We start from the raw sequence: 88,263 nt of genomic DNA on the forward strand, positions 1-88,263 counted from the left end.
CCCGCTCCGAAACACGCCGCAGAACGATAACGGCAAAGGGACCGAAGAGAATAACAGGTTCCGCCGGTTACTAAGGTCTCGCTGCCGGACGCAGCGTGATGCGCGTCATCTCCGACGGCCTGCCCAGCCGAAGCGCGAAGCCCGGCCAGAGTCCACTGCCGTTGCTGACGTACAGGGTCATGTCGCCAACCGAATACCTACCCGATACATACCCACCATTCGGCGCCTCAAACGCACGACCCAAACCGGCAATCATGCCGCCGTGCGTGTGGCCTGACAGTTGGAGCGCGACCCCCGCCGCAGCTGCGGTTCGGGCGGCGCGGGGCTGATGATCGAGGAGAATGACGGGGGCGTCGGTCGGTGCCCCGGCGAGCGCCGCGCGCAGATCGGGCGGCGGCTGACCGGCCGATGCCGCCGAAGGATCGGTAACGCCGGCAATCACCAGCGCTTCGTCAGCGCGTTTCAGTGTGATATGCGCGTTGAGAAGCATCCGGATGCCGAGCCCGGTTAGGTGATCGATCCACGCCGCGTAATCAAAGAAATATTCGTGATTTCCCGGCACGGCGATGACGCCGTCCGGCGCGCGAAGATCAGCGAGCGGCGCGACGTCGCTCCGGCGCATTTCCACCGACCCGTCGATAAAGTCGCCCGTCACGACGATCAAATCGACGTCACTGGCATTGGCGCGCGCCACGACAGCGCGAGCCCATCGTTCGGGGAAAAGACGGCTGATGTGGAGGTCGGTCAGTTGCAACAAGCGATAGCCACTGAAGTGGGGCGGCAAACCCGCAATCGTGACCTCGATATCCCGAATTGGCGGTACGCGGATCGCGTTTGCGACTCCGACGGCCGCCAGGAGCGCCGCGCTGCCTGCGGCTGCATAGCGAGCGGCGTCGGGAAGCCCAACGATGCGCAGATGCACGAGTGAGACAACAAGTGTGGCGGCGTCGAGGAAGAGCTGGATCAAGGCTAGCAGCAGCAACGCACCGAATGCCCAGTTGAACAGGATGACGACGGGTCGGGGAAACTCAGGCGCGAAGACGGACCCGGACGAGAGACGGCTCCAATAGTGGAACTGCGACGCGCAGAGGAAGGCGATCGCCACCGCCGCCTTCACCCAGAGTGGGAGCGTCAGCGGTGCAAGCCAGCGGGCGAGAACGTACAGGCATGGCGCAGCGAAGATCAGGTGGAAGATCGTCCAACTCCTTGTGCTATCGTACAAGCTGCCGCCGGCGACCCTTGGATGCAGCCAGCCTGGTCGCGCCGGCGCAGTTTGGCGCTCGTCAGTCCGGGATCGTCGCGTCGGGATGAAGGATGCCGCGTTCTCGCAGTTCCTGCCAAAAGGCTGGCGGGATCTTCGCCCGCAGCGCTGCGTGATCGGCGAGGATGTGCGTGGGAGACGCGGTGCCGACGATCAGCGAGGCTGCGACGTCAGGCGCAAGGCTGAACTGAAGCGCAGCGGCAACCAGATCGACGCCGTGGTTCGCTGCCACTGCGCGCAGCGTCTGCAGCCGCTCGCGCTTATCGCGCGCGATTACCGTATTGTCGGCCCCGTAGTTGAAACGCGGTGCTCCGCCGAGGAAGCCTGCATTGAGTGCAGATCCGACGACAAAGCTGACCCCCTTGGCGCGCGCCGCGGGAAATAGCTGTTCTACCGCATCGGCGTGATCGACAAGCGAATATTGGCTGGCGAGCAGATGAATATCGCTATCCGCTACGTCGAGGCAGCGCAGGATCGGCTGCGGGCAATTCACGCCCATGCCCCAGGCGTCGATGACCCCTTCCTCGCGCAATCGCGTCAATGCCGGAAAGGCGCCGCGCTCGGCGACCGGCCACAAGGTTTCCCAATCTTGTGGCAAATAGTCATTGTCCGGCGACAGATCGTGGACAAAGACAATGTCGAGCCGATCAAGCCCGAGCCGCTGTAGGCTGTCTTCGATCGATCGCTTCACGCCGTCCGCCGTATAATCGAAATGCGGGGTGTTGGGCGAGTTCGTGAACGGGAAATAGGACTTCGCCGCATGGTCCCGCGAGGCGCGCAGCAGCTTACCGACTTTCGACGAAATGACGAACTCGTCCCGGGGCTTGCGCGCGAGGAAGCGGCCGAACCGTCGCTCTGCGAGGCCAAGGCCGTACCATGGCGACACGTCGAAGTAGCGCACGCCTGCATCCCATGCGGCCGACGGGGTCGCCTCGGCCTGCTCGTCGGTAGCGAAAGCGAACTCGTTGCCGATGGCGACACCGCCGAGGCCGAACCGATGACGGAGATGATAGCGCCTGATGCTCATCGATTGCCTTTCACAATCATGTGACAGGTTCCCAACGCTTCCCCGTAAGTTCCGCTGCGTTTATTCACCCGATCATGCGGCAAACACGACCATTGGGTTGCGGCGACCTTGCCGGCTGTTCGCTTCAGCCCGAGCACCGGGCGGGCGCCACGCTGGTAGCAATCACGTCCGTCTCCCTCTGCGCCGCGCCGGACCCGGCAACGGCGGCGCTTCGGCGAGCCTATGCCGCCTCCGCTGCGTGTGCCGAGACGTACTTGCTGAACCAGATCGCACGCGTCGGTCGAATGACCGCCGCGGAACGCCTTGAAGATCTTCTTGCCGAACTCCTCGCGCGGCTCCGGCTGTCTGGTTGCGCGCAAACCAACAGCTGCGCCCTCCAGCTGCCACAGGGGATCTCGGCAGATGCAACGGGTCTAGCGCCAGTGCACCTCCCCGCATGCTGCAGAGCGCGGCGCGCGAGAACCGACTGCGGCCGAGCCACGGCATGCTCGAGTTGCTTAATCCCGATCACCCCCGGCGGCAGGTCCGGCGCATGCCGCGGCCGTGACCATTCGCTGGACGCCGAAACGCTTCATGCTGCCGCGATCGTGGCGGCCGAGCCGGATGACGGCACCGCGGAGCGCATCTCGATCCGGGCAAGTAGACGGCGTGCCATCGACAAGGCTTGGCCGACGACCTGATCCATATTGTAATAGCGGTACGTCGCCAGGCGACCGACGAAGGTGACATGCTCCTCGGCGAGGGCGAGCGCCTCGTAGCGCTTGAATAGCGCCTGATTTTCCTCACGCGGGATTGGATAATAGGGATCGCCCTCGGCGCTGGGATATTCATACGTCACGCTCGTCTTGGCCGCATTGTCGCCGGTCAGGTGCTTGTACTCCGTCACGCGCGTGTAGGGCACGCGTTCGTCGGGATAGTTGACGACGGCGACCGGCTGACGCCACTCCCGGTCTTCGGTCTCATGGCGGAAGGTGAGCGAGCGGTACGGCAGCTTTCCGTAGCGGTGGCCGAAATATTCGTCGATCGGGCCGGTGAAGACGAGATGATCGTGCGGATAGGCGTCGCGCGCCGCGCGATACTCGACGCCGAGCAGCAGTTCGATGTTCGGGTGATCGAGCATCGCTTCGAACATGCGGGTGTACCCGTCCGCCGGCATCGCCTGGTGCTTGTCGGTGAAATAGCGGTCGTCGGTGTCGGCGCGGGTGGGCACGCGCGCGGTAACCGACTTGTCGAGCTCGCTCGGATCGAGCCCCCACTGCTTGCGCGTGTAGCCGCGGAAGAACGTCTCGTAGAGTTCGCGCCCAACGCGCGAGACGACAACATCCGCCGACGTGCGGATCGGCTCGACCGGCTCGGCGCGGGCGGTGAGGAACGCCTCTACCGCCTCCTCCGTCTCCAGCCCGGCGTCGTAGAGCATGTTGAGCGTGGTGCGGTTGATCGGCATCGGCACACGCAGGCCTTCAATATCGGCGAGCACGCGATGCTCGTACGGCCGCCACTGCGTGAAGCGCGAGAGGTAGGCGAAGACGTCGTCCGAATTGGTGTGGAAGATGTGCGGCCCGTATTGATGGATGAGCAACCCGGCGGCGTCGCGATGATCGAACGCGTTGCCGGCGATATGCAGGCGCCGGTCGACCACCAGCACCGAGAGGCCGCTGTTCGCCAGCCGCTCGGCCATCACCGCGCCGGCGAACCCGGCACCGACGACCATCACGTCGTAGCGGTTTCGCCGCGGCGGCCAGGACGTCGGCGAGACGATCGGCTCGATCGTGTGCGACGCCGCGCGCTCGACCGCGATCAGCGCGCCCATCTTGAGCACGGTATCGTCCCACGATCCGCGCGCCAGCTGCTCGTCCGCGGCGGTCAGCCACGCTGTATCGGCGCGGAGTGCGACGGCGGCTTCGCAGGCGGCGATGAACGCCTGCGGCGTCGCGCCGATGGCGACCGCTTCCAGATCGCCATAATGCCGTACCACGTCGACGATCGGCGTCGAGACGACCTTCAGGCCCGCCGCGAGATATTCGGGCGTCTTGGTCGGGCTGATGAAGCGCGTCGCCTCGTTGATCGCGAAGGGCATCAGCCCGACGGTCCAGCCGCTCATGTACGACGGGAGATCGGCATAGTCGCGGCTGCCGAGGAAGTGGAGGTTCGGCCGCGTCGGCAGGCTGGCCGGATCGATCTTCACGACCGGGCCGATGATGACGATCGACCAGTCGGGATGCGCGTCCGCCAGCGCGGCGAGCAGGCCAAGATCCATGCGCTCGTCGACGACGCCGGCGAAGCCGAGCTTCGGGCCGGGCAGCGCCGCCTGATCCTGCGGCTCGTGCGGAGCATCCCGTGCGGCAGCGAAGTGCGCGACGTCGATGCTCGAGGGAAAGGCATGGACGTTGTGGTGGCGATCACGCTTCGCCTCGTAGAGGCTCGAGCCGCCGGTAAACACCACGTCCGCCGCGGCAAGCAGCTCGCGCTCGAGATCGAGCAGACCGGGGGGCGGAGACTTGAACGCGGAGAGCTCGTCCATACAGTCGAAGACGACGCATTCCGCCGCGATCGATGCGGAGAACGGCAGCATCATCGGGGTGTAGTACCAACGCACCGCGACCTGCGGCAGCGTGGCGAGTTGTTCGGCTAGCAGGTCGCGCAACGCGGCCTGCTCTTCGGCAGCCGCCAGCCCACGCGGAAAGAGCGGCGTGGCGATTGTCACGTCATGTACATGATCCTGGGTGATCCGTACCGTGGGCGCGTGAGGCGCATCAACGTATTCGGGTTCTTCCCAGAAGAGGATGCGATAAGTCTCGGCGAGCCGCGTCATCAGATGCTGGGGCCGCTGGAACACAAAATTCCAACGTAGATGACTAAAACAGATTAGAGTTCGATGGCTGGGCGCTGGTTGATGATGAAGCGACGTATCTTGGATGGGTTTATCAACCGGCAACTTCATCGACTATTTCCCGATATTCGAGAAATATAATGGTAGCGATTGGTAGATGGTTCCTGTTTTCAGCGCCGCGTTGATTTGAATTAGCCGGATTTCGCCGGAGAGGATGCAACATTGGCCAACCTGACGCGCTCCACTGATGGGTGATGGAGGGCAAGATGAGGGCTTTGGAGCGTTGGTGCGGCGTCGAGTGCACCGTCAGCCGCGCCGGTGATGTCTATACCGACCAGCTTCGACGATCGGGCCATCATGATCGTGACGACGACATCGCACGCATCGCGGCGCTTGGGTTCGATGCGATCCGCTACCCGCTGTTATGGGAGCGCGTGTCGCCCGATCGGCCCGAGGCGGCGGACTGGGCGTGGTGCGACGCGCGGCTGGCGGCGCTGCGCGAAGCCGGGATCGGCGTGATCGCCGGACTGATCCACCACGGCAGCGGGCCGGCCTACACCAACCTGCTGGCGGATGATTTCGCGAGCGGCCTCGCGCACCACGCCGCCGCCGCCGCAGGGCGTTATCCCTGGATCGACGCGTGGACGCCCGTCAACGAGCCGACGACGACCGCGCGGTTCTCGGCGCTGTACGGCCATTGGTATCCGCACGCGCGCGACGAGGCGTCGTTCTGGGGCGCACTGATCAACCAGATCGATGGCGTGCGCCTGTCGATGCGGGCGATCCGCGCGATCAACCCCGCGGCGCGCCTTATCCAGACCGACGATCTGGGCCGGACATGGAGCACCGCGCCGCTCGCTGGGCAGGCGGCGTTCGACAATCAGCGGCGCTGGGCGGGGTGGGACCTGCTGTGCGGCCGGGTGACGCCGCAGCATCCGCTGTGGCACCGGCTGTGCGCGCTTGGGCTAGGCGAGCGGCTGCGGGTCATCGCCGACGATCCGTGCCCACCGGACATCATCGGCATCAACCATTATCCGACGAGCGACCGGTTCCTCGACCATCGCGTGCAGCGCTACCCCGCCGATCTCCACGGCGGCAACGAACGGCTGCGCTTCGCCGATGTGCCAGCGCTGCGCGCGCTCGACCCCGCACCAGCGCCGTTTGCCGGCGCGCTGCGTGAGGCATGGACACGCTATGGTCTACCGGTCGCGCTGACCGAGGTGCATCTTGGCTGCACGCGCGAGGAGCAGATGCGTTGGGCCAAGGCGGCGTGGCAGGCAGCAGTCGACGCGCGCGATGCGGGAATCGACGTGCGCGCCGTGACCGCCTGGTCGCTGTTCGGCAGCGCCGATTGGGATACGCTGATCACGCGTCCCGGCCGCTACGAAGCCGGACTGTTCGACGTGACCGGGGGAATTGTCCGTGCGACGGCGCTGGCGCAGCAATGGGGTGCATCGGCCGACGCGCCGGTGCACGATGTCACCGCGCAACCCGGCTGGTGGCAGCGCGACGAGCGGCTGATCTTCGCCGCGGCACGCCGCCCCGCGGCCACGGCCGACCAGCTTCGCCCGGCGGCAAGCGCGGCGCGGCCGCTGCTGATCTGCGGCGCGACCGGAACGCTTGGCCAGGCGCTGGCGCGTGCCTGCGTGGCGCGCGGCATCGCCTATCGCCTGATGACGCGCGAGGCGTGCGATCTCGAAGATCCGCTGTCGATCGCGACCGCGCTCGATACGGTGCAGCCATGGGCGGTCGTCAACGCCGCCGGCTGGGTCCGCGTTGACGACGCCGAGGCGGAGGAGGCGGCGTGCTGGCGCAGCAACGCGACCGGCGCGATCGATCTGGCGATCGCAGCGGCGCAGCGCGACGTGCCGATCCTCGCCGTGTCGAGTGACCTCGTGTTCGACGGCGCGAGCGCGAGCCCCTATTGCGAGGGCGACGCACCGCACCCGCTGTCGGCCTACGGCCGCAGCAAGCGTGCGATGGAGGACGGCGTGCGGCGCCACGGGCATCGCCCGCTGGTGATCCGCGCGGCGGCGTTCTTCTCACCCGACGATCCGTATAATTTCGCGCACGCGGTGGCGCGCGATCTCGATGCCGGCCGCGTCGTGCGCGCCGCCGACGATCAGGTCGTCTCGCCGAGTTACGTGCCGCACCTCGTCGATGCGATGATCGACCTGCTGATCGACGGCGAGAGCGGCATTCGCCACCTGGTGAACGAGGGAGCGGTGACGTGGCTCGCCTTCGCCCGCGCCATCGCGCACGCGATCGGGCACGATCCCGATTGGATATGCGGCGTGGCCGGCGCCGAGCTCGGCTGGATCGCGCCCCGCCCACGTTACTGCGCGATGCGCAGCGACCATGTCGCGCCGCTCGGGCCGCTAGCCGAGGCGATCGATCAGTTCGCGGCCTGCTGGCGCCGGGACAATCCGGGGGACGGCATCGCCGCGACGACGAGAAATGGAACAATGATCGAGGTTATTGCTTCAGAATAAAGCCGACGGCTTGAAAGTAAAAGCTGATTTGAATCAGGTAGATAGTGCGCGTTTCTACGCGACCGAACCGCCGCTGATCAGTTGACCCCGTGATCCTCCATTATCTGGGAACGCGGCATGTACTATCACGATAAGCGTCTGCAATATCCGGTGGTCGTCGAGAAACCAAATCCGCAGTTCGCGCGCATGCTGCAGCAGGCGATCGGCGGGGTCGAGGGCGAGATCCGGGTCTGCATGCAGTATTTCTTCCAGGCGTGGGGCAATCGCGCGCCGACGACGAAATATCGCGACATGCTGCTCCACACGGCGACCGAGGAAATCGGGCATATCGAAATGCTCGCCACCGCCGTCGCGCTCAACCTGGAGACCGCGCCCGCCTCCTTGCAGGAGGAAGGCGCCACCGACAGCATCGTTGGTGCGGTGATGGGCGGCGGCAGCGCCAAGGCGTCGATCGAGGGGTTGATCCACAAGAACCTGCTGTCGAGCGGGCTCGCCGCGATGCCGGTCGATTCCGACGGCGTGCCGTTCAACATGAGCCACATCTATGCCAGCGGGAACGTCGCCGCCGACATGTATTCCAATGTCGCGGCGGAAAGCACGGGGCGGGTGCTGGCGGTGCGGCTGTTCAACGCCGCCGAGGACAAGGGCATGAAGGACATGCTCCACTACATGATCGCGCGCGACACGATGCATCAGCAGCAGTGGCTGGCGGTGCTGGAGGAGCTCGGCGGCCCGGCGGCCAACCTGCCGATCCCCAACAGCTTCCCGCAGGAGCAGGAAGACCAGCGCAACAACTACAATTTCTACGCCACCGCGATCGACGGGTCGGTGCCAGAGGGGCGGTGGACGAGTGGGCCGACGATCGACGGCCGCGGCGAGTTCACTGTCTTCAACAACCAGCCGCTCGGCGACGAGCCGGTGCTGGGACGGCGCGTCCCGACAGCGCGGCGCAGGACAAGCAGATCGGCTGACGGCCGCGGCTGACGATCACGGCCGGCGGCATCGTCGCCGGCCGTATCCGCCACGCCTGGCCGCGCGGCGAGCGCCTATCGGCAAACGGGACGAGTGATGAAGATCCATCATCTGAACTGCGGCACCGACTGTCCGGTGGGCGGCGCGCTGTTCGACGGGAAGAGCGCCGGCCCGTTGGCGACGCTCGTCTGCCACTGTCTGCTGATCGAGACCGATGCGCACGGCCTGGTGCTGGTCGATACCGGCTATGGCCTGCGTGACGTCGCCAATCCTCATGGTGGCCGATCGGAACGCCTCCCGCGGCCGTGGCGGGTAATGCTCAACATCCGGCTGCGCGAGCGCGAAACTGCGATCCGGCAGGTCGAGGCGCTGGGCTATCATGCGCGCGACGTGAGCCACATCGTCGTGACGCACCTCGATTTCGATCATGCTGGCGGGCTGGAGGATTTCCCGCACGCAACGGTCCACGTGATGCAGCGCGAATATGACGATGCGGCGGGGCCGCACCGCGGCTTCGTCGCGCGGCACCGCTGGCGGCGGCCGCAGTTCGACGACGTGCGCGACTGGCGCCGCTACGGTGCGCGCGGGGAGGGATGGTACGGCTTCGACGCCGTGCGCGACCTCGACGGGCTGCCGCCGGAGATCCTGATGGTGCCGCTGCCTGGCCATACCTGGGGGCACGCCGGCGTCGCGGTTCGCCGCGACGACGGGCGCTGGCTGCTCCACGCGGGCGACGCCTATTTCTATCGCGGCGAAATGCGCCGGGCGCGGCGGCGCTGCACGCCCGGGCTGCGCGCCTATCAGCGACTGATGGAGAGCGACGCCACCAGCCGCCTCACCAACCAGGCGCGGCTGCGTGCGCTGTCGATCGAGCGGCGCGACGAGGTGTCGATCGCCTGCGCACACGATCCGGTCGAGCTGGCCCACTGCCAGGCGGGGCATCCGCTGTGACCGACGCCATTCACCATCACCATAAGGAAGGACGATCATGACCACGCAAAAGGATCGGTATCAGGCGCTGCTCGTCAGCGGGCTCGTCAACGCCCACGCCGTCGAGAAGCAGGCGCTGTCGATCATGACGCCGCAGGTATCGCGGATCGAGAATTATCCCGAGGTCGCGGACCGGCTGCGGCTGCACATCGATGAGACCAATTCACAGATCGCGCGGCTCGACGAGATCCTTGCCGGATTCGACACGAGCGGATCGACGCTGAAGGATATCGGGCTGAGCATGTCGGGCGGGATGGCGGCGATCGCGCACAGCGTCGCCGGCGACGAGATCCTCAAAAACAGCTTCGCCAATTACGCCTTCGAGCATTTCGAGATCGCGGCGTACAAATCGCTGCTGGTGCTTGCCGAGGACGGAGGATTCGCTAGCGCGACCTCGCTGCTGCAGGCGTCGCTCGGCGAGGAGCAGGCGATGGCGCAGTGGATCGACGAGACGCTGCCGGTGGTGACGCGGCGTTACGCCACGCTCTATACCGAGGAAGGCAGCGCGGCGGCGAAGATCTGATCGCGCGCGGCGTCGATCGCTCGAGGGGCGTCCATCGATGATCGTCGATGGACGCCCTTCCTCCTATCAGAACCGGGCGTCGGCCAGATCGTCGGCCGGGCGACGCGGCGCGATCGTTACTTCGGCCGCTCTGCGACCACGCCGGCGCCCGAGCAGGTAGGCGAGCCCCGCCGACACGACGATCCACGGCCAGGGTGACGCGGCGACGGCACCGGCGGCGTCGGGGAGTGGCGTGGTAGCCGCCGCGACGTGGACCGGCTGCGGCGTCAGCTGTGACTGGGGTTGCGGCTGGCGTTCCGTCGCATGTGCCGGTTGCGACGGTCGGGGTGGCGGCGCGACCGCGGCGATGCCGGATGTTTCCTCGACCTCGAACGACGGCTGCCCGGGTGGGGAGACGGTGTGGCGCAGCGCGGGGAAGGCGGCCTCGCTAGCCGCCTCGCCGCGCATGCCGTTCTCCTGCGCCGCCTGATGGTTCTCGGGGTCGGCCGTGCCGTAGAGGTGCGTCGTCTCGCTCATTGAGTGATCCTTCTGGGAGCTGGGGATGGCTGCCTCAACAGACCGGTGACCGCCGCGGCACACGTTGGGTATGCCAAGGGCGGTGCCGCGACGGCCCGCGGCTGCCTGACGGGGCTGCGCGACGTCACGGTTCTGCGCATCGCGATTGCCGCCGTGATCGATGTCCTCGAAACCGATGCTGCGGAACCTCGGTGTGCGCAGGGTGAGTCCATCGAACAGTAACGTCCGCCGTTGCGCGCCGTTTCGCGGGTCTAACCTATGGCAACCACTATTCAGGGCCGGTCCGGCCGTGAGCCAGCCTGGCCGCCGACGCCTGCGCGCCGACACTGATGAGCAAGCCGCTGTGTGCTGGCGCGAGAAGCGGCTCCGTTTTGCAGACAGCCGACCCGGCTCCGAGGTCTCAGGCCAGGCTGATCGGCGGCGCCGTAGCGTTGCGTAGGATCATCGGCCGTAGATGCGGTCGAGCACCTGGGCCGAATCGAGCAGGCGCTCGGCAGCGGGATCGAAGGCGGGGGAGCGCGCCAGCTGCCGTGCCCAGGCCGCGGCGGCGCGACCGCCCCAGTCGTCGGGTGGGTCGACCAGCCGCGTCGCGGCGGTGCCGTCGAACCGCTCGGCGGTGAAATCGTAGAACGACCCGGCGACGTTGCGCAGTGCCGCGCCGCCGCGCGTGCCGTAGAAGCTCGCCTCGATCACCGCCTCGTGGCCTGCATGGAGCCGCCACGAACAGGCGAGGCGAACATCGGTGCCGCCAGCGCGGAAGCCCGCAGCAGCATAATCCTCGACCGCGTCCGGGGCGAGCGGCGTGCCGCCCGCGAACAGCGTGGCATGCACGTCGGCCACCGTGGGAAAATCGAGCGTCCACAGCGCGAGGTCGACGAGATGGACGCCGAGGTCGATCACGCAGCCGCCGCCCGACTGCTGCGGATCGTAGAACCACGGCTTGTCGGGCCCATAGGCGTTGTGGAAGACGAGATCGACCGCGAAGATTTCGCCGAGCTCGCCCGCGCGGATCAGCTCGGCGATCGTGGCTGCCGCGGCGGTATGCCGGTACGACAGGTCGACGCCGAGCAGCCGATCGGCGGCGCGCGCCGCAGTGATCACTACGGCGACCTCGCCCGCGTCGCGGCCGAGCGGTTTCTGGCAGAACACCGCCGCGCCTGCCCGTAATGCGGCGATCGACTGCGCGGCGTGGAGCGCGCTGGGGGTCGCGATCACCACGCCGTCGAGCTTGAGCGCCAGCATCTGCTCGAGCGAGCCGACGACCTGCGCGGCGGGAGCGATCGCCGCGGCCTCGGCGACGCATTCGGGCGCGGAATCGCTGATCGCGACGATCTCGATCTCATCGGTGGCGGCGATCGCCGCCATGCGATGCCGCCCGATCCACCCTGTGCCGAGGAAACCGACGCGCGGCCTCATGCGAGATCCACCAGCGCCTTGACGAACCCGGCGGGCTTGTCGCGCGTCGCCGCCAATGCCGCGTCGAGTTCGTCGAGGCGGTAGCGATGCGTGTAGAACGGCGTCGGATCGAGCCGGCCCGAGGCGACCGCATCGATCGCCTCGTGCAGCCCGCGCATCTGCACCGCGGGATCGCGCTCGTGCGCGTTGACCACGTCGATCCCCTTCCAGTTCCACATCTGCATGCTCACTTGGCGCGGCCCGTCCTGGTGATAGCCGGCGACGACCAAGCGACCGCCGAAACCGACGAGCTCGCCCGCGAGATCCAGCGGCCACTGCTTGCCGACGCATTCGATCACGCGCAGGCACAGCGCGTCCCCCGTCAGCGCGGTGACGGCGTCAATGATCGTCTGGTGATCGTGCATCGGGATCGTCTCCGCCGCGCCAAAGCGCCGCGCAAGCGCGAGCGATTCCGCGCGCCGCGAGATGGCGATCACCTTTGCGCCGGCGTCGCTCGCGAGTTTGGTGAGGACGGCGCCGAGGAAGCCGATCCCGATGATCGCGACCCACTGCCCCGCCTCGACCTGCGCGCGGCGGAAGATGTTGAACGCGCAGGCGAGCGGTTCGCCAGGGAACGGTTGATCGGCAAGGCTGTCGGGCAGTTTGGCGACCATCGTCGCGGGGGCGATGTCGTGATCGGCGAAGCTGTGCCCCGACAATAGCGCGACGCGATCGCCTACCGCGAGCGACGTGACGCCATCGCCCAGTGCATCGACGACACCCCATCCTTCATGGCCGAGCCCGCCAGGCTCACCCGGAAAGGTCGACCACGGCTGGCCCTCCCACGGCTCGACATTGGACGCGCAGACACCGCATCCCTCGAGCCGGACGCGGACCTCGCCCGGTTGCGGCAGCGCCCGCGGCACATCGTGCACCGCAAATTGCCCCGGCGCGGCGAGAACGGCCGCGCGCATACTAACTTCCATCAGTGTAAACCCTCGAAACTAAATAATGATCTGGCGATTGGCCGTGGATGCACCAGCCTGGCACCAGTGACGGCATGAACGCGACGCTGCGCGCCAACATCACCCGGCTGCGCGAGCGCGACGCGGCGGAACGCGCGAACGCGCCGCGATCGGCACGGCTGGCGAGTGCGATCACCGACTTCGCCGGATCGATGCGCTTCGTTGCGATCCATGCCGTCGCCTACGGGGCGTGGATCGTGATCAACCTCGGCTGGATCCCGGCGGTCCCCCGCTTCGATCCGACGTTCGTCGTGCTGGCGATGGAAGCGTCGGTCGAGGCGATCTTCCTGTCGACCTTCGTCCTGATTACGCAGAACCGCATGGCGGCCGAGGCGGAACGCCGCGCATCGCTCGACCTGCATATCAACCTTCTTGCGGAACACGAGTTGACCAAGGTCGCCGATCTCGTCGTGCGGATCGCGGCGCATCTTGGCGTATCGGTGCACGATCCGGCGTACGACGAGGTGCGGCAGGACGTGGCGCCCGATCGCGTGCTCGACGCGCTCGAGGACGGCGAGGCGCCGTAACGGGCGCGCGTGACCGGCAACGGCGGCGGCGGTCACAGCAGCGTCAGGCCGCATCCTTGCGCGTCGCGTATTCGAGCGGTGACGGCGGCGTCGCGGCCTGCGGGGCAATCGCCGGCTGTATCGGCGCGACGCTAACCCCCGACGACGCGTAGCGATCGATCATCCAGGCGCAGAAATCGGCGAACTGCTGCGGGTCGCGTGGCGGGCTGGTGTGGTGCGGCGCGAGCCCCAGATGCTCGGGCGTGAAGCAGAAGGTGACGGTGACGTCGAAATCGGCGAGCGCCTCCATCTGGCGATCGAACCAGCCGATCGCATCGGGACGGAAACTGTCCGCCCACGACAGCCCGGTGCGAAGTTGGCGGGTGCCGAGCCGCTTCATCCACGCCACCGCTTCGTCGAGCCGCGGATCCTGATAATGGAACCACTGCATCAGCCCCATCTCGCGCGCGTACTTTGCGTAGACGTCGAGCGCGGGCTTGGGCGTGCCGTCGGGACGGATCAGCCCCATGTAGAAATGGCGGTAGTAGGACGAACCTTCCGCCTCGCGGTGGCGCGTCTCCGCGCCCCAATCCATCGGCAGGTCAAACAGCGAGTACCAGAAGATGCGCGGCACGCGGCCGATCAGCAGCTCCGCGGTGCGCTGCAGCCCGAAGACCTGCACCTCCTCCGCGCCGAACGAACCGACGCCGACTTCGGTGACCCAGACCGGCTTGTCGGGAACGACCGCCTCGATCTCGGCGACCTTGTCGGCCCAGGCGTGGATCGGCCACAGGTTCCAGTCGATCGGAAAGCCGTGCACCGCGACCACGTCAACCGCGTCGAGCACACCCTTGTCGCGCATGCGGTTCGTCCAATGCGGGTCGATCGGTGACATGCCGCCGAGCACGCGCGTCAGCCCCGGGTTGACGCTGCGGATCGCGGCGCCGGCCTTGATCACGGTTTCGGCGAAAACATCCCATTCGGGATCGAGCGCCGGATCCCAGTGCGACTTGTTGTTCGGCTCGTTCCAAATCATCGCGGCTTCGATCACGCGCGTGGCTCCCCCTTGGTCGGATAAACGGCGGCCGGACCCAATTGTGCATACGGCACCGGTGCGGTGCGGCACAGGAACACCTCGGGCTCCGGATTGGCGACGATCGCGAAGCCGGCGGCGCGCAGCATCGCCGCGCTGCCGGCGCGGTTGGGCGCCCACCAGTTGCTCCAATCGTCGGCGTAGCGATGCTCGATGAAGTGCATCTTCGGATAACCCGGATCGTCGAAGTAGCGCGGCTTCTCGAACGTGCCGGGCATGAAGAACGGGTGGTCCTCCGGCACCTCGGCGACGGCGTCGCTGCCCTGCTGCATCGTCTGGAACAGCAGCAGATCGTCGGCGACGTGCTCGCGGATCAGATCAAGCGCGAGCAGCGGATGGCGCAGGTGGTAGAGCACGCCCATGAAGATCACGAGATCGAACCGCTCGCCCAGCGCCGCCACCTGATAGACATCGAGATTGCGGAACTCGATCCCGTCGAAGCCTAGCGCGGCGCTGGCGAGGCGGGCCTGCGCGAGATAGCGTTCGTCGCTGTCGATGCCGACGACGCGCGCCGCCCCGCGCCGCTTCATCTCGATCGAGTAGAAACCCGCGTTGCAGCCGATGTCGAGCACCGACTTGCCGGCAAGATCGCGCGGCAGCGCATGCGCGAAACCGGCGAACTTGGCGCGGGGATAGTCCCCCAAAAAATGGTCGGGGGCGGTCTCGATGCCGCCGAGATCGATGTTGTGGAACCACGGGGCGAGCGCGGCGATATCGCTGGCGAGGTCGTCGCGGGCGGGGCCATCCCGCGTCTCGGCAAGTTTCATTCGGTGTTTTCGCCCCGCATCATACATCCGCATTTGTAGCGGCCAAGAATTGGCAGCAACAAAGCTTCGGTTCGGGGAACGTGCACTTTCTCGCGCCGTTCCGCGTTGCAAGCGGTTGTTTGATCTACATTAGTGAGTTCGTGCGGGAACCGTGATCGCGACGCATCGTAGTCGCCGGGATGGCGGGAGAGATGCAATCGTGGGCGCAGGCGATGCGGAATGGCCGCTATGCCGATGCCTGGGCGATCGAAGCCGCCACGATCGCCGGCCGCGACCCGGCGACGCGCGACGATCCCGCGCTGCCCTATCACCTGCGCTGGGTATGGGACGGGCGACCGGTCGACGGCTGCGACGTGCTGGTGCGCTGCTATCACGGGCTGGGCGACACGATCCAGTTCGCACGATACCTCCCACTGCTGGCGCGGCGCGCGCGTTCGGTGACGCTGGAGGTGCAGCCGAGCCTCGTCGGGCTGATGACGACGCTCGGCGCCGGACAGGTCGTCGCGTTCGATCCGGCCCGGCCGCTGCCGCCGGCCGAATGCGATATCGAGATCACCGAAATGCCCGGCGCGCTACAGGTGGCGCCGGACGCGTTCGCTGTGCCTTACCTCACCGCAGGGCCGGCGGCGCTGCCGCCCGGTACGATCGGGCTGTGCTACGCTGCGGGTGAATGGGACGCAGCACGCGCGCTGCCGGCGGACCTGCTCGCGCCGATGTGCGCACGTTACCCTTGCGTAACGCTGGTGGCGGAGCCGACCGATCTCGCCGTCCTGAACCCCGCCGGCTGCCCACACGACATGGCGGCGACCGCCGCTTTGGTGGCGGAATGCGCGCTGGTGATCAGCGTCGACACGATGATCGCGCACCTCGCCGGCGCACTCGGCCGCCCGCTGGCGCTGCTGCTCAAGGCGCAGCCCGACTGGCGGTGGGATCCCGAACGGCGCGACACGCCGTGGTATCCGACCGCGCGACTCTACGCGCAACCGCACGCGGGCGACTGGCCGTCGGTCATCGCCGCACTGATGCACGACCTTCCCAATAGCATTGCTCAGAGGAGAGCCGCCTGATGGCAGCGCTTGCCAGCCCGTCCGTCCCGGTTTCGTGGGGCGAACTGCTCGACAAGATGACGATCCTCGAGATCAAGCGGCGGCGCATCGCGCAACCCGCGGCGCACGCCAACGTCGTGCGCGAATACGAGGCGCTGCGCGACACCGCAGGCGCGGCGCTGCACGAGACGGCGGTGATCGACCTCATGGCCTCGCTGCGATCGGTCAACGAGGAATTGTGGGAGATAGAGGACGCGATCCGTGCGCAGGAAGCGGCGGCGCGGTTCGGCAGCCGCTTCGTCGCACTGGCCCGCTCGGTGTATCGCAAGAACGACGAGCGCGCCGCAATCAAGCGGCGGATCAATCTCGTCCTCGAATCCGATCTGGTCGAGGAGAAGAGCTACTGGTCGGCGAACTGAGACGGCCGCACGTTAAGCGTGACGAGGCGCAGCGCGCCGTGCTCGAGCGTCAGCCGGGTCAGGCTGCCGGGATCGCAGGGTAGCGCGAACATCCGGTCGAACGACAGGCCGAGCGCGCGGACGACCAGCCCGCGGATGATGTCACAGTGCGTGACGCAGAGCGTGGCGCGATCGTCGTCGGGCAGGGTGGCGAGAAACGCTGCCGCGCGGTCGACAGCCTCGGTCATCGTCTCCCCGCCGGGGCAGCGAAACCGATCGCGCTCGGCATTCCAGCGGTGCCAGGCGGGATCGCCGTCGAGCGCCTGAAACGATCGCCCCGCAAAGCGGCCGAAGTCGATCTCGTCGAGCGCCGGGGTGATGCAGGCGTCGCCGCCGAGTGCCGCCGCCGTCTCGCGGCATCGCTGACGCGGGCTGGTGTGGACGGCGGCGAGCGGCGTGCGGGCGAGCATCGTTGCGGCGGCGCAGGCCTGAGCATGACCGGCAGCGTTTAGCGCGATTTCCGACCGCCCGCTCAAGACTCGGCCGACTTCGTCATGCGTGCCGTGCCGAAGGAGGATGATCTCATGCGCCATGCGAGCGGGGCCTTCTTAGCGACATCCGTTGAGGATGGTTGAATTGCGCTAACGTAATGAAGTTGGGAACAAAGCTTTAGAAGAAGATGTTCTTACCATAAGAGCTTAGTTAAGTATAAACCAGATTATTGATTGAAATTAAGTTCAGTAACTTGGTGGTTAGTCGGAGGGGTGGGATTGTCCGAGCATATACTGATAACTGGTGGCGCTGGCTTCATCGGTCGGTTTGTTGCTGACGAACTGTTGCGGCGGGGCAACAAGATCAGGGTGCTCGACAGCTTGATCGAGCAGGTCCACGGCGAGACCGACGGCGCGCAGATGCTCAACGCCGAGGCCGAACTCGTCCGCGGCGACGTGCGCGACAAGGCGGCGGTGGCGCGTGCGCTCGACGGCATCGACAGCGTGATCCATCTCGCCGCCGAAGTCGGCGTCGGCCAGTCGATGTACGAGGTGGAGCGCTACACCTCGACCAACGACGTCGGCACCGCGGTACTGTTCGAGGCGCTGATCGACCATCCGGTGCGGCGCGTCGTCACTGCATCCTCGATGTCGATCTATGGCGAAGGGCTTTACCGCGACGCCGACGGCGAGCTGGTGCAGGACGCCGATCGCCCGGCGCTGCGCGACAATCAGGCGCAATGGGATCCCGTCGACGATCTCGGACGGCCGCTTGCGGCGGTGGCGACCCCCGAGTGGAAACGGCCCAACCTCGCCTCGATCTACGCGCTCAACAAATATGTGCAGGAGCGCACGACGCACATCATGACCAAGCCGTACGGCATTGAGGGCGTGTGTCTGCGGCTGTTCAACGTCTACGGGCCGGGGCAGGCACTCTCCAATCCTTACACCGGCGTGCTGGCGATCTTCGCCTCGCGCCTGCTCAACGGCCAGCAGCCGATGATCTTCGAGGACGGCGAGCAGCGGCGCGACTTCGTCCACGTGTCCGACGTGGCGCGCGCGTTCGCGGATGCGCTGGTGCTGCCGCAGGCGGCGGGCGGCACGTTCAACATCGGATCGGGGCATCACCGCTCGGTCCGCGACGTCGCGGCGTCCTTGGCGGGCGCGATGGGCAAGAACCAGATCCAACCGGAAATCGTCGGCAAGGCGCGGATCGGCGACATCCGCCACTGCTTCTGCGACACCACGCTCGCCGCTGACATGTTGGGCTTCCGCGCGACGCAGGACTTCGACCAGGGGCTGGCGGAACTTGCGGAATGGGTCGCGGTGCAGACCGCGCCCGATCGCGTGGCGCAAATGCGCGCCGAGCTCGAGGCGCGAGGGCTGGTGGCGTGACCGGCGGCGACCAGCCGATCCTCGTCACCGGCGGCGCGGGCTTCATCGGATCGAACCTCGTCGATCGGCTGGCGGGCGAGGGGCATCGCGTGATCGCCTATGACGCGCTGTCGCGGCCGGGCGTCGCGGGCAATCTCGAATGGCTGCAGTCGCGCCACGGCGACCGGATTGAGCCGATCGTCGCCGACATCCGCGACGAGGCGCGGCTCGCCGACGCGGCGGTGCGCGCGGGCGCGGTGTTCCACCTTGCCGGCCAGGTCGCGGTGACGACCAGCCTCGTCGATCCGCGCGACGATTTTTCGGTCAACATCCTCGGCACGCTGCATCTGCTCGATGCGCTGCGCACGCGGAACCCCGAAGCCCCGCTGATCTTCGCGTCGACCAACAAGGTGTACGGCGATCTCGCCGATCTCGACTTCGAACGCGACGGCGATCGCTACGTGCCGTCCGATGCGGCGATACGCGCGCACGGCATCGGCGAGGGTCGACCGCTCGATTTCCATACGCCCTACGGCTGCTCGAAGGGTGCGGCCGACCAATATGTGCTCGACTATGCGCGCAGCTACGGGCTGCGCACTGCGGTGCTGCGGATGAGCTGCATCTATGGGCAGCGGCAGATGGGCACCGAGGACCAGGGCTGGGTCGCGCACTTCCTGATCCGCGCGCTCGAAGGCAAGCCGATCACGCTTTATGGTGACGGGTGCCAAATGCGCGACATCCTCGATGTTGCCGACGCGGTCGATGCGTATCTCGCCGCATGGCATGCAATCGATCGCGTTTCCGGTCGGGCGTTCAACCTGGGCGGCGGGGCGGACAATGCCGTCAGCCTGCGCCAGTTGCTGGCGCATATCGGCGATCTCCTCGGGCGCGGGATCGACGTGACGTTCGAGGACTGGCGCGCGGGCGATCAGCGCTATTTCGTCGCCGATACGCGCGCCGCGCAGGCTGCACTCGGTCTAGGCGCGCGGCGAGAGTGGCGCGACGGCGTCGCGCGGCTGGCCCGGTGGCTGGCCGACGCACGCGGATTGGCGATCGCCGCGCCGCGCGAGGCGGCGGCGTGAACGCGCCGCTGCGACTGCTGATGACCGCCGACGCGCTCGGCGGCGTGTGGACCTATGCCGTCGATCTCGCGCGGGCGCTGCGCGGGCTCGACATCGAGACGGTGATCGCGGTGCTCGGGTCAGCGCCGGACGCGGCGCAGCGCCGGGCGGCGGGCGACCTGCGCATCGTCGATACCGGGCTGCCGCTCGACTGGCTGGCGGCGGACGCTGCCGCGGTACGCGCAGCGGCGCGATCACTCGCCGTGCTCGTCACCGCCGAAGACGTCGATCTGGTGCAGATCAACCAGCCCGCGCTCGCAGCCGAGCCGATGCCCGTTCCCGTCGTCGTGGCGGTGCACAGCTGCGTCGCGACATGGTGGGCGGCGGCAGGCGAGGGCGCGCCGCCGGCGGACTTTGCGTGGCAGACCGCACTTGTCGCCGAGGGCCTCGCGCGCGCCGCGGCCGTGGTGTGCCCGAGCGCGGCGTTCGCCGCGGACGTCGCGCGCGTTTATGACCTGCCGCAGGAGCCGCGCATCGTCCACAACGGGCGCTCCCCGCTGATGCGTGCGCCGCAACCCGTGGCCGACGTCGCCTTCACCGCGGGGCGGCTGTGGGATCGCGGCAAGAACGTCGCCGTGCTCGACCGTGCAGCGGCGCTGCTGCCGGTGTCGTTGCGCGCCGCGGGGCCGCTGGTGGCGCCGCACGGCGAGCGCGTGACGCTGGCGCATGCCGAGGCGCTCGGATCGCTGGAAGAGGCGGCGCTCGCCGGCGAGCTTGCGCGGCGCCCCGTGTTCGCGTCGGCCGCGCGCTACGAGCCGTTCGGACTGGCGGTGCTCGAGGCGGCGCAGGCGGAGTGCGCGCTGGTCCTTGCCGACATCCCGACCTTTCGCGAACTGTGGGACGGTGCGGCGACCTTCGTGCCGTGCGACGATGCCGCGGGTTTCGCCGACGCGATTAAGGCGTTGCTCGAAGATCCGGTGCGGCGCGCGGGGGCAGGCGACGCCGCTGCACAGCGCGCCGCGCGCTACAGCGTCGCGACGATGGCACAGGGGATGGCGGCGATCTATCGCGCGGTGGGGGTGCCGGCGGACGCGGCGGCGATGGCGCCGCGGGTGGCGGCATGAAAATCGCCTATTTCACGCACAGCCTGGCGTCGTGCTGGAACCACGGCAATGCGCATTTTCTGCGCGGCGTGCTGAGTGCGCTGATCGCACGTGGGCATGACGTGCGTGTTCACGAGCCGGCGGGAAGCTGGAGCCTCGACAATTTGCTGCGCGATCACGGCGAGGCGGGGCTGGCGCCGTATCGCGCAAGCTATCCCGAACTCTCCTCACACGTCTTCGCGCCGGCCGACGATCCCGCCGCACTGATCGACGACGCCGAACTCGTCATCGTCCACGAATGGAACGATCCGGCGCTGGTCGCGGCGATCGGCGCGGTTCGCACGCGGGGCGGGCGCTTCACGCTGTTGTTCCACGATACGCATCACCGCGCGGTGAGCGCGCCGCACGAGATGCAGGCGTTTGACCTTACCGGCTACGACGGGGTGCTGGCGTTCGGCGAGACGCTGAGCGCGGTGTATCGCGGCTGGGGCTGGGGGAACCGCGTGTGGACGTGGCACGAGGCTGCCGACGTTCGCCGCTTCCATCCGCCGGCAGAGGAGACCGCGCGCACTGGCTTGGTATGGATCGGCAACTGGGGCGACGGGGAGCGGACCGAGGAGCTCGAGACGTTCCTGTTCCGCCCAGCGCAGCGCGCCGCGCTGCCGCTCGACATCTACGGCGTGCGCTATCCCGACGCGGCGCGCGCGACGCTGGCGCGCTACGGCGTGCGGTATCACGGCTGGGCGGCGAACGCTGCGGCGCCGGGGATCTTCGCGCGGCATCTGGCGACGGTGCACGTCCCGCGCCGCTTCTACGCGACGATCCTGCCCGGCATTCCGACAATCCGCGTGTTCGAGGCGCTCGCCTGCGGCATCCCGCTGGTGTCCGCGCCGTGGGACGATGCCGAGGGGCTGTTCGCGCCCGGCGCCGATTACCTGACCGCCGCGACCGGCGAGCAGATGACGGCGCAGCTGGTCGCGCTTGCCGCCGATCCCGCGCTGCGCGCGGCGCTCGCCGCGCACGGCCTGAAAACGATCCGCGCGCGCCACACCTGCGACCATCGCGCGGACGAATTGCTGCGCATCGTCGCTTCCCTGACCAAGCCTTCGCTGGAGACTGCCGCGTGAAGATCGCCTTCTACGGCTCGAGCCTCGTATCGTCCTACTGGAACGGCGCGGCGACCTATTACCGTGGCATCCTCGGCGATCTCGCGCGGCGCGGATGGGACATCACCTTCTACGAGCCCGACGCGTTCGACCGGCAGCAGCATCGTGATATCGACGCGCCCGACTGGTGCCGCTCGGTCGTCTATCCGGCGACCGACGCAGGGCTGCAGTCGGTGCTGGCCGAGGCGCCGGCCGCCGACGTCGTCGTCAAGGCGAACGGCGTCGGCGTATACGACCGAGAGCTGCTCGAAGGCGTCGTGGCAGGTGCACGGCCTGGCGCGTTGAAGCTGTTCTGGGACGTCGATGCCGCCGCGACGCTCGACGAGATGCGCGGCGATGCGACACATCCCGTGCTCGCCGCGCTTCCCGATCTGGATCTGGTGCTTACCTACGGTGGCGGTCCGCCGGTGATCGATGCGTACGAGCAATTCGGCGCGGCGGCGTGCATCCCCGTCTACAACGCGCTCGATCCGGCGACGCACCATCCGGTGCCCAGCGACCCGCGTTTCGCGTGCGATCTCGCCTTCCTCGGCAACCGGCTGCCCGACCGCGAGGCGCGGGTCGAGGAGTTCTTCCTGCGCCCCGCCGCGTCGCTGCCCGATCGCGCGTTCCTGATCGGCGGCAATGGCTGGGAAACGAAGGCGATGCCGGCGAACGTTCGGCATCGCGGACACGTCTACACCGTCGAGCACAATGCCTTCAACGCGAGCCCGCTGGCGGTGCTCAACGTCGCGCGCGATTCGATGGCGAACGTCGGCTTCTCGCCGGCGACGCGGGTGTTCGAGGCGGCGGGGGCGGCGGCTTGCCTCATCACCGATGCATGGGAGGGGATTGAGCAGTTCCTCACCCCCAACACCGAAGTGCTGGTCGCGCGCGACGGGCAGGACGTCGCCGAGCATCTCGCCGCGCTGACGCCCGAGCGGGCGAAGGCAATCGGCGCGGCGGCGCTGGCACGCGTCAGCCGAGAGCATACGTACCGGCTGCGTGGCGCGCAGGTCGACGCGCTGCTGCGCGATCGCATGGCGCAGCGGGCGGAGGCGGCATGAAGCTCGTCGTCCTTGGCCTGTCGCTGTCGTCGTCGTGGGGCAATGGGCATGCGACCACGTTCCGTGCATTGCTGCGCGCCTTTGCCGCGCGCGGACACGACGTGCTGTTCCTCGAGCGCGACGTGCCCTGGTATGCGGCGCATCGCGACCTGCCCGATCCCGATTTCTGCCGGCTCGCCTATTATGCCGACCTTACCGATCTCGAACGCTGGCGCGGCGAGATCGCGGCGGCGAATGCGGTGATCGTCGGCTCGTACGTGCCCGATGGTGTCGCGGTGGCGCAGCGGGTGCAGGAATGGGCGGCAGGCACCACCGCCTTTTACGACATTGATACGCCGGTGACGCTCGCCAAGCTGGCGCGCGGCGACTTCGAATATCTGTCGCCCGACGTCATCCCGGGTTTCGACGTGTATCTGTCGTTCACCGGCGGGCCGACGCTGCAGCGGATCGAGCAGGACTACGCCGCGCCGGCGGCACGCGCGCTCTACTGCTCGGTCGACGCGGACGCCTATGCCCCAACCGGCGCGGCGAAGCGCTGGGACCTGTCGTACCTCGGCACCTACAGCCCCGATCGCCAGCCGACGCTCGAGCGGCTGCTGATCGAGCCCGCGCGGCGCTGCCCCGAACGCCGCTTCGTCGTCGCGGGGCCGCAATATCCCGACGATATCGATTGGCCAGCCAACGTCGAGCGGATCGAGCATCTGCCGCCCGCCGAGCACGCCGCCTTCTACTCGGCGTCGCGCTTCACGCTCAACGTAACGCGCGCGGACATGATCGCCGCGGGCTGGTCGCCATCGGTGCGGCTGTTCGAGGCGGCGGCGTGCGGCACGCCGATCATCTCGGATCGGTGGGACGGGATCGATGAGCTGTTCGCACCCGGCGAAGCGATCCTGCTGGCCGACGAGGCTGGCGACGTGATCGCCGCGCTGGCGCGCGACGCTGATGCCATCGGCCGCGCGGCGCAGGCGGTGGTGCTCGGCGGTCATACCGCGCGCCACCGCGCGGCCGAGCTCGAAACCTACCTTCGGGAAGCGGAAGGCCGCCCCGACACGCACGAAATCAAGCAATCAGGAGGGACAAGGATGGGCCGTGATCAAGGCGTCGCGCTGGTCGCGGGCGGGGCGGGCTTCATCGGCTCGCACCTGTGCCGCGCGCTGACCGAGCGGGGGCACGAGGTGATCTGCCTCGACAATCTGCAGACGGCGCGGCCATCCAACCTGCGGCTGCTGGAGGAGATGCCGGGCGTGCGCTTCATCGAGGCGGATGTCATCAATCCGCTGCCCGATGACGTGCTGGCGCAGGCGGCGCGGATCACGCGGGTGTACAATCTCGCCTGTGCCGCGTCGCCGCCGCAATATCAGGCCGATCCCGAGCATACGATGCTGACCAACGTCGTTGGCACGCATCACCTGCTGCGGCTTGCCGAGAAGGCCGGCGCGCGCTTCCTGCTGACGTCGACCAGCGAGGTCTACGGCGATCCCGAAATGCATCCGCAGCGCGAGGATTATCGCGGCTGGGTGAGCTGCACCGGGCCGCGTGCCTGCTACGACGAGGGCAAGCGCGCGGCGGAGGCGATGACGTTCGACTATGCGCGGATGCAGCGCGCCGATGTGCGCGTCGCGCGGATCTTCAACACCTACGGGCCACAGATGCAGCCCGACGACGGACGTGTCGTCTCGAACCTGGTGTGCCAGGCGCTGACCGGCGCGCCGATCACGATCCACGGCGACGGATCGCAGACGCGCAGCTTCTGCTACGTATCCGACATGGTTGACGGGCTGATCCGGCTGATGGAGGCCGATTGCAACCCGATGGAACCGGTGAACCTCGGCAACCCGACCGAGCTGACCGTCAACGAACTGCTCGAGATGGTGGTAGCGTTGACGGGCACGGCGCCCAAGGTCGACTATCTGCCGCTGCCGGTCGACGATCCGCGGCGCCGCAAGCCTGATATTTCGCGCGCAACGGCGCTGTTCGGCTGGGCACCGCGCGTCTCGATCCGCGAGGGACTAGCGATGACGTGCCGCTGGTTCAGCGAGGAGGTCGGCGCCGCGGCGCTGACGGCGCGGGTCGCCGCCTGAGGCGCCGCGCTAGACGCTGACGGGCGAAGCGACCTGGCCGGCGCTGCCGAAGATGCGCCGGTAGCGCGCGATTTCATCCGGGTCTCCCGTCGCCTTGGCGGGATTGTCCGATAGCTTGACGGCGGGGCGGCCGTTCGCACTCACGACCTTGGCGACGAGTGAGATCGCGTCGAGCCCGCGCGTGCCGTCAGGCGCGCAGCCGCGGAAATCGTTGGTGAGATTGGTGCCCCAGCCAAAGCTCATCCGCACGCGGCCGTCGAAGTGGCGGTAGGTCTCCTCGATCGACGCGACGTCCATGCCGTCGGAAAAGATCAGCAGCTTTTCCGCGGGATCGCGGCCGTGCGCGCGCCACCAGGCGATGATCTGCTCGCCCGCGTCGATCGGCGGCAGGCTGTCGGGGCGGAAGCCGGTCCAGTCGGCGACCCATGGGGGCGCGCCGGCGAGGAAGGCCGCGGTGCCGAACGCGTCGGGCAGCACGATCAGCAGGTTGCCGCCGTAATGCGCGCGCCATGCGTCGAGCACGCGATAGGGGGCGCTCGCGATATCGGCGTCGCTGTCCGCCAGCGCGGCGAGCACCATCGGCAGTTCGTGCGCGTTGGTGCCGATCGCCTCCAGATCGTTGTCCATCGCGAGGAGGACGTTCGACGTGCCGATGAAGCGCGGCCCGAGCCCCTCTTTCAGCGCCTCGACGCACCAGCGCTGCCACAGGAAGCTGTGGCGGCGGCGGGTGCCGAAATCGGACAGCATCAGATCGGGCAGGGTGCGCAGCCGCTCCACCTTCGCCCACAACTTCGCCTTGGCGCGCGCGTAGAGCACGTCCAGCGCGAACCGGCCCATGTCGCGCATCGCGGCGCGCGAGCGAAGTTCGTTGACGATCGTGAGCGCCGGGATCTCCCACATCGTCGTGTGCGTCCACGGCCCCTCGAAGCGCAGCTCGTACTGGCCGTCGACTCGGCGCAACGTATAAGGCGGCAATTGGAAGTGGGCGAGCCAGGCGAGGAAATCGGGCGCGAACATCCGCTGCTGGCCGTAGAAGCTATTGCCCGCGAGCCAGATCAGCTCCTTCTTGGTGAACCGCACGGTGCGCGCGTGATCGAGCTGCGCGCGCAGCTCGCCCTCGTCGATATCGTCAGCGAGGCGGACCGATGTAGTGCGGTTGATCAGCGCAAAGGTCGCCTGCACGTCCGGGTACAGGTGCCGGATCATCTGCAGCATCAGCAGCTTGTAGAAATCGGTATCGAGCAGGCTGCGGACGATTGGATCGAGCCGGAAACTGTGATCGTAGGTGCGGCTCGCGATATCGGTGACGGCCATCGATGTTCGTCCGGCGGGAGGGGCGGCGACGGGTGGCGGCGCACGGCCGCGGCGGCACGGTTGGTGCCGCGGCGAGGCGCGCTGATAGAGGCGTTATTCGCCGCCGCCGGCGGCGCGCTGCTGCGCGGCGCGCTCGGTAAGCGTCTTCAGCGTCTCGTCGAACCGGCCCTCGCGCTCGGCCTGGCGCAGGAACTGCACTTCGTCGACCAGGATTTCGCGCGGGGTGGGCTGCTGCGCGAATTGCGCCGCGACGGCATCGGCGAACGCATCGAGCGGCATATAGCCCGGCCGGTTGGCCTGCCCCGGCGTGAGGTCGGTCTGGACGCCCGGCGGCGCGAGCTCGATCACCTCGACCTTGCCAGCGAGCTGGGTGCGTAGCGAGACGGTGTACGAATGCATCGCCGCCTTGCTCGCCGAATAGGTCGGCGCGGCGACGAGCGGCACGAAGGCGAGCCCCGACGTGACGGTGACGATCGCGGCGTCGGGCTGGCGGGCCAGGTGATCGATCAGTGCGTCGGTCAGCCGGATCGGGCCCATGACGTTGATCGCCAGCGTCGCCGCGGCATCGGCGAGATCGCGCGGGGCGGTGAGATCCTCGAACTTCATGATCCCGGCGTTGTTGAACAGGACGTTGAGCGACGGGAAATCGGCGACGATCGACTTGGCGAACGTCGCCACCGCCGCGGCATCCTCGACGTCGAGCGTGCGCGTGTGGATCCGTTCGCGTCCCGCCGCGGCGCGATCGAGCGCTCCCTGGCGGCGACCGACGACGATCACCGTGTCGCCGCGATCGTGGAAGCGGTGCGCCAGCGCCTCGCCGATCCCGCTGCCGCCGCCCGTCATCAGGATGGTATTGCCGCTCGTCTTCATGCTGGTTGCTCCGCGGGGGATGGTGATGCCTGCGATAATGATCAGGCGGCGCGATCGTTCATCGCCAGAGGACCGAAGCGCGGCTTGTGGGCGCAGGGTGGAGGCAATAGCGTCGCGGGGCTGCACGAGGAGAAAAAGTGATGGCGCGGCGCCTGCTCGATCTGTCGATCACGCTCGACAACGAAACCGTCGCCGATCCGCCGGGAACGCAGCCCCGCATCAGCTACAGCGCGCATCACGATACCGTCGCGCAGATTGTGGCTTCGTTTCCTGGTCTGGCCGCGGCCGATCTGCCCGACGGGCAGGGCTGGGCCGTGGAGCGCGTCGATCTCTCGACGCACAACGGCACGCACATGGATGCGCCGTACCATTATCACGCGACGCAGGACGCGGCGCTTGCGGGCGGCGCCCGGCGTGCGATGACGATCGACGAGATCCCGCTCGACTGGTGCTGGCGTCCAGGCGTGAAGCTGGATTTCCGCCATCTGCCCGACGGCCACGTCGTCGGCAGCGCGGAGATCGCCGACGAACTGGAGCGGATCGGCTATCGGCTACAGCCGCTCGACATCGTGCTGGTCAATACCGCCGCGGGAGCGGCGTTCGGGCAGGCCGACTATGTCAGCCGCGGCTGCGGCATGGGACGCGAGGCGACGCTGTTCCTCGCCGGGCAGGGCGTCCACGTCGTCGGCACCGACGGCTGGTCTTGGGACGCGCCGTTCGTCCACACGGCGCGGCGCTGGCAGGAGACCGGCGACGCGTCGATCATCTGGGAAGGGCACAAGGCAGGGCGCGAGATCGGCTATTGCCAGCTTGAGAAGCTCGCCAACCTCGACCAGCTGCCGCCCACCGGGTTCGAGGTGATGTGCTTCCCGGTCAAGATCAAGGCGGCGAGCGCCGGCTGGAGCCGCGTCGTCGCGGTGCTGCCCGACTAAGCGCGCGCGTCTCGCGGGATCGGCTCAGTTCCCGCGATAGGTCGAGTAACCATAGGGGCTGACGACGACGGGGACGTGATAGTGGCCGCCCACGTCGGTGACGCGAATGGTGACGGTGATTTCCGGGAAGAACGGCGTGGCGGCGCGATCGGGATAGGCCGCCATGTCGAAATCGAGCCGGTAGTCGCCGGGCGTTAAGGTTTTGGGATCGCCGAAGCTGCGCACCCGGCCGTTCTGATCGGTGCGGCTGCTGGCGATCTTCTTCCAATCACCCGCGGGCGTGCGCTTCGACAGGACGACGGGAACGTCGCGGCCGCCGACGCCCCGGGCGAGGTCGAGCACATGGGTCGAGATTTCCGCGGCTGATGCCGGCGACGCGGCGACGGCGAGGGGGGCGAGTAGGGCGATCGGGGTGATCCGGTGGTTCATGGTGCGGTCTCTCGAAAGGCCGATCGGTCGATCGGGCGGCACCCCTGGCCGAACCAGATCGGCGGCGATGGAGCAAGACCGGCGTGTATCTCGCGTACCGTCGACCTGAGCAATAGCCGTGCCCTGTGCGCGGTTGCAGACCCGAACGCACGGGTGCAAGGGTCGCACGATGCTCGACACGCTCGCCCCGATCGCGGCCGAGGCCGGCGCGCTGCTGATCGCCCGCCGCCAGACGATCGCGGTGGCCGACGGCGCCACCGGCGGCTTGATCCTCGCCGGGCTGCTGACGGTACCCGGCGCGACGCGTTTCTGCCGCGGCGGCGGCGTGGTCTACTCGCTGCGCGGCCGCGACGTGCTGCTCGGGCTGCCGCGCGACGCTTATGCCGGCAAGGAATCGGTGACCGAGGCGTATGCGATGCTTCAGGCGGAGGCCATCCGCGTGCGGTTCGGCGCCGACTGGGCAGTGGCGGAGAGCGGGGCGGCAGGGCCCGACCGGCACCCGCGCGGCGCGCCGATCGGGCGCAGCTGCATCGCCGTCGCCGGGCCGGCCGGTGGCGTCGCGACGACGTTCGAGAGCGGGATCGAGGACCGGATCGCAAACATGGCGGCGTTCGCGCAGGCGGCGCTGCACTTCGTCGTCGACGTGCTCGACGCTGCGCCTACGCCGGACAGTGACGCGCGAGACTGAGGCAACCGGCTAGCGGTCGATCGATCCGAAGCAAGGTCGCGGGACGTGCCTCGTCGTCAGTTATGAAGGCCAAACACCGCTTCCGTCGGCCTGCGGAGCCGCCACCCCGCGTGGGACGGGTGGCGCCGTGGCTACCGTCGGCTATAGCCGGCGCGATCGGAGGGCGGGATGCAGGATTACGACGTGGTGATCGTCGGGGCGGGCCATGGTGGCGCGCAGGCGGCGATCGCACTGCGCCAGGCGAAGTTCGACGGCACGATCGCGGTGATCGGCGACGAGCCCGACCTGCCGTACGAGCGCCCGCCGCTGTCGAAGGAGTATCTCGCCGGCGACAAGCCGTTCGACCGCATTTTGATCCGCCCGGCGAGCTTCTGGCAGGAGCGCGGTGTCGAGATGCTGCTCGGCCGTGAAGTAACGGCGGTCGATCCGGTGGCGCATCGCGTCATGACGGCGGACGGCAAATCGTTTGGCTATCGCCACCTGATCTGGGCGACGGGCGGTGCGCCGCGTCGGCTGACGTGCGCTGGCCACGACCTTGCCGGCGTGCACACGGTACGCACCCGCGCCGACGCCGACCGGATGATGGCGGAGCTCGCCCATGTCGAGCGCGCAGTGGTGATCGGTGGCGGCTATATCGGGCTCGAGGCCGCAGCCGTGCTCGCCAAGTTCGGCAAGCAGGTGACGCTGCTTGAGGCGCTGCCGCGCGTGCTGGCGCGCGTCGCGGGGGAGCCGCTCAGCCGGTTCTACGAGGCCGAGCATCGCGCGTCCGGCGTCGATGTGCGGCTCGGCGTCGCAGTCGATTGCATTCTTGGGCGAGACGGCCGGGTGAGCGGGGTGCGCCTCGCCGATGGCGAGATCGTGCCGGCGGAGATGGTGATCGTCGGGATCGGCATCGTCCCCGCGGTCGCGCCGCTGCTCGATGCGGGTGCCGCTGGCGGCAGCGGCGTCGCGGTCGACGCGCAGTGTCGCACCAGCCTTGCTGACGTGTTCGCGATCGGGGACTGCGCGCTGCACGCCAACGCTTATGCCGACGGCGCGGCGATCCGGCTCGAATCGGTGCAGAACGCCAACGACCAGGCGACCGTCGTCGCCAAGACGATCGCTGGGCAGGACGCGGCCTATCACGCCGTGCCGTGGTTCTGGTCGAACCAATATGACCTGAAGCTGCAGACGGTCGGGCTTTCGTCCGGCCACGACGCCGCGGTCCTCCGCGGCGATCCGGCGACGCGCAGCTTCTCGCTGGTCTATCTGAAAAAGGGCCGCGTCATTGCGCTCGACTGCGTCAATGCAGTCAAGGACTATGTCCAGGGTAGGAAGCTGGTCGAGAGCGGCGCGGTCGTCGCGCCGGAGCGGCTGGCCGACGCGACGGTACCGCTAAAGGAGATGTAGGCCGCGCCGCCGAGCGCTTACATCGCGTTCAGCCCGCGGCTGCTTTCGGCGCTTCGCCGTTCCAGGTGGCGAGTGATGCGAGGAAGGTGTCGACCGGGACGGGACGGCTGACGTGATAGCCCTGGACGTAGTCGCATCCCAGTCCGCGCAAGAATTCGAGCGTCGCCGCATCCTCGACGCCCTCGGCAACGACGGTCAGCTGCATCTGATGCGCAAGGTCTAACGTCGATTTGACGAGCAGCGCGTCCTGCGGCCGGGTGCGTGCGTGCTGGACGAAGCTGCGGTCGATCTTCAATTCGTTGAGCGGCAGGTTGCGCAGATAGGTAAGCGTCGAGCGACCGGTGCCGTAATCGTCCATCGACACCGCGATGCCGCGCGCGCGATAGCCGTTGAGCGTCGCGATCGCACGGTCGGGATCGGACATCGCCGCGCTTTCCGTTACCTCGAAGATCAGCGCCGTGGGCGGCACGGCGGCGGCATCGAGCATCCGATCGACCTGCGCGTTGAAAGCCGCGTTCGACAGCAATTTGGCCGAGATGTTGATCGCGGCGGTGAGATCATGGCCCTCGCGGCGCCAGCGGGTGATATCGGCAAGAACGGTTTGGAGGACGTAGAGCGTCAGCGACACGATCCGATCAGCCTGTTCGGCGAGCGGAATGAAGACGTCAGGCGCGATGAACCCGCGTGTCGGGTGGTGCCAGCGGACCAGCGCCTCGGCGCTGCGCACGCGTCCCGTGGAAAGGTGCAGCTTGGGCTGATAGTGGACCGAGACATGGCCGGCGGCGATCGCATCGTCGAGTTCGCCCATCAGCGAAACCGAGCGTTCGAGCGCGTCGCGATTGGTGATGCCGCCGTGCCAGAATTCGTTCGCCGCGGTGGCCTCGTCCGCCGCCACGGCAGCGGTGGAGAAGCATTCCGCGATCGTCGCGCCCGTCGCGGTGCCGATCACCGCCGCAACGTCGATCTTGCGGCCGGCGACTTCGACCGGTTCGATCAGAATGGCGCGCAGCCCGGCGACCAGATCCTCTTCGGGTTGCTCGCTCGACAGCGCGAAGGCAAGCCGATCGCTGCGCACGCGATAGACCACGCCGTCGGCGGATGCGAGGCGCAAACGCTCGGTAATCCGGACGATCGCCTGTGCGAGATCGATAGGGGTCAGAATCGCAGCGAGGCCGTTGTAATTGGTCAGTTGGACGACACCGATCGCACCGATCGGGGCCGCAGCGCGTTCGAGCAGTGCGCGTTCGTTGGGCAACGCCGTCGCGCTGTCGGTCAGCTGCTCCTCGCGGAAGCGATGGCTGACGATCTGCGCGAGTGACAGCATCAGCACGACCGTCAGCATCCCGATGCCGATGCCGAGCGGATAGTGGACGAGGAACCGGTGCTGCGCGATCAGCACCGCCGCCGCGAGAAGTGCCGTCGCGCCGGCGAAGGCCGCCACCGCTGTTACCCACCGCCGAGCGCGGGCGATCGGCAGCGCGAGGACGAGCGCGAGCATCAGGACGGCAACCGGGCCGCCGCGGACGGGGACGCCTGCCAGCAGCGTCTCCGCGGCGAGCGCCTGGATCACCACACCGGGAAGGACGCCGGCATAGGTTGCGGCATAGCGATCCCCCATCTCGATCGCCGTCGCACCGATCAGCACGTTACGGTCGCGGATCAGCGCGGGGTTGAAGCGGCCGCTCGCGAGCGCGGCGAAGCTCAGCCGCGGCACGCTGTCAGGGCGGATCGAGAAGTCGATCGGGTAGGTCGCGTCCGCGGTGCCGGATCGGCTGGCGATATAGGCCGAGAGTGTCGGGCGCGGCGTCGCTGCCGTCGTCGTTGCGAGCGGCATGTCGCGGACCAGGCCGTCGACATCGGGCTGAATGCTGACGGAGGCGAGTGCGGCGTGCGGGCGGAAGGCCGCGGCTGGCAACGAGTCGATTAGGCGCGCCTCACCGGTCTGCGCCTGCTGGCTGAACGTGGGCAGTGCGACGAGGCCGCCCGATCGGGCGAGCGCGCCCGCCAAGATCGCGTCGTCTTGCGGATCGGACCGGGCGGAGAGGTCGACGTCGAACACGATCGACGCGGCACCGGCACGGCGAAGCCGATCGATCGCGCGCGCATAATGGCGCCGCGGCCATGGCCAACGACCGACCGCCGCCATGCTTGCCGCGTCGAGTTCGACGACCACGACACGCCCACTCGCATCGTGCCCGTTCGCGGCGAAGCGCAGCGGCTCCAGCCCGCGCTCGAACCGGCCGCCGACCGTGCCCGTCATCATCAGCGCGCCGGCGAGCACGGCGGCGAGCATGATGAGCCAGATCCGCAGCCGCGTGCGCATCAGAAGGCGCGTGCGAGCCGCAGCGATACGCGGGGGTTGCGGTTGCCCGTGTCGAAGCGATCGGCGTTCAGCGGCAGTGCGACCTCGACCAACCAGTCGAAGCGCCCGGTACCGACGCGCGCGCCCGCGCCGGTCGAGGCGAGCGAGCCGCCGCCGAAGCTCTGACGCAAATTGTCGACCATCCCGCCGTCGACGAACCCGTAGAGCTGCGCACGATCGATGACGTCACCGATCAGTCGCCCGGCGTCGTAGCGCACCTCGAGCGAGCCGAGGATGCCCTGATCGCCGGTCCGCTCGGCATAGTCGTACGCGCGCGCGAACGCCGGGCCGCCGACGCCAAGTTCCACGGCCGCCAGCAGCGGGCGCGAAGCGACTTGCCCGGCGGTGGCTAGGTTGACGCTGACGCGCGGGGCGAGCGGGCGGACCCAATCGAGCGCATAGGTGGCGCTGACGAAGCTTGCGTCGCCATCAATCCGCGAGGCGAGCGGGGTGCCTTCACGCGTGGTACCGTCGAACGGCAGGCCGGCGGTAGCCGTCAGTTCCGCGCGCAGCACGCCGCCGCCGAACACGGAGGTGCCGTTGAACGTGCCGGCGAGCGTCGACAGCCGGTCGCGGCGCAGCGTCCGCCCGGCGATCATCTGATTGCTGCCGAGCGCGCGAAGTTCGAGCCCCGCCCACCAGCTCTGGCTACGGGTACGGACGACCGGCTGTTGCACCGCGATCGCCGCGTCCGCGCTGCGGCCGACGACGTCGAGCGCGGCGAGCGCGCCGCCGGGTTCGGACCGGGCGAGCGATCCGGCGATCGAGACGATCGTGCCGGACGCCGTCAGCGGCGCGGTGTAGCGCGCACGCAGAAAGGCGAATTCGGACAGCTGCAGCGGCGTCTGCGAGGCGATCACGGCGAATTCGTCGCCGTCCTGCGCGATCCCGCGCAGGCTGGCGAGCAGCGTGGAGCGGATCGGACCGACTTCCTTGCTGCCGCGATTGTCGATCTGGACATAGGCGCTTGCCGGATCGGCATCGATCGTGACGAGGAGGATGCCGAAGCCATCTTGGCGGACGAAGCGGGTATCGACGACGCGCACGCCGGGGAGATCGCCGACGAGCAGCAGCGCGCGTTCAAGATCGCGCTGGCGCACGCCCTGGCCGCGGCGCAGCGCGCGGGCGAGGATACGGTCGGCCGCCGCGTTGCTCTTGCCGATGACGCGGACGGCGTCGATGCGGCCAAGGTCGATCGTTACGCGTAGGACGCCATCGGTAAGCGGTTGCGCCGGGATTGTGGCAGTCGCGAACGGATAGCCACGCGCGCGGGCGACCGCGGCGATGCGGTCCGCGGCCTGTGCGAGGCCATCGCGCCCGAGCTCTTGCCCGGTGATCGCGGCGATCGCCTCCGCGAAGGCGTCGAGCGGGATGGGTGCCTGGCCGTTTATCGTGACCGCGCGGATCACGCCGGTGATCGGCGGCACGGCGGCCTGATCGACCGGCGGCGCGGCCGGCGCTTGCGACGGCACGGGTGCCGGCGTGGCGACCTGTGGCAGCGTTCGCTGGATCACGGTCGGATCGGCGCGATCGAGCACGACCTGCGCCGCCGCGCCCGTTGGCATCGCTACCGATGCGATCATCGCCAATACCTTCGGCGAACCCATTCAACACGCTCCCTGATGCCAATGGCGAGCGATCGCAGCGAAAGATTGGAAAAGCGTTAGCGCGGCCGGAAAAGGTGAATGCGGCATTCACCACGCGCACCAAGCGGACCGAAACCTATCCGCGCCATGCCAGCCTGGTGAGTGGCGCATTCGGCGCGCCGGGGAGCAGAAGTTATGCGCAGGTTTGTCCTGGCAATGTTGTGCGCGACCACGTCGTCGGCAGCGATCGCCGGCCCCGCCGGGTGGACGGTGAGCGAGGCATCGGGCCCCGTCACGATCGCCCGCAGCGGGATCAGCAAGGTCGCAACGCGCGGCGTCGGCGTTAGCGCCGGCGACGTCGTGACGACGGGGCGCGGGGGCCGCGCGGTGCTGGTGCGCGGCAGCGAGTTCATGATGGTCGCGCCCGCATCGCAGCTGCGCCTGCCCAGCGAGCCGCAGGCATCGGGCGTGACGAAGCTGTTCCAGGATTTCGGCAACGTCGTCTTCATGATCAAGAAGAAGATGACCCCGCATTTCGAGGTGCAGACGCCGTACCTCGCCGCCGTGGTGAAGGGCACGACCTTCTCGGTCGGCGTCGCGTCCGGCGGCACGTCGGTGCAAGTGCTTGAAGGCGCAGTGGACGTGGCCACGATCGACGGGCGCGCGCACGACATGCTGACGCCCGGCGCGATCGCAATGGTCTCCGCCACCAACCGCTTCCGCATGACGATCGAGGATGCGGGGCGCGTGCGTGTGGTCGAATCGCCGGCAGCGGCGGACGTGCAGCCGACGCCGGATGGGGCGGCGACACCCGCTACCGGCGAGGCGGCCACGGCGACGCCTGCGGTAGCGACGAGTGATGCTGTCGCTGGTGACGCGCCACCGACGCTCGTCGCGGCGAGCGCGAGCAGCGCGGTGGTGGCGGTTGCGGCTGATGCGGTGGTGGTGCCTGCGGTCGTCTCGGCACCGGTTGTGCCGGCGCTGGCAGAAGCGGTTTATTCGGCGCCGACCTCGCTTGCCGCGACGACGGGCGGGCTGGTGACTGGGTCGATCGGCGGCGACATCGCGGTCGTTGCCGCGGCGACCAAGCAGGCAGTCGAGGTGACCGTGACGACGACCAAGGTCGTCGAATCGGCGGCGGCCATTATCGCGGCGCAGGCCGTATCGACGGGCGCGAGCGAGGCGGCGAAGAAGGCCGAGGTCGATGCCAGCGCAGCCGCCAAGGCGAAGGCCGAGAGCGAGCGGGTGGCACAAGTCGCTGCGGCGGAGGCGACCGCCGCGAGCGAGAAGGCGGCAGCCGCGCAGGCCGCGCAGGAGCAGAGTGCGGCGACGAAGCTCGCCGCCGATGCCGCAGCGGCGAATGCTGCGCGCGCGGCGGCCGCGGCGAACGAACAGGCGGCGGCGGCCGATGCCGAGCGACAGGCGCGCGCCGCCGCCGAAGTCCAGGCGCGGCAGGAGGCAGCGTCTGCCGCAGCGGCGGCAGCCGAGGCGAAGCGGGCGGCCGACGCGGCGGCAGCGGCGGAGACGGCGCGCGCCGCCGCGGCGAGCGCAGCAGCGGCCGACAGCGCTGCGGCCGCCGATCGGGTGGCGCGCGAGGCAGCGGCGGCCGAGGCCGAGCTTGCCCGGCAGCAGGCTCAGAAGGCCGCAAGCGATCAGGCCGCGCGCGATGCGGCGGCAGCGGCGGCGAAGGCGGCAGCGGACGCCGAGCGTGCGAACGATGCACCGGCACGCGCCGCGGCGGAGAAGGCGGCGCGCGACGCGGCGAAGGCGGCCGAGGATGCCGCGCGTCAGGCGGAGCAGGCCGATAAGGCGGCGCGCGACAAGGGTGCAAAGGACGCCGAGAAGGCGGCCGCGGAAGCGGCGGCGCGTGCGGCCAAGGAGGCCGAGAAGGCCGCACGCGATGGAGCCGACAAGGCGGCTGGCGATGCGGCGAGGGAGGCGGATAAGGCCGCGAAGGACGCCGAGAAGGCAGCCGAAAGGGCCGCCAAGGCAGCGGAAGACGCCGCGCGGGCAGACGCCGACAAGTCGGCCAAGGAAGCCGAAAAGGCAGCACGCGACGCGGCGTCGGAGAAGGCCGCAAAGGACGCCGAAAAGGCCGCAAAGGAAACCGAGAAGGCGGCGCAGGACAAGGCGGCGCGCGACGCGGAGAAGGCCGCCAAGGACGTCGAGAAGGCTGCGGCGAAGGCCGCCGACGATGCCGCAAAGGAGGCCGAGCGCATCGCCAAGGATGCGCAGAAGGCCGCCGAGGAAGCAGCAAAGGCATCGAGAAAGGATGCCGAGAAGGCCGCCAAGGACGCCGGCAAACAGGCCGAAGAGGCGGCCAAGAAGCTCGAGGACGCGCTGAAGGACAAGAAGAAGTGAGAGGCCCCCGGCGCAATGCGTCGGCATCCGCCGCGCATCGCTGCGATCGGGTCTGATCGCTTCGGCTGATCGGGCCGACCTGTCGGGCGACGCCCGGTGTGCCTCGCCCTAGCGGTTGGCAACCTACCGATCACCCAGCCGCGGCACCGATCGCGGTAGCGGAAAGGGCGTTCGGCTATTGCCGCGCGATCATCACGGCCTGAGCGACAGGCCGCGAAGCGCGCCCTCGCTGCGCCAGTCGGCGAGCAGCGCGTTGAAGGCGTTGATCCCGGGGGCGTAGGTCTGCCCGGCCTGCCCGCCGCTGACGTCGCCTTCGTTGTTGTAATAGCCCGGCGTGCAGCTTTCGAGATAGGCGCGGTTGACGACCGACAGCTTCTTGATCGTCGAAACCCAGCCGTCCTGCGCCTCGGGCGTCGGCTCAACCACGCTGACGCCGCGCGCCTTCGCCTCGGCGATGATGTAGGCGATATGCTGCGCCTGATCGTCGAACATCGCGGTCATGTTCACCGACAGGCCGTTCTGCGACACGCCGATGTAGAACCAATTGGGAAAGCCGTGGCTGGCAAAGCCGTGCAGCGTCTTGTACCCATCGGCCCAGTAATCGTGCAGCTTCTGCCCGCCGCGGCCCTTGATGTCGAAGCCGACGCGTCGCTTGAACGAGGTCGTGATCTCGAAGCCCGAGGCGTAGACGATGCAATCGACCTCATATTTGCGGCCGTTGGCGACGAGCCCCTTGGGCGTGATCCGCTCGACGCCCTTGCTCTCGCTCACGTCGACGAGTTCGACGTTGGGGCGGTTGAAGGTCGGCAGATATTCGTCGTTGAAGGTCGGCCGTTTGCAGAACTGGCGGTACCACGGCTTGAGCTTCTCCGCGGTCTCCCTGTCGGCGACCGTATCGTCGACGCGCTGGCGGATCGCGTTCATCTTGCGGAAGTCGGCGAGCTCGGCATGCGCCATTGCGGCTTCGGGGCCAATCGTCTTGGCATTGCGGATGACGAACGACTGCACCTCGCGGAAGATCGACGTCCAATTGTCGTTCACTAGATCGTCGTCGAACGGGCGGCCCTCGATGATGTCGGCGAAATTGTGCCGACGAGCGCGCTGCCAGCCGGGCTGGAGCGTTTTCGCCCATTCGGGATCGGTCGGCTTGTTGCCGCGCGTGTCGACCGACGAGGGGGTGCGCTGGAAGACGTAGAGCTTCTTGGCGTGGCGGCCGAGCGCGGGGATGCACTGGATCGCGGTCGCGCCGGTGCCGATGATCGCCACCGTCTTGTCCTCGAGCTTCCACAAGTTGCCGGTCGTGTCGCCGCCGGTATAGCCGTAATCCCACCGGCTGGTGTGAAAGCTGTGCCCTTTGAAACTGTCGATGCCGGGGATGCCGGGCAGCTTCGCGCGGCTCGCGGTGCCCAGCGCCGAGATGACGAAGCGCGCGCGCATCGCATCGCCGCGGTTGGTGCGGATGATCCAGCAGCGCTCCGTCTCGTCCCACGCGAGTTCCGACACGCGCGTCTGAAACAGGGTGAGATCGTAGAGGCCGTAATGCTTGCCGATCCGCTGGCAGTGCTCGTAGATCTCGGTGACGTAGGAATATTTCTCCTTGGGCAGATAGCCGAGTTCCTCGAGCAGCGGCAGGTAGCAGTAGCTTTCGATGTCGCACTGTGCGCCGGGGTAGCGGTTCCAGTACCAGGTGCCGCCGAAGTCGCCGCCGGCTTCGACGATCCGCAGATCGGTGACGCCCTTTTCCTTGAGCCGCGCCGCCGCGAGCATGCCGCTGAACCCGCCGCCGATCACCGCGACCTCGACGAAATCGGTGAGCGGCGCGCGAGCGAAGCCCGGCGCGACGTAGGGATCCTCCTCCGCGTAGCGCGCGAAATCGCCCGACAGTTCGTGATATTGGCGATCGGCATCGGTGCGCAGGCGCTTGTCGCGTTCCGCGCGATAGCGCGCGCGCAGCGCTTCCACGTCGAGGTCGCCGGCCGGGGCCAGGCGATCGCTGCTCGTCATCGTCACTCTCCGCTGAATCGTGCTGCCTTTCGCCGGGGCGTCACTCGGCCGCGTAGGCGAGGAAATCGGGGTCGTAGGCACGTTCGGGGTCCGCACGGACGCGCTTGTCGAGCCGGGTCACGTCCTCGCCCACCAAGATGCGCCAGCGATCCGCCTTTACCCCGTCGAGGATGATCGTCGCGGCCTGCGCGGCGCTGGTCGGCGCCATTTCCTCAAAGCGTTTGGCAAGCATCGCCTGCGCCTCGCTCAGCGCCGCATCGTCCATCGTATCGGCATCCGCGACGCCGATCGCGGTGAGGTGGCGGCGCAGCTTCTGGCGGCCGACGTCGGTGAACCCGGTATCGCCGAGCACGCGGCGCGAGTTGAGGCCGATCGGGGTGCCGATACCGCCCGGCATGACGATCGACGCCTGGATGTGCGGGGCATAGTTGCGCAGGTCAGTGATCAGCGCCTCGGTAAAGCCCTTCACCGCGAACTTCGCCGCGCTGTACGCGGTGTGCGATACGCCGGGCATCAGCGCCGCCCAGAAGCCGTTGGCGCTCGACGTGTTGACGATATGCCCCGCGTCGGCGCGCTGGAGCATGGGGAAGAAGGCGCGGCACGTGAAATAGACGCCGAACCAGCAAATCTGGAACACGCGATCCCATTCGGTACGATCGTCGAGGACGAAGCTGCCGCCGCCGCCGATCCCGGCATTGTTGAACAGCAGGTGGATGTGATCGGTATCGTGCTCGCGCGCGACCTCGGCGGCGAAGCGGATCACCTGTTCCTCGTCGCCCACATCCGCGACGTGGCTGGTGATGCGCACGCCCTGCGGCACGCCGTCCGCGACGCACAATCGCGTCGTCTCGGCCATCGCATCGGCGAAGAGATCGCACATCGCGACGCTCGCCCCTTGCGCGACGAGCTGGCGGACGAGTTCGCGGCCCATGCCGGTGCCGCCGCCCGTCACCACCGCCAGCCTGCCGCCGAAGTCCTGCATCATCCCGCTCCTCGATCGCATGTCGCGTCTGACGAGCGGCGCCGCGGATGCCGCATCTGCGGCAACACCGTCAGCAGGCGATCGCGACCTCACGGCCGAGCGATCACAGACATCCTCTCGTCCTTGCAGCTCAACCTATAACGCGTTTCAACTAAGTCAAATCGCTTATTTAGGTCGTGGGCGGCTGTACGACGGCAGGCTCCGAGGTGTCAGGTTCCGGCGGCGGCGGCCGGGCGCAACCGCATCTCGCCCGCCCAGCGGACGAGGTTCGCGCATTCCTCGGGCAGCGCGAACTTGATCATCCGCGCGAAATCGATCGCGGTGAAGGCTATGATATCGGCCATCGTCACGCGCCCGGCGGCAATGAAGGCGCTCTCGCCCAGCCGCCGGTCAAAGAAGCGCAGCGCGCGGTTCGCCGCGCCGACGTTCGCCTCCGCGATCGCGGGCACCTGCGTATCGAGCGCGGCGAGCGCTGGGTGCGTGTGGCGCACCGCCATCATCAGCGGGTTGGCGAGCAGCAACTCGGTGCGGCGCGTCCACATCTCGATCACCGCGATCTCGCGCGCGTCGCGACCGAACATATTGGGTTCGGGAAAGACGCTTTCGAGGAAGCGGCAGATCGCGATCGACTCGGTGATCGTTGTCCCGTCGTCGAGCTCGAGGGCGGGCACATTGGCGAGCCCGGCGCGCGCGACATAATCGGGCGTCTTGTGCTCGCCCTTGAACACGTCGACCGAGACGATCTCGATCTCGGCCTGCTTCTCCGCCAGGAACCAGCGGACGCGGCGCGGATTGGGCGCGCGGGGGCTGTCGTAGAGCTTCACTGCGCCGCTCCGATCTTGTCCTGCGTCTTGGTATCGAAATCGGCCGCGTCGTGGCGCTCATGGAGCTGGCTTGCGGGGTCGCCCATCACGCGATTGACCATCCGCCCGCGCTTCACCGCCGGCCGTTCTGCGATCTGATCGGTCCAGCGCTGGACGTTCCTATATTCCTCCACCTGGAGGAAGGTACCAGCCTCGTAGACCAGCCCCTTGGCGAGCGCGCCGTACCACGGCCACACCGCCATGTCGGCGATCGTATAGTCGCTGCCGCCGAGATAGTCGCTCTCGCCCAGCCGCCGATCGAGCACGTCAAGCTGCCGCTTCACCTCCATCGCGAAGCGATCGATCGCATATTCGATCTTGAACGGGGCATAGGCGTAGAAATGGCCGAACCCGCCGCCGAGATATGGCGCGCTGCCCATCTGCCAGAACAGCCACGACAGGCATTCCGCGCGTGCCGCGGGATCAGTGGGCACGAACGCGCCGAACTTCTCCGCGAGATAGAGCAGGATCGCGCCCGACTCGAACACGCGAACCGGCGCGGGGCCGCTGCGATCGAGCAGCGCGGGGATCTTCGAATTGGGATTGATGTCGACAAAGCCGCTCGAGAACTGGTCCCCCTCGCCGATGCGGATCAGCCACGCGTCATATTCGGCGTCGCTGTGCCCTGCGGCGAGCAGCTCCTCGAGCAGCACCGTCACCTTCACGCCGTTCGGCGTGGCGAGCGAGTAGAGCTGCAGCGGATGCTTGCCGACCGGCAGATCCTTGTCGTGCGTCGGCCCCGCGATCGGGCGGTTGATCGCGGCGAAACGCCCACCGCTCTCCTTGTTCCAGGTCCACACGGTTGGCGGGGTGTAGCTCGGTTCGGTCATGATCTGGCTCTCCTCGCGCGCGGTGATAGACGCGCCGCGGAGAACGACCAAGCCGGATGACGGCGCAACGCGTCGAAGCATCGGCGATCCAGCAACCCTGCCGCCTAGGACGAGGGCGCAGCGCCGCAGTCGGACAATATACATCTATTCAGTTGGGGGATAAACTCAGGCAGGTGTGGAACCCGAGGCGTTTGATCTGCGCCGGTGACGCCATCGCTCTAAAAGGGATACCCTGACGGTGGTGTCGATCTGCGAACGCTTGGATGAGATCGCGATATTCTCAAAATCAGTGCTTTTAGCACCGGCAGAAAGATCCAGCTGCCATGACGACGCGCCCCGACGATCGCAGCATCGTCGACGAATACGGGCGGCAACAGGGGTGCGCAGGACGACACCCGAACCCCAAGCATTATCCTATCGACTTGGAGGACAATAGCACCTAGGCGCAGCGAGCCGGCGCGGATGACGTCGGACGGACCGGGGAAAAGATGATGCGGGTGCGTGACTGGTTGATCGTGTCGGGATCATTGGCGGCGCTGGCGGCAGGTTCCGCGCGCGCGCAGTCGACAACCGTGCCGGAAGCAGCGCCCAGCGCGCCAGCGGCGGGCGGGGCAGCGCCGGCGAGCGACGAGGCCGCGCCGCCCGCGGGCGACATCGTGGTGACGGGATCACGCATCATCCGCAACGGCTATGACGCGCCGACGCCGCTGACGGTCGTCACCACGCAGGAACTGCAGGCCTCGGCGCCTGCGAACCTCGCCGATTTCGTCAATCAGCTCCCGTCGGTCGCCGGCAGCACGACCCCGGCGAACAGCAACCGCTCGCTCGCCAGCGGCGCGGCGGGGCTCAATACCGTCAACCTGCGCGGGCTGGGCAGCAACCGCACGCTGGTGCTGGTCGACGGGCGCCGGTCGGTCGCCTCGACGATCGACGGGACGGTCGACGTCAACACGATCCCGCAGGGGCTGGTGAAGAGCATCGAGGTCGTCACCGGCGGCGCCTCCGCCGTGTACGGCTCGGACGCGGTGGCGGGCGTCGTCAACTACATCCTCGACAAGGACTATCGCGGCATCAAGGGCGACGTCAGCTACGGCGAGACGACCTACGGTGATGACGAGACGTATCGCATCACGCTGACCGCGGGCGCGCCGTTCGCGGGCGGGCGCGGGCATGTGCTGCTGAACGGCACCGTGATCCAGCGCGACGGCGTGCAGGGGGCGCCGCGCGACTGGGCGCAGCGCGGCATGTACCTGACGCAGAACCCCGCCTACGTTGCGGGCAACGGCCAGCCGCAGTACGTGCCGTCGACCAGCGCCGGACTGAACAACGTAACGGGCGGCGGCATCGTCACCAGCGGCCCGGCGCGCGGCGTCTATTTCGGCCAGGGCGGGACGATCAACCGCTACGATTACGGCCAGAACTACAACCGCGCCGGCAACGGCGAATGGACGATCGGCGGCGACTGGCGCGTCAATCAGCATATCGACGGCACGTCGCTGCAACCCGCCGAGCGGCTGCGCGGCATCTACGGGCGGCTGAGCTACGAGGTGGCTGATGGCATCGAGCTGTTCGGCGAGGCATCGTACAATTACACGCTCGGGCTGAACCTCGGCGGGCGGCAGACTGATCGCGGCAACATCACGATCCGCGGTGACAACGCCTTCATTCCCGCGGCGCTGATCGCGCAATATCCCACCATTGCGACGACCGGGCTGACGCTGGGATCGTTCAACGCCGATTATCCGACGCGGCAGAGCCGCAACGAGCGGGAGGTCCAGCGCTACGTCATCGGCGCGCAGGGCAAGTTCGGGCTGCTCGGCACCGACTGGCGCTGGGACGGCTATTACCAGCGCGGCGTCACCGACAATTACATCCTGCTCACCTCGCCCAACCGCACGACGTTGGGCTATGCACGCGACGCGGTGTGGAACCGCGAGCGCACGCAGATCGTGTGCCGCGTGACGCGCGACGGCAGCACCGATCCGCTGGCGCAGGGATGCGTGCCGTTCAACAGCTTCGGCATCGGCGTCAATTCCGCCGCGGCGGTCGATTACGTAATCGGCAATCCCTACACCAAGACCAAGTTCGAGCAGGATGTCGCCGCGCTCAACTTCAGCACCGATATCGCCAACCCGTGGCTGAAGCCGATCGGCCTCGCCTTCGGGATCGAGCATCGCCGCGAGGAGAGCTCGGCCTTCACGCCGGCGTTCGCGCAGGCCGGCTGGTACAGCGGCAACTTCCCCGACAATGCGGCGCTCGCCGGCAAGTACGACGTCACCGAAGGCTATGTCGAAACGCTGATCGCGCTGCCGTTCGCGATCGATTTCAACGGCGCGGCGCGGCTGACGAGCTACAGCCAGGCGGGCGAGGTGGTGACGTGGAAGGCGGGCGTGACGTGGAGCCCGATCGGCGACCTGCGGCTGCGCGCAGTGCGATCACGCGACATCCGCGCGCCAAACCTATCCGAACTGTTCCAGTCCGGCGGCGGCAACACCAATTCGCTGCTAAACCCCTGGACCGGGGCGAGCGCGCGGTATCGCGGCGTGCCGCAAGGCAACCTCGACCTTAGGCCCGAGAAGGCGGACACGTGGGACATCGGCGTCGTCTATCGCCCGTCGTTCGTGCCGGGGCTTGGGCTGTCGGTCGATTACTACGACATCAAGATCAAGGAGGCGATCGGCGCGCTGAGCGCGCAGCAGATCGTCGACCGCTGCTTCGAGGGCAACGAGGCGCTGTGCCGCCAGATTGCACTCGCAACGCAGAGCAACGTGACGGCGCCGACCTTTCCCTACGGCACGGGATGGGACCGCGTGACGGGGCCGAACGTGATTCCCAATCTGGGCGACATCTGGGTCTATACCTCGAACTTCAACTACGTGGTCGAACGCGCGCGTGGCGTCGATTTCGAGGTGAGCTACACCAGTGCGCTTAGCCGCATTGCGGCGGACCTGCCTGGCACGCTGTCGCTGCGCGGGCTCGCGACGCGATTCATCACGCGGTCGTCGGACAATGGGACGCAGCCGCCGACCAACAGCGTCGGGCAGAACAGCGGCGCACTTCCAAAGTGGAAATATCGCGTGACCGCCAACTACACGGTCGACGATACGACGGTGCAGTTGACCGGGCGCGGCTTCGGCGCCGGCGTGTACAACAACACCTACATCGAATGCACCAGCGATTGCCCCGCCTCGACCGCGCTCAACCGGACGATCTCGAACAACCGCCTCCCCGGCGCCTTCTACGTCGACGCCTATTTGGCGCAGAAGATCGGCCTGGGCGCGGGGGAGGGGCAATTGTACCTTCAGGTCAACAACCTGTTCAATCGCGATCCCGCACTGGTCGGCAACGGCCCGTCGGACACGTCGAGCCCGGATCCCGGGACCAACCGCACGCTGTACGACTTCCTTGGCCGCAGCATCCGTATCGGGTTGCGCTTCGGGCTCGGCGCATAGCCGGCTGCGGGCGTGGACCGCGTTCAAGGCCGTTTCGCTATCGGAGCCGATCGTCAGATCCCGTGGGCGACTAGCGCGTCAGCCTCAGATTTGAAATCCGGGTCGAGCCGGGGGATCGGCGTCAGCCGCTGATCCGCGCAGTCGACACCGCGTTGAAGAACAGCTTGTCGAGCGCGGCCGATATGTCCTGGTTGGTCGTCACCTTGGTGTAGAGGCCATCGGAGGCGCACGCCTGCAACGCGGGCTCGATGGTGTGGAGATGCGGCGCGACGTTGGTCTGCGACCAGGGATCGTCGGTCAGCGCTTGGGCGAGATATTCGGTGTAGAGGATCGCGATGCGGATGCGACGGTTCTTGATCGCGGTGCAGCGCGTCGCATCGAACGCGATCTCTGGCTTCCCATTGGCGCGGAACTCGTCCTTCATGCCGTCGGTGATGATGAACAGCACGCCCTGCGGCGGATTGTTGTTCAGTCCGGTTCCCGGATCGGTCATCGCCGCGTTGGCGCGATCGGTCGCGTCATCGCTCGCGCTGTCGCGATCGCCGTAACCGACGTCGGTCGTTGCGCACGCCTGCGTCGGGCAACCGTTCGAGTAGAACAGCGACGGCGTCATGTTCACCGTCTTGGTCGCGGCGGCGTCGAGGTCGGACGTCATCGCCTGCAGCGTCGTATAGCCGCCCGCGCCGCGGAAGGTGGCGATTGCCATGCGATAGCGCGCGCCGTTCTTGCTCGACACCGACTTCGCGGTGGTGGCGAGGCGCGAGATCGCGGTGCCCGCCTCGTCGATGCGCAGTTTGAGATTGTACGATTTCGCAACGCCGTACAGATCGGTCATGTTGCCGTTCGCGTCGCGCCCCTGAACGTCGTTGGTCGAGTGGCAGGCGAACTGGCAGTTGCGCGTGTTGCTCTGTCCGACGAGCCGCAGCCCTTCCGTCGTGACCGGCAGCGCCATCGAGCCTGAGACGTCGGCGAGCATGTAGAAATCGATGTTCGGTGCGGTGGCGTTGGTGGTGACCGACGTACCGCCGATGTCGAGCGTGTTGACGGCCAGGATCTTGGCAAAGGTGTTGCGCGACGTGCCACGATAGGTGACGGTCGCCGTGCGGCGCCCGTTTGCGTCGGTCGGTGCGCTGACGGTCAGCGCGGTGATCGTAACCCCCGCGGCAGCGAGGATCGGCGACGCCTGTACCTGGAACATCTGCTGCGCATAGGCGGCGGCGGCGGCATCGGATTGCGTCAGGACGAGCTTGCTGACGGCAACGAGCGCAGCGGCGTCGGCGACCGCGTTGAGCTTCGTCTGCGACTTCATTGCGCGGGCGTAATCCACCCCCATGCCGATGGTGAAGCATAGCGGGATGACGGTGAAGGCGAAGATCATCAGCGTCGCACCGCGACGGTCGTGCCGCAGGCGGCGCCAGAGCCGAAGCATCATCTCAGCAATCCCCGCAGTCGATCTTGGTGCTGTTGCGCGGCAGCATGTAGAGGCTGTCCGCCAACCGGACCGCGGCGAGTTCGCCGAAGAAGACGGGTGGCGTGTAACCATAGGTGACTTCGGACAGCAGGAAATAGGTGCCGGGGATGCGCATCTGCGCCGGGATCGTGACCTGCGTGCCCTTCGCCAGCGGCAGGCCGCCGCGTGCGCGGCTCCACTGGACGAAGGTGCGATTGCTCGCGTCGGTCATCACCTGCGTTACGCGCATCGTCGCCGGGCCGGCGGGATAGGGGGCGAGCACCTGCGTGCTTGCGCCAAGCACGCCGTCAACCGCGGCCGCGGTCGTATCACCCGTCAGGTTCTGCGCGACGAGATCGGCGAGCGCGCGCGTCGCGATCGTCACCTTGCGGTTGCAGGCGATCGCATCCTGCAGCTGGAGCGTGCCGTAATAGAGGACGAGCGCCACCGGCAGCACGAGCGCGAATTCAATCAGCGCGGTACCCGCTCGGTTCGCGCGCAGCCGGCGCAGCGCGGCGATCATCGGTACGCTTCCGATTTGCCGACCGATGTCGCCACCAGCAGCCGCGTGCGCGCGCCGCGGTTCGCCAGCAGGACGAGCGGATCGGCCTCGATTGGCCAGGGGTACATCAGCCGCACGAGGACGATCGCGCCGCCCGAGCCAAGATCATAGGCGAAATTGTTAGTGACCTTGCCTGCCGAATCGTACGTCAGCGTCGGCACCGTGCTGTCGATCGTGTCCCACGTCGCGGCGCTCTTCACCTCGACGAGCAGTTTGGCGCATTTGAGGAACGGCGGCAGCGCCGCGCAGGCGGCCTGGCGATAGCGTTCGGCGAGCTGCGCGTCGGTCATCCCCTGCGTCCGCCCGGTCGCGTCGGCGAGCTGCGCCTTGCCGGTGATGACGTTGCGCGCCGACGCCTCGACGCCGGTCTCGAGCGCCTCTGCAGCGAAATAGACGAGGCTGGTCTGCAGGATCGCCAGCATGAGCGCGATGAACGGGATCGCGACGAACGCGAATTCGACGATCACCGCGCCGCGCCGATCGCGGATTACGCGGAGCGCTCGACGCGCGATAAGGCGATAAGAAAGGTTCATTCCGGTTCGATCGCCGGCATCCATGCCGATCAACCGTTAAAATTCGGCCAATTGGCTACGGCCGTCGGGCGGTCCGACCGGCATCGGGGCCTGAGCTCATGATATGTGCGACAGACTATCTTAGTACATAAGTACCCAATCACCCATCGCTGTTTAACGAGTGTAGAGCAGGCATGCGGGCTTCGCTGTAGCAGACTTGCCGTATTACGCTCAAACTATGTCTATACTTGGCTGGGCAGGGGCAAAAAGTTCTAGGCGAGGCTGATGTAGAGGTTGGCTTAGAAAGAACTCTAGAAATTAACCTATGTTGGAACTTCGGCTCGGTACGCACGTTCGGCCACTAGGCCGGCGCTTCGGGGCATGCCCATCTCTCGCGCAGGACCTCGATGACCGACACGACTACCGAGACGCCGCCGGGCGGCCCACCGCCCCACCTGCCCGGCCGCGCCAATCACGACATGAGCGACGACAGCAACAGCATCTTCTTCGCCGCGGTGAAGACGACGCGGATGCCGATGATCGTCACCGATCCCAATCAGCCCGACAATCCCATCGTCTTCGCCAATCCGGCGTTCATCAACATGACGGGCTATGCGTGGGAAGAACTCGTCGGGCGCAATTGCCGGCTGTTGCAAGGGCCGGACACCGATCGCGAGACGGTGGCCGAGGTGCGCCGCGCGGTCGAGCGCCGGCAGGAGACGTCGGTCGAAATCCTCAATTACAAGAAAAACGGCGCGGCGTTCTGGAACGCCTTGTTCATCTCGCCGGTGTTCGACGCGGACAATCAGCTGATCTATTTCTTCGCCTCGCAGCTCGACGTGACGCGGCGTCGCGACGCGGAGGAGGGGTTGCGGCAGGCGCAGAAGATGGAGGCGGTCGGCCAGCTGACGGGCGGCGTGGCACACGACTTCAATAACCTGCTGACGGTGATTCAGGGCTTTGGCGACGTGCTGAAGCATCAGATCGAGGGCGATGGTGACTTCGACCGGCGGAAGGCGGCACGCTCGATCAACGCCGTGCTGCAGGCGGCGGAGCGCGGCGCGACGCTGACGCAGCAGCTGCTCGCCTTCTCCCGCCGGCAGAAGCTGCAGGGCCGCGTGATCAACATCGTCGACCTGATCGACGAATTGCAGCCGCTGATCGAGCGGACCGCGGGCGGGCTCGTCAAGGTGCAGATCGCGCATCAGGAGACGACCTGCAACGCGCGCATCGATCCGACGCAGGCGGAGCTCGCGATCATCAATATCCTGCTCAACGCGCGCGACGCGATGCCCAACGGGGGCAAGATCCTGATCGACGTGCGTAATCGCTCGATCGACGTGACCGACAAGGGGTTCGGTGAGATCGAGGCAGGCAATTACGTATCGGTGACGATCACCGACGAGGGTGTCGGCATGTCGCCCGAGGTGTTGAAGCGGGTGACCGAGCCGTTCTTCACCACCAAGGATCAGGGTAAGGGCACGGGGCTCGGGCTGTCGATGGTCTATGGCTTCGTCAAGCAATCGGGCGGGTCGCTCGAGATCCAGTCGGAAGAGGGGCGCGGCACCACGGTGCGCATGCTGTTCCCGTGTGAGACGGCGCAGCTCGATCCGGTACACGCGCGCGTTCAACGCTCGCTCGCCGACAAACGCGGCAGCGAGACGGTGCTGATCGTCGAGGATCAGATCGACGTCGGCGACTATGCCGAAACCGTGCTTGCCGAGTTCGGCTACACCGTGCTGCGCGCGGAGAATGCCAACGAGGCGCTGGCGCTGCTCGACGGCGCAGGCCAGATCGACCTGTTGTTCAGCGACCTGATCATGCCGGGCGGCATGAACGGCGTGATGCTGGCGCGCGAGGTGAAGCGACGACGCCCCAAGATGCGCGTGCTGCTCACCACCGGCTACGCCGAATCGTCGATCGAGCGCGTGGACGCGCGTGGCGCGGAGTTCGAGCTGATCCAGAAACCGTACAAGCGCAGCGAACTCGCCACCAAAGTGCGGCAGGTGATCGAAGGCCCGACCGGAATCGGCACGCACGGCGGATAATGCGGCGGCCAGTGCCGCCGATTGCTGCAACGACCAACATGGATTAGGGTGTTCCCGCTTTGGACCGCCAGCCGCTCGCTCCCCAACCCGTCACGCCGTTCGAACCCTCGCCCGAGGTCGCCGCGGCGATCGCGGCGTTCGCGGCCGATCTCGACCGCGGCGATCCGATGCAGGTCGGCTTCATCATGACCCCCGTCGCGATGGTGGTCGCCGACCCGACGCTGCCCGACAGCCCGCTGATCTTCGTCAATCGCGCGTTCGAGCAGCTGACCGGCTTTCCCGCCAGCGAGGTGCTGGGGCGCAACTGCCGGTTCATGCAGGGGCCGCTGACCGATCCCGACGACGTTGCGCGACTGAAAGACGCGATCGTCCGGCGCGAGCCGATGGAACTCGATCTGCTGAACCATCGACGCGACGGCACGCCGTTCTGGAACCGGCTGATGGTCGCGCCGGTGTTTCGCGACGACGGATCCCTGCGCTATTTCGTCGCCTCGCAGATCGACGTCACGATCGAGCGGCACCGCGTGCACAAGCTCGAGCAGGATCGCGAGGCGCTCGCCGCCGAGGTGGCGCAGCGCGACGCCGATCTCGCGGCGCACAATGCGCGGCTGCGGCTGGCACTGAAGGCGGGCGCGCTCGGCACCTGGACGCTCGATCTGCCCGAACTGGTGCTGACCGCCTCGTCCGGCTGCAAGCGCGTATTCGGCCGGTCGCTCGCGGCGCCGTTCACCTACGAGGATCTGCTGGCGGCGATCCACCCCGACGATCTGCCGGCAATGCAGATGGCGGTGCGGCGCACGATCGAACAGGGTGTGCCCTACGAGATCGAATATCGCATCCTGACGCCGTCGGGCGAGCAGCGCTGGGTGCTGGTGCAAGGCGAGTTGCAGTATCGTGCGGACGGATCGCCGCTGTCGATGGCGGGCTTCTCGACGGACATCTCGCAGCGCAAGTTCGCCGAGGAGCATCGCGCGGTGCTGGCGCGCGAGCTGACACACCGCGTCAAGAACACGCTCGCGACGGTCAATGCGGTGGTCAATCAGACGCTGCGCGACGCCGCGTCGATCGAGGATGCGGCGGCGACGATTTCAGGGCGGATCGCGAGCCTCGGCGCGGCGCAGGAGCTGCTGATCCAGGACGAAGTGGAGGGCGCGGCGATCGGCGACATCGTCGAGAAGGCGCTGCTGCCGTTCCGCGACCGCGGCGGCGCGCGCTTCTCGGTCGACGGGCCCGCGGTGCGGCTGTCGCCCGAGATCACGCTCGCGCTCGCGATGGCGTTGCACGAACTGGCGACCAACGCGGTCAAATACGGCGCGCTGTCGGTCCCCGACGGGCGCGTCGCGATCGAATGGTCGATCCGGCGCACAGAGGGCGAGCGGCGGCTGTTCTTCTGCTGGGGCGAGCACGACGGGCCCCCGGTGGTGCCGCCGACACGCACCGGGTTCGGCACGCGGATGATCGAGCGCGTGCTGCGCAAGCACGTGCGCGGCGGCGCGGAAATCCAGTACCTCGAGAGCGGCGTCCGCTTCGAGATTGAGGCGCCGATCTGATCGCCGGTTGATGAGAAGGCCTATCGTCGGAGGCTTCGAGCCCGCAGGTGACGTTCGGCGCGCGCGGGCATACAGGGCGCCATGAGCCTCGCGACGCGGATCCGTGCTTTCCTCGCGGAGGAAGACTGGCAGTTCGCCCCGCACGAGCTGCCGACGATGCCCGGCTCGCCGGGCTCGCCCGCCCATCCGTGGCGCCGACGCATCGCCTACGTGCTGGTCGCTGTGCTGGTCGGCCTTACCGGCGGCTTCGGCAATGCGCTGATCGCCGCCAACACGACGTCGCTCGGCGGCGCATTGGGGCTCGATCCCGCGCAGGTCGCGTGGCTGCCGACCGTCTATGTGATGACGAACGTCAGCATCAACCTGCTGCTGATCAAGTTCCGACAGCAATTCGGCCTGCGCCCGTTCGCGATCATCTTTCTGGTGCTCTACGTCGGCTTCACCTTCGCGCATCTGTTCGTACGCGATTTCGGCTCGGCGATCCTGGTGCGCGCGGCGAGCGGGATGGCGGGGGCGCCGCTCTCCAGCCTCGCGCTCTATTACCTAATGCAGGCGTTCCCGGCAGGATGGCGGCTGCGCGCGGTCGTCGTCGGGATCGGCATTCCGCAATGCGCGACGCCGCTCGCGCGCCTGTTTTCGCCCGAGCTGCTGGCAATGAGCCAGTGGCGTACGCTGTACCTGTTCGAACTCGGGCTTGCCGCGCTCAGCCTCGCCGCGGTGCTCGCCTTCCGCCTGCCGCCGACGGTGCGGATCGAGGCGTTCGAGAAGCTCGATTTCGTCACCTTTCCGCTGTTCGCCGGCGCGATGGCGCTCGTCGCAGCGGTGCTCGGGCTCGGCCGCATCGTGTGGTGGACCGAGGCGCCGTGGATCGGCTGGGCGCTGCTCGCCGCGATCCCGATGCTCGTCGCCGCGCTCGTCATCGAGCATGGCCGCGCGAACCCGCTGCTCAACACGCGCTGGCTGGCGAGCGCCGACATCGTACGCTTCGCGATCGTCACGATCATGGCGCGCATCGTCCTGTCGGAACAGACCTACGGCGCGGTCGGGCTGCTGACCGTGCTGGGGCAGAACAACGATCAGCTGATCGTGTTCTTCCTGATCATCTTCGCCGCGACCGTCGCGGGCGTGGCGGCGAGCGCGGCGACGATCGATCCGCAGCGGCTGACCCAGCCCGTGATGCTGGCGATCGGCCTCGTCGCGGTGGCGGCCTATGCCGATTCGCACGCGACGAGTCTGACGCGAGCGCCGCAACTCTACGTCACGCAGGCGCTGATCGCCTTCTCGGCGGCCTTCTTCCTCGGCCCGGCGCTGCTGTTCGGGATGACGCGCGCGCTGGCGGCGGGCAGCGGGCACATCATCAGCTTCATCGCGCTGTTCGGCATCGTCAATTCGATCGGCGGGCTCGGCGGATCGGCGCTGCTCGGCACGTATCAGGTGATGCGCGAGAAGGCGCACAGCGCCGCGATCGTCGAGGCGGTGGCGCCGACCGACCCGCTGGTGCAGGCGCGGCTGGCAGCCGGCGCCGCGGGCGTCGCGCGCGTCGTCGGCGATCCGGCGCTGGCGCGCGCCGAAGGCGGCGCGCTGCTGGCGCAGAGCGCGACGCGCGAGGCGAACATCCTGGCCTATAACGACGTCTTTCGCCTGATCGCATTGCTCGCCGCGCTGACCTTCGCCTATCTCGCTTTCCTTCTGTTTCGCCGCCGCATCCGCGCCCGGCGCGAGGCCCTTGCATGACCGACGCCCGCTCGCCCGTCACCGCCACTTCAGCGACCGAGGAAAAGATTGCGGAGGATGCCGCCGCGGTGAACGCGCCGCCGGCGGGATCCGGCTGGTCGCCGCCTGCCGTATCGCGCCGCGCGGCGCTCGTCATCGCGCTGCTGGCGCTCGGCGGTATGCTGGCGGTGCTGGCGGCGTGGCGCATCTGGCCGTTCACCGTCGCGCGCGAATCGACCGACAACGCCTATGTCCGAGGTCGGGTGACGGTGGTCGCGCCGCAGGTATCGGGCTATGTCACGCAAGTCACGGTGGCCGATTTCGCGAGCGTCCGGCGTGGCCAGCCGCTGGTGCAGATCGACCAGCGAATCTACGCGCAGCGCGTCGCGCAGGCCGAGGCGGCACTGGCCGCGCAGCAGGCGACGCTCGCGAACAACCGCCAGCAGGCGGCGAGCCGTGCGGCGAGCGTGCAGGCGCAGGACGCGGCGGTGCAGAACGCCGCAGCGCAGCTGATGCGCGCACGTGCCGACATGAACCGCGTCAACGACCTCGTCACCGATGGCTCGGTATCGCTGCGCGAGCGCGACCAGACGCTTGCCGCGCTGCGCCAAGCCGAGGCGGGCGTTGCGCAGGCGGAGGCGGCACGTGAGATCGCGCGGCAGGAAGTGCGCACCGTTGCGGTCGGGCGTGGTGGGCAGCAGGCGGGAGTGCAGGGGGCCGAGGCGGCGCTGCGGCTGGCGCGGATCGACCTTGCCAACACCGTCATCCGCGCGCCGGAGGCGGGGCGGCTGAGCGAGGTGGGCGTGCGCGTCGGGCAATATGTGACGGCCGGATCGCAGCTGATGTTCCTGGTGCCCGCCGACGTGTGGGTGATCGCCAACTTCAAGGAAGCGCAGACCGCCGACGTCCGCGTCGGCCAGCGCGCGAGCTTCACCGTCGACGGGCTCGCCGATGCACGGCTGACCGGACGGGTCGAGCGTATCTCCCCCGCCGCCGGGAGCGAGTTCGCGGTGCTCAAGTCGGACAATGCGACGGGCAATTTCACCAAGGTGCCACAGCGCATCGCGGTGCGGATCCGGATCGATCCCGGCCAGCCGCTCGCCGCGCGGCTGCGCCCCGGCATGTCGGTGCAGGCGCGCGTCGAAACCGCGTCGGGGGCAGCAATCCGGTGATGCGCCGCGCGCTGCTCCTCCCCGCGATGCTGGCAGGCTGCACGCTGCCGGGCCCGCGCGCGGAGGCGCCGCCCGGCGCCGCCGTCACGCCGCCGGCGGGATGGCGCACGCCGCTGAACCCCGGCGGCACGATCCGCGCCGGTTGGTGGGAGGCGTTCGGCGATCCCGTGCTCGCCAGTCTCGTCACCCGCGCGCTGGCCGCCAACGTCGACATCCAGATCGCGGCGGCGCGGGTGGAGGAGGCGCGCGCGGCGGAGGCGCTGTCGCGCGCCAACCTGCTGCCGCAGATCGGCGGCACCGTGGCGGAGACGCAGGGGCAGACGCTGAGCCCGTTCGGCACGCCGAGCCGCGCGATCGGCGCGCAGCCGGGAATCACCGCGAGCTACGATCTCGACCTGTTCGGGCGGCTGCGACTAGCGCGGGCGGCGGCGCGCGCGCAGCTGCTCGCCAGCGAGGGCGCGCGCGACACCGTCCGGCTCGCTACCGCCGCCGCGGTCGCCAGCGGCTACGTCACGTTGCGCGCGCTGGACCAGCGGCTGGCGATCGCCCGCGCGACCTTGGCGGCTCGGGCGGAGGCGCAGCGGATCGCGCGTCGGCGCTACGAGACAGGCTATTCGTCGCGGCTTGAATATCGCCAGGCGCAGGCCGAATATGCCGCGACTGCGCAGCTCGTCCCCGCCGCGGCGCTGGCGATCAGCCGGCAGGAGAATGCGCTGTCGCTGCTGCTCGGTGACAATCCGGGGCCGGTCGCGCGCGGGCTGCCGCTCGACGCGATCCGGCTGCCGCCGATCCCCGACGGTCTGCCCGCCGATCTGCTGCGCCGCCGCCCCGATCTCTTCCAGGCGGAGCAGACCCTGGTCGCCGCCGATCGCAGCCTCGACAGCCAGCGCGCCGCCATGCTGCCCAATCTGGCGCTGACCGGCTCGGCGGGACTAGTCCTGTCGACCGCGCTGGCCAACCCGGTCGGCGTGTTCACGCTCGGCGCGAGCATCCTCGCGCCGCTGTTCGACGGCGGGCGGCTCGCCGCGCAGGAGGATGCCGCGGCGGCGCGGCGCGATCAGGCGGCGTTCGGCTATCGCCGCGCCGCGCTACAGGCGTTCCGCGAGGTCGACGACGCGCTCGACGGCGTGCGCCGCACGGGCGAGCAGGCGGACGATCTCGCGCGGCAGACCGCCGCGGCGCAGGGGGCGCTGCAGAATGCGTCGAACCGCTACCGCGCTGGCTATTCTGCCTATATCGAGCAGCTCGATGCCCAGCGCAGCCTGCTGACGGCGGAACTGTCGCTGGTGCAGGCGCGCAGCGACCGGCTGGCGAGCTACGTCGCACTGTATCAAGCGATGGGCGGCGGCTGGTCCGCGACGGACGTGCGCGGCGCCGGGCAATAGCCCAAGGTGCGGATGTGGCCGCGCCCCGATTGCTTGGCGCCTACATAATCCGAATTGGTGCGGCCGGGCCGACAGTCGGCTATGTACGGCGTTCGCAGGGGCATTCGACCATGACGCAGATCGGCGCGACCATCGATGAAGTCGGAACGCTGATCCGCGACGGCGGCGGCTTCTTTCTGCGCCGTGACGGAGGCGGGCGCTACGCGCTCGAACTGCATCGCACGCCCGTCGATCTTGTCGAGAAGCGCGTGCGGCTGCGCGGTACGCTGGTCGGCGCCGATCTCGTCAACGCCGAAGGCGTCGCGCCCGCTTGACGGGTCACCGGCGCGCCAGCGTGCGTATGGCGGGCACATGGTGCACGAAGACGCCCGGCGCAGTGCTTTGGATCAGCCGCTCGATCGCCGCGGCGATTAGGTCGGCACGAAGCGGCGCGTAGCGGGCGAGCGGACCGATCAGCAGCGGATCGAGCAGCGGTGCGACGCGCTGCGCGATCGCTTCCGCCGGACGCCGATCGGCGCGAGCCCCGAGCAGCAGGCTCGGGCGCAGGATATCGACGCGATCGTAGCCGAGCGTTCGGATCGCCGCCTCGACCTCACCCTTCACCGACAGGTACAGGCCGCGCCCGCCGGCGCCAACCGAGCTCACCAGCACGAAGCGGCGCGCCCCGGCGCGCCGGGCGAGCCGTGCAAAGGCCACACCGAAATCGTGATCGACCCGGCGGAAGCGCGCGGGCGATCCCGCAGCGCGCAGCGTCGTGCCAAGGCAGCAGATGCCGATGTCCGCCGCGTCGATCGGAACCGTCACCGGATCGTCGGCGAGGCGCTCGAAGTCGATCCGGCGCTCGCCCGGCCGCGTTGGCGCGCGTACTAGGCTGTCGAGCGCAACGTCGTCGCGCCGCAGCAGGCGCTCGGTCAGCAGCCCACCGACGAGCCCCGTGCCACCGGCCATGACGATGCGTACCATGGCGGGAAGGCTAGGGCGCGCGATCGCGTGTCGACCGTGTCGAAGCGACTCGCATAATCCTGCCCGGTGGGTCTAAGCCGGGGTCATGACCATGCCGACCGACGAGGAACTGGCCGCGCTCGGCGCCGCGTTCGAGCTGTTCGCGCGCCGTCACAAGCTGGCCGAGGCGCTCGGGCCGGAGCGGCCGCTCAACGAGCTCGACAAGCAGATCCTGTCCTATGTCGCGCGCAGCGACGGCTGCGGGCCGAGCGATGTCGCGCGCTTCCTGGGGGTGGCGAACACTACCGTCTCCTCGGCGACCGACCGGCTGGTGAAGCGCGACCTGCTGCGGCGGCAGCGGCCCGAGGCGGATCGCCGCGCGGTCGCGCTGCACCTGACGCCGGCGGGCGAGAGCAGGGTCGCGGCGCTCCAGGCGATGTATGGCGAGCTGTACCGCCGCTTGCTCGCGCCGCTCGACCCTGCCGAGCGGCGCCAGCTGATCGCGATGATGGCGAAGGTCGCGAACGACGACGCTTGAATAGTACGAACTTCGTGATATTCCTCTGTTGGCGCGCTACTGGCGTCGCCGGGAGAGATTCATGGCAATCACGATCAACGGCACTCCGATCGAACCGCCGGCGGATGCCCGCGTCTCGCTGCTCGATCTGTTGCGCGAGCGGCTGCACCTCACGGGCACCAAGATCGGCTGCAACCAGGGCGCGTGCGGCGCCTGCACGGTGCTGATCGATGGCCAGCGCGTGTTGTCGTGCCTGACGCTGGCGGCGCAGGCGGACGGCCGCACGGTCACCACGATCGAGGGACTGGGGGCGAACGGGCTTCACCCGTTGCAGCAGGCGTTCCTCGAGCATGACGGCTTCCAGTGCGGCTATTGCACGCCGGGGCAGATCTGTGCCGCGAGCGCGATGCTAGAGGAGATCGCCGCAGGCGTGCCGAGCTACGTGACGCGCGATCTCGCCGCGCCGGCGCGGCTGACGCGCGAGGAGGTGCGCGAGCGGATGAGCGGCAATCTCTGCCGCTGCGGCGCACACAATGGGATCATCGACGCGATCATGACGGTAGCCGAGGGGCAGGCGGCATGACGCCGGTGGCATATCGGCGTGCGCAGAGCACAGGCGATGCCGTGCGGCTGGCAGGCATGGCTGGCCACCGGCTGCTCGGCGGCGGGACCAACCTCGTCGACCTGATGCGCAAGGGTGTCGAGCAGCCCGCGACGCTGGTCGACGTGACGGGTCTGCCGGGCGGGATCGAGGAAGCGGCGGACGGCAGCATCGTGATCGGCGCCGGCGCGCGCAATGGGGCGATCGCCGCCCACCCGTTGATCCGCAGCCGCTATCCAATGCTGTCGCGCGCGATCCTCGCGGGTGCCTCGGCGCAGATCCGCAACATGGCGACGGCTGGCGGCAACCTCCTCCAGCGGACGCGCTGCGTCTATTTCGCCGACGAAGCGGGATCGCGCTGCAACAAGCGTGCGCCGGGCAGCGGGTGCGACGCGATCGGTGGCTTCACGCGCTATCACGCGATCCTAGGGGCTTCGCCCGCGTGCATCGCGACGCATCCGTCGGACATGGCGGTGGCGCTAGCCGCGCTCGACGCGCGGGTGCATGTCGCGGGCAAGGACGATGCGCGCGTCGTGCCGCTGGCCGACTTCCACCGCCTGCCGGGCGAGCGGCCCGACATCGAGACCGCCCTGGAACCGGGCGACGTGATCGTGGCGATCGAACTGCCACCGTCGCGGCTCGCGGCGCGATCGGACTATCGCAAGGTGCGCGACCGCGCCTCCTATGCCTTTGCGCTCGTCTCGGTCGCGGCCGGTGTGGTGGTCGAGGACGGGCGGATCGCCGAGGCGCGGATCGCGCTGGGCGGCGTCGCGCACAAGCCGTGGCGGGCGCGGCTCGCGGAGGCGGCGCTGGAGGGTAAGGTGCCGAGCGAGGCGGCGTTCGTCGCCGCGGCGGCGGCGGAGCTCGCCACGGCCGAGCCGCAGCCGGGCAACGGGTTCAAAGTGGCGCTGGCGCAGCGGACGCTCGCTGCGGTTCTCTCCGCGCTGTGCGAGGATCAGGCATGAGCAGGGTACAAAATGTCCTCGTCGGCACGGTGCGCAGCGCGCTCGGCTGGGTCCCCGCGCAATGGCTGCCCGGCGGCACGCCCGACCCGCTGATCGGCCGGCGCGGCGAAGTAGGGCGGCAGGCCGTGCGGATCGATGGCGACGCGAAAGTGCAGGGCCAGGCGCGCTTCTCCGCCGAAGTGCCGCTGGAGAACCTGTGCTACGCCGCGCTCGTCCACGCGACGATCACGCGCGGGCGGATCACGCGGATCGACACGGCACGGGCTGAGGCCGCCGAGGGCGTGCTGCTGGTTGTCACCCATCGCAACATGCCGCGCGTGTCCGGCCCCTCGCTGATCGCGATCACCGATCCGACCGCGGTCGGCAACAGCAGCCTGCCGATCCTCCAGGACGACCGCGTACATTACAACGGCCAAGTCGTCGCGGCGGTGGTCGCGGAAACGCAGGAGCAGGCCGATCACGCGGCGTCGCTGATCGACATCGACTATACCGCCGAACCGGCCGAGACGCGCTTCGAAGCGGCGAAGGCGGGCGCGCGGATCATCCCGTCGCTGCTGATCGAGCGCAACCACGTGTCGGTCGGCCGCGCCGAGCGCGAGCTCGCCCAGGCGCCGCACCAAGTGGACAATCTCTATCGCACGCAGTGGCAGAACCATAATGCGATCGAGCTCCACGCGCTGACCGTCGCATGGGAGGGCGAGAAGCTGACCGTGCACGACACGACGCAGATGATCGCGTCCGAGGCCGCGACGCTAGCCAAGCTGTTCGGGCTGAAGCGCGAGGATGTGCGCGTGCTCTCGCCGTTCGTCGGCGGCGGTTTCGGCGGCAAGGGCTTCTGGGATCACCAGGTGGTCGCCGTTGCCGCGGCGCGGATGGTCGGTCGGCCGCTGCGGCTGCAGCTCAGCCGCGAGAGCGTGTATCGCATCGTGGGCGGACGAAGCGCGACCGAGCAGCGGGTGGCGATCGGTGCCGATAACGAGGGCCGGTTCACCGCGCTGATCCACAACGGCTATTCGGTGATGCCGCCCTACGGCGCATGCCCGGAGGCCTATACGCTTGGCACAAGGTCGGCCTATCGCGCGAAGAGCTTCGAAATCGTGCAGCGCCACATCGACATGGCGGTGGTGCCAAACACCTTCATGCGTGCACCGGGCGAGGCGATCGGCACCTTTGCGCTCGAAAGCGCCGTCGACGAGCTTTCGCACGAGCTGGCGATCGACCCGGTCGAGCTGCGGCTGCGGAACCTGCCCGACAAGCATCCGATCACCGGCGCGCCCTTTTCGCAACATGCCGCGGCCAAGTCGTGGGCGGACGGCGCGGCGCGGTTCGGCTGGGAGCACCGCTCCGCCACGCCTGGCACACGGCGCGAGGGCGAATGGCGCATCGGCATGGGCTGCGGCAGCGGCAGCTTTCCCTATATCCGCATGCCCGGCGCCGCCGTCCGCCTGACGATCCGGCGCGACGGCACAGCGACGCTGGCCTGCTCGGCGCAGGAGATGGGCATGGGGACCTCGACGGTGCTGGCGCAGCAGGTCGCCGACCGCTTGGGCATCCCGATCGAGGCAGTGGCGATCGAGACGGGCGATTCCGATCTGCCGCCGGCGCCGATGGCGGGTGGATCGGGGCAGAGCGTGTCGATCGCCGGCGCGCTGCTCGCCGCGTCGGAGAAGCTTCCGGGCGAGTTGCTCCGTCTGGCCGGCAACGACAGCCCACTCGCCGGATTGCGACCGGGCGAGATCCGGCTGATCGAGCAGGGGATGGCGAGCGCCGCCGACCCGACCCGGCACGAGACCTTTCGTTCGATTCTCGCCCGCGCCAATCGCGACGAGGTGAGCGTTTCCGCGACCGGCACACCGCCGCTCGAAATGATGAAGTTCGCGATGCATTCCACCGCGGCGATGTTCTGCGAGCTGCGCGTCAGTGACGTGACCGGCGAAATCCGCGTCGATCGCCTGCTCGGCTCGTTCGACTGCGGCACGATCCTCAACCCGCGTACCGCCGCCAGCCAGTTCCGCGGCGGGATGATCATGGGGCTTGGCCTCGCGCTGACCGAAGAGACGTGGCTCGACGAGCGCAGCGGGCGGATCATGAACCCGACGCTGGCCGACTATCACGTGCCCGCACACCTCGACGTGCCCGAAATCGAGGTGATGTGGACTGGGATCCCCGATCCGCGATCGCCGCTGGGCGCGCGCGGGATTGGCGAGATCGGCATCACCGGGGTCGCAGCGGCGGTTGCCAATGCCGTGTTCAACGCCACCGGTAAACGCGTGCGCGACCTGCCGATAACACTCGACAAGCTGTTATAGGATTGGGCGGGCGCCGCGGCGTTAATCTGAGCCACGCCGATCCGCGCACTGCGGCGCCTGTGTACCGGCTCGTACGATCGCCCGATGCCGGTGCGCAGGCAGGTGCGATTGCGGGGGTGGGCGGGCGGCGGATCAGCCTTGAAGGATACGCTGCCCGATCGGTACGTTCCGGACCAATGATCGAAAGTCCGCTTGAAGCACGATTGTCGCAATACACGCCGCTGACCTTCGCCGAGCGCGACGCGCTGCGCTGGCTTGAACGGCGCGAGCGCAGCGTTGCGGCCGGCGAGGTGCTGATCGAGGAGGGGGCGGCGACCGACCAGCTCTACCTCGTGGCGAGCGGGTGGCTGCACGGATCGGTACGGCTCAAGGACGGCGGGCGGCAGATCCTGCGCTTCTACTTCGTCGGCGACGTGACGACGACCTTCTCTATCGCCTGGGGGCGCAGCGCCGCGAGGCTGCAGGCGGTCAGCCCCGCGAACCTCTATCAGATTCCGAAGGACGTGTTCGGTCGGCTGTTCCGATCGCAGCCGCGACTCGGCGCCTTGCTCTATGCCGTCGCCGCGTCGGAACAGGTGGCGATGGCGGATCGGCTGACGTCGATCGGGAGGACTGACGGCTTTACGCGGATCGCGACGCTGCTGCTCGACATCCGCTCGCGGTTGCGCGTGGCGGACGGGCTCGACGGGTCGACGTTCGAGCTACCTTTGACGCAGCAGGATCTGGGTGATGCGGTCGGCCTGACCAAGACGCACGTCAATCGATCGCTCAAAGCGCTGGAGGAGACGGGGTTGGTCGAGCGTACCGGGCGCCTGATCCGGATCAACGACGTCGACCGCCTTGCCCGACTGGTCGATTTCAAGGATCGGCACGGCGAGATCGCGACCGACTGGCTCCCCACCGCCGGGCCGAGAAGTGACATGGATCATACAACCGCCCGGATCGAAGAACATATGTAACGACCGCGCAACGAAAGTTCCGTTACCCGCAAATTTCCCGCAACCGCCCCATTTGCCCGCGGTTCGGCGTTGGGTGGCCCGTTTCCGGGTCGAGCGGGGAAATCTTTATGGCCGAACGTCTGGGTGTTGCGATCGTTGGCGTGGGCGGCGCCGTCGCCACCACCGCCATTGCCGGGATCGAGATGATCAAGGCGGGCTCCAACAGCCTCGCCGGGCTGCCGCTGGCGGGGCGCGACATTGCCGGCATGGCATCCTATCGCGACCTCGAGTTCGGCGGCTGGGATCTCGCCGACGACACGCTCGGCAACCTCGCGCTGCGCCACGGCGTGATCGGCGAGAAGGAACTGGCCGACGGCGCGGCGGTGCTGAACGACATGCGCCCTTGGAAGGCCGCGGGAAGCACTGGCTATTGCGCCAATATCGACGGCGGCAACAAGCTGACCGGCGGGCACCGCGCGGCGATCGCGCAGATCCAGGGCGACCTCGATCGCTTTCGCCGCGACAAGGGGCTCGACCGCGTCGTCGTCGTCAACCTCGCCTCGACCGAGCGCGTGCCGGGCGCCGACGATCCCGCGCTGCAGTCGCGCGACGCGTTCGAACGCGGGCTCGACAGCGACGATGCCGCGATCAGCCCGGCGATGCTCTACGCTTATGCCGCGATCGATGCCGGCACGCCGTACGCGAACTTCACCCCCTCGGTCGCCGCCGACATCGCGCCGCTCGCCGCCTTTGCCACCGAGCGCAACGTGCCGGTCGCCGGCAAGGACGGGAAGACCGGGCAGACGTTCATGAAGACCGTGATCGCGCCTGCGCTGCGCGATCGCGCGCTGCACGTCGACGGCTGGTTTTCGACCAACATCCTCGGCAATTCGGACGGGCTGGCGCTCGACGATCCCAAGTCGCTCGCTTCCAAGCTCGGGACCAAGGGCAGCGTGCTCGATCAGATCCTTGGCTATCCGGTTGAGGATCACATCATCATGATCCATTATTATCGCCCGCGCGGCGACGACAAGGAAGCGTGGGACAATATCGATCTGACCGGCTTCCTCGGCCAGAAGATGCAGCTCAAGCTCAATTTCCTGTGCAAGGACTCGATCCTCGCGGCGCCGCTCGCGATCGAGATCGCGCGGTGCCTCGATCTGGCGCACCAGCGCGGCGAGGGCGGGGTGCAGGAGCAGCTCGGCCTGTTCTTCAAGCTGCCGCAGACGCGCGGCGGCGCACCGGAACATGCGGTGCCCGAGCAGCAGCTGATTCTCGACCGCTGGCTCGATCGCCGCGACGCGTGATCGGCGCCCCCGTGGCGGCGAATACCTTGACCGGAGCCAATGCGGCGAAGGGGCTGACCCCAGCCGTACTGCCGCTGTTTCGCGAGCTTGGCGACCTGAAGCGCATCCACTCGGCGGCGACCCCCGGATCGATCGCCGAACGGCTGTTCGTCGCCGCGTGGGCGGCGCTGGTCCGCGGCGATGCGGCGGGTAGCGTGATGGCGCGCACGGTAGCGGCGGCGCTGGTATCGGCGCGGCTCGGCGACATCGATGCCGCCGCGCTCGCCTTGCTCGGGATCAGCGACGAGGCGTCGGCGATCCTCGGCCGCGCATTCGACGAGATCGCACCCGAGCTCCCCGCCGCGCTAAGCGCGCAGTTGCGCGAGGCGCTGATCGGGGGGCGGCCGGAAGCCGGGCCGGTGCCCGCCTTCGTCGGGAAGCTCTCCCGCCAACCGCGCGCGGGCGTCACCTGTCCCGGGCGGCCGCGCATCCTGCTCCAGCCGCCCGAGAACCACGCCGAGCACTGCCTGATGGTCGCGGTATACGGCGTGCTTGCGAGCGGCTGGCACGATGCCGATCCGACCGCGGTTTTCGTCGCCGGGCTTGCGCATCACCTGCACAACGCGGACATGCCCGACAGCGGTTACTCGGGCGAGATGCTACTCGGCGGTGCGCTCAATGCCGCGATCGCCAACGCCCGCGCCTCCGCGCTTGGCGAACTCGACGATCGCCTGCGCCCGATCGTCGAGGCGGCGATCGAACCCATCGGCGGCGATCGCACGCCCGAGGCGCGCGCCTTCCACGTCGCCGACGTGCTCGACCGCGTGCTGGAGATCGAGCAGTTCACGCGCGCCGCGCGGCTGACGATGGACGTGGTGCTCGACGACTATGGCCTCGTCCATGACGGGCCGGTTAAGGCGTTCCACGACCGAATCCTCGCTGACGCGGGGCTGGCATGAGCATGGCGGCGGCGCTGCGGTCACCCATCACCGGCCGGCCGCTCGTCGCCGACACGCCGCACTCGCTCGCCGCCCCAGGGGAACGCTGGCCGGTGGTCGACGGCATCCCCTATCTCCGCATCGAGAGCGAGGGGCTGGTCGCGGTGGCGCTCGACCATCTCGACGCCGGCTGCCCCGACGATGCGCTGGTCGCGTTGCTAACCGATCAGGACGCCTGGTGGACCGGACCTGCCACGGATCTGTCTGAGCTCAAGCGCTTGGTGCGTGAGCGCGACACGCTGTCGCTGCGCGACGCGATGGCGCTGCTGCGGATGGGGCCGGTCGCCGACTATTTCGCCTATCGCTGGGTCGATCCTACCTATCTCGCTGGGCTGGCGCTGATCGAGGCGCACTGGACCACGCCCGTCACCGCATTCGAACTGGCGTGCGGCATCGGCCACTATCTACGCGATCTGAGCCGCGCGGGTGTCGCCTGCGTCGGCGGTGACGTGGTGTTCGCCAAATGCTGGCTGGCGAAACACTGGGTCGCCCCCGCGGCGGACTATGTCGTGTTCGACGCGAGCGCGCCGTGGCCGATTGTGGATCGGCGCTTCGATCTCGTGCTGTGCAACGACGCCTTCTACTTCCTGCCCGATCAGCCTACCATCGCGCAGCGGTTGCGCGCGGCGCTCGCGCCCGATGGCGTGCTCGCGGTCAGCCATCTGCACAACGCCGACTATCACGGCGGCAGCAAGGGCCCGGCGCGCGGCTGGACCGAATGGGCGGCGTTGTTCCCTGACGCCGCGGTCTATGACGAGCGCGCCTTGCTCGGCGCGCTGCTCGACGCCGGGGGACCGCAGGCGCAGGGCTGGCGCGCCGATCCCAATGTGGAGGCATGGTCGATCGTCGAGCCGGCCACATCGTCGCGCGCGCTGACCGGCGGCGTGGCGCTGCCCGCGGACGACGCGGTGCTGCGGCCGAACCCGCTGATCGGCGACGCGCCTGGCGAGCAACACGTTGCGTGGCCCTCGGAGCGCTGGCGCGACGAGTATGCGCCCGGCTGCTTCTGGGCGAAGCGCGACGACGAACTCACCTTTCTCGCCGACCCAGTGCGCCTACGCCGCCTGGTCGACCTGCCGGAGCGCTGGTGATGCGTTGGGGGATCGCAGGCTACGGCTGGGTCGCGCGCGACCACATGGCGCCGGGCATCACCGCGGCAGGAGGGACGGTCGCGGCGGTTGCCGATCCGTCGCCCGCCGCGCGGGACCGGGCAAGCGCCGCGGGGATCGCAGCGTATGACAGCGTCGAGGCGATGATCGCGGCGAGCGGGTGCGACCTCGTCTACGTCGCCGCGCCCAACGACGCGCATCTCGCCCCGGTGCGCGCGGCTGCCGCGGCCGGGCTACCGGTGCTGTGCGAGAAGCCGATCGCGGCATCGCTCGTCGACGCAGAGGCGATGGCGGCGGCGGTCGGCGATACGCTCTACGGCACTGCCTTCGACCAGCGCCACCATCCCGCGCATCGCGCGATCGCTGAGGCGATCGTCGCGGGCGAGATCGGCCGCCCGGTCGCGGTGCGCATCGTCTACGCCTGCTGGGTCGATCCGCTGTGGTCGCCCGACGGCGCGGCGCACGACAATTGGCGCGTCGACCCGGCACGTGCGGGCGGCGGCGCGGTGATCGACCTCGCGCTCCACGGCCTCGACCTTGCCGAGCGGCTGTTGCACGAGCCGGTCACGTCATTGTCGATCCAGCTCCAGCGGCGCATCCACGCCTATTCGGCCGACGACGGCGGCGTGTTGGCGGGGCGGACCGCGTCGGGCGTGCTGTTCCAGAGCCACGTCGCCTACAATTGCGCCGAGGTGCTGCCGCGCCGCCGGCTCGAGGTGCTGGGCGAGCACGGGCTGATCGTCGCCACCGACACGATGGGGCAGACCGCGGGCGGCAGCGTCGTGCGCCGCTGCGCGCGTTCGGGCGAGGAGACGCCGATCGCCTTCGACACCGGCTGCAGCCCCTTCGCCGCGCAGGCCGCGGCGTTCATGGCGGCGGTGCGCGGCGGTGCGCACGATTTCTCGATGCCGCGCGACATCGCGCTGATGCGCGTCTTCGACGCTGCCTATCAGGAGGCGATCCTATGCCTTTGAGCTGGTTCGCCTGCGCCAACTGCGGCTTCTGGCAGCATCACTTCGCGCCGCCCGACTGCCCGGTGTGCAGCGACGTGCGCAACGATCTACCCGCCGACGGCTGGCGCTTCCTGCCCGAGCACGAGGTCGCCGCGATGCATGAGGGCGACGCGCGTGAGGTGGCGCCCGGCCTGTGGGCGTTCACTACGCGCCCGGCGCTCGGCCTCGCCGGCACCGGATGGCTGATCGTGCGCGAAGGCGGCAACATCGCGTTCGAGGCGGCGCCCTATTATTCGGACGCGATGCTCGACCGGATCGCGACGCTCGGCGGCGTCGCCTTCCTCTCGGCCAGCCACGCGCATGGCTATGGCGCGCTGTTCCAGCTCCAGCGCCGCTTCGATCCGGCTATCGTCGCGATCCAGCGCGACGATCTGTCGATGACCAAGGCGTTCCGCGTCACCGCCCCGTTCGACGACGTGCTCGAACTCGCCCCCGGCTACACGCTGCATCACGTCGGCGGCCATTACGCAGGCCAGGCATGCCTGCACGATGCGCCCGGCGGACGGCTGTTCTGCGGCGACATGTTCAAGATCGATCAGGACGGCGACGGTCGCAGCCAGTCGATTTCCAGCCACAAGGCCTTTCACAAGGACATTCCGCTGACCCATGCCGAACTGCGTCGCTATCGCGACACCATTGCCCCGCTTCCCTTCGATGCGCTGCTGACGCCGTTCGAATATGCACCAGATATCGGCCGCGACACCGCGCTCGCCGCGCTCGACGAGGGCCTGGCGCGCGCGCCAGGCGTCAAGCGGTTGCCGCTGTGAGGTCGGGGCTGCCCGAGGGGCTCGGCGCCGCCGCGCACGCCTATCTTGACGCATTTCCGCGCGGCGACGTGGTGGCATTCCCGATCCACCCGCTCGACCGGCTGGAGTTGCCGGTGTGGGTCGTCGCGCTGTTTCCGGAGGATTTGGCGCTGGCGGGAATCATGCCCTATGGCGTCGGCTATGGCGCGACCGACGAGGCGGCGGTGCTCGGCGGGCTGGGCGAGATCGCCGAAATGGTGTGGCCGACGCTGACGCTGGGTGCACGGCAGAAGACTACCGGCAGCTATCGCAATCTCGCCGCATCGCTGGGCACGCGCGCGATCGCCGATCCGCTGACGCTGTGCCTGCCCGCCGGATCGTCCGTCGACCACGATACCGTGCTCGACTGGGTCGAGGCGAAGCGTTGGGCGGACGGCTCGACCGTGCTCGTCCCGATCGATCTCGCCGCCTATTCGGCGAAGGAACTGGCGCCGGGCTATCGGCCGTTCACGACGATTATCTCGAACGGGATGGGCGCCGGCCCCGATCTGGATTGGGCGATCGGGCATGGCTTGTGCGAGATCCTGCAGCGCGACGGCAACGGCGTCGTCTTTCGCGCGCTCGATCGCGGCACGGCGCTGTCGCTCGACAGTGATCTGCCGGCATCGACGCGCGCGATCCTCGATCGGTTCGATGCAGCCGGCATCCGTGCAATCCCCAAGTTCGCGACCGACCAGTTCGGCCTTCCCAACCTCTACTGCGTCGGCGTCGACGAGCGCGCTGCGCCCGCCGCGCCGATCATGGTCACCGCGTGCGGCGAGGCGTGCCACGCCGATCGCGACGCCGCGCTCGACAAGTGCCTGACTGAATTCGCCGCCAGCCGCGCGCGCAAGGCGTTCGCGCACGGCCCCGCCGATCTCGTCGCCAGCGTCGCGCCCGCGGGCTATGTCGAGCGCTTCATGGCGCAGGCCGGCGGGGCAGCGAAGTCGAGCGACCGGCGCGCGTTCGCCGCGATGCAGGAATGGACGCGGCGCAACGCCGAGGAACTGCGCGACTGGCTCTCGCACAGCATGCTCGCCGAACGCGCGTCGCACGCCTTCTCCGCGCTGCCGACGCAGCCCGCGCCTGACGGCCATGCCCGCGCGCTCACCGCGCGCGCCGCGGTCGAGGCGGCGGGGTTCGACATCCTCTACGTCGACATGTCGCCGCCCGATCGCGCGGTCACCGTCGTCAAGGTCATCGTGCCCGGCATGGAGGTGGAGACGATGAGCTATTACCGCATCGGCGCGCGCAACACCGAGAAGCTGCTCGAGCTTGGCTCGCCGCTGGTACAGTTCGGCGAGGAGGGCGCCGCGCTCCGCCGCATTCGCTTGCCCGAGGCCGACGCCGAACGGCTTGGCCATCCGCTGTTCGACACGGCGATGGCCGATCGCCTCGTCGGCCCGCTCTACCCGCTCTATCGCGAGCCCGAGGCGCATCACGTCGCGTTCGAGGCGGGCGTCGAATGAGCCTGCGTTTCGCGTACAACACCAACGGCGCGGCCAACCACCGGCTCGACGACGCGCTGCGGCTGATCGCCGAGGCGGGCTACGACGGCGTCGCGCTGACGCTCGACCACCATCATCTCGACCCCTTCGCCAACGCGTGGGAGCGCGAGACCGAGCGCGTCGGCCGGCTGCTGGACACGTTGCGGCTCGGCAGCGTGATCGAAACGGGCGCGCGCTACCTGCTGGACCCGCGCGTCAAGCACGAGCCGACGTTGATCGCACGCGATGCCGAAGGGCGCGCGCGCCGCGTCGCTTTTCTGTGCCGCGCGCTCGATATCGCCGCGCGGCTGGGCAGCGAGACGGTGTCGTTCTGGGCGGGCGTGCCGCAGGCGGGGATCGATCACGCGGCGACGCGTGGATGGCTCGACGACGGGCTGGCGCGAGTGCTCGACTATGCCGAGGCGGTGGGCGTCGATGCGAGCTTCGAGCCCGAACCGGGGATGCTGATCGAGACGGTAGGCGACTATGCCGCGCTCGCCACGCGGCACCCGCGCCTACGGCTCGCGCTCGATACGGGGCACTGCCTCGTCACGCAGGATATCGCGCCCGAGACGGCGATCCGCGACTACGCCGCGGCGATCGGCACCGTCGCGGTCGAGGACATGCGCCGCGGCGATCACACGCACCTGCCGTTCGGGCAGGGCGACATGGACATGCCCGCGGTGCTCGCCGCGCTGAGAGAGATCGGATACCGGCGGCTCGTCTGCGTCGAGCTGTCGCGCGAGAGCCCGCGCGCGCACCAGGCAATCCCCGAGGCGATCGATTATCTGAAGGGCATCGCGGCGTGAGGATCTGCTTCGTCTCGCGGCGCTTCTTCCCCGCGATCTCGGGCATGTCGATCTACGCGATCAACCTGCTGCGCCAATTGGTCGCCGCCGGACACGATGTGACGATGGTGAGCCAATATTACGGCGATCCCGACCGCGCGCGCGTCTACGGCGGCGGCCCGCCGCCCGCGGTGCCCGGCGTCAAGGTGATCGGATTGGAGGCGATTGGCGAGCAATCCGGCGGCGATTTCGAAGCCGATATCGCCATGATCGTCGACACGATCGCGGTCGAACATGCCGCAGCGCCGTTCGACGTGCTTCACGCGCAATACGGCTATCCCACCGGTTGGGCGACGCTGCTCGCCGCGCAGCGGCTCAAACTGCCGTGCGTCGTCTCGATCCAGGGCGGCGACGGGCATTGGGTGGGATCATGCTGCGCCACGCACCGCATCGCGATGGAACGCGTACTGGCGCACGCCAACGCGCTGCTGATTGGCGGGCGCAGCTTTGCGGGCGAGGTGTACGAGCGGCTCGGCACGCCGATCGAGCGCTTCACCATCGTGCCCGGGGCGGTCGATACCGATCGCTTCACCCCCGGCGTCGCGGTCGAGGATGGGCCCGTCCGACTGTTCTATCACGGCCGCGTCGACCGCCGCAAAGGTGTGCTCGACATGCTCCATGCGCTGCCGCAGGTCGCCGGCGACTGGCGCTGTACGATCTCCGGCATCGGCCCCGATTACGCGCCGGCGCAGGCGCTCGCCGCCCAACTGGGACTCGGTGATCGCGTGACCTTCACCGGCTACGCCGACTATGCCGACGTGCCCGCATTGTACCGCGACCACGACGTATTCGTGTCGCCGACCTATGCCGAAGGCTTCTCGAACACGATCCTCGAGGCGATGGCGAGCCGCCACGCGGTGCTGTCGTGCCGCTCGGTCGGCGTGGTCGACTGCATTCGCGACGGGGAGAACGGGCTGCTGGTCGAGGCAAGCGACATCGCGGCGCAGGCGCAGGCGCTGTCGCGGCTGGTGACCGATGCGGGCCTTCGCCATCGGCTCGCCGACGCGGCGCTCGTCGAATGCCGCCGCGTCTACAGTTGGCACGCGGTGGGCGCGCAAATCATGGGCATTTATGCGGCGTTGCGCCCGGCCGCGCCGCCCAGTGGCGTCGATCCGAACATCGCGATCGCGCCGTGCCGCTTCCGTGCGGAGCCGCATCTGCTGTGATGCATGTCGTCGCCATTTCGCCGCATCTCGACGACGCGGCCTTCTCGATCGGTGGGCTGCTCGCCGCGCATCGGCGGCGAGGGGACCGAGTGACGATCGTCACCTGCTTCACCGGCAATGTCGCGCGGCCGCAGGGTTTCGCGCTCGCCTGTCAGCTCGACAAGGGGTTGGCGCCCGACGTCGACTATATGGCGCTGCGGCGCGACGAGGACCGCGCGGCGGCGGCGGTGATCGAGGCGGAGGTCGTCCACCTGCCGCATCTCGAGGCCCCGCACCGCGGCTATGCCAGCGCTGCCGAGCTGTTCAGCGCGCGCCGCGACGACGACGACATCCTTCCCGTATTGACGCGCTCGATCGCGGAGCAGATCGCGTCGCTCGTGCCCGACCTGCTCCTGGGGCCGATGGCGATCGGCGATCACGTCGACCATTGGCTGGTCCGCGATGCAATCGCCGCGACCAGCACGTCCGCCCTGTTTTGGGAGGACTGGCCCTATCTGACGCGCGCCGCCCCCGCCGGCCTGTCACAAGCGGCGTGCGTCCATGCGCTCGACGATGCCGATCGCGCGGCGCAGCTCGCCATGTGCGCCGCCTACACGACGCAGATCGGCTTCCAGTTCGGGTCCGCCGACCGGCTCACCGCCGCGATCGCCGCGATCGACGAGGAGCGGTTGCACGCGCTCTAATGATGGCGATTGGGTGGATCGACGGCGGCGAGCGTATCGATCACGCGCCGTCGTTGGCTTCAGTCGTCCGATCCGAGCCACGCCAGCGCGGCGGAGCGAAGCACTTCGATCGGCTCGCCCGCCGGTAGCGTGATCGCGCGCTCGTCTTCTCCCGGTGGCTCCAGCGTCGCGATCTGACTATCGAGCAAAGCCGGCGGCATCCAGTGATCGCGGCGATCACGCAGGCGGCGTGCGAGCAGCGCCGGATCGCCATCGAGGAGAATGAAGCGGATCGTGCTTCCGGTCGCCCTGGCCAGGCGCTGGCGGTATCGACGGCGTAGCGCCGAGCAGGCGGCGACGGCGGTGCCCTCGCGATGTACCGCCGCCGCCATCGCGTCACCCAGTCGGTCGAGCCAGGACCAGCGATCGGCGTCGTCGAGCGGGCGGCCTGCACGCATCTTCGCGATCGCGGCAGCGGCGTGGAAGGCATCGCCCTCCAGGAACGGGCAGCCGAGCGTCGTGGCGAGCGCAGCGCCGAGCGTAGACTTGCCGCTGCCGCTCACCCCCATGATGACGATCGCGCCGAGCATCATGCGGTGCTGCTAATCCTCGATCCCGGCGAGGTCGCGGGCGGCGCTCTGCAACAATTCCTCGAGCGTCGGATGATACCACGCCTGATCGGCAAAGGTCGCAACGTCGATGTCGCGATCGATGCCGAGCGCGACGAGATGCCCCAGGTGTTCGGCGTCGGGCGCGACGATCGATGCACCGATCAGCTTGCCCGCGCGGTCTCCGTAGAGTTTGACGAGCCCGTGCGTGTGGCCGTCGACCGTCGCGCGGCCGTTGTCGGCGACGGTGGCCTTGCCGATCCGCGCGTCGGGCGGAAGGTCGGCGAACGCCGTACCGATCTGAGCGATCCCCGGCTCAGTGAAGGCGACGCTGAACGCGGGCAGGCAGCGCGGTGGCTCGCCACCCGCCGCGACCTGGCCGGCAATCCGGCCACCGCGCGCCGCTTCGTGCAGCACTGGGCGCCATGCGTCGGCGTCCCCCGCGACGAAGATGCGGCTGTCGCCGCAGCGATGACTGCGCCGATCGAAGACAGGCACGCCATCGTCGTCGAGCGTGATCCCGATATGCTCAAGCCCGAGGTCCTGCAGCGCAGGCGTGCGTCCGGTCGCGGCGAGGATGCAGTCGACCAGCATCTCGCCGCCGTCCCAGTGGAGCTTTGCCTGGTCGCTGCCGTGTGCGCTGGCCCGCGCCTTCGTCTCGAGGTGCAGGCGCAGCTCGGCGCCGATCGCCTCGACCGCGGCGGCATTGCAGTCCGGATCCTTCAGTCCGCCGATGCTTGATCCCGGATCGAACACCGCGACCTCGACGCCGAGGCGCGCGAACGCCTGCGCGAGTTCGAGGCCGAGCGGCCCGGCGCCGAGCACCGCCAGCGACTGCGGGAGGCCATCGAGTTCGAAAATCGTCTCGTGCGTATGAACGAGGTGGCGGACGTCGTCGAAGCCATCAGGCGTGATCGGCCGCGCGCCGGTAGCGACAACGATGCCGCGCCGTGCCTCGATCCGACGGTCGTCCACAACGACGCTGTTCGGGCCGTCGAAACGCGCGCCGCCGTGCACCCGCTGGTCGGCGGGAATGGCGTGGTATTCTTCGAGCACCGATGCGACGAAGCGATCGCGCTCGCGGCGCACGCGCTGCCATACCGCCGCCGCGTCTACGCTGATTGTGCCGATCTCGACCCCGAACCGGCCGGCTTGCCGCGCCTGGTGCGCGGCGCGCGCGGCGGCGATCAGCAGCTTCGAGGGCATGCAGCCGCAGCGCGTACAAGTCGAGCCGCCCGAGCCGCGCTCGATGACAATCGTGTCCGCGCCGCGCGCCGTCGCCGCCTTGTACGCCTTGAGCCCCGCGGTGCCCGCGCCGATGACGATGACGTCTACCACCTTGCCAGTCATCGCCGCCAATCCCGTCCTTGTTGTTCAACGAACGCAAGGTTCGGGCCCTGCGGATGTTCCGGTACGCTAGCGGACGCCGCCGAGACCAGCACGCGGTCAGATCGCCATGGTCTGGACCGATCCCGAATCGACGCGAAGCGCCGCGCCGTTGATGAAGCTCGCGCGCTCCGAGCAGAGGAACGCGACCGCCGCGGCGACCTCGTCCGCCCGGCCGCGACGCTTCAGCGTCATGCCCGGCCGTTCCTCCTCCAAGAAACTGTCGATTGCCTCGTCGAACCCGACGCCCTTCTCGTCCGCGCGCTTCTCCATCATTTTGTCGGTCATCGGTGTGGCGATGAAGGCGGGCATGACGACGTTCACTAGCACATTGTCGCAGCCATAAGCCTTCGACAGCCCCTTCGTGAGGTTCTGGATCGCCGCTTTCGACGCGCAATAGGCGAGCTCATCGACATAGGGCTGAACCGCGTCTTCCGACGAGAATAGTACGATCCGTCCCCATTTGGCGGCGCGCATCGCGGGGATGGCGGCGCGGCACATGCGGACGGCGCCCATCAGGTTGATGTCGAGCGTCTCCATCCAGCCGGCATCGTCGACGTCGAGAAAGTCGCCAGTCGCGCCGGTGACGCCCGCGGCGTTCACCAGGATGTCCGGCGCGCCGAGCTGCGTCGTGACGGCATCGAACAGCGCCGCGATGCTGTCCGTGCTGGTGACGTCAGCTTCGACGGCGATCACTTCGCCCGCGGATTTCAGGTCGGCAAGACTATCGTTGAGGGTGCCGCCCGCCCGGTCAGTGATCGCAACGCGCGCGCCCGCTTCGAGCAGCAGCCGCGCGCTCTCGCAGCCCATGCCGCTGTCGCCGCCGCTGACAAGCGCGACGCGCCCTTCGATGCCGAGATCCATGCCCGATCCTTTTGTGGAGAATGTCAGCGGCATAATGGTCGGCAGCGGCGCGCGTTCCGCGAGGGAGCCGCGGCGCGATGGCCGCGTTGTGCCTCGATGCACGCCAACCTCGATCATAGCTCTCGATCAATCGCATCGCGCAAGGCGGGGCATCTCGCGCTCGAGGGCTACGGCGTGCTCGGCGACGGTCGAGCGATCGCGCTGAGCGGCGCCGACGGGTCAATCGATTGGTGGTGCGTGCCTAACCTCGATTCCCCGGCGCTGTTCGACCGGCTGCTCGACGCCGACGAGGGGGGGCGTTTCAGCATCACGCCAATCGAGCCGTTCACCGTCAGCCGACACTATCGCGACGACAGCAACGTCCTCGAGACGATCTTCACCACCGCGCAGGGGCGGGCGATGCTGACCGAATCGCTCAACAGCGGCACGGCGGGCCGATTGCCGTGGGCCGAACTCGCGCGCCGTATCGACGGGATCGAGGGCGAGATCGCCTTCGCGATCGAAATGCGGCCGGGGCGCCGCGGCGACACGGCGAGCCCGTATCGCGCGAGGGTGGGGACGCACGACGTGTTCCACGTCGCCGACGTGCTGGGGCTGCTGCTCCACAGCGACGGCGTGGTGCTGGAGCGTAGCGACGACGGCGCAGCCGGGCAGGTCGTCGTGCACGCCGGGGAGCGGCACACGCTGGCGATCGTGGCGGGTGCGGACGAGCCGCTGGTGGTGCCGCCGATCGCCGAGATCGATACGCGTATCGACCTGTCCGATCGCGAGTGGCGCGACTGGGCGACACGCGTCGTGTGCCCGGGCGACCATCGTACGGGCTTCGTGCGCAGCGCGCTGGCGCTCAAGCTGCTGCTCTATTCGCCATCGGGTGCGATCGCGGCGGCAGGAACGACGTCGCTGCCTGAGCGCGTCGGCGGCGACAAGAATTACGACTATCGCTACGCCTGGGTGCGCGACGCGGGTTACGTCATCCGCGCTTTCCTCGCCGCGGGATTGCAGGCCGAGGCCAAGGCGGCGCTCGCATGGCTGATCAATCGGCTCGAGGCGCACGGTGCGTGCGTCTGCTTCACGCTGGGGGGTGACCGCGTGCCGGGGGTGGAGGAGATCGACGCGCCAGGCTGGCGCGCGTCCCGCCCCGTCGTCAGGGGCAATCTCGCGACCGATCAGGTGCAGCACGGCGTCTACGGGGACATTTTCGAGACCGCTGCGCAGTTCGTCGCGTGCGGCAACATCCTTGACCCGCGCTCGGCGGAAACGCTGTCGCATCTGGCGGACCGCTGCGCCGACGCATGGCGGCGCAAGGATGCCGGGATCTGGGAACTGCCCGAAGAACAGCATTACACCATGTCCAAGATCAGCTGCTGGCAGGCGCTGGCGCGCGCGGTCGAGCTCGCCGATCAAGGGCAGTTGCCGACCACCTGCCGCGATCGCTGGGCGCGCGAACGCGACCGGATCGAGGCGTGGATCGGCGAGCATTGCTGGTCGGAGGGGAAACGCGCCTACACCTTCTATCCCGGCACCGATCGCCTCGACGCCAGCGTCGCGCTCGCCGTCCGCTTCGGTTTCGACGGCGCCGACCGCCTGCGCGACACACTGGCCGCGATCGATCGCGAGCTTGGGCACGGGCCCTATCACTACCGCTATTCGGGTGCCGCCGCGGAGGAGGGATGCTTCCTCGCCTGCACCTTCTGGATGGCCGAGGCGCGTGCCGCCCTGGGCGAGATCGACGCTGCCGAGACGATCGTCGCCGATCTCGTCGCCGCGCTCGACCGCGGTGTCGGCGTGTGGACCGAAATGGCCGATCCCGAGACCGGCGCGTTTCTCGGCAACATGCCGCAGGGATTGACGCATCTTGCGCACGTGCTCGCGCTCGACGCGATCGGAACCGCGCGCGACGCCGGACCTTTAGCCAACCAACCCCTTCCCGGAGACAAGACATGAGCCTCGCATCCGCCTTCGGCTTCGGACCCAAAGTCCGCTACGCCATCGTCGGCCTCGGCGACATCGCGCAGGAAGCGCTGATGCCCGGCGTCGCGCACACCGGCAATTCGAAGATCACCGCGCTCGTCTCCGACGATCCCGAGAAGCTGCGCGCGCTCGGCGAGCGCTACGACGTCGAGCATCTTTATCCCTATGATCGGTTCGACGAACTGATCGCGTCGGGCGAGATCGACGCGATCTACCTCGCGACGCCCAATTGGCGCCACGCCGAGTTTGCGGTGCCGGCGCTGCGTGCCGGTATCCACGTGCTGTGCGAGAAGCCGCTCGAAATCTCGTCCGCCAAGTGCCGCGAGATCATCGCGGCATCAGAGGCGTCGGGTGCCAAGCTGATGACCGCCTATCGGCTGCATTTCGAGCCGGCGACGCTGGATGCCATCACGCGCATCCGCGACGGGGAACTGGGCGAGCTGATCGCTTTCACGTCGTGCTTCGCGCAGATGGTCGATCCGGCGAACCACCGTGCGTCGAGCGGGATCGAGGCGGGGCCGCTGTTCGACATGGGCCCCTATCCGATCAACGCGATCCGCTACCTCTTCGGAGATGAGCCGATCGAGGTCGTCTCCGCCGTCGGCACGCGGCATCCGGGATCGGGCGTCGGCGACTTTGACGATACCGTTGCGGTGACGCTGCGCCTGCCGGGGGGTGCACTCGCGCAATTCACTGTCAGCTACTACGCCAACGACATCGACAATCTGGTGATCGCCGGTACCAACGGATCGATCCAGATGAGCCCGTGCTATGGGTTCCAGAATGGGCTCGAACAGCATCGGCAGATCGGCAGCGACAAGACGCACGAGACGTTCAAGGCAACCGATCAGTTCGGCGGTGAGCTGCGCTACTTCTCCGACTGTATCCTCAACGACAAGACGGTCGAACCCGACGGCGAGGAGGGGCTCGCCGATCTCGTGGTGATCGAGGCGATCGTCGAGGCGCTCAGGACGAAGGGTCCGGTCGCGATCGCGCGCGTCGATCGCCGGCGGCGGATCGACACCGGGGCGCAGGAGCAGACGCTGCGGGCGGTGTCCGCCCCCGAGCCGGTCAACGCCTCTAGCCCGTCGCGGGACTGACGCGAATGGCGCGCTGGAGGGTGGTGATGCTCCACGCGCTCGGAGCGAGCGGGCAGTCGTGGCAGGACGTGGTCGCTCGGCTCGGTTCGGACGTGACCTGCCTCACCCCAGACCTGCCGGGGTTCGGCGACAATGCCGACGTCGAGCCGAGCGGCGTTTCAGCGACGCTCGACTGGCTCTTCGCCTATCTTGGCGATCGCCACCCGACGCCAACCATAATCGTGGGACACAGCATGGGCGGAAAGTTCGCGACGCTTCTGGCCGCTCACGCCGCGCGTGACGCCCGGCCGCTCGGGGATCTACGCGGGTTGGTTCTGCTCGCCGCCTCGCCGCCCGCGCCCGAACCGATGGACGAGGCACGACGCGCCGAGATGATCGGCTGGTTCGCAGACGGCGAGCCGAGCGCGCGCGATGCCGCCACGTTCGTGTCCGCCAACGTCGCTGGACCGTTGGCGGAAGAACGGCGAGCGCAAGCGATTGCGGATGTCCGGCGTACTGCGCCCGCGGCCTGGGTTGATTGGCTGGAGAACGGATCACGCGAAGATTGGAGCGATCGAACCGGGGTGCTCGACATTCACGCCACGATCGTCGCCGGCAGCGAGGATACCGATCTTGGAGAGGTCAATCAGCGACGACTGAACCTGCCACATTTCACCGACGCGTCCATCGAGGTCATTCCAAAGGCGGCGCACCTGTTGCCCTACGAACGGCCGGACATGGTCGCTGATTTGATCCGGGCGGCTATCGAGCGCGCATAATGAAACTAACTTTGCGGCGACCAGCAGCGATGATTTTTGAAAGAGTTGGCAAGGCGTTCCATGCCGGCCGGGGCACGTCGATCGCAGCGAGAGGATGTCGGCGACAGCTTAAGAAGCGGCTGTGAAGAAGACGGTGAATGACAATCGCAAGGCGTAGCGATGGCGCGGCAATCCCTCGGCGCGCTCGGACGTGATGTCGGGGAGGCGCGAGCCGACGCGGACATACTGTCCGGATCCGAAGCCTTCATGCGCCACGGTGCCGCGCGTGGGTTCGAACGCGTCGGGATCCAGAAAGGCTACGCGTTGGAATTGCAGCTGACGGATAGGACAAATGTTGTGTTTTCTGATCACCGGGCATACTCATTCCGGGACTATTCGTTATTGACCCTGCAAAGCCACTTGGCGCAGGCGAGATCTTGAACGATGCTTCCAAGCGATTTGTAGATCGTCACGTCATCGGAGCTGATGCGACCTGCCAGTGTGCCGGCGAATACCTCACCGATTTCGCCGAGCACGTGCGCGTCATCGATCAGACCCGCGGCCTTCGCGCGTAGGAACTCAGCCCCCTGCGCCAGCACGCCCGCGCGGTGATCGGCGAAGAAGCGCGCGTGAATGACCAGATCGTTCGCGATTTCCGCCGGACCAGCGCGGCTCGAGCCGACGGCGTTGATATGCGTCCCGGGCCGTACGTCCATCGCGGACAAGATAGGATCGGCTGCGGCGGTGACGGTGCAGATGATGTCCGCGTCTGCCACCGCTTCGCGCACGGAAAACGATGCCTCACCGCCTGTTTCCTCCGCCAGCTTCGCGGCGCGCTTGGAATCGCGGCCCCAGATTGTCAGACGGCGCACCGTCCGCGTCGCGCGGATCGCGTCGATGTGCCGGCGCGCCTGTTCGCCCGTTCCGAGGATTGCGAGATGATCCGCCTCGGGCCGCGCGAGGGCTATCGTCGCGGCCGCAGAAGCTGCGGCGGTGCGGATAGCCGTTAGCTCGCCGGCATCGACTACCGCGGCGGGTGCGCCGGTCCCGGGATCGAACATGACGACCAGCCCCTGATGCGCCATGCCGCCGCGCGCAACATTGCCGGGGAAGACGCTGACCAGCTTCGCACCGAAGCCGCCGGAATCGAGCGCGCCGGGCATCACGCCGAACGCATCCTCACCGTTCAGGTCGATGATCCCGCGCAGCAATTGCTTCGTCGCCCCTGCGGACAATGCGATCATCGCGTCGCGCATCAGCGGCACGGCAATGTCGTAGGTCAGCCGCGCCGCGACCTCGCCCGCGTCGATCACCCGGATGGTCATGTCGTCTCCTGCGCGAGCCGGCTTCGGAACCAGCGGATCAGCAGCGTCGCGTTGAGCAGCATCACGACGCCATAGATGTTCTGTGTCACCGCGAGCGGCAGGCTGCCGAGCACCGTCAGCGTCAGGAACAGTGCCAGCGTCGCGTTCTGCACGCCAGTCTCGATCGCCAGCGTCATCCGGTCGCGCGCGCCCAGTCCAAGCGCTCGCCCGACCAGCAGGCCGAAGCCCATCGCGGCAACGTTGAGGGCGTAGATCGCCGGCGTCGCCGCGATGAGATTGGCGAGCACCATGTCGAGGCTGACGGCCACCGAAAAGCCGATTACCGCAACCAGCACGACGAAAGCCGTCGGCCGCAACCGGCGCGCGATCGTCCCGGCCGCATTCGGCGCAAATCGCCGCACTGCCATCCCTGCCGCGATCGGCAGCAAGCTGATCCGCGCAAGCTGACCCATCGTCTTGAGGATATCGAGCGACGGCACGCGCGCGTCGCCTGTGCCGAGGAACCACGGCACCGCCCAGCGCAGCAGCAGCGGAATGGTAAAAACGGTGACGATGCTCGTCGCCAACGTCAGCATTACCGCGAGCGCGAGATTGCCGCGCCCAACGAACGTCAGCGCGTTGGACGTCGTCCCCGCGGGGCAGATCGAGACGATGAACAGTCCTAGCGCGAGTTCGGGCGGCAGGCGGAACAGCAGCCCAATTGCCAGTCCCAGTAGTGGAAGCACAAGCAGATGCGTCGTCAGCCCCGCCATCAGCGCGCGGCCGCCCTTCAGGATCGCCGCGAAATCGCGCAGCGCCAGCGTCAGCCCCATGCTGAACATGATAAGCGCCAGTCCGAGCGGGACCAGCATCTGGTTCACGAACGCGATCGATGCCGGGCTCATGCGCCCCACACATCTTTTGCGTAGCGCATGAAATTGCCGCCCATGATCTTCTCGATCCGTGCCGCCTTGTGGCCGCGCGCTTCCAGCTGTCCGATCAGCTTGCGGAACTGCCCCGGGCCGCTGAGATCCTCGACGAAGGGCAGTGTATCCGGGTTCTCGCCCTTGGCCCCGATCCCGGCCGCTTTGCGTGCGGCGATCTCCTTGCGGCCTGCGGCACGATAGGCGGCCATGTCGTCGACCGCGGTCGTGCCGCCGTCGGTGCCGAGGCCGACATGATCCTCGCCGCAAATCTTGATGGCGTGTTCGATGTGCGTGACCACGTCAGCCGCGCTGGCGACGCTCGTCGGGTTGAGGAAGGGCATGAAATAGATGCCGACGAACCCGCCGCGCTCGGCGACGAGGCGCAGTTCGGCGTCCGTCTTGTTGCGTGGTAGATCGGTCAGCGCGCGGCAGCCGGTGTGATTGATCGAAATCGGCTGTCGTGACAGCCGCGCGGCCTCGAGACACGTGCGCTCGCCGCTGTGTGACAGGTCGACCATCATGCGATTGGCGTTGAGCCGTTCGATCACCTGCCGTCCGAACGCGCTGATCCCGCCATTCTCCACTGCCATCGATCCGCTGCCGACCTTGTTGGCGGGATTGTACGTCAGTTGAACCACGCGCACGCCCAGATCCGCGAACACGTCGGCGCGGCTCGCGTCGTCGCCAAGCATCATGGTGTTTTGGAAGCCGTAGATCACGCCTACCTTTCCCGTCGCATGCGCGCGCCGCAAATCGGCGGCGGTCAGCACCTTGGCGAGCGCATCGGGGAGCGCGCGCACCCGCCAATCCCACAGCCCGATCTCGCGCACGGTCTGTTCGAACGGTTCGTCAGGGCCGGCGACATAGCCTAACGTGACGTTGACCGCGCTCATCCCCGACGCGATCGCGTCCTTGATCACGCGATCACTGAGTGGGGTCCGGGTGTCAGGCGGCGCGACGCCGTCGCCGCGCTTGGCATTGGGATCGGTAAAGCCGCCGAGCGCGTTGACGATCAGCATATTGCGGTTGACCGCGGAGGGTTGCGCGACGGCCGGTGCGGCACCGGCAGCGAGCATGCCGGCGAGAAAGGTACGGCGATCAGTCACGGCTCAGTTCCTCTTCGGTCACGGCGCGGAAATCGTCGCGCGGATAGGCGCGCCCCCGCTTCACGGTGAGCGTGACGCTGCGCATGTTGGCGATGTCGGCCAGCGGATCGCGTGCCAGTACCACCATGTCGGCGAGTTTGCCCGGCGCGATCGTCCCCATTTCCGCCTCAACGCCGATCGATCTCGCGCCGGTCAGCGTTGCCGCGCGGATCGCCTCGGCGGGGGTGAAGCCTGCCTTGGCCACCAGCAGCTCCAACTCGTCGAACAATCCCGGATAGGGGGCGCCCGCCCCGGTATCGCCATCGGTGCCGGCGGATATGTCGATCCCCGCGCGGTGCGCCTGCCGGGTCAGTGCGGCCGCGAGGTCAAGCGAGCAATAGGTAGGTGGGCCACCCGCCTTGGCGCGCTTCTCACCTTCCTGATAGACGCGCAGCGTGGCGTCGAGCAGCATGCCGCGCCGTTTCATCTCGGCAAACAGCGGCGCCATGACCGGATTGCGCCCGGCTATGAACGGTGCGGGATCAATCGGCACGCGCTGCTGATAGGTTTGCGGGCGCTTCTCGGCCGCCTGATAGGCAAGGTAGCAGCTGTGCGAGACGACATTCGGACCCGCCGCGATCACATCGGCCGGCGGGGTGGGGAAGACCATGCCATGCGCCCAGACCTGCATCCCCTGGCGATGCGCCTCGGCTGTGATCCTTGCGATCAAATCTGCCGGAAGGTTAGCATAGATCTTGATCGCGGTAGCCTCGGTCCCGCGCGCACGCGCCACGGCGAGTGGCAGGTTCGTATCTGCGTCGATCGCTTGCATCCAAGCGCTCTCGCCGGGCTTTACCCCGGCACTTACCGCTAGGGTGCGCGGATCGTCGAAGAAACTCGGTCCGGCGAACAATGCGGCATAATAGAGGTCGGGTGAGGCGATCTCGCCAACTCGCGCCGCGCGCGCGATCTCGGCGACTGAGCGCAGGTCATCCGCCATGATCCGCGTTGCGGTGATCCCGCTGTATAGGTCGCGTCGCATCAGTGCTTCGGCACGGCGGCGGTTGGGCGGGGTGGCAATATGCTGATGGCTGTCGATGAGACCAGGGAGGAGATAGTGATTGGTAAGATCGATCGTCTTTGCGCCCGCCTCCGGTTTGAAATCGGCGTCGCGCAGTACGCGCTCGATCCGCTCGCCGCGTGTGACGACCGCCATGTCCTTAACAGCCGGCGCGCCGGTTCCGTCGATGATCGTGGCGTGACGATAGACGACTACCGACCCCGATACATCCTGCGCGATCGCCGTCGTGGCGAAACCGCACAACACCGCCGCCAATAAGGCGTAGAACCGCATGCTTGCCCCCCTGATATACGATTAGCGAAACGTATTACGGCATCCTGCCCATTTCGCTCGCGTTGATGCACCTGCCGTTATCATCGGAGGCTTTCAGCACTTGCGGATCGACAGGCAGCCGACGGGCTGATCCGATCGGCACGTCGATCGAACGCGCTACGCTCCACAAACTGCATGGCTGCGAGACTACTATCGCGTCGGTCATGGAAGCGAGCCGAAAAAGCACGTTCGCCATTGCCACGGCCGATGCGTCGGAAGCGGCAAGCGTCCGCTTCGAGGAGTGGACAATACGCTTCGAATGTCCGTCATTGCTTGATCGTTGCGATACGGTCGGCTTCTGTGCTGCTTGGGCTATCGTCGACAGCAATGGCAAGCCCGCCAATCTGTCGGCCAGTGTCGACGTGACCGAGGAGAACAAGATGCAGCGAAGCGCTTGGGTAACAGCGGCCGCAGTGGTCATGTTCATTCCTGCGGCCGCTCGCTGTGAAGTGGCGCGACAGCAAGAAGCGGACGGATACACGCGCTATGAACTCCTTTCGCCTCGCGAGCACAAATTCAGGATTTATTACGAGGTAACCGCCGCGACCCCCGATGCCACCGCCTTCTACAATCCGATCAGGGAAGGCAGCATCGCTAGCGACGAGGAGGTGTTCGATCGCGCGACGGGCAAACCGCTGCACTTCGTGGAAGTCGACGGCACCGTCGCGGCGGCGGGCGGGGTGGCAGGTGCCAAGCCGGGTAGCCGCTATATCAAGGTGGATCTGGCACGCCCCGTGCCGCGCGACGGTGGCGGAGGCCGTATCCAGATCAACAAGACCTATGCGGACGCCGCGAGCTACCGTGAAGACGCCGGTACGATCGTTTTCGAACGGTCGCTCGGGATCAAGCGGAATACCGTGGTGCTGCCCGCAGGGTATGTTCTGGTCGCGTGCAACTACCCCTCGCAGATCATCCAGCAGCAGGATGGTCGCATCGCTGTCAGTTTCTGGAACGTGACGCCGGCCCAAGCGCCGCTAATCCTCAAGGGACGTCGCGCGGACGTGGCGCGATCAGCCAGTAGCATTGTGGTAGACGAACGCGCTCACCAGAGCCGCAACATCGTCTACTATCTCGATGCGCCCGAGAGCCACAGGTTCGCGCTGACCCATGATTATACCGAAACCAGGGTCGGCACTGCGACTTACGTCAACATCGTGCGTGCAGGCAGTATCGTGTCCGATCCTTCGGGTCGTGACCTGGACACCGGCCTCCCGCTCTCGACCGAAATGGTACGGGGCGATGCCGTCAAACGGGCCGAGCCGAGTGCAAAGGATGTCGATGCGTCCACCGTGGCCGTGCTGTTCCGTTATCCGCCGGTGAAGCCCGGCGAGAGCCGCCGACTGCGCATTGCCGAAACCTACACCGATCCCGAGCGATACATGCTGCTAGGCGACGAGTTGATCTGGCGCCGCACTCTTGGGCGCGCCGACAACGCCGTCGTCCTCCCAGCTGGTTGGACCGTGACCAACAGTTCTGTCCCCGCAACTGTCACCCGAACAGACAACGATCGTGTGCGGCTCGACTTTCTGAACCCGCGTACCGACGAGTTGGACTTGGTGCTGACGGCGAGACGAATTCTCGCACCGACAGATCGTTAAGGCCTCAAGGCTGATCGAACCGAAAGCGGGAAGGGGCGGGTACGCTTAAGATCCGGCGATCGGCTGCCTTCCGGTCACCGTCGCCGAGCCTTCGACAGATCGCGCTTCGCCTGCAGCGCAGGGTCCGTCCAGGCCGGCCAGGAGCGCCCCGCGGCCAAGTCTTGCCCGAGGGCGAAGGCAACGTTCGCTTCCTGTGCCGCGCCCTGCGCCGTCCAAGCGGCAGCGAACGCGTCACACGGCTGGTGGTAGCAGCGGGCATTATAGCGATCCACGATCCGGTTTCCGGCGGCGGCACCGCCCGTCGCGAGATCACGCCCGATGCGGAACGCCAGTGCCGGCACGCCGGCGCTTGCGAATGGATAGTGATCGGAACGGAAGTACCATCCCGCTTCGGGGCTGGGCTCCGGCACCACCCGAAGGTCTTGCTGAGCCGCCACGCGCGTAAGATCGTTTTCGAGCGTCGTCCGGCCGCCGCCGATCAATTCGATCGTCGTCGACGTGGGCAGTGCGACGTGCGGATCGAGATTGATGACGGCGACGGTGGTCTCGAGCGGCGCCAACGGGTGCGCGGCATAGAAGTTCGCGCCCAGCAGCCCCTTTTCCTCCGCGGTCCACGCGGCGAACATGACCGTCCTGGCAGTGCGGGGCGCTTTGGCGAAAGCGCGGGCAACCGCGAGGAGTTCGGCGGTACCGATGCCATTGTCGACGGCGCCGTTGCGGATCGCATCGCCCGTCGCATCCGGCGCGTTGCGCCCGTTGGCGTCCCAATGCGCGCCGTAGAGGACAACCTCGTCAGGGTGGGTAGTACCGGGCAAGCGCGCGACGATATTGCGGCTGGTAAACGGGGTCGCCTTCACGTCGCCCGAAGCCGAAACAGTGACTCCGTCGAGTGGCATCGCGTGGAAGCCTGGCGTCCGCGCGCGCGCCTTGAGCCTGGCGAGATCGAGCTTGGCTGTCTTAAGCAGCGGCGACCAGGCCGATCGATCCAGCCAGCCCGTCAACTGGAGCGAACTTGTCGTCAACGGCGCGGGTACGGCACTTGGGAGCGGCTGGGCGACTTGGCTGAAGGGGTAACTCGCGGCTGCGTCCTCGTGGATGACGAGCACGCCGATCGCCCCGGCCTTCCGGGCCGCAGCGAACTTCGAACCCACACGCCCTGATATGACGAGGCGCCGTCCCTCGAAGCCGAGATTTCTTCCAGCCTCGTAATCCGGATCATTCGCCAGCACGAGCGCGACCTTGCCTGTCATGTCGATGCCGGCGAAGTCGTCGTGGCCGGTAGCCGGATCGACGATACCGAAGCCGGCAAACACCAGGGGAGCATCGGTGATCTGAGTTCGCCCGGCATTCGCGAGCCCGAGCGACGCCTGACGGCCGATCGCGAGTGGCACCCGGCGCCCTGAGACGGTCAGTGAAAGTGCGGCGCCCGGCAAACGGTCAAGACGGACGAGCGGGACTTCCTGATACCAGCTGCCATTCTCGCCCGCTGGTTGTAGCCCAGCGCTGGCGAACTGCTTTTCGAGATAAGCGAGGGTCGTCGCTTCCCCATCCTCCCCAGGCCCGCGGCCTGCAAAGGCGTCGGAGGAAAGCTCGCGAACATCGGCTTTGATCTCGGCCGGTGAGATGGGGAGAGCCGCGCCAGCGAGCAGAAGAGAGAGAACCAGCATGAACCACACGGGAGCGGATCGAACGCGTGATGGCAAGGGGATAACGTGGCGGGTCTGGCTCCCTATGCGATCCTAGCAGGCGCGCAATGAACCTACAGCTCGACAAATGAGCGGGGTCCAGGCCGCGAGCTTGTCCTCGCGAGAACCGCTAGCGAATATGACCCAGCGTCTGAAGACGGTGAACCGATCCGTCACTCGGGGCGCATGCATCGGGGCCCTGTCTGCCGCCCCGACTATGCAAGAATTGGTGCTGTCAGTCTAACGCGAACCGCTCTCTTCACGATGCATGTGCATCTTTGAGGGCAGGTGCTAGTTCGCGAGGATCTGCCACTCTGCCAAGGCGGCAGAGCGGCGTTCCTTGTAGGTCTGGCGATCGATAAGGTGGCGTTCGAGATTGAAGTGGTTGTGGACGTTAGCGTGCACCGAGGCGAACTTCTGCAGCGTCTTCATTCGGCGGAACCGCAGCATCGCTCGCTCACGTCGTCGGAACGGTAGATGGCTGTTCTCAACCCGGTTGTTAGCCCAGCGACCAACCTCCTGCTTGTCGCTGTTACCGAGCTCGTTCAACGCTGCACGGTAGGAGCGCAGACCGTCGGTCGTAATCGCCTCCGGTGAGCCATGGCGCTTAAGCGCCTTTTTTATGAAGGTCAGGGCAGCCTGCTTGTCGCGGGTTTTGGTAATGTAGCTCTCGAGGATTTCGCCTTCGTGATCGACCGCTCGCCAGAGATAGACCATCTCGCCATTCAGCTTCACGTACATCTCATCGAGATGCCAACGCCACTGCCGAAAGCCACGCATCCGCGAGACGCGCTGCCGGCGTATGTCTCCGGCGAACAGCGGCCCGAACCTGTTCCACCACATCCGCACGGTTTCGTGGCAGATGTCGATCCCGCGCTCGAACAGCAGGTCTTCAACGTTCCGCAGCGACAGCGGGAACCGCACATACATCATCACCACCAGCCGAATGACCTCCGGTGACGAGTTGAACCGGTGGAAAGGGCTGGGCGGCTTGGCTCTCGATCGGCGGCTCATCCAAGGCCGCTAGCAGCGCCCGCGAAGCCCTGCCACGTTAGTCTGACAGAGCCCACGTACATCATGACCACCAGCCGGATCACCTCTGGCGAGGAGTTGAAGTAGCGGAACGGGCTGTTGGGCTTCCGGGGGCGAGGCATGCGCCGCTGCTACTCAGCGTAGGTTACCGGTAGGTGCATTACTTCTGACAGCGCCCTTTCAAGGTATCCCGCCTGATTTATTCCGAGTGGGGCACTTTGTATTTGTTCTCCATTGCTGATGCATATCATATGCTTTGATAGGGAACCGTCATCATCCACCAAGCCTTTGGACCATGCTTCGTGACGACCGGTCGCGTGCATCAATAACGGGAGGATTATATGACGAAGAGAGTCATGGCAGTTGCCGTAGCGGCAACAATGATGGCAACCGCCGCCGGGACGGCACTGGCGCAAGAGACAGCACCAACGACAGTCGCGACTGCTGGTGAAGATCAAAACGACGATGGTGACGAAGGCAAGTGGGGGCTGTTGGGCCTTCTTGGTCTTGCAGGACTTCTTGGCTTGAGACGTCGCGACCACGACGGCATCAATCGCCGCTAACAAATATAGCACCGGAGGAGTCTGCCCGTTATCGGAACGGGCAGCCTTCACCGCCTGCACCTTTTCAATACTCCGCAACTTTGTAGCCATAATCTTGATTACAGGACAATTGATTGCGGACGCACGGCTTCGAGTCTAAGAACCGATCAATCAAGGTTCGATACGCAGCTAATGCGGGGATACCATGATGGAGAAGGATGCAGACCACTTCTATCGGCGGGCGGAAGAAGAGATAAAACGTGCGACAGAAGCGACTTGCCCTGAAGCGGTGAAGCTTCACTACGAGTTGGCAGATCGCTACTTAGATCGCGTCTATTCCGACGCCGATAGTGAGTCCTTCATACGGGCGGACGACAGCTACGTCATTCACCCGCGCCACTAGCGCTTTGACCTTGCGCGCTTGCTGAAGACGCTCAACCGCGAAGGGCGAGTAAGCGGCTGTAAACCGACTGTAAGCTTTTTGCCGTTTTGCCCGTAAGCTGCTGCTCACACGTACAACTAACCTTTCGCTGCAAACGAGCTAAAGCAAGAATCTCATTAGCTAAAGCTTCAAGGATCGCTTCTTTGTCGGCGTACATGGCGCCTACATACTTAAAGGACCGTACCGGCTCTATAATCCAAGTTAGACCTACGATGTACCCGTTTACGGCTCCAGCATTGGAACAACCGGTAAGCCGCTTCATTCAGGCGCTGCGGTTCTAGCCAGCCGCCTAGGGTCAGGACCCATTGATGTGAGTGTCGCGATCTGATTCAGGCTTCGCGAGGAGA

Annotated in this window: 77 protein-coding genes; 45 read left to right on the plus strand and 32 right to left on the minus strand. The window is 67.8% G+C overall.

The window, feature by feature from the left end:
* Positions 1–70: 70 nt before the first annotated feature.
* The 3 genes from B7L05_RS13170 to glf form a co-directional block, all read right to left on the minus strand.
* Complete coding sequence (locus B7L05_RS13170; protein WP_256926727.1) at positions 71–1,222, minus strand: metallophosphoesterase; 1,152 nt, start codon at positions 1,220–1,222, stop codon at positions 71–73.
* A 61-nt stretch (positions 1,223–1,283) separates the two neighbouring features.
* Positions 1,284–2,288 carry an aldo/keto reductase gene (locus B7L05_RS13175; protein ID WP_085810754.1) on the minus strand — a complete coding sequence of 335 codons (1,005 nt, stop codon included), beginning with the start codon at positions 2,286–2,288 and terminating at the stop codon, positions 1,284–1,286.
* A gap of 571 nt (positions 2,289–2,859) precedes the next feature.
* A complete protein-coding gene (gene glf / locus B7L05_RS13180; protein ID WP_256926728.1) occupies positions 2,860–5,124 on the minus strand; it encodes a UDP-galactopyranose mutase in 2,265 nt (754 codons plus the stop codon).
* Between the two features lie 260 nt (positions 5,125–5,384).
* Here glf and B7L05_RS13185 point away from each other — a divergent pair, with 260 nt between their 5' ends.
* The 4 genes from B7L05_RS13185 (at position 5,385) to B7L05_RS13200 (ending at position 10,095) form a co-directional block, all read left to right on the plus strand.
* A complete protein-coding gene (locus tag B7L05_RS13185) occupies positions 5,385–7,610 on the plus strand; it encodes an NAD(P)-dependent oxidoreductase (protein WP_144037280.1) in 2,226 nt (741 codons plus the stop codon).
* 117 nt (positions 7,611–7,727) lie between these two features.
* Entirely contained in the window at positions 7,728–8,594 is an 867-nt protein-coding gene (locus B7L05_RS13190; RefSeq protein WP_144037281.1) for a manganese catalase family protein, read from the plus strand.
* 84 nt (positions 8,595–8,678) lie between these two features.
* Positions 8,679–9,533 carry an MBL fold metallo-hydrolase gene (locus B7L05_RS13195; protein WP_085810757.1) on the plus strand — a complete coding sequence of 285 codons (855 nt, stop codon included), beginning with the start codon at positions 8,679–8,681 and terminating at the stop codon, positions 9,531–9,533.
* Between the two features lie 37 nt (positions 9,534–9,570).
* Positions 9,571–10,095 (plus strand): ferritin-like domain-containing protein, encoded by a 525-nt coding sequence (locus B7L05_RS13200; protein WP_085810758.1) that lies wholly within the window; start codon positions 9,571–9,573, stop codon positions 10,093–10,095.
* 66 nt (positions 10,096–10,161) lie between these two features.
* Here the strand turns inward: B7L05_RS13200 and B7L05_RS13205 are convergent, their stop codons facing one another.
* Positions 10,162–10,611, minus strand: coding sequence for a hypothetical protein (locus tag B7L05_RS13205; RefSeq protein ID WP_085810759.1), 450 nt, complete (start codon positions 10,609–10,611; stop codon positions 10,162–10,164).
* Between the two features lie 45 nt (positions 10,612–10,656).
* Between B7L05_RS13205 and B7L05_RS17480 the strand changes: the two genes are divergently transcribed.
* The gene (locus B7L05_RS17480) at positions 10,657–10,833 is read left to right on the plus strand and encodes a hypothetical protein (protein ID WP_179187217.1); all 177 of its coding nucleotides are present in this window, start codon (positions 10,657–10,659) and stop codon (positions 10,831–10,833) included.
* Positions 10,834–11,052: 219 nt separating this feature from the next.
* On the opposite strand, the gene B7L05_RS13210 is transcribed toward B7L05_RS17480, so the two are convergent.
* The gene (locus B7L05_RS13210; RefSeq protein WP_085810760.1) at positions 11,053–12,027 is read right to left on the minus strand and encodes a Gfo/Idh/MocA family protein; all 975 of its coding nucleotides are present in this window, start codon (positions 12,025–12,027) and stop codon (positions 11,053–11,055) included.
* A complete protein-coding gene (locus B7L05_RS13215; protein ID WP_144037282.1) occupies positions 12,024–12,980 on the minus strand; it encodes a zinc-binding dehydrogenase in 957 nt (318 codons plus the stop codon). Before B7L05_RS13215 ends, B7L05_RS13210 begins: the two co-directional genes overlap by 4 nt.
* Before the next feature lie 59 nt (positions 12,981–13,039).
* On the opposite strand from B7L05_RS13215, the gene B7L05_RS13220 reads away from it, so the two are divergent.
* Positions 13,040–13,558: a DUF1003 domain-containing protein gene (locus B7L05_RS13220; protein WP_085810762.1), complete on the plus strand. Its 519-nt coding sequence runs from the start codon at positions 13,040–13,042 to the stop codon at positions 13,556–13,558.
* Positions 13,559–13,601: 43 nt separating this feature from the next.
* Here B7L05_RS13220 and B7L05_RS13225 read toward each other — a convergent pair whose 3' ends face one another.
* Together B7L05_RS13225 and B7L05_RS13230 are read right to left on the minus strand one after the other, a co-directional pair.
* The gene (locus B7L05_RS13225) at positions 13,602–14,588 is read right to left on the minus strand and encodes a beta-xylosidase (protein ID WP_085810763.1); all 987 of its coding nucleotides are present in this window, start codon (positions 14,586–14,588) and stop codon (positions 13,602–13,604) included.
* Positions 14,585–15,397, minus strand: a complete 813-nt coding sequence (locus B7L05_RS13230) for a TIGR04290 family methyltransferase (protein ID WP_085810764.1) — start codon at positions 15,395–15,397, stop codon at positions 14,585–14,587. The genes B7L05_RS13225 and B7L05_RS13230 overlap by 4 nt, the downstream gene beginning before the upstream one ends.
* A gap of 191 nt (positions 15,398–15,588) precedes the next feature.
* On the opposite strand from B7L05_RS13230, the gene B7L05_RS13235 reads away from it, so the two are divergent.
* Positions 15,589–16,464, plus strand: a complete 876-nt coding sequence (locus B7L05_RS13235; protein WP_256926729.1) for a glycosyltransferase family 9 protein — start codon at positions 15,589–15,591, stop codon at positions 16,462–16,464.
* Entirely contained in the window at positions 16,464–16,862 is a 399-nt protein-coding gene (locus B7L05_RS13240) for a DUF6165 family protein (protein ID WP_085810766.1), read from the plus strand. Before B7L05_RS13235 ends, B7L05_RS13240 begins: the two co-directional genes overlap by 1 nt.
* Here B7L05_RS13240 and B7L05_RS13245 read toward each other — a convergent pair.
* Entirely contained in the window at positions 16,844–17,434 is a 591-nt protein-coding gene (locus B7L05_RS13245; protein WP_085810767.1) for a histidine phosphatase family protein, read from the minus strand. The two genes, B7L05_RS13240 and B7L05_RS13245, sit on opposite strands and share 19 nt — an antisense overlap.
* A 171-nt stretch (positions 17,435–17,605) precedes the next feature.
* Between B7L05_RS13245 and B7L05_RS13250 the strand changes: the two genes are divergently transcribed.
* From B7L05_RS13250 to B7L05_RS17845, 6 genes are read left to right on the plus strand one after another with little or no spacing between them, the layout of a single operon-like run.
* Positions 17,606–18,727: an SDR family NAD(P)-dependent oxidoreductase gene (locus B7L05_RS13250; RefSeq protein WP_256926730.1), complete on the plus strand. Its 1,122-nt coding sequence runs from the start codon at positions 17,606–17,608 to the stop codon at positions 18,725–18,727.
* Complete coding sequence (locus B7L05_RS13255) at positions 18,724–19,788, plus strand: NAD-dependent epimerase/dehydratase family protein (protein WP_256926731.1); 1,065 nt, start codon at positions 18,724–18,726, stop codon at positions 19,786–19,788. Before B7L05_RS13250 ends, B7L05_RS13255 begins: the two co-directional genes overlap by 4 nt.
* Positions 19,785–20,891 carry a glycosyltransferase family 4 protein gene (locus B7L05_RS13260; RefSeq protein WP_256926732.1) on the plus strand — a complete coding sequence of 369 codons (1,107 nt, stop codon included), beginning with the start codon at positions 19,785–19,787 and terminating at the stop codon, positions 20,889–20,891. Before B7L05_RS13255 ends, B7L05_RS13260 begins: the two co-directional genes overlap by 4 nt.
* The gene (locus B7L05_RS13265; RefSeq protein ID WP_085810770.1) at positions 20,888–21,997 is read left to right on the plus strand and encodes a glycosyltransferase; all 1,110 of its coding nucleotides are present in this window, start codon (positions 20,888–20,890) and stop codon (positions 21,995–21,997) included. Before B7L05_RS13260 ends, B7L05_RS13265 begins: the two co-directional genes overlap by 4 nt.
* Positions 21,994–23,082, plus strand: coding sequence for a glycosyltransferase (locus B7L05_RS13270; protein WP_085810771.1), 1,089 nt, complete (start codon positions 21,994–21,996; stop codon positions 23,080–23,082). Before B7L05_RS13265 ends, B7L05_RS13270 begins: the two co-directional genes overlap by 4 nt.
* Complete coding sequence (locus B7L05_RS17845; RefSeq protein ID WP_085810772.1) at positions 23,079–25,163, plus strand: bifunctional glycosyltransferase/UDP-glucuronate decarboxylase; 2,085 nt, start codon at positions 23,079–23,081, stop codon at positions 25,161–25,163. Before B7L05_RS13270 ends, B7L05_RS17845 begins: the two co-directional genes overlap by 4 nt.
* A gap of 9 nt (positions 25,164–25,172) precedes the next feature.
* Here the strand turns inward: B7L05_RS17845 and pncB are convergent, their stop codons facing one another.
* A complete protein-coding gene (pncB, locus tag B7L05_RS13280) occupies positions 25,173–26,477 on the minus strand; it encodes a nicotinate phosphoribosyltransferase (RefSeq protein WP_085810773.1) in 1,305 nt (434 codons plus the stop codon).
* 93 nt (positions 26,478–26,570) lie between these two features.
* Positions 26,571–27,347, minus strand: coding sequence for an SDR family oxidoreductase (locus B7L05_RS13285; protein WP_085810774.1), 777 nt, complete (start codon positions 27,345–27,347; stop codon positions 26,571–26,573).
* 140 nt (positions 27,348–27,487) lie between these two features.
* On the opposite strand from B7L05_RS13285, the gene B7L05_RS13290 reads away from it, so the two are divergent.
* Positions 27,488–28,279 carry a cyclase family protein gene (locus B7L05_RS13290; protein ID WP_085810775.1) on the plus strand — a complete coding sequence of 264 codons (792 nt, stop codon included), beginning with the start codon at positions 27,488–27,490 and terminating at the stop codon, positions 28,277–28,279.
* A 24-nt stretch (positions 28,280–28,303) separates the two neighbouring features.
* On the opposite strand, the gene uraH is transcribed toward B7L05_RS13290, so the two are convergent.
* On the minus strand, positions 28,304–28,708 hold the full coding sequence (gene uraH, locus B7L05_RS13295; protein ID WP_085810776.1) for a hydroxyisourate hydrolase: 405 nt from the start codon (positions 28,706–28,708) through the stop codon (positions 28,304–28,306).
* A gap of 169 nt (positions 28,709–28,877) precedes the next feature.
* Here uraH and B7L05_RS13300 point away from each other — a divergent pair, with 169 nt between their 5' ends.
* Together B7L05_RS13300 and B7L05_RS13305 are read left to right on the plus strand one after the other, a co-directional pair.
* Positions 28,878–29,396 carry a CinA family protein gene (locus B7L05_RS13300; RefSeq protein WP_085810777.1) on the plus strand — a complete coding sequence of 173 codons (519 nt, stop codon included), beginning with the start codon at positions 28,878–28,880 and terminating at the stop codon, positions 29,394–29,396.
* A 168-nt stretch (positions 29,397–29,564) separates the two neighbouring features.
* On the plus strand, positions 29,565–30,785 hold the full coding sequence (locus B7L05_RS13305; RefSeq protein WP_085810778.1) for an NAD(P)/FAD-dependent oxidoreductase: 1,221 nt from the start codon (positions 29,565–29,567) through the stop codon (positions 30,783–30,785).
* 28 nt (positions 30,786–30,813) lie between these two features.
* On the opposite strand, the gene B7L05_RS13310 is transcribed toward B7L05_RS13305, so the two are convergent.
* Positions 30,814–33,108: a bifunctional diguanylate cyclase/phosphodiesterase gene (locus tag B7L05_RS13310; protein ID WP_085810779.1), complete on the minus strand. Its 2,295-nt coding sequence runs from the start codon at positions 33,106–33,108 to the stop codon at positions 30,814–30,816.
* Positions 33,108–34,754: a ShlB/FhaC/HecB family hemolysin secretion/activation protein gene (locus B7L05_RS13315; RefSeq protein ID WP_085810780.1), complete on the minus strand. Its 1,647-nt coding sequence runs from the start codon at positions 34,752–34,754 to the stop codon at positions 33,108–33,110. Before B7L05_RS13315 ends, B7L05_RS13310 begins: the two co-directional genes overlap by 1 nt.
* Positions 34,755–34,928: 174 nt before the next feature.
* Here B7L05_RS13315 and B7L05_RS13320 point away from each other — a divergent pair, with 174 nt between their 5' ends.
* On the plus strand, positions 34,929–37,094 hold the full coding sequence (locus B7L05_RS13320; protein ID WP_085810781.1) for a FecR family protein: 2,166 nt from the start codon (positions 34,929–34,931) through the stop codon (positions 37,092–37,094).
* A 192-nt stretch (positions 37,095–37,286) separates the two neighbouring features.
* Here the strand turns inward: B7L05_RS13320 and B7L05_RS13325 are convergent, their stop codons facing one another.
* The 4 genes from B7L05_RS13325 to yghU all read right to left on the minus strand — a co-directional run bounded on the left by B7L05_RS13325 (position 37,287) and on the right by yghU (position 41,773).
* Complete coding sequence (locus tag B7L05_RS13325; protein ID WP_085810782.1) at positions 37,287–39,098, minus strand: NAD(P)/FAD-dependent oxidoreductase; 1,812 nt, start codon at positions 39,096–39,098, stop codon at positions 37,287–37,289.
* A 40-nt stretch (positions 39,099–39,138) separates the two neighbouring features.
* The gene (locus B7L05_RS13330; RefSeq protein WP_218776017.1) at positions 39,139–40,083 is read right to left on the minus strand and encodes an SDR family oxidoreductase; all 945 of its coding nucleotides are present in this window, start codon (positions 40,081–40,083) and stop codon (positions 39,139–39,141) included.
* Between the two features lie 206 nt (positions 40,084–40,289).
* The gene (locus B7L05_RS13335) at positions 40,290–40,904 is read right to left on the minus strand and encodes a glutathione S-transferase family protein (RefSeq protein ID WP_085810783.1); all 615 of its coding nucleotides are present in this window, start codon (positions 40,902–40,904) and stop codon (positions 40,290–40,292) included.
* Positions 40,901–41,773: a glutathione-dependent disulfide-bond oxidoreductase gene (yghU, locus tag B7L05_RS13340; RefSeq protein WP_085810822.1), complete on the minus strand. Its 873-nt coding sequence runs from the start codon at positions 41,771–41,773 to the stop codon at positions 40,901–40,903. Before yghU ends, B7L05_RS13335 begins: the two co-directional genes overlap by 4 nt.
* Positions 41,774–42,270: 497 nt before the next feature.
* Between yghU and B7L05_RS13345 the strand changes: the two genes are divergently transcribed.
* On the plus strand, positions 42,271–45,225 hold the full coding sequence (locus B7L05_RS13345) for a TonB-dependent receptor domain-containing protein (RefSeq protein ID WP_179187218.1): 2,955 nt from the start codon (positions 42,271–42,273) through the stop codon (positions 45,223–45,225).
* 121 nt (positions 45,226–45,346) lie between these two features.
* Here B7L05_RS13345 and B7L05_RS13350 read toward each other — a convergent pair whose 3' ends face one another.
* From B7L05_RS13350 to B7L05_RS13360, 3 genes are read right to left on the minus strand one after another with little or no spacing between them, the layout of a single operon-like run.
* Positions 45,347–46,657 (minus strand): TadE/TadG family type IV pilus assembly protein, encoded by a 1,311-nt coding sequence (locus tag B7L05_RS13350; RefSeq protein ID WP_085810785.1) that lies wholly within the window; start codon positions 46,655–46,657, stop codon positions 45,347–45,349.
* 1 nt (position 46,658) lies between these two features.
* Positions 46,659–47,198 (minus strand): TadE/TadG family type IV pilus assembly protein, encoded by a 540-nt coding sequence (locus B7L05_RS13355; RefSeq protein ID WP_085810786.1) that lies wholly within the window; start codon positions 47,196–47,198, stop codon positions 46,659–46,661.
* Positions 47,195–47,704 carry a TadE/TadG family type IV pilus assembly protein gene (locus B7L05_RS13360; protein WP_256926733.1) on the minus strand — a complete coding sequence of 170 codons (510 nt, stop codon included), beginning with the start codon at positions 47,702–47,704 and terminating at the stop codon, positions 47,195–47,197. The genes B7L05_RS13355 and B7L05_RS13360 overlap by 4 nt, the downstream gene beginning before the upstream one ends.
* A 452-nt stretch (positions 47,705–48,156) precedes the next feature.
* Here B7L05_RS13360 and B7L05_RS13365 point away from each other — a divergent pair, with 452 nt between their 5' ends.
* The 6 genes from B7L05_RS13365 to B7L05_RS13390 all read left to right on the plus strand — a co-directional run bounded on the left by B7L05_RS13365 (position 48,157) and on the right by B7L05_RS13390 (position 55,931).
* Complete coding sequence (locus B7L05_RS13365) at positions 48,157–49,797, plus strand: histidine kinase famiy protein (protein ID WP_085810788.1); 1,641 nt, start codon at positions 48,157–48,159, stop codon at positions 49,795–49,797.
* A 59-nt stretch (positions 49,798–49,856) separates the two neighbouring features.
* Positions 49,857–51,347: an HWE histidine kinase domain-containing protein gene (locus tag B7L05_RS13370; protein ID WP_085810789.1), complete on the plus strand. Its 1,491-nt coding sequence runs from the start codon at positions 49,857–49,859 to the stop codon at positions 51,345–51,347.
* Positions 51,348–51,428: 81 nt separating this feature from the next.
* A complete protein-coding gene (locus B7L05_RS13375; RefSeq protein WP_085810790.1) occupies positions 51,429–53,081 on the plus strand; it encodes an MFS transporter in 1,653 nt (550 codons plus the stop codon).
* On the plus strand, positions 53,078–54,232 hold the full coding sequence (locus tag B7L05_RS13380) for an HlyD family secretion protein (protein WP_085810791.1): 1,155 nt from the start codon (positions 53,078–53,080) through the stop codon (positions 54,230–54,232). Before B7L05_RS13375 ends, B7L05_RS13380 begins: the two co-directional genes overlap by 4 nt.
* Positions 54,232–55,617: an efflux transporter outer membrane subunit gene (locus B7L05_RS13385; RefSeq protein ID WP_085810792.1), complete on the plus strand. Its 1,386-nt coding sequence runs from the start codon at positions 54,232–54,234 to the stop codon at positions 55,615–55,617. The genes B7L05_RS13380 and B7L05_RS13385 overlap by 1 nt, the downstream gene beginning before the upstream one ends.
* A gap of 110 nt (positions 55,618–55,727) precedes the next feature.
* The gene (locus B7L05_RS13390; RefSeq protein ID WP_085810793.1) at positions 55,728–55,931 is read left to right on the plus strand and encodes a DUF5818 domain-containing protein; all 204 of its coding nucleotides are present in this window, start codon (positions 55,728–55,730) and stop codon (positions 55,929–55,931) included.
* A 4-nt stretch (positions 55,932–55,935) separates the two neighbouring features.
* On the opposite strand, the gene B7L05_RS13395 is transcribed toward B7L05_RS13390, so the two are convergent.
* Positions 55,936–56,580: an NAD(P)H-binding protein gene (locus B7L05_RS13395; protein ID WP_085810794.1), complete on the minus strand. Its 645-nt coding sequence runs from the start codon at positions 56,578–56,580 to the stop codon at positions 55,936–55,938.
* 85 nt (positions 56,581–56,665) lie between these two features.
* On the opposite strand from B7L05_RS13395, the gene B7L05_RS13400 reads away from it, so the two are divergent.
* The 14 genes from B7L05_RS13400 (at position 56,666) to B7L05_RS13465 (ending at position 71,264) form a co-directional block, all read left to right on the plus strand.
* Positions 56,666–57,097: a MarR family winged helix-turn-helix transcriptional regulator gene (locus B7L05_RS13400; protein WP_085810795.1), complete on the plus strand. Its 432-nt coding sequence runs from the start codon at positions 56,666–56,668 to the stop codon at positions 57,095–57,097.
* Positions 57,098–57,158: 61 nt separating this feature from the next.
* Positions 57,159–57,659: a 2Fe-2S iron-sulfur cluster-binding protein gene (locus B7L05_RS13405; RefSeq protein ID WP_085810796.1), complete on the plus strand. Its 501-nt coding sequence runs from the start codon at positions 57,159–57,161 to the stop codon at positions 57,657–57,659.
* Positions 57,656–58,642 carry a xanthine dehydrogenase family protein subunit M gene (locus tag B7L05_RS13410; RefSeq protein ID WP_085810797.1) on the plus strand — a complete coding sequence of 329 codons (987 nt, stop codon included), beginning with the start codon at positions 57,656–57,658 and terminating at the stop codon, positions 58,640–58,642. The genes B7L05_RS13405 and B7L05_RS13410 overlap by 4 nt, the downstream gene beginning before the upstream one ends.
* Entirely contained in the window at positions 58,639–60,951 is a 2,313-nt protein-coding gene (locus B7L05_RS13415; protein WP_085810798.1) for a xanthine dehydrogenase family protein molybdopterin-binding subunit, read from the plus strand. The genes B7L05_RS13410 and B7L05_RS13415 overlap by 4 nt, the downstream gene beginning before the upstream one ends.
* Before the next feature lie 176 nt (positions 60,952–61,127).
* Positions 61,128–61,910 carry a Crp/Fnr family transcriptional regulator gene (locus B7L05_RS13420; protein ID WP_085810799.1) on the plus strand — a complete coding sequence of 261 codons (783 nt, stop codon included), beginning with the start codon at positions 61,128–61,130 and terminating at the stop codon, positions 61,908–61,910.
* Between the two features lie 107 nt (positions 61,911–62,017).
* The gene (locus tag B7L05_RS13425; RefSeq protein ID WP_085810800.1) at positions 62,018–63,196 is read left to right on the plus strand and encodes an inositol-3-phosphate synthase; all 1,179 of its coding nucleotides are present in this window, start codon (positions 62,018–62,020) and stop codon (positions 63,194–63,196) included.
* Positions 63,193–64,134 (plus strand): HD domain-containing protein, encoded by a 942-nt coding sequence (locus B7L05_RS13430; protein ID WP_256926734.1) that lies wholly within the window; start codon positions 63,193–63,195, stop codon positions 64,132–64,134. The genes B7L05_RS13425 and B7L05_RS13430 overlap by 4 nt, the downstream gene beginning before the upstream one ends.
* Positions 64,131–65,264: a bifunctional 2-polyprenyl-6-hydroxyphenol methylase/3-demethylubiquinol 3-O-methyltransferase UbiG gene (locus tag B7L05_RS13435; RefSeq protein ID WP_218776018.1), complete on the plus strand. Its 1,134-nt coding sequence runs from the start codon at positions 64,131–64,133 to the stop codon at positions 65,262–65,264. The genes B7L05_RS13430 and B7L05_RS13435 overlap by 4 nt, the downstream gene beginning before the upstream one ends.
* Complete coding sequence (locus B7L05_RS13440; protein WP_085810801.1) at positions 65,264–66,256, plus strand: Gfo/Idh/MocA family protein; 993 nt, start codon at positions 65,264–65,266, stop codon at positions 66,254–66,256. Before B7L05_RS13435 ends, B7L05_RS13440 begins: the two co-directional genes overlap by 1 nt.
* Positions 66,247–67,062 (plus strand): hypothetical protein, encoded by an 816-nt coding sequence (locus B7L05_RS13445; protein WP_144037283.1) that lies wholly within the window; start codon positions 66,247–66,249, stop codon positions 67,060–67,062. Before B7L05_RS13440 ends, B7L05_RS13445 begins: the two co-directional genes overlap by 10 nt.
* The gene (locus B7L05_RS13450) at positions 67,059–68,549 is read left to right on the plus strand and encodes a YcaO-like family protein (RefSeq protein ID WP_085810803.1); all 1,491 of its coding nucleotides are present in this window, start codon (positions 67,059–67,061) and stop codon (positions 68,547–68,549) included. Before B7L05_RS13445 ends, B7L05_RS13450 begins: the two co-directional genes overlap by 4 nt.
* Positions 68,546–69,376 (plus strand): sugar phosphate isomerase/epimerase, encoded by an 831-nt coding sequence (locus tag B7L05_RS13455; RefSeq protein ID WP_085810804.1) that lies wholly within the window; start codon positions 68,546–68,548, stop codon positions 69,374–69,376. Before B7L05_RS13450 ends, B7L05_RS13455 begins: the two co-directional genes overlap by 4 nt.
* Positions 69,373–70,581 (plus strand): glycosyltransferase family 4 protein, encoded by a 1,209-nt coding sequence (locus B7L05_RS13460; RefSeq protein WP_085810805.1) that lies wholly within the window; start codon positions 69,373–69,375, stop codon positions 70,579–70,581. Before B7L05_RS13455 ends, B7L05_RS13460 begins: the two co-directional genes overlap by 4 nt.
* Positions 70,581–71,264 carry a PIG-L deacetylase family protein gene (locus B7L05_RS13465; protein WP_085810825.1) on the plus strand — a complete coding sequence of 228 codons (684 nt, stop codon included), beginning with the start codon at positions 70,581–70,583 and terminating at the stop codon, positions 71,262–71,264. The genes B7L05_RS13460 and B7L05_RS13465 overlap by 1 nt, the downstream gene beginning before the upstream one ends.
* Before the next feature lie 59 nt (positions 71,265–71,323).
* Here the strand turns inward: B7L05_RS13465 and B7L05_RS13470 are convergent, their stop codons facing one another.
* From B7L05_RS13470 to B7L05_RS13480, 3 genes are all read right to left on the minus strand, one after another.
* A complete protein-coding gene (locus B7L05_RS13470; protein WP_256926735.1) occupies positions 71,324–71,836 on the minus strand; it encodes a gluconokinase in 513 nt (170 codons plus the stop codon).
* Positions 71,837–71,845: 9 nt separating this feature from the next.
* Positions 71,846–73,201: a dihydrolipoyl dehydrogenase gene (locus B7L05_RS13475; RefSeq protein WP_144037284.1), complete on the minus strand. Its 1,356-nt coding sequence runs from the start codon at positions 73,199–73,201 to the stop codon at positions 71,846–71,848.
* Positions 73,202–73,297: 96 nt separating this feature from the next.
* The gene (locus B7L05_RS13480) at positions 73,298–74,101 is read right to left on the minus strand and encodes an SDR family NAD(P)-dependent oxidoreductase (protein WP_085810807.1); all 804 of its coding nucleotides are present in this window, start codon (positions 74,099–74,101) and stop codon (positions 73,298–73,300) included.
* Between the two features lie 96 nt (positions 74,102–74,197).
* On the opposite strand from B7L05_RS13480, the gene B7L05_RS13485 reads away from it, so the two are divergent.
* Genes B7L05_RS13485 through B7L05_RS13495 form a run of 3 tightly spaced genes read left to right on the plus strand, consistent with a single transcriptional unit; the run spans position 74,198 to position 77,930 of the window.
* Positions 74,198–76,045: a glycoside hydrolase family 15 protein gene (locus tag B7L05_RS13485; protein ID WP_085810808.1), complete on the plus strand. Its 1,848-nt coding sequence runs from the start codon at positions 74,198–74,200 to the stop codon at positions 76,043–76,045.
* A complete protein-coding gene (locus B7L05_RS13490) occupies positions 76,042–77,172 on the plus strand; it encodes a Gfo/Idh/MocA family protein (RefSeq protein ID WP_085810809.1) in 1,131 nt (376 codons plus the stop codon). The genes B7L05_RS13485 and B7L05_RS13490 overlap by 4 nt, the downstream gene beginning before the upstream one ends.
* Before the next feature lie 26 nt (positions 77,173–77,198).
* On the plus strand, positions 77,199–77,930 hold the full coding sequence (locus B7L05_RS13495) for an alpha/beta fold hydrolase (protein ID WP_179187219.1): 732 nt from the start codon (positions 77,199–77,201) through the stop codon (positions 77,928–77,930).
* 108 nt (positions 77,931–78,038) lie between these two features.
* Here B7L05_RS13495 and B7L05_RS16960 read toward each other — a convergent pair whose 3' ends face one another.
* Genes B7L05_RS16960 through B7L05_RS13515 form a run of 5 tightly spaced genes read right to left on the minus strand, consistent with a single transcriptional unit; the run spans position 78,039 to position 82,578 of the window.
* The gene (locus tag B7L05_RS16960) at positions 78,039–78,281 is read right to left on the minus strand and encodes a hypothetical protein (RefSeq protein ID WP_144037285.1); all 243 of its coding nucleotides are present in this window, start codon (positions 78,279–78,281) and stop codon (positions 78,039–78,041) included.
* Positions 78,282–78,301: 20 nt separating this feature from the next.
* Complete coding sequence (locus B7L05_RS13500) at positions 78,302–79,234, minus strand: ornithine cyclodeaminase family protein (RefSeq protein WP_256926736.1); 933 nt, start codon at positions 79,232–79,234, stop codon at positions 78,302–78,304.
* On the minus strand, positions 79,231–80,118 hold the full coding sequence (locus B7L05_RS13505; RefSeq protein ID WP_144037286.1) for a bile acid:sodium symporter family protein: 888 nt from the start codon (positions 80,116–80,118) through the stop codon (positions 79,231–79,233). The genes B7L05_RS13500 and B7L05_RS13505 overlap by 4 nt, the downstream gene beginning before the upstream one ends.
* Complete coding sequence (locus B7L05_RS13510) at positions 80,115–81,245, minus strand: dipeptidase (RefSeq protein WP_307718268.1); 1,131 nt, start codon at positions 81,243–81,245, stop codon at positions 80,115–80,117. The genes B7L05_RS13505 and B7L05_RS13510 overlap by 4 nt, the downstream gene beginning before the upstream one ends.
* Entirely contained in the window at positions 81,238–82,578 is a 1,341-nt protein-coding gene (locus tag B7L05_RS13515) for an amidohydrolase family protein (RefSeq protein WP_085810813.1), read from the minus strand. The genes B7L05_RS13510 and B7L05_RS13515 overlap by 8 nt, the downstream gene beginning before the upstream one ends.
* 203 nt (positions 82,579–82,781) lie before the next feature.
* Here B7L05_RS13515 and B7L05_RS13520 point away from each other — a divergent pair, with 203 nt between their 5' ends.
* Entirely contained in the window at positions 82,782–84,215 is a 1,434-nt protein-coding gene (locus B7L05_RS13520) for a hypothetical protein (protein ID WP_085810814.1), read from the plus strand.
* Positions 84,216–84,289: 74 nt separating this feature from the next.
* Here the strand turns inward: B7L05_RS13520 and B7L05_RS13525 are convergent, their stop codons facing one another.
* Positions 84,290–85,882 carry a M28 family peptidase gene (locus B7L05_RS13525; RefSeq protein ID WP_085810815.1) on the minus strand — a complete coding sequence of 531 codons (1,593 nt, stop codon included), beginning with the start codon at positions 85,880–85,882 and terminating at the stop codon, positions 84,290–84,292.
* Positions 85,883–86,191: 309 nt separating this feature from the next.
* Positions 86,192–86,914, minus strand: coding sequence for an IS6 family transposase (locus tag B7L05_RS13530; protein WP_085810816.1), 723 nt, complete (start codon positions 86,912–86,914; stop codon positions 86,192–86,194).
* A gap of 359 nt (positions 86,915–87,273) precedes the next feature.
* Here B7L05_RS13530 and B7L05_RS13535 point away from each other — a divergent pair, with 359 nt between their 5' ends.
* Both B7L05_RS13535 and B7L05_RS13540 read left to right on the plus strand, forming a co-directional pair.
* On the plus strand, positions 87,274–87,495 hold the full coding sequence (locus tag B7L05_RS13535) for a WGxxGxxG family protein (RefSeq protein WP_085810817.1): 222 nt from the start codon (positions 87,274–87,276) through the stop codon (positions 87,493–87,495).
* 184 nt (positions 87,496–87,679) lie between these two features.
* Positions 87,680–87,877, plus strand: a complete 198-nt coding sequence (locus B7L05_RS13540) for a hypothetical protein (RefSeq protein ID WP_085810818.1) — start codon at positions 87,680–87,682, stop codon at positions 87,875–87,877.
* Positions 87,878–88,263: the final 386 nt, after the last annotated feature.

The organism is Sphingomonas sp. TZW2008 (assembly GCF_002117915.1).
In the GTDB taxonomy this organism is placed as follows: domain Bacteria; phylum Pseudomonadota; class Alphaproteobacteria; order Sphingomonadales; family Sphingomonadaceae; genus Sphingomonas.

Bases quoted from the DNA above. Each gene is read 5' to 3' on its own strand.
- B7L05_RS13230 (WP_085810764.1), bottom strand. From the start codon at position 15,397: ATGAAACTTGCCGAGACGCGGGATGGCCCCGCCCGCGACGACCTCGCC.
- B7L05_RS13215 (WP_144037282.1), bottom strand. From the start codon at position 12,980: ATGCGCGCGGCCGTTCTCGCCGCGCCGGGGCAATTTGCGGTGCACGAT.
- B7L05_RS13320 (WP_085810781.1), top strand. From the start codon at position 34,929: ATGCGCAGGTTTGTCCTGGCAATGTTGTGCGCGACCACGTCGTCGGCA.
- B7L05_RS13185 (WP_144037280.1), top strand. From the start codon at position 5,385: ATGAGGGCTTTGGAGCGTTGGTGCGGCGTCGAGTGCACCGTCAGCCGC.
- B7L05_RS13470 (WP_256926735.1), bottom strand. From the start codon at position 71,836: ATGATGCTCGGCGCGATCGTCATCATGGGGGTGAGCGGCAGCGGCAAG.
- B7L05_RS13310 (WP_085810779.1), bottom strand. From the start codon at position 33,108: ATGCGCACGCGGCTGCGGATCTGGCTCATCATGCTCGCCGCCGTGCTC.
- B7L05_RS13395 (WP_085810794.1), bottom strand. From the start codon at position 56,580: ATGGTACGCATCGTCATGGCCGGTGGCACGGGGCTCGTCGGTGGGCTG.
- B7L05_RS13490 (WP_085810809.1), top strand. From the start codon at position 76,042: ATGAGCCTCGCATCCGCCTTCGGCTTCGGACCCAAAGTCCGCTACGCC.
- B7L05_RS13530 (WP_085810816.1), bottom strand. From the start codon at position 86,914: ATGAGCCGCCGATCGAGAGCCAAGCCGCCCAGCCCTTTCCACCGGTTC.
- B7L05_RS13315 (WP_085810780.1), bottom strand. From the start codon at position 34,754: ATGGGTTCGCCGAAGGTATTGGCGATGATCGCATCGGTAGCGATGCCA.
- B7L05_RS13205 (WP_085810759.1), bottom strand. From the start codon at position 10,611: ATGAGCGAGACGACGCACCTCTACGGCACGGCCGACCCCGAGAACCAT.
- B7L05_RS13415 (WP_085810798.1), top strand. From the start codon at position 58,639: ATGAGCAGGGTACAAAATGTCCTCGTCGGCACGGTGCGCAGCGCGCTC.
- B7L05_RS13175 (WP_085810754.1), bottom strand. From the start codon at position 2,288: ATGAGCATCAGGCGCTATCATCTCCGTCATCGGTTCGGCCTCGGCGGT.
- B7L05_RS13520 (WP_085810814.1), top strand. From the start codon at position 82,782: ATGGAAGCGAGCCGAAAAAGCACGTTCGCCATTGCCACGGCCGATGCG.
- B7L05_RS13410 (WP_085810797.1), top strand. From the start codon at position 57,656: ATGACGCCGGTGGCATATCGGCGTGCGCAGAGCACAGGCGATGCCGTG.
- B7L05_RS13465 (WP_085810825.1), top strand. From the start codon at position 70,581: ATGCATGTCGTCGCCATTTCGCCGCATCTCGACGACGCGGCCTTCTCG.
- B7L05_RS13190 (WP_144037281.1), top strand. From the start codon at position 7,728: ATGTACTATCACGATAAGCGTCTGCAATATCCGGTGGTCGTCGAGAAA.
- B7L05_RS13480 (WP_085810807.1), bottom strand. From the start codon at position 74,101: ATGGATCTCGGCATCGAAGGGCGCGTCGCGCTTGTCAGCGGCGGCGAC.
- B7L05_RS13525 (WP_085810815.1), bottom strand. From the start codon at position 85,882: ATGCTGGTTCTCTCTCTTCTGCTCGCTGGCGCGGCTCTCCCCATCTCA.
- B7L05_RS13305 (WP_085810778.1), top strand. From the start codon at position 29,565: ATGCAGGATTACGACGTGGTGATCGTCGGGGCGGGCCATGGTGGCGCG.
- B7L05_RS13495 (WP_179187219.1), top strand. From the start codon at position 77,199: ATGCTCCACGCGCTCGGAGCGAGCGGGCAGTCGTGGCAGGACGTGGTC.
- B7L05_RS13365 (WP_085810788.1), top strand. From the start codon at position 48,157: ATGACCGACACGACTACCGAGACGCCGCCGGGCGGCCCACCGCCCCAC.
- B7L05_RS13540 (WP_085810818.1), top strand. From the start codon at position 87,680: ATGATGGAGAAGGATGCAGACCACTTCTATCGGCGGGCGGAAGAAGAG.
- B7L05_RS13235 (WP_256926729.1), top strand. From the start codon at position 15,589: ATGCAATCGTGGGCGCAGGCGATGCGGAATGGCCGCTATGCCGATGCC.
- B7L05_RS13435 (WP_218776018.1), top strand. From the start codon at position 64,131: ATGAGCATGGCGGCGGCGCTGCGGTCACCCATCACCGGCCGGCCGCTC.
- B7L05_RS13400 (WP_085810795.1), top strand. From the start codon at position 56,666: ATGACCATGCCGACCGACGAGGAACTGGCCGCGCTCGGCGCCGCGTTC.
- B7L05_RS13405 (WP_085810796.1), top strand. From the start codon at position 57,159: ATGGCAATCACGATCAACGGCACTCCGATCGAACCGCCGGCGGATGCC.
- B7L05_RS13485 (WP_085810808.1), top strand. From the start codon at position 74,198: ATGCACGCCAACCTCGATCATAGCTCTCGATCAATCGCATCGCGCAAG.
- B7L05_RS13425 (WP_085810800.1), top strand. From the start codon at position 62,018: ATGGCCGAACGTCTGGGTGTTGCGATCGTTGGCGTGGGCGGCGCCGTC.
- B7L05_RS13505 (WP_144037286.1), bottom strand. From the start codon at position 80,118: ATGAGCCCGGCATCGATCGCGTTCGTGAACCAGATGCTGGTCCCGCTC.
- B7L05_RS13455 (WP_085810804.1), top strand. From the start codon at position 68,546: ATGAGCCTGCGTTTCGCGTACAACACCAACGGCGCGGCCAACCACCGG.
- B7L05_RS13245 (WP_085810767.1), bottom strand. From the start codon at position 17,434: ATGGCGCATGAGATCATCCTCCTTCGGCACGGCACGCATGACGAAGTC.
- B7L05_RS13220 (WP_085810762.1), top strand. From the start codon at position 13,040: ATGCACCAGCCTGGCACCAGTGACGGCATGAACGCGACGCTGCGCGCC.
- B7L05_RS13535 (WP_085810817.1), top strand. From the start codon at position 87,274: ATGACGAAGAGAGTCATGGCAGTTGCCGTAGCGGCAACAATGATGGCA.
- B7L05_RS13380 (WP_085810791.1), top strand. From the start codon at position 53,078: ATGACCGACGCCCGCTCGCCCGTCACCGCCACTTCAGCGACCGAGGAA.
- B7L05_RS13355 (WP_085810786.1), bottom strand. From the start codon at position 47,198: ATGATCGCCGCGCTGCGCCGGCTGCGCGCGAACCGAGCGGGTACCGCG.
- uraH (WP_085810776.1), bottom strand. From the start codon at position 28,708: ATGAACCACCGGATCACCCCGATCGCCCTACTCGCCCCCCTCGCCGTC.
- B7L05_RS13445 (WP_144037283.1), top strand. From the start codon at position 66,247: ATGCCTTTGAGCTGGTTCGCCTGCGCCAACTGCGGCTTCTGGCAGCAT.
- B7L05_RS13290 (WP_085810775.1), top strand. From the start codon at position 27,488: ATGGCGCGGCGCCTGCTCGATCTGTCGATCACGCTCGACAACGAAACC.
- B7L05_RS13240 (WP_085810766.1), top strand. From the start codon at position 16,464: ATGGCAGCGCTTGCCAGCCCGTCCGTCCCGGTTTCGTGGGGCGAACTG.
- B7L05_RS13500 (WP_256926736.1), bottom strand. From the start codon at position 79,234: ATGACCATCCGGGTGATCGACGCGGGCGAGGTCGCGGCGCGGCTGACC.
- B7L05_RS13515 (WP_085810813.1), bottom strand. From the start codon at position 82,578: ATGCGGTTCTACGCCTTATTGGCGGCGGTGTTGTGCGGTTTCGCCACG.
- B7L05_RS13440 (WP_085810801.1), top strand. From the start codon at position 65,264: ATGCGTTGGGGGATCGCAGGCTACGGCTGGGTCGCGCGCGACCACATG.
- B7L05_RS13195 (WP_085810757.1), top strand. From the start codon at position 8,679: ATGAAGATCCATCATCTGAACTGCGGCACCGACTGTCCGGTGGGCGGC.
- B7L05_RS17845 (WP_085810772.1), top strand. From the start codon at position 23,079: ATGAAGCTCGTCGTCCTTGGCCTGTCGCTGTCGTCGTCGTGGGGCAAT.
- B7L05_RS13350 (WP_085810785.1), bottom strand. From the start codon at position 46,657: ATGATGCTTCGGCTCTGGCGCCGCCTGCGGCACGACCGTCGCGGTGCG.
- B7L05_RS13375 (WP_085810790.1), top strand. From the start codon at position 51,429: ATGAGCCTCGCGACGCGGATCCGTGCTTTCCTCGCGGAGGAAGACTGG.
- yghU (WP_085810822.1), bottom strand. From the start codon at position 41,773: ATGACCGAACCGAGCTACACCCCGCCAACCGTGTGGACCTGGAACAAG.
- B7L05_RS13330 (WP_218776017.1), bottom strand. From the start codon at position 40,083: ATGATGCAGGACTTCGGCGGCAGGCTGGCGGTGGTGACGGGCGGCGGC.
- B7L05_RS13325 (WP_085810782.1), bottom strand. From the start codon at position 39,098: ATGACGAGCAGCGATCGCCTGGCCCCGGCCGGCGACCTCGACGTGGAA.
- B7L05_RS13475 (WP_144037284.1), bottom strand. From the start codon at position 73,201: ATGACTGGCAAGGTGGTAGACGTCATCGTCATCGGCGCGGGCACCGCG.
- B7L05_RS13210 (WP_085810760.1), bottom strand. From the start codon at position 12,027: ATGAGGCCGCGCGTCGGTTTCCTCGGCACAGGGTGGATCGGGCGGCAT.
- B7L05_RS13420 (WP_085810799.1), top strand. From the start codon at position 61,128: ATGATCGAAAGTCCGCTTGAAGCACGATTGTCGCAATACACGCCGCTG.
- B7L05_RS13390 (WP_085810793.1), top strand. From the start codon at position 55,728: ATGACGCAGATCGGCGCGACCATCGATGAAGTCGGAACGCTGATCCGC.
- B7L05_RS13285 (WP_085810774.1), bottom strand. From the start codon at position 27,347: ATGAAGACGAGCGGCAATACCATCCTGATGACGGGCGGCGGCAGCGGG.
- B7L05_RS13200 (WP_085810758.1), top strand. From the start codon at position 9,571: ATGACCACGCAAAAGGATCGGTATCAGGCGCTGCTCGTCAGCGGGCTC.
- B7L05_RS13265 (WP_085810770.1), top strand. From the start codon at position 20,888: ATGAAAATCGCCTATTTCACGCACAGCCTGGCGTCGTGCTGGAACCAC.
- pncB (WP_085810773.1), bottom strand. From the start codon at position 26,477: ATGGCCGTCACCGATATCGCGAGCCGCACCTACGATCACAGTTTCCGG.
- B7L05_RS13300 (WP_085810777.1), top strand. From the start codon at position 28,878: ATGCTCGACACGCTCGCCCCGATCGCGGCCGAGGCCGGCGCGCTGCTG.
- B7L05_RS13385 (WP_085810792.1), top strand. From the start codon at position 54,232: ATGCGCCGCGCGCTGCTCCTCCCCGCGATGCTGGCAGGCTGCACGCTG.